This is a genomic window from Haloparvum alkalitolerans, assembly GCF_050122995.1.
Taxonomy (GTDB): domain Archaea; phylum Halobacteriota; class Halobacteria; order Halobacteriales; family Haloferacaceae; genus Haloparvum; species Haloparvum alkalitolerans.
In genome coordinates this window covers 226477-338761 of sequence record NZ_JBNLIA010000002.1, presented here as the reverse complement: position 1 = coordinate 338761, position 112285 = coordinate 226477, and the positions used below count along the sequence as shown (strand labels likewise).

Here is a 112285-nt window from a genome sequence, read left to right as displayed (position 1 = left end):
GCTCGCGTTTCGTCTCCGCGTCGTCGGTCGGCGGCAGCGAGGACTCCCGCGAGAGGCTCTTGGGGAGCCCTGTTGGCGTCACTTCGCGGTCGTCCTCGCCGCGGGCGCGCTCGTGGAGCTCGCGGCCGCGCTCGCCGAGTTCGGCCTCCAGATCGGCGGGGTCGGCGGCCGCCAGGTCCCCCGCGGTCTCGATGCCCATGTCCGCGAGCGTCCGTGCGGTGACCGGCCCGACGCCGTGGACCTCCTCGGTTGGCAGCGGTGCCAGAAACTCCCGGACGCGGCCGGGCGGAACCACGACCAACCCCTCGGGCTTGTCGAAGTCGCTGGCGATCTTCGCGGCGGACATGTTGGGCGCGACGCCGACGCTGGCGGGGACGCCCGCCTCGCGCTCGATGCGGTCGCGGACGTACCGGGCGTACCCCTCCGCGAGCGTGCGGCGCTCGGCCGGGCCGGCCGCGGCGCTCGCCGACGGATCGGCGGCCGCTCCGGACTCGGCGCCCGCCTCGGCCGCCCCGGCCCCAGCGGCGTCCCACGACGTGCGCCCGGTCACGTCGAGGTACGCCTCGTCGACGCTCACCTCGCGGACGACCTCGGCGCAGTCGTGGAGCACTTCCTTCACGTCCGCCGCGATCGACTTGTAGAACGCCATGTCGACGGGACGGTAGTGGGCGGTCTCCTCGGGGTCGGGCGCGTCCGGATCGTCGGGGTCCGCGTCGGCGCGGCGCGGGAGGTTCCGGAGCGCCTTCGAGATGGGGTCGGCGCTGTTCACGTCGAACGCGCGCGCCTCGTAGCTCGCGGTCGCGACCGCGCCGATGGTCTCGCCGGGCTCGTACCCCATCCCGACCACGACCGGCTCGCCGCGGAGGTCCTCGTCCCGCAGGCGCTCACAGGAGGCGTAAAAGCAGTCCATGTCGACGTGGAGGACCACGCGCTCGGCGTCGTCGTTCGCGTCGTCGGTCGCGCCGGGGAGCGTCCCGCCGTCCATCGTGAGAGCGTCCGCGGGCCGCGGACATAAACGCCAGCCTCCCGCGGCGGAAGTGGCGCGGGCCGCGTCGAGTCGGCCCGGTTAGTCGGGCCGCGCCGAGCCGACCGGGACGCCGCCGAGTCGGTCGCCGCTTCTACTTCAGTCGTTCCTGGAGGAAAGAGGGATGCGCGGCGGTGACGCCGTCGATGGTCAACAGTTTCTCGCTTATCACGTCGCCGAGTTCGTCGCCGTCACCCGCACGGACCTCCGCCATCAGCATGTGGTCGCCCGAGGAGGTGTACAGCGCTTCCACCTCCTCGAGGTCCTTGATCGCGCGCGTCGCTTCGACGTACTGGCCGCTGTCCACGTCCATCCCCACCAGCGCGATGGACTGCCCGGAGAGCTTCTTGGGGTCGACGTCGGCCGAGTATCCGACGATGACGCCCTCCTCTTCCAACTTGCGGATGTACTTGCGAACGGTCGGCTTCGAGACGTCCGCGCGGTCGGCTATCTCGGCGTAGGAGGCCTGAGCGTCCTGCTCCAACACGGAGAGGATGCGCTCCTCCGTCGACACGGTACTCATGCCTGGAACTTTGTCGCCACGGAAAAAATACCTTGCGAACCCGAAAACGGGTTGCGCGACGCGAAAAACGCCAGCCGACCGCGCCGTCATCGTGCGGTTCTCCCGCGAACCGCGGACGTTTCGCCCCGGATCGCGTCCGGTGGCGGGGCGGTGAGGCGGTCGACGAGGCGACCGCGCGAGTCAGTCGCCTCAGGCGTGCTTGTCGAGGAAGCGGTCGTACGAGCGCTCCCAGTCGTAGTCGTCGTCCCAGTAGCGCTCCGCGAGCGGCTCCTCCGGCATCTCGCCGATGGACTGCTTCTCCTGCTGGTAGGAGGGGCGGTCCTCGTCGACGTAGAAGCGTCCGGTGAGGACCTCGCCCTCGTAGAGCGCCTCCTCCGTCTGCCGCATCATCTCGGCGGCTTCGACCTTGTCGGTCTTGTCGAAGTCGTAGTCGTCGGACTCGTTGACGTCGATGTAGGGGACGTACTGGCGCGCGTCCTTGTTCCAGGTCGGACACTGGGTGAGGAAGTCGACGTGCGCGAAGCCGTCGTGCTCCATCGCTTCCTGCAGGATCTCCTTCGCCTGGTTGGGGTTGACCGCCGCCGTGCGGGCGACGTAGGAGGCGCCGGCGTTCAGCGACATCGAGAGCGGCTTGATCGGCTCCTTGGCGCTGCCGTGCGGCTGCGTCTTCGACTTGTGACCCTTCGGGCTCGTGGGCGAGGTCTGGCCCTTGGTGAGGCCGAAGATCTCGTTGTTGAACACGATGTAGGTCATGTCGTGGTTCTCGCGAGCCGTGTGGATGAAGTGGTTCCCGCCGATCCCGTAGCCGTCGCCGTCGCCGCCGGCCGCGATCACTTCGAGGTCCGGGTTGGCGAGCTTCGCCGCCCGAGCGACGGGCAGCGAGCGGCCGTGGATCGTGTGGAAGCCGTAGGAGTCGAGGTAGCTGTTCAGCTTGCCGGAACAGCCGATCCCGGTGACGAGCAGGGTCTCCTCGGGGGAGCGCCCGACCTCCGGGAGCGCCTGCTTCAGCGACTTGAGGACGCTGAAGTCGCCACAGCCCGGACACCACGTGGGCTGCGGTTCGACGCTCGGGGTGTACTCGTCGCGGTCGACCTCTCGCTCCTCGCCGATTGCTGAGAATGCGCTCATGGGTTAGTCACCTGCCGCGGGGACGAAGGTGGTCTCGTTGCCGGGGATCTCCGCGTCGCCGTCGACGACGACGCGCTCGAACCCGTCGACGACCTCGCCGGGCTCGAAGGGGTTCCCGTTGTACTTCAGCAGGCTCGACAGCTGCTCTCCGTAGCGGCCGAGGTTCTTCTGGACGAGCCCGCGGAACTGTCCGGAAGCGGTCATCTCCACGACGAGCACCTCGTCGACGCTCTCGATGAACGCGGCGACCTCGTCGGTCGGGAACGGCAGCATGTCCGAGACGCCGAGCGACTTGACCGAGTGACCGGCCTCGTTGAGCCGGTCGACGGCCTCCTCGACGGTGCCCTGCTGGCTGCCGAACGTCATGATGCCGTACGTGGCCTCGTCGGGGCCGTGATACGCCTGCGTGGACTCGGTGTCCAGGTCCGCGCGGATCGCCTCCAGCTTCTGCGTGCGGCGGTCGATCTGCGCGACGCGGTTGTCCGGGCTCTCCGCGATGTGGCCCGTGGGGTCGTGCTCGTTGCCCGTCGCGAGGTAGCGGCCGCCCTTCTGGCCCGGGACGGACCGCGGGGAGACGCCGTCCTCCGCCTCGTGCTGGAAGCGGTGGAACTTGCCGTCCTCGCTGTGGGGCTGCTCCGCCAGCAGGTCCTCCGAGAGCGTCTTCCCGAGCGTCGGGTTGGGCTCGCGGTCGAAGTGGCTCTTCGGGACGTTGACGAGCTCGCCGCCGAGCTTCTGGTCGTACAGCAGGATCGTCGGGATCTGGTACTCGTAGGCGAGCCTGAACGCGAGCCGCGACTGCTCGTACGCCTCCGCCACCGTGCCGGGCGCCAGCACGACGCGCTGGGAGTCACCCTGCGAGGTGTAGAGGACGTGTTCGAGGTCGGACTGCTCCGGCTTCGTCGGCATCCCGGTCGAGGGACCGGCACGCATCGCCTCCACGAGGACGACCGGCGTCTCGGTCATCTCCGCGAGGCCGAGCGGCTCGGACATCAGCGCGAAGCCGCCGCCCGAGGAGCCGGACATCGCCTTCACGCCGGCGTGGGAGGCGCCGACCGCGAGCGCGGCCGCCGCGATCTCGTCTTCCACCTGCTCGGAGATCCCGCCCAGTTCGGGCAGGTTCTTCGTCATGATGGTGAACACCTCGGTCCACGGCGTCATGGGGTAGCCGGCGATGAACCGACAGCCCTCGTCGATGGCGCCGTAGGAGATGGCGTCCGAACCGGACATCAGGAGCTGCTCCTCGTCGTGCTCGCCGGTCGGGACGGAGACGTCGTGGGCGTCCACGTCGTACTCCTCGCGGACCTGGTCGTAGGCGGTCTGCAGGATCTCGAGGTTCGGCTCGAGGATCTTCTCCGGCATCGCGTCGCGCATGAGGTCCTGGACGTGGTCCAGGTCCATCCCGGTCAGCGCGCAGGTCGCGCCGACGCCGGCCGTGTTCCGCATGACCTCGCGGCCCTGCTCCCGCGCAAGGCCCCGCAGGTCGAGCGGGTAGACGTGCCAGTCGTTCTCCTCGGCGCGCTCCTCGAAGTCCGGGATCTCGGAGGCGTCGAGCAGCCCCTCGTCGTAGACGATGACCCCGCCCTCGCGCAGCTCGTCGAGGTTCTCCGAGAGCGGCTTGATCTCCTCGTTCCCGTAGACGGCACCCTCCGAGGGGTTCCGGGCGAAGGAGTCGCCCAGCGCCAGGAGGAAGTTGTAGCCGTCGCCGCGGGACTTCACCTCGTCCGCGGACGCGCGGATCTCCGTGTAGGTGTGGCCGCCACGGATCCGCGACGGATAGTGCCGATGCGTGAACACGTGGAGCCCCGACCGCATCAGGGCCTTTGCGAAGTTCTGGCTTGTCGAAGCGATCCCGTCGCCGGACCCCCCCGAGATTCGCCAGATGAGTTCGTCGGTAGTCATATTGTGCCTGGCCCTCCGTAGGCCTAGTGTCTCAGGGTTTCGCCGCGCCCGTAATAGGGCTTGCTATGGATTCACAATGAACGATTGTGGGAGATTCCGGTCCGCGCAAGAATTGCGGCGGCGGCCCGTGGGTTCTGGGTGTTCGGCGACTCGTCGCGAAAAGGCGCTCCGGCCTACTCGCCGTCCGGCCGCTCCGCGTGGTAGTCGGTGTCGTACTCGCCCGGTCGGCCGTCCAGCCGGTCCGGGTTGATCCGCCCGGCGAGCAGCATGAAGTCGAGGACGGTGCAGTAGATCATCGCCTCCACGACCGGGACCCCGCGCGGGGGCAACACGGGGTCGTGGCGGCCGACGACCTGGATGTCCTTGGCCTCCCCCGTCTCCCAGTCGACCGTGGTCTGCTCGCTCGGGATGGAGGTGGGGGCGTGGAGCGTCACCTCGCCGTAGATGGGCTCGCCGGTGGTGATGCCGCCCTGTAGCCCGCCGTGGGCGTTACCGACCGGGACCGGGTCACCCTCCTCGCTCGCGGTCTCGGGGTGTGACTCCCCGTCGTCGAACTCCCAGTCCTCGTTGCGCTCGGTGCCGGGGACCGACGCGGCCTCACGGCCGAGGCCGAACTCGAAGGCGGTGGTCGCGGGAACCGCCATCAGCGCCGCGCCGAGCCGCGAGGGGAACGAGTCGAACCGCGGCGCGCCCAGTCCGCGGGGGACCCCGCGCGCCTCGAAGTAGATGGAACCGCCGATGGAGTCGCCCTGCCGCTGGTACTCCTCCGCCAGTTCCTGCATCTCCGCGGCCGCCTCGGGGTCCGCACAGCGCACGTCGTTCTCCTCGCTCTCCGCGAGCAGCTGCTCGAAGCTCACGTCGCCGGCCTCCACGTCGCCGATGCGGTTGACGTGCGCCTTTATCTGCACGTCGTGGTCGGACTGTTCGAGCACCTGCTTGGCGACCGCGCCCGCCGCGACCCAGTTCACGGTCTCGCGCGCCGACGACCGGCCGCCGCCGCCCCAGTTGCGCGTCCCGAACTTCGCGGAGTAGGTGTAGTCGCCGTGGGAGGGCCGTGGCGCGGTGACGTACGGCTCGTACTTGCCCGAGCGCGCGTCCTTGTTCTCGATGGTCATCCCGATGGGCGTGCCCGTGGTGTAGCCGTCCTGGACTCCCGAGTTGATCTCGACCGCGTCGGGCTCGCCCCGCGAGGTGGTGATCATCGACTGGCCCGGCTTCCGCCGGTCGAGGTCGCGCTGGATCGCCTCCGTCGAGAGGTCGACGCCCGCGGGACACCCCGACACCGTGACGCCCATCGCGTCCCCGTGGCTCTCCCCGTAGGTGGTCACCTGAAAGAGGCGACCGAACCGGTTCCCGTTCATTACCTCGTCGTTGGGACGCGGGCATTTAGGCGTTGCACTCCGTGCAAGCGGGCGGCCGAACGGTCGTACGCGCACGGTGGCCCAGTAGGCGGAACCCGGGCAGAACTGCGACTCCCGTGTTGTGGCGGTTGCGGGCGGTTACGGTGCCATGGCGGTGATTGTGGGGTTGCAGGCGGTTACAGGCAGTTGCGGAGCGGTGCTGTGCTGTCGGCGCGCGCCGCGGCGACCGCGAAGCGTGTCGCCGCGACCGCGCGAGGGAGGCGGTGGCGCGGCCGCCTGCTGTGCGTTGCGGTTCGCGGCCGCGCCACCGCCGAGGCTGGGGAGGTGCGAGGCTGCGGCCGCGGTGCGGTTGCGGTGCCGGGTGGGACTGAAAGGGGCAGTCGGCTCGATCCGGCCCCGACGACGTAAGCACCGCAGCGGGCGTTGCGGAGAGCGAGGAGCGCAGCGAGGCGCGGTCGGTCGAGCCGACTGGGGCTTTCTGGATGATGCCGCCCCGATCAGCAGGAGCGACAACAGACACAGAAAAAGCGCTGTATAGAGAGCCGGCTGGGGATTTCTGGATGATGCCGCCCCGATCAGTAGGAGCGACAACAGACACAGAAAAAGCGCCGTATAGAGAGCCGGCTGGGGCTTTCTGGGTGTCTCCATCCCGAGCAGCAGGATCGACAGAAGTCACAGAAAACCCAGACACGTCGCAGGAAGAGTCGGCTGGAACGTTCAACGCGACTCCGTACCGGTCACGACGCAGCGACCGCTGACGGGCTCGCCGTCACGATCACCGCGGTCCCCGCATCGATCAGTCCCGAATCACGCTACCACGTCAGCCCCTCGTAGGTGATCCCCTCGCGGCGCTCGACGATCCGGCGCCCGTCGACGACGACCGGGTCGGCCATGGCGTCGAACTCGTCGTCGAGCGCGGCGAACTCGTCCCAGTCGGTGACGACGACCGCGCCGGCCGCGTCCTCCAGCGCCGCCGCGGCGGAGTCGGCGTAGGAGACCTCGCCGTCCGAGAACTGCTCGCGCATGTTCGCGGTCGCGACGGGGTCGTAGGCGACCACCTCCGCACCGCGGGCGAGCAGGCCCTCGATGACGGGGATCGCCCGCGAGTTCCGCACGTCGTCGGTGCCGGGCTTGAACGCGAGTCCGAGCACCGCGACGCGTCGCCCGCTCACGTCGACGTGGTCGTCCAACAGGTCGAGCAGGCGCTCCGGCTGGCGGTCGTTCACCGCGACCGCGGCCTCCAGCATCGCGGGGTCGTAGCCGGCCGCCTTCGCGGCCGCCGTGATGGCCGCCACGTCCTTCGGGAAGCAGCTCCCGCCCCAGCCGACTCCCGAGCGCAGGAACCGCGCGCCGATGCGGTCGTCGAGGCCGACCGCCTCCATCACCTCGTAGGCGTCGACGCCGAACTCCTTGCAGACGTTGCCGAGGTCGTTCGCCAGCGACACCTTCGCCGCGAGGAAGGCGTTGTTGGCGTACTTGATCAGCACGGCCGTCGCGGGGTCGGTGCGGACCACGTCGGGGTCCTCGATCGCGATAAGCGGCTCGTAGACCGTCTCCAACCGCTCCAGCGCCCAGGCGCCGTCCGTCCCGAAGACGACCTTGTCCGGCTGCTGGAAGTCCTCGACGGCGGTCCCCTCGCGCAGGAACTCGGGGTTCGTCGCGACGCCGACGCGGTCGGCGGCCTCGCCAGCGCCCGCGAGGACGGCCTCGCGGACCTCCTCGACGCCGGGCGGCGTGACGGTGCTCTTGACGACGACGAGGTGGCGCTCGTCGGGACCGAGGTCGGCCAGCGCCTCGCCGACCATCTCCCCGGCGGCGGTCAGCCCGCCGAGGTCGATACTGCCGTCCGCGCGCGAGGGCGTGCCGATGGCGAGGAACGTCACCTCGGCCGCGGCGAGGTCGTCGTAGGACGTCGTCGCGCGCAGGCGGTCGCCGACGTGTTCGGCCAGCAGCGCGTCGAGCCCCGGTTCGTGGATCGGCGCGCGCCCCTCGTTGAGCGTCGCGACGACCGCCTCGTCGATGTCGATCGCGGTCACGTCGTGGCCCATCTCGGCCAGGCAGGCCGCGAGCGTCGTCCCGACGTAGCCGCTCCCGACGACGTTGATCTGCATACGCGATGGAACCGCGCCGGGCCTCAAGAGTGTTGCTCGACGGAACGGAGCGCGAACACGCCGTGGCCGGTCGCTTCGTGAACCGCGCCCTCAAAACGGCAGCAGGTCCCGCAGCCGCGCGATCGGACCGCCGCCCCGCCGGCGCCGGCGCTCGAAGACGGGGTGCAGTTCGTCGAGCAGTTCGGTCCGCGTCTCGAACCGGTCGGCGTCGGTCTCCGCGAGCGCGGCGTCGAGCGTGACGGTGTGGCCCGACGCGTCGTACGGGACCTCCGCGTTCCTGACCGCGGCGCGGACCTCCTCGGCCGTCGCGGGGAACTGGAGCTCCGTCTCGTCGAGGCGGGCGTCCAGCGCCGCGATCCCGAACTCGATCGCGTCCGGTTCCTCGGTACCCCCGGTCGGCGGTCTGGCTGCCATCGGGGAAGCGTGTGGCCTCCGGGCCCAAAAATCCGGCTCCGTCGGTCGCGTGTCTCGGCCGCCCCCAGCCCCTCAGCGCCCCTCGAACTCCGGTTCGCGCCCCTCAGTGAACGCCGCCACGCCCTCCGCGTGGTCCTCGGAGTCGAGCACCGCCGCCTGCGCGGCGGCCTCGTTCTCGATGGCCGCGTCGAGGCTCCCGTCCGCCCCGTGTCTGAGCAGGCGCTTCGAGGTGCGGAGGGCGACGCTCGGCCCCTCGGCGATCCCGGCGATGAACGACTCGGCCTCCTCCTCGAACGCCTCGTCGGCGTAGACGTGGTTCGCGAGTCCTAGCTCCAGCGCGCGGTCGCCGGCGACGAGTTCGCCGGTGAACACGAGCTCCCGGGCGACGTTGTCGCCGACGAGCCGCGGCAGGAGGTACGAGGTCCCCGAGTCGACCGCGAGACCGACGTTTCTGAACCCGAAGCCGATCGACGCGGACTCGGAGAGGAGCTGGATGTCGCAGGCGATCGCGAGGTTCCCGCCCGCGCCGAACGCGGGGCCGTCGACCTTCGCGACGGTGGGGAACTCGCACTCCGCGACGCGCCGGACCGCCCGGCCGGTGTCGCGGGCGACGTGGCGGACCGCGTCCGCCAGCGGTTCGTCGCCCTCGTGCCGGTCGACCATCATCGACACGTCGCCGCCGGCACAGAAGGCCGGCCCCTCGCCCTCCAGCACGACGACGCGCGCGTCGGACCCCTCCACCGCGTTCACCGCGTCGACGATCCCGCGGGCCATGTCCACGCTCAGGGCGTTCCGGCGCTCGGGCGCGGTCAGCACGATCCGCGCGACCCCGCCCTCGCGCTCCAGTCGCACCGCGTCGGTGTCGGGTTCGGTCATGGTCCGGACCTTTCGCGGCCGGCATATAGCCGTTTCCCGCCGGCGGAGCGCGGTGCTTTACCGTCCCCTCCGCCAAGGCCGCCCATGGACGAGACGACGCGGCGGCGGGTGCTCGCGGGCGCGGCCGGTCTCGGTACGGTCGCGACCGCGGGCTGTCTGGGCGGTTCGGGCGGCGGAGACGGCGAGGCCAAGGAGCTGTACGGCGACTGGTTCTCGGGCGTCGGGAACTTCGACGGCACCGAGAACGTGCTGGGACAGGACGCCATCCGCATCGCGGTCGGCGCCGCCGGCGGGTTGGCCTTCGCGCCCCCGGCGGTCCGCGTGCGGACCGGGACGCGGGTCGTCTGGGAGTGGACCGGCGAGGGCGGCACCCACGACGTGACCGAGGAGAACGGCGTCTTCGAGTCGGACACCCACCGCGAGTCCGGCAGCACCTTCGAGCACACCTTCGAGGAGACGGGCGTCTACCGTTACGTCTGTACCCCCCATCAGGCGAGCGGGATGCGCGGCGCGGTCCACGTCGTCGACGAGGAGTACGAGGCCGAGTAGCGACCGTCGGACGGCCGAGTAGCGACCGTCGGACGGCCGAGACGGCCGATCAGAACACGAGGTCGTCGAACGCGCCGCCGGCGACGCCCGGGTCCTCCGGAACCCCGATCGCCCCGTCAGTCACGGGCGCCGGGTCCGGCGCCAGGTCCTCGCCGAGCAGGGGCGCGGTCGCGAGGCCGCAGGCGGACACGTCGGGGATCGCCGCCGCGACGTGGACCGCCGCGGTCCGGGCGACGACCGCGTCGACGGTCGTGGTGACGACCGGTTCGACACCGGCGTCCCGGGCGCGGACCGCCGCCGCGAGCGCGCGGTCCGGCCCCCCAAGCGCCATGGGCTTGAGCACGACCGCGTCCGCGGCGCCCGCCGACAGCACCGCGTCGAGACCGGCCGCGGCCAGCGACTCGTCGAGCGCGACGCCCACGTCGAACCCCTCCCGGAGCGCAGCGTGCCCGGCGAGGTCTTCCGGCGGGAGGGGTTGCTCGACGGACGCGAGGTCGATCTCGGGAGCGGCGGTCGCCGCGAGCGCGCGTTCCGCCGTCTCTCGGTCCCAGGCGCCGTTAGCGTCGGCACGGAGGGCGACGCGAGGAGGAACGGCCTCGCCCGCGGTCTCCGCGGCGTCGTCGACCGTCTTTCTGACGGCGCGCAGGCGTTCGAGATCCGCACCGAGGTCGCGAGCGCCGACTTTCACCTTCACCGTTCGGAACCCCGCCTCGACCGCCTCGCGGGCCGCGGCCGCGGTCGTCGCCGGGTCGCTGTCACCGACGGTGGCGTTGACCGGGACCGCGTCCGTGGGTGCGGACAGGCCCTGACTCGCGGCGAGGCGGTCGGCGAGGGACTCACCTGCCGCCCGCGCGTCGGCGTCGAGGCGTGCGAGCGAGACCGCGTGACGCGCCGCGGGCGCGTCCGAAAAGCGCTCGGCGTCGAGGTCGGGCGGGCTCGCGTCCGGGCTCGCCCGCTCGGCCGCGGCCTCCAGCGCACGCTCGCACGCCGCGAGCGACTCGGTCCATCCCGGGAGCGGCGTCGCCTCGCCCACGCCGCGGGACGGGACCGCGTCCGCCTCCGGATCGACGCCGACGACGAACCCCTCGCGCTCCGCGATCTCACCCCGGGCGGTCCCGAGCGGGCGTGCGAGCGGAAGCGAGAAGCGCCGTGCGTGCATGATCAGGCGATCACCTCACACCGCCAGCCCGACCGCGAACAGGCCGGCGTAAGCGGCGAGCAGCTTCCCGGTCGCCTCCAGCGCCGGGTTGAGCGCCTCGCCGCCCGTCTCGGTCAGGACCGTCCGGCTCACGCTCGCCGCGAGCGGGAGCGTGAGAAGCGGTGCGAGCACCGGGAGGTCGTAGCCGTCCCGGAGTATGAACCAGACGGGCGTCAGGTACGCGAGCGCGAGCAGGGCGAGGAACTGGGCGCGGGAGAAGCGGTAGCCGAACCGGACCGCGAGCGTCCGCTTGCCGGTCTCGGCGTCCTCCTCCAGGTCGCGGACGTTGTTCACCACGAGGATGTTCGTGGAGATCGCCGCCACCGGGAGGCTGGCGACGACGGCCGCGAGCGTGACCGTCCCCTCGGGGATCCCGGTGGGGAACGGCCCCGCGAGGAGGGCTGCCGCCTGCACGTAGTAGGTGCCCGTCACCGCGACGACGCCGAAGAAGACGAAGACGAACACGTCCCCGAGGCCGTGGTAGCCGAGGGGGTAGGGGCCGCCGGTGTACGCGACGCCCGCGGCGACGGACACCAGCCCGATCACGAGGATGGGGACGCCCCCCACGTAGACGAGATATGTCCCCACGAGGATCGCGGCCGCGAACGTCAGCCACATCGCCCGCTTCACCGCCGGCGGCTCGATGATCCCCGCGGCCGTGACGCGGGTGAACCCCTCCCGGTCCTCGGTGTCCGCGCCCTGCACGGCGTCGTAGTAGTCGTTCGCGAAGTTCGTCCCGACCTGGATCAGCGCGGCCCCGACGAACGCGAACAGCGCGGGCAGCGGGGCGAACACGCCGTCACCGACCGCGAGGCCGACGCCGACCGCGACCGGCGCGGCCGCCGCGGGGAGCGTCTGCGGGCGGGCCGCCATGACCCACGCCCGCGTCCGCGATACCTCAGTGCTCATTGGCGGTGGTTGGCCCGAGCGCCCCCTTAAGGTTACCATCGGGCGCGTCGTAGCGGGGACATGGCTCGCGTACCCTACGTCGACCCCGCGGACGTGCCGGCGGAGCACCGCGACCTGCTGAACTCCCGCCTGCAGGGGAAGCCCCTGAACCTCTACCGCGCGCTGGGCAACGCGCCCGCCGTCCTCGTGGGCTTCAGGGGCCATCTCGAGGCGCTCTGGTCGGAGACGGGACTCACCGAGCGCGAGCGCGAGCTCGTCATCCTCGCGAGCGCGGCCGCGGTCGGGAGCCGGTACGAGTGGCACCAGCACGTCAACATCGCCCGCGACGCGGGGATCGACGACGAGGCCATCTACGCCGTCACCGCGTTCGCGTGCGAGGACCCCGAGACGCTCGCGGACGCCGACGCGCTCGCGGACGCGGGGCTTGACGCCGACGAGCGCGCGCTGGTGGCGTACGTTCGCGCGGTCGTTCGCGGGGAGACGGACGACGCGCTTCACGCGGCGCTCGCGGAACACTACCCAACGGACACCGTCGTCGGCGTCGCGGTCATCGCTGGCACGTACACCGGTCTCGCGCACGTCATTGACGCGTTGAAGCTGGACCTGGAAGCGGACGAGGAGCCGCTCCACGAGTGGGACCCGCGGTGATCGGGACCCGCGGTGAGTGGGCCCCGCGGTGATCGGGACCCGCGGTGAGTGTCGGGTCGGACGGTCGCGTACGAGCGGACACCCTCGCGCGAGAGCGCCCTACGCGGCGTCGTCCACGGCCTCGACCACCTCGACGCCGGTCACCTCGACGCGCGCGCCGCCGGCCGCGCCCTCGACCAGCCTGACCCCCCAGTCGTGGGCCTCCGCGATCCCCTGGACGATGGAGAGGCCGAACCCGGTGCCGTCGGCACTCGTGGAGTGGCCCGCCTCGAAGACCGCCTCGCGGTCCGCCTCCGGGACGCCGGCGCCGTCGTCCTCGACGTAGAAGCCGTCCGGCAGGTCGCCGACCGTCACCGTCACGTCGGGTCCCCCGTGCTCGACCGCGTTGGCCATCAGGTTCTCGAGGAGCTGCTGGAGCCGGCTCCGGTCGGCCCGGACCGTCCGATCGGTTTCGACGACACACGCGGCCGCATTCGTCTCGCCGACGTTCTCCCAGCAGCCCGCGGCGAGCGCGGCGAGGTCGACCGACTCCGGATCCCCGACCGCTTCCCCGTTCCGGGCGAGCGTCAGGAGGTCGTCGATCAGCTCGCCCATCCGGTCCAGCGCCCGCGAGACGGGCGGGAGGTGTTCGCTGCTGTCGGTCTCCTCGAGCGCGAGGTCGAGACGCCCCTGTGCAACCGTGAGGGGGTTCCGGAGGTCGTGGCTGACGACGTGTGCGAACTCCTCGAGCCGCTCGTTCTGGCGCTTCAGCTCGTCGCGGTGCTGTCGGAGTTCGTGCTCGCGCTCCAGTTCGTCGAAGGCCGTCTCCGTGGCGGTCGCGAGGATGCGCGCGAGGAACTCATCGGTGGCGTCGAACGCGTTCGGCTCCGTCTCCCCCACGGATATCGTTCCGTGGTCACCGATCGGGAGGACCATCAGGCTCCGGAGGCCGGTCCCGCGGTCGACCGCCCCCACGCCGTCCTCGATGTCGTCGTAGACGCCGACCGTGCCCGCTTCGTAGCACTTCCAGTTGAGGCTGCCCGACTCCGGCGTGAACACCTCCCGCTCGGGGAGCGTGTCGCTCACGGAGTCCGACTCCGCGATCGGGACCAGGCCGTTCGCCTCGGGATCGTAGAGCCTGACGACCGTCGCGGAGAACTCGAGGATCTCCTCGGCGGCCGTGACGGCGCAGTCCGCGATCGCGTCCCGCGACTCGGCCCGGATCAGGTCTCTGGTCGCGTCGTGGAGCTGTCCGAGCCGCTCCTCGCGGGTCCGGAGCGTCTCCTCCCGCGCGACGCGCTCGAGCGCGGTCTCGAGGTGGTTCGCGAGGATCTCGACCAGGAAGCGGTCCGTCTCGGTGAACGCGTGCGCCTCGGGCGAGGAGATGACGAACAGGCCGCGGTCGCCGATCGGGTGCAACAGGACGCTCTCGGCGGGCGTCTCCTCGACGAGCCGGGGAGAGGCGGAGGTCTCGGGCAGGTAGACCGGTTCCTCGCCCTCGAAGGCCGCCCAGGCGAGCGCGGCGCGGCTCCCGTCCGGCTCCGACCGGTCGTAGGAGGGCGGGTCGTCGAACAGCTCCGGGACGGAGTCGGCGAGGGCGACCGGCTCGAGCGCCGTCCCCGCGTCGTTCAGCAGGTGCACGCCGCTCAGCGGCGCGCCGATCAGCTCGTCGGCGGCCGCGTTGGCCAGCCGCGCCGTTTCCCCCGTGGACTGCGTGTGGTTGAGGTCCCGCGTCCGCTCGCGGAGCTGCTCCAGTTTCCGCTCGCGCCGCTTCCGGTCGGCGATGTTCCGGCTGTTCACGATGAACCGCTCCTCGCCGTCGAGGTCGAGCCGGCGAACGTGGACCTCGACCGGGAACGTCGAGCCGTCGCGGCGCTCGTAGGCGGTCTCCAGCTCCAGCCGGTCGCCGACGGGCATCTCCCGCCAGACCTCGCGGGCGTCGGTCGGATCCATCCCGCAGTCGAGGTCCCCGACGGTCATCTCGGTGAGCTCCGCCTCGTCGTACCCCGTTTCCCGACAGAGGCGGGGGTTCGCGTCGAGGATGTTCCCCTCGACGTCGTGGATGTCGATCATGTCCGGGGAGTCCTCGAACAGCGCCTCGAGCCGGGCGGTCGTCCGCTGGAGGCGTTCCTCGCGCCGCTTGCGGTCGGTGATGTCGGTGATGAACCCCTCCAGCGCGACGAGTTCGCCGTCGTCGTAGACGCCGCGGCCGCGCTCCCAGGCCCATCTGGTCGCTCCATCGGCGGTGACGATCCGGTAGGTCACCTCGAAGCTCCCGTCCGTGTCGAGGGCGTCCTGCACCGCCGCCCACATCTCCTCGCGGTCGTCCGGATGGAGCACGTCGGTCCCCCACTTGACCTCGTTCCGCTCCAGCGTCGCCGCGGAGTAGCCGGTGAGCGCCTCCACCTCGCCTTCCACAGTCATCATGGGCCAGTCGGGCTCGTTCCGGCACCGGTAGATCATCCCGGGGAGGTTGCTGATCAGGGTCTCCAGCCGGCGCGTCCGCTCGGACAGCTTACGGCGCGCCTGCGTGGCGTCGACGGCGTTGTCGATCCGGTTCGCGAGGAGTTCGTACTGTTCGGTCGCGGTCCCCTTCTGGAGGTAGTCGGTCACGCCGGCGGAGATGGCCTCTCCGGCGACCTCCTCGGACCCTTTTCCGGTGAAGAGGATGAACGGCAGGTCGGGGTGGTCCTCGCGGACGGTCCGAAGCAACTCGATGCCGTTCCGGCCGGGCATCTCGTAGTCCGAGACGACGCAGTCGAACGCGGACGCGGACAGCAGCTCCAGCGCCTCCTCGGCGTCCGCCGCGGATCGCACCTGGATCCGGTCGTCCTCGCGCTCGAGGAACGCCCCCGCCATCTCCGCGAACTCGGGGTCGTCCTCGACGTGGAGCACGCGGATCGACGCGTCCTGATCGGTCATTCACCCGACGTTTCGGAGCGCGTCAGCATAAGTGTGTGACACCTCATCACGGGGTCGCGTCCGTCATCCTCCCGTCGCGGGAGGTGTTCTCGATCTCCGTGCTGATGCGGTGTGGTGCTGATGCGGTCGCGGTGCGGTGCTGTTTCTGTCGAGGTCGTGGGACCGCGGCGGCGAGAGGGCGCGAAGCGCCCGCAGCGCCGACCGCGGCCCCTTTTTGATCGACATTTTTCAAGGGAGCGGTGAGCGCGGCGCCTGCGCCGCGCGAACCCGACCGCAGAAAAAGGTCGTTTAGTAGTGCCAGGGGTAGTCGTCGAAGTCGGGGTCCCGCTTCTCCAGGAACGCGTCGCGGCCCTCCTGGGCCTCCTCGGTCATGTACGCGAGGCGCGTGGCCTCGCCGGCGAACACCTGCTGGCCGACCATGCCGTCGTCGGTCATGTTGAAGGCGTACTTCAGCATCCGCATCGCGGTCGGCGACTTGCTCGTCATCTCGTCGGCCCACTCCAGGGCCACGTCCTCCAGCGCCTCGTGGGGGATCGCCTCGTTGGCCATGCCCATGTCGACCGCCTCCTGGGCGGAGTAGGTCTTGCCGCGGAAGAACACCTCGCGGGCCTTCTTCTGACCGATCTGCTTGGCGAGGTACGCGGAGCCGAAGCCGCCGTCGAAGGAGGCGACGTCGGGATCCGTCTGGAGGAACTTCGCGTGCTCGTCGCTCGCGAGCGTGAGGTCACAGACGACGTGCAGCGAGTGGCCGCCGCCGACCGCCCAGCCGGGGACGACCGCGACCACGGGCTTGGGCATGAAGCGGATCAGCCGCTGGACCTCGAGGATGTGGAGCCGGCCGGCGCGCGCCTCGCGGACGAGGTCGTCGTCCTCGACGCCCGCCTCGTCGTCGTCGCGGTACTCGTACCCGGAGCCGCCGCGGACGGACTGGTCGCCACCGGCGCAGAAGGCCCAGCCGCCGTCCTTCTCCGAGGGGCCGTTGCCGGTCAGCAGGACGCAGCCCACGTCCGCCTGCTTGCGGGCGTGGTCGAGCGCGGCGTACAGCTCGTCGACGGTGCCGGGCCGGAAGGCGTTGCGCACGTCCGGGCGGTCGAAGGCGATGCGGACGGCGGGGACGTCGACCCCGCGGTGGTAGGTGACGTCGTCGAACTCGTCGGTGACCTCCTCCCACGCGTCGGGGTCGAACAGCTCCGAGACCATACCCGGGCTTGCGCGGGAGCGCTCATAAATGACCGATAAACGACCGCGGTCGCGGCGCGGTCGCGGCGCGGTCGCGGCGGGGGGCGACGAACCGGTCCGCGCGGGCGCCGAGAGCTACGCCCCGTCCCCGCGCTCCTCGACCGCGTCGCGCAGCGTCGCGACGTGGGTCTCCACCAGTTCGAGCGTGGCGTCCGCGTCGGCGTAGCCCTGCTCGTACTCGCCCTTCGCGCGCTCGTACTCCGTCAGGAACGTCTCGACGGCGTCCTCGAGGTCGTCCTCGCTCATGGACCGGTCTGGGAGCGCCGCGCCCTTATACCGACCGGCGGCGGGCCGGCGCCGACCGGCGTGGACCGACGCCGACCGGCGTGAACCGACGCCGACCGCCTCCGGAACCCCTAATGTGCCGCGGCCGTCCCCTCGCGCATGGACGATTCGGACGCGACCGGGGGCGGGTCGGAGACGAGGGCGGACGGCCGCGCGGCCGACCACCCGTACGCCGGCGCTTCGGACCCGGGGCCGGAGCCGGCCGCGACCGCGCGCGAGTTGGACGCCGCCGACCCGCTCGCGGAGTTCGCGGACCGGTTTCGGCTCCCCGAGGACGCGCTGTACATGGATGGCAACTCGCTGGGACCGGCCTCCGACGCCGCGCTGGCGAGCCTCGACCGCGTCGTCGACGAGTGGCGGGAGCTGTTGATCGGCGGCTGGACCGACGCCGAGCCGCCGTGGTTCGAGTACGCCGAGCGCGTCGGCGACGCGATGGCGCCGCTCGTGGGCGCCGCGCCCGAGGAGGTCGTCGTCGGCAACTCGATCACCGTCAACGTCCACACGCTCGTCGGGACGTTCCTGGACGAGTTGCTCGCTGGGAACGGCCCCGAAGTCGAGGGGTACGCGGCCGCGGACGGGACGTGGGGGTCGGGCTCCGGGGACGCGGCCGGCGGGGGCGACGCCGCCCGTCCCGCGGTCCTGGTCAACGAACTCGACTTCCCCTCGGACCACTACGCGGTCCGGGCGGCCCTGCGGACGCGGGGGATCGACCCCGACGAGAAGCTCCGCGCCGTGGAGAGCCGCGACGGGCGCACCGTCGACCCCGCGGACGTGGAGGCGGCACTGGAGCGACACGACGACGTGGGGATCGTCTACATGCCGACCGCGCTCTACCGCTCCGGACAGCGCTTCGACGTGCCACGGATCGCGGCGGCCGCCCACGCCAACGGGGCCTACGTCGGCTTCGACGCGGCTCACACCGCGGGCGTCGTCCCGCACGAGTTCTCGGCGGCGGGCGTCGACTTCGCCACGTGGTGCACCTACAAGTACCTCAACGCGGGGCCGGGGTCCATCGCGGGGCTCTACGTCGCCGAGCGCCACCACGGGCTCACCCCGGCGTTGGCCGGATGGTGGGGTCACGAGAAGGCGACGCAGTTCGAGATGAACATGACCTACACGCCCGCCGGCTCGGCCGGCGCGTGGCAGATCGGGACGCCGCCGATCCTCGCGACGGCGCCGCTGGAGGGCGCGCTCGACCTCGTTCGGAAGGCGGGGATCGACCGCGTCCGCCAGAAGTCGCTGGCGCTGACGGATTTCCTCGCCGCGCTCGTCGACGCGCGACTGCCGGCGGTGTCCGTCGGGACGCCCCGCGAGCACGACGCCCGCGGCGGGCACCTCGCGCTGGAACACCCCGACGCGGAGCGGCTGAGCCTCGCCCTGAAGGAGCGCGGGGTGGTGGTCGACTTCCGGCCGCCGAACGTGGTCCGGGTCTGCCCGGCGCCGCTCTACACGAGCTTCGGCGACGTGGTGGAGGTGGTCGCCACTCTCGAAGCGATACTCGCCGACGGCGCCCACGAGGCGTTCGATCCGGCCGGCGACGGCGTGACGTGAGCCCGGCCGGAGAGCCGCGAGCGGTCGAGGGCTTTCCGGGTAGTGGCGGCAAGCGCAGCAGGCCGCTCGACTGGTCCAGAAACCCCGAGCACAGCGGCGGTTGAGGGCTTCACGGCCGGTCGCAACGAGCACGGCAGCACGGTCGACCATTCACTCGCCCCCACCTATCGACGCAAGTCTCGCCGTCACCGAAATGTGTGAAAAACGCTTAAGAACTGTCCGGCGAAACCTCCGGGCATGTACGACGAGGAGGACCTCGCGTCGATCCGAGAGGCACGGGAGGAGTGGGAGGCGGAGACGCTCGACCCCGTGCTGGAGCGGTTCGGGGAGCGCGAGGACCGCTTCGCGACCGTCTCGAACCTCGAGGTCGACCGGATCTACACCCCCGAGGACGTGGCGGACCTGGACTACGAGGAGGACCTGGGCTTCCCGGGCGAGGAGCCGTTCACCCGCGGCCCGTACCCGACGATGTACCGCGGCCGGACGTGGACGATGCGGCAGTTCGCGGGGTTCGGGACCGCCGAGGAGACGAACGAGCGGTTCCACTACCTGATCGAGAACGGGCAGACCGGCCTCTCGACGGCGTTCGACATGCCCTCGCTGATGGGGCTCGACTCCGACGACCCGATGTCGCTCGGCGAGGTCGGCAAGGAGGGCGTCGCGGTCGACACCCTCCGCGACATGGAGGTGCTGTTCGACGGCATCGACGTCGGCGAGGTGTCGACCTCCTTCACCATCAACCCGAGCGCGCCGGTCATCTACGCGATGTACGTCGCGCTCGCCGACCAGCAGGGCGTCCCGCGCGAGGAGGTCCGCGGCACCCTGCAGAACGACATGCTCAAGGAGTTCATCGCGCAGAAGGAGTGGGTGATCCCGCCGGAGCCGTCCCTCGACCTGGTCACCGACACCATCGAGTTCGCCGTCGACGAGACGCCGAAGTTCAACCCCATCTCCGTCTCCGGCTACCACATCCGCGAGGCGGGCTCGACCGCGATTCAGGAACTGGCGTTCACGCTCGCGGACGGCTTCGCGTACGTCGAGGACTGTCTGGACCGCGGGCTGGACGTCGACGAGTTCGGGCCGCAGCTCTCCTTCTTCTTCAACTCGCACAACTCCATCTTCGAGGAGGTGGCGAAGTTCCGCGCGGCCCGCCGCATCTACGCCCGCGTGATGGACGAGTGGTACGACGCCGAGGACCCCGACGCCAAACGGCTGAAGTTCCACACCCAGACCGCGGGCCAGTCGCTGACCGCCCAGCAGCCGCTCAACAACGTCGTCCGCGTGACGATTCAGGCGCTCGCGGGCGTGCTCGGCGGCACCCAGAGCCTCCACACCAACTCCTACGACGAGGCGCTGGCGCTCCCCTCCGAGCAGGCGGTCCGCGTCGCGCTCCGGACCCAGCAGATCATCGCCGACGAGTCGGGCGCCGCGGACATCGTCGACCCGCTGGCGGGCTCGTTCGCGGTCGAGAGCCTCACCGACGAGACCGAGGAGAAGGCGATGGCGTACATCGAGGAGATCCGCGAGATGGGCGACGGCTCCGTCCGCGACGGCGTGCTCGCGGGGATCGAGGAGGGCTACTTCCACGGCGAGATCCAGGAGGCCTCCTACGAGTACCAGGAGCGCGTCGACGAGGGCGAGGAGACGGTCGTCGGCGTCAACAAGTACGAGGTCGACCAGGACACCAAGCCGGACCTGCTCCACGTCGACGAGACGACCCGCGAGCGCCAGCTCGCCCGCCTGGAGTCGGTCAAGGAGGACCGCGACGACGAGGCGGTCGAGGCGACCCTCGACGCGCTCGCGGACGCGGCCGAGAGCGGCGAGAACGTGATGCCCTACATCGTCGACGCGGTGAAAGCGTACGCCACGATGGGCGAGATAATGGCGGTCTTCGAGGCGCAGCACGGCCAGTACCGGGAGACCGTCGGGCTGGCCTGAGTAGCGGGAGCGGCGCCCGTTCGGTCTCCTCTCGCGGCCGGCGTTTGCTCGGCCGACCGCAGGCTTCGGCCTACCGGATCCGCTCGCCTGGCGCGGCGTCGCCGTGAGTCGTCAGCAGGTCGGCCTCCTCGCCCGCGGCCAGCACCATGCCGTTCGACTCGACGCCGAACAGCTCCGCCTTCTCGAGGTTCGCGAGGACGACCACCTTCTCGCCCTCGATGGCGTCGAGGTCGTGGAGCTGCTTGATCCCGGCGACGATCTGGCGCGTCTCCACGCCGATGTCGACGGTGAGCTTCGCGAGCTTGTCCGCGCCCTCGATGCCCTCCGCGCTCTCGATCCGGCCCACCCGGATGTCGAGCTCCTCGAACGTCTCGAAGTCGATGCGGTCGTCGGTGATGGGGTCGAAGTCGGTCATGGCGTCGTCCGTGTCCGCGGTATCCTCCGCGTCCGCCTCCTCGCTCTCCTTCGCCTCGTCGGCGGTCGCTTCGGCCACGCGCTCGTCGAGCTTCGCGTTCAGCTCCTCGACGCGCTCGGCCTCGATCTTCTCGAACAGCTCGGTCGGCTCGGGGAACGCCCCAGCGGGCGGTGCCAGCGCGTCGGCGCGCGTCGCGTTGTGGACGGACCCGTCCTCGCCCAGCTGCGCCCACAGGCGCTCGCATTTCTCGGGCGCGACCGGCTCGAAGAGGACGGCGATGGCCTTCGCGATCTGGACGCAGTCGTAGACGACCTGCTTCGCGCGCTCGGGGTCGTTGTCCACGAGGCTCCACGGCTCGTTGCGCTGGATGTACTCGTTGCCGAACGCGGCCAGATGGGTGACCGCGTCGCCCGCGTCGCGGACGGAGTAGTCGTTGACGGCGTCGGTGAAGTCGGCGACCGCGCCGTCGATCCGGCTCTCGACCTCGTCGCTCGGCCCCGCGACGTCCGTCGGGGCGCCCTCGTAGTTGCGGTGCGCGAACAAAAGCGAGCGGTAGAGGAAGTTGCCGACCGTCCCCACCAGCTCGTTGTTGACGCGCTCGCGGAAGCGCTCCCACGAGAAGTCCACGTCCTGCTGGAACCCGCCGTTGGTCGCGAGGTAGTACCGCAGCAGGTCGGGGTGGAACCCCTCGTCGATGTACTCGTCGGCCCAGACCGCGCGGTCGCGGCTGGTCGAGAAGCCCTTCCCGCCGAGCGTCACGAAGCCGGAGGCCATCACGGCGCGCGGCTCGACGTGACCCGTGCCGCGCAACATCGCGGGCCAGAAGACCGTGTGGTGCTGGATGATGTCGCGGCCGATGACGTGGACGACCTCGCCGCCGACGTCGTCGGGGTCGACCGCGTCGGGGTCGGTGGCGTCCGCGGCGGCCGCGGCGTGCTCGCCGGCGCCCCAGACCGCCTCCCAGTCGAAGACGTCCGCGCCCACGCGCTCGGAGTACTGCTTCGTGGAGGCGATGTACTCGATCGGCGCGTCGACCCAGACGTACAGCACGAGGTCGGACTCCTCGCCCTCGGCGTCGGGGTAGTCGATCCCCCAGTCCATGTCGCGGGTGATACACCAGTCCTGGAGCCCCTGCTCGATCCACTCGCGGGGCTGGTTCCGGGCGTTCGCGGTCCCCTCCAGCCGGTCCAGGAAGTCGGAGAGGTAGTCGGCGAACGCGGAGACCTCGAAGAACTTGTGCGTGCGCTCGTGGTACTCGGCCGGGTTCCCCGAGATGGTCGAGACGGGGTCCTCGATCTCGCCGGGCTCGAGGTGGCGCTGGCACCCCTCGTCGCACTCGTCGCCGCGGGCGTGGGCACCGCAGTACGGGCAGGTCCCCTCGACGTAGCGGTCGGGGAGGTACTGGTCGTCCTCGGGATCGTACGCGACCATGATCTCCTTCTCGTAGACGTGGCCGGCCTCGTCGAGGTCGCGGACCAGCTCCTGGGTGAGCTCGGTGTTGGTCTCGTCGTGGGTGTGGCCGTAGTTGTCGAAGTCGACGTTGAACTTCGGGAACGTCGCCTCGTACTCCTCGTGCCAGCCGAGCGCGAACTCCTCGGGGGAGACGCCCTCCTGCTCCGCGTTGACCGCGACGGGCGTGCCGTGCATGTCCGAGCCGGAGACGAACGCGGTCTGCTGGCCCAGCGTTCGCAGCGCGCGGGCGTACACGTCGCCGCCCACGTAGGTGCGGAGGTGACCGACGTGCAGGTCGCCGTTGGCGTACGGCAGCCCGCAGGTCACCACCGCGGGGTCGTCGGTGGGGAAGTCCTCGTGGCTCATTGCTCGTGTGTGTTCTCGGGCAAGCGGGGCAAAAGCCCGCTGGTTCCGCGCGTCCCTCGCCGCGGTCGAAACCGGGCGTTTCTCGGGTCGCTGCACGCACCCACACGCGAACCCGCGCGGGCAACGTTCAAACCCGTCCCCGTCGTACCCACGGCCGAATGCGGCTCGACGAGTTCGTGGAGTTCGAGCGGAACGAGCGCGCCGAGCGCCGCCGCCTCGCCCAGGAGAAGGACTACGGCGTGCTCGACCACCTCGAGACGTTTCAGGACCGCTTCGAGGACGCGCTCTCCGGCGACTCGCTGGTCGGCTCCGTCTCGCCGTCTATCTTCGTCGGGCGCTCGAACTACCCGAACGTCTCGACCGGCATCCTGTCGCCGGTCGGCCGCGAGGAGCAGGCCGAGCGGTTCCGCACCTCCGGCGACTGGTACGACGAGGGCGTCTCGATCGGCGACGTCTTCGAACGCCGCTCCGGCCTCCTCAACTCCAACCGGACCGCCGAGGTCGACAACGTCCACGACGCGTGGGACGGCTGGCTCGGCACCCAGCGCGAGGTGGCCATCGCGGACCGGCCCGTCGACGTGGAGATCGGGCTCGACTCGAAGCCGGAGTTGGACGTGGACATCGACGACGTGGGCGCGCCGGTCGGACCGCGGGCCCGCGCCCGCGACGCGTCGCTCGGCGAGAACCCGCACGTCCCGCGGCCGGTCGAGAAGACGCTGGAGGACGACGACTGGCGCGCGCAGGGGGCGATGACGTACCTCTACCGCCGGGGGTTCGACGTGTACGAGATCAACTCGATCCTCTCGGCGGGCGCGCTCGGACAGGGGGAGAACCGCCGACTCGTCCCGACGCGCTGGTCGATCACCGCGGTCGACGACACCGTCGGCCAGTACCTCCGCGGGACGATCAGGGACGCGCCGTCGGTCGACTCGGTCGAGGTCCACCGCAACGAGTACCTCGGCAACGCCTTCTGGGTGGTCCTCGCCCCGGGCGACTGGGAGTACGAGCTCGTCGAGATGAAGGCGCCCGGCTCCGTCTGGAACCCCGACCCCGAGGCCGGCATCTACCTCGCGGCCGCCCACGAGGGCCGCGAGGGGCGGACGGGCTACGTCGACGAGACCGCGGGCGCGTACTACGCCGCGCGGCTCGGCGTGCTGGAGCACCTCTCCGACCGCGGCCGGCAGGCGAAGGTCCTGGTGCTCAGACACGTCTCCGACGCGTACTGGGGGCCCGTCGGCGTCTGGCAGGTCCGCGAGGCGGTCAGGAACGCCTTCGAGGGCGAGCTCGGGGAAGCGGAGACGTTCGGCGAGGCCGTCCGCGGCGTCGCGGACCACCTCCCGGTCCCCCTCTCGCGACTCCGGCGCAAGTCGACGATGGCCGCGGGGCTCCAGACGAACATCGGGGACTTCCTCGGCTGAAGGGTCGAACGGGCCAGAACAGGGGAAGAGAGAACGGCCAGCCGGCGTTACCGCGTCAGCTTCGCGAGCAGCTCGTACCCCTTGTCGCGCACCGCGTCGGGGAGGAACCGCGCCAGGACGCCGACCCGGGCTGCCGTCCCGGGCTGGACGCGGGCCGGGGGCCGCGTCGCGCTCGCCGCGTTGAGGATCTCGGCCGCGACCCGCTCCGGACCGACCGACCCGGGGCCGTCGCCTCCGATCAGCTTCGCGTCGTCGAAGACGCGGTAGAAGTCCTCGTAGGCGCCCGAGCGGTCGATCCCCTCGCCGACCTCACCGCCCGCTTCGTCATCCTCCGGCTCCCGGTCCGCCGCCACCTCCCGCTCGGCGCGCTCGCTGAATCCCGTTTTGACCGGCCCGGGCTCGACGACGACCACGTCGATGCCGTACTCGGATACCTCGCCGCGCAGCGCGTCGGACATCGCCTCGACCGCGAACTTCGAACCGCTGTAGACGCCCCCGCCGGGGAACGCGACGCGTCCGGCGACCGACGAGAGGTTGACGATCGTCCCCTCGCGCTCGCGGCGCATGTGCGGGAGGACGGCCCTGATGAGCCGATGGGGACCGTACACGTTCACGTCGAACTGCTCGTGGACCTTCTCCGTCGGCACGTCCTCCAGCGGGCCGAACTGGCCGTATCCGGCGTTGTTGACCAGACAGTCGATGGCCCCCTCCTCGTCGAGGATCCGGTCCACGACGCGGTCGACGTCCGCCTGGTCCGTCACGTCGAGCGTCGCGAGCTCGCAGCCCTCGTCCCCGAGCGTCTGTGCGTCCGCGGGGTTCCGTGCGGTCGCGTACACCGTCCAGCCCTCGTCGTTGAACGCCCGCGCCGTCGCGCGGCCGATACCCGAGGAGCAGCCGGTGATGAGTACGGTCTTCTGCACGTTTCCGGCGTCGGGCGCGGAGGGTATAACTGTCGGGCTTCTCTCTCGATCCGGCAACTCTCAGATTAAAACAGCTGTTGGAAAATATAATTCGATAAAAAGATACGAACACTTAAGTCAGAAAAAGAGGATATGACTCTCCGCCTGAATGAGACGAGACGCGCTCGCACTGCTGTTCGTGTGTCTGTTCCTCGGCGCTCCGCTCGCGGGGGCGGCCGACGCCGAAGCGCCGCTTGCCGACGCCGGTCTCGACCAGTCGGTATCCCAGGGGACGACCGTTCATCTCGACGGCGGCGGCTCGTACGATCCGGACGGTGAGATCGTCGCTTACGAGTGGGAAATCCTGGCTCCGGACGGTAGCACGGCCGCGACGCCGACCGGCCGAACGCCGACCTTCGAGGCGGCCGCGTTAGGGACCTACGACGTGACGCTCACCGTGACCGACGACGCGGGGCGGACGGCCAGCGACACGCTCCACGTCCGCGTCTCCGAGGGGGACCCGCCCGCGGTCGCACTCGAGGGCCCGTCGGCGGTGTCGGTCGGCGACACCGCCGCCTTCACGGCCGCGATCGACCCGGGTGACGCGCCCATCGACCGCGTCGTCTGGCGAGTCGACGGGGAGGTCGTCGAGACCGAGCACCGGCCGGGAGCCGAAGCCACCCTGAACCGCACCATCACCACGCTCGATCCCCGAACCGTCGACGTGACGGTTCTCGACACTGCCGACCAGTCGGCGAGCGACGACCGGACGGTCTCGGTTACGGAGCCGGAGGAGGCGAGCGGAAGCCCCGGCTGGTACGGCGGTACCGCGGCGAGCGAGGACCCGACGATCCACGGTCCACAGGAGGTGTTCGAGGAGGAACCGCTCACTGCGACGTATTCGGTCGACTCCGGCGGCGCGGCCGTCGCCGCGGTCACCTGGCGCGTCGACGGCGAGTCGGTCGCGACCGGCGGGACGCTCCAACGAACGTGGGACCCCGGCCGCCACCGGCTCTCCGCGCTCGTCGAGTACCGCGACGGGAGCAAGCGCGTGGCGACGTTCGCGGACGGGACCCGCGAGGTGGTCGCGAAGCCGCCGGTCGACCTCCGGCTCCGGGACCTCGACGGCTACGACGGGACCATCAGCGGCGCGGTCGTCGCGGAGGACGACCTGAACGCGCTCCGGTCCGTGGAGGTGTTCATCGACGGCGAACTGGTCGAACGCGCAACGCGTCGGGGCGTCCGGCGCCACGAGTCGGAGTTCCGCGCGGACGGACTCCGAGACAACACCGAATACGAGGTGACCGCGGTCGCGACCGACACCTACGGACAGACCGTTCGCGTCACGGAGACCGTCGAAGTCGCCGGGATCCCCTATATCGAGTCGATCGAGGTCCTGAACACGCCGGTCGACTCCTACCACGAGCGAATCGACCCCGAACGCTACACCGCGACGATGAAGGTGACCGTGGACCTGAACGGCTACCCGGTTGAGGGGGTGGGGATGGAGACAAGCGCTCGGGAAAATGAGTATGTGGAATTAGAAACTCGCACTCAAAATATATCAGATCAAAAAATAGTCAAAATAGTTGACTTTGCTTATTCGTCCCCACGAAAGTATGAGATAACTGAGAATCTCCTAGTACTTGATCGGCCTCAAACGTTAGTCGTCGATAAGGAGCCTGCGTCGATCAAAGTCGTAGACAGTGACCCCGAGGTTCGATTAGATGTCCATGTCAACCACGACAAAAACCTACACGTTCCTAGAATCGTGATTGACGCCAGTAATTCATTTGATCCAGACGGAACTAAGCTCTCGTTTACTTGGATACCGGACTTTGTGGAGGAGAGCCCGGTTCTGTCGTCCAGCTTGAAAAACATCAAGAACGAAATCACCCTCTCAGTTATCGACGGACACAACCGAGAGGTTAGAAAGACGACGACGCTGGATGAGTACTATTCGCCGACAATTGACGTGTTCTTGTACAGTCAAACGGGATACGATCCATACGAAACTCTAAGTCTGAGCTTCAGAACAGAGCGGTTTAACTTGAAAGATGAAGCATTCGAAAGCTCTGACATACGCTTTGAATTGATCCGTGGTTCTGGCCAAGTCACAGCGAAGAAAGATCCGGCAGAACAGGAGAACCGCTGGGTCGGGGATATCGAAACTACGCTGGGAGCCTATCTTGATGGTCCTGTTGCTTTACAAGTATATAACGCAGAAAACCCGGAGCAAACGGAACGAACGTTCGAGTTACCCCTCCCGACATTCACCAGAACGGGAGAGTTTTATTACAATATCGACGTAACTGAGTCGCTCTATGAGGTAGAAGTTCCAGTGTATGACGAGATCTCAGTCTCGTCTGAGCACTTGATGCGGGCAAGTCAGGATAGAGGATACTCAGTAGCGGAGATGGAAGAGGACACGTCCTACACGATACAGAGGCTTCACGAGCAGGACGCAATAATCGAAACCAGGCAGAAGGAGTTCGATAGCTCGCTTCGACGCCGGCACTTTATCCGTCGATCTGACGGGTGGCACAAATCCGGACGCACGTCGACTCAACGCGAAAAAGTGACGACATCCTACGAGTGGCGGCATTCAATTTCGTCCGGGTACACCGGTCAGAAGCGGACAAGGACGATCCAGTCCGCGGAGTACCGAACGGAATACCAGTACCAAAGCAGGTACGGGGGAACTTACTGGTCATCGCATGCTTACAGTTTGTGGGACCGCCGAACAGGCTCCTCTCGTTCCGTTAAGGTCCGCGATCGAGTCACAGAGACTGAGTACCAACACAGGGAGACGAAGACCACAACGGTCACAGACTACACGTACCTAGCGAGCAAGGAAGTCGTCATTCAGCAAAGCGTGTCGGAGTGGAGAGACTACATGGAGACGTCCGACCGTCGGACGGTGGACAACCACGTCAGGAGTGACAACTATCGGATCGGTCGAACGTCAACGTCGACTACCTGGATACTCCGAAAGCAGGTTGGAACGAATTCTGAGATACGAGATGAAGTTGACGACAAAACAGCAGTTACTCGATCGGAACTGACGGTTGAAGGCGATATCGTGTACTACTCGTCCGGCACAGATGCGGTAGACAGTAATATCCGAAAGACGGGCGTGTTCAAGAAGACGGCAGTCGAAGAGGGATTCGTCTCAGAACCCGAATTAATACAACAATTAAGAAATCGTGAGCCGACAGGGGGAGATGACTGTCGAGGTGCGGGATGTGGTGTAAAATGATCCACGGTCGGTTTCTGCTAGTTGCGATGCTGGTGGTCGTAGCGGCCGGTATGATGGCAGGACCCGGACTGGCTGACTCAACGGTCGATACTGACGAGCAGGAGGAAATAGTCTACTCGAAGACGATACAAACAGAATATGGGTTCCAGATCACCGCCGACTTCTACGCGAATATGACTCTAGAGATCTCTTCGCACAATCTCAACACTGAGTCTGAAGAAGTATCATTTGCACTTCAAGTAGCCAGAACGACGGTGCATGACGTACGAGAGACACTCCACCCAAGCGAAACCGAATATTGGACCTTTGATATCTCTGGCATGCAAGATCCCTCTGCCCATCAACAAATAGTCAAGATCCATGCCTACGGCCCAACCATCCAGCACACCTACAACGCCACGCCCACGGCCGCGGACGCGGACGACATGCCGCTCCCGCAGATAACGAACGTCGACCTCGTGGCGAACGGGACGCCCGCGGATCCGCGGACGGAACTCCACGTCACGGTCGAGAACCCGACTCCGCACGCGCATCGCCAGCACGTCGTCGTCTCGACCGAGGAGACGGGGAACGCGGTCGGGCGGCCGGAGGCTAGGCCCAACGAGACGGGGACCGCGGTCATCGAGTTGAACGAGCCGCCGGACGCGGTCGTCAGGGGGGAAGTTCGACTGTACACGAACGACTACTCGGACATGAACGACAGCCTCGACATGGTCGAGTTCGCGGGCGAGCCCGAGGGCAACGTCACCGTGGAGAACCGGACGTACGAGCCCATCCACCCGAACTACCACTACGAACCGTCGGGGGCGGGCTCGGACGACGGTGACGGTGTGGGGCTCCCGGGCGGCGGGTCCCTCTCCGGGGACGCGCTGCTGGCCGCCGGGTTCCTCGGGGCCGGGACGCTCGCGATCGGCGTCATCCTCGCGGTCGGCGCACGCCGGCGATACTGACCGCGCCGGGAGCGTGGTTCGGATCCGGAGCCCGCCCGCCTACCGCGTCTTCGCGACCACTCTTGCCGGCGCACCGTCGCTCTCCGCGAGCGGGAGCGGGAAGGCGTAGCACGCAAACCGGCGGGGTAGACCCGCGAGGTTCCGAAGGTTCTCGACGACCGGCAGACCGGCACCCAGCAGCGCGTGGTGGGCAGGGAATCCGGTCGGCTCGTCACCGGAGTCGTCGTCTGCTGACTCGGCGGGCGCGGTCGGGTCGGGACCGAACGTGTCCAGACCCACGCCGACGCCCGCGTCGACGCACCGCTCGGCGAACTCGGGCGTCAGGAACGGATGATCGCGGTAGGCGTCGGTTCCCCACCTGTCGGCCCAACCGGTGCGGACGACCAGCAGGTCGATCGCGGGGTCGAGGTCGTCCGGAAACGCGTCCGGCCCGACCGCTTCCCGCGGCTCACACGGCGTCAGGTCGAGCAGGCGCGCGTCGAAGGCCCACTCGCCGACCTCGCGGTCGTCGAGCGTCGCGCCGTCGGGTTCCGTGTGCCGCGGCGCGTCGACGTGGGTGCCGGCGTGGCTGCCGAGTTCGACCGTGTGAACCGAGTAGCCGTCCGCCTCGTGAGTCGCGGCCGGTTCGACCGAGACGTCCGGGTCGCCGGGGTAAGTCGGCGCGCCCGTCCGGAGTGGGTGCGAGAGGTCGCGGTACATAGTCGTCCATCGGCACGGCGTCTCAAAAGTGCGGTCACGCGTCGCGGTGACGGAAATGGGCCGCACCGCGACCGGTTACAGAAAAATCCACATCACGACCGCAGACGGGAAACGGACCGGCGACGGCCGGTTGCGGGACCCGACTTACGCCCCTTCCGGGCTTAGCAGACGCGAGAGCGCGCGCTCGACCGCCGCGGTCGCCCACTCGACCTCGCGGACACGGACGTACTCGCGATCGGCGTGCGCGACGGCGCCGTCGCCGTCCGCGAGGTCGCCGGGACCGAACACGACCGTCGGCGCGGGCGCGAAGTACGAGGCCTCCGTCGCCGCGGAGAAGGGCCGGGCGCCGGCGCCGCGCTCGGCGTCGGTCGCTTCGGGTCGGGTGCCGGCGATGGCTTCCCGAAGCGTCCGCGGGAGCCGATGGTCGGGGTCGGTCGCGAACGCCTCCAGGAACGGCGAGTCGCGCTCCGTCAGCGAGACCGCGACGCCGACCGCGTCGTCGACCGCCGCGCGCACGTCCGCTTCGAGCGCGTCCCGGAACCCGCCCGCGGATTCGGGGGGAACGCTCCGGCGGTCGACGGTGATCGCACACCGGTCGGGCACCTGGTTCGTCGCGCCGCCCCCCTCGACCACCGTCGGCGTGAGCTTCGGCGGGCCGAGCTGTGGGTGTTCGTCCGCCTCCGCGTCGAACGTCCGGATCGCCGCGAGCGCGTCCTCAGCGGCCGCGACGGCGTTGACGCCGGCGAACTCGGCCGCGTGGGCGTTCTCGCCCGCGAGTTCGACCGTCCCCTCGAAGCGCCCCTTCGCGGCGGTGCAGACGTCAAGTCCCGTGGGCTCGCCGACCAGAAACAGGTCGCCCTCGAGCGCGTCTTCCGTCCCCGGAAGCCGGCCCGTCAGCGCCGCGGCGCCGAGCGAGAGGACCTCCTCGTCGGGGGTTATCGCGAGCGTGAGCCGACCGCGGCCGACGTCGGCGGACAGAAACCCGCCCACGAGCGCCGCGAGCGGCCCCTTCGCGTCGCAGGCGCCGCGCCCGTGGATGACGTCCACCCCCGTCTCGCCCTCGACGGTCGCGTCCCGGTCGCGCTCGAAAGGCACGTCCGGCGACACCGTGTCGAGGTGCGTATTCAGGACGACGTGGGGACCGGCGGCGCCCGCCGACTCCCCGGAGGCCGTCCGCGTGGCGAGGACGTTGCCGGCGTCGTCCACCGCCGCGTCGACGCCGTGCTCCGCCAGCGTCGCGACCAGCAGGTCTCGCGCGTCGGTCACGTCCTCGTGACACGGAAGCTGCACCATCTCGGCGAGGAAGGAGACGGGGTCGTAGGTCTCGGGGTCGGCCGGGGGGGACGCGTCGAGGTCGGACACGTCGACGCCTCGCGTGCCGGGAGAGTCGCCGTCCGCGGGTCCGGTCATCGCGGATCGGCGAGGAGCGTCCCCTCGTACTCCACCTCGACGGGGCCGGCCAGCCACGCCGGGCCGTCGTCCGGGACCGTCACCTCCAGCCGTCCGCCCGGCGGCGTGGTGTGGACCTCCGGGCCCTCGACGCGGCCGGTTCGGACCGCGGCCGCGCCGATGGCCACGCCGCCGGTGCCGCAGGAGCGGGTCTCGTCCTCGACGCCGCGCTCGAAGGTGCGCTGGGCGAACACGGGGACGCCGTCGGCGGTCGTTCCGGCCGGCGACGCGAGGTTCACGTTCGCGCCCTCCGGGAAGACGTCGGCGTGTCGGACCGGCTCCGCGACCGCCGCGAGGTCGTGTGCGTCCACGTCCTCGACGAACGCGACCGCGTGTGGGACGCCCGTGTTCACGGCGGTGACGGTCAGTCCCTCGACCTCGGTTTCGACCAACGGGCCGTCGCTCTCGACCGGGACGCGCTCGGGGTCGAACGCGGGCGTCCCCATCTCGATCTCCACGTAGTCGTCGTCCGGGCTCACGTTGGCGTGTCTGGTCCCCGCCTGCGTGTCGATCATGAACTCCGTCTCGCCGGTGCGCTCGTGGGCCCACGCGGCCGCACAGCGCGCGCCGTTGCCGCACATCGAGGCGGTCGAGCCGTCCGGCTGGACCAGCGTCATCACGACGCGGGCCGGCGAGTAGCGCTCGGTCACGTCCAGGAACAGCACGCCGTCGGCGCCCCGCCTCCCGGTCGCGGCGCTCGTGCCGCCGTTCCGTGACGACTCCGCGACGCTCACGCCCGTCTCGCGGTCGCAGTGCGTGCGAGCGAACGCGGCCCGGTCCGGGACCGGGTCCGTGGCGTCGACCACGAGGAAGTCGTTGCCCGTACCGTGGTACTTCGTGAACTCCACGGCGCCCGTCGCGTGGCTCATCCCTCTACCTCCGTCAGGTCCGCGAGCGTTTCACGGCGGCGGACGACGCGCGCTGCGCCGTCCGCGTCCCCCCCGCTCGCGTCCCCTGCGGCGACCGCGACCTCCGCGGGTCGCGGCCGGGAGTTGTACTGGCTCGCCATCTCGTAGCCGTACGCGCCGGCGATGCCGACCGCCAGCAGGTCGCCGCGCTCGGGGTCGGGGAGGGGCCTGTTCTCGCAGAACACGTCCGCGCTCTCGCAGATCGGGCCGGCGACGGTGACGCCGACCGTCTCGCGGTTCGTCGGCTCCGCGCCGGTCGCGGTCGACGAGCCGTCACCGAGGTTGCGGATCGGGTGGTAGGCGTCGTACATCGCCGGGCGGAGCAGGTCGGTCATGCCGGCGTCGACCCCCGCGACGACCGTCTCCGGCGTCGGCTTCACCGTGTTCACGCGCGTCAGCAGGACGCCGGCGTCCGCGACCACGTAGCGCCCGGGCTCGACCGCGAGACCGGCGGGCTCGGCATCGTCGGAGCCGCCCCGCGACACCTCGCCGAGCGCGTCGCGGGTCGCGTCCGCCACCGCGTCCAGGTCCAGCGCCGGCGCGTCCTCCTCGTACGGGACGCCGAAGCCGCCGCCCACGTCGACGTACTCGAGGTCGACGGGGGCGGCCGCGTCGCCGGTCCCGTCGGCGTCGTCCTCGCTCGGCGCGGTCAGCGTCCGCGCCAGCTCCCCCATCCGCGAGACGAGTTCGCGGTGGCTGTCGAGTTGGCTCGGGTCGATTCCGGAGCCGGCGTGGGCGTGGATCCCGACGATCTCGAACCGCTCGGCGGCGTCGCGGACGACCTCGGCCGCGCGGTCGTACGGGACGCCGAACTTCGCGTTCGCGCCGGTGCGGACCTTCTCGTGGTGGCCCGCGCCGACGCCAGGGTTGACGCGGACGCAGACGCGGCCGTCGTACCCGCGCTCCGCGAGGCGGTCGAGGGTGTCGACCGCGCCCGCGGTGACCGTCAGGTCGGGGTTGTCGGTCCACGCCTCGTCGACGACGTAGTCGAGGTCGCGGGCCGGCGGGTTGACCGCGGTGTAGTGGAGTCGGTCGCCCGCGAAGCCCGCGGCGAGCGCGCGGTGGAGTTCGCCCGCGGAGGCGCACTCGGCGTCGAGGCCCGCCTCGCGGACCGTCTCGAGGACCGCCCGCCCCGTGTGGGCCTTCACGGCGTAGCGCACGTCCGCGTCGGGGAACGCGGCGCGGAGCCGCGCGCAGTTCTCCCGCACGCGGTCGAGGTCGATGGCGTACAGCGGCGTGTCGTGGGTCGTGGCGAGGTCGCGGAGCCGGTCGGCGTCCCAGTCCGCGACTCGACGCACGTCGGGACCGAGGTCGGAGGCGGGCGCGGAGGCGGCGTCCGCCGCGGCGTCCCCGGTGGCGGCGTCGCTCATTCCCGAAGCGCCTCCTCCCGCGCGGTCGCCTCGAGGGTGCGCTCCTCCACGTCGGTGGCGACGACCGCGGGCTTGTACGCGCCGCCCTCGAAGAGGTCGTGGTCGCCGACGGAGGACTCCACCATGCGGGTGAACGCCCGCCGATCCGACGGCAGGTGACCGTAGATGACCTCCTCCTCGACGAGGTCGTACACCGGGATGCGCGGCGTGAGCAGGGTGTTCTCGCCGACGACCGAGTTCTCGCCCACGCGGAAGCCGGAGGTGACCCGACAGCCCGCGCCGAGCGAGACGCCGTCCTCGACGATCACGGGCGCGTCCTCGACCGGCTCGAGCACGCCGCCGATCAGCGTGTTCGCGCCGAGCTTGACGCCCTCCCCGAGCTGGGCGCAGGATCCGACCGTGTCACAGGAGTCGACGAGCGTGCCGTCGCCGACGTACGCGCCCATGTTGACGAACGAGGGGCTCATCATGATGCAGTCGCTGCCGAGGTACGCGCCGCGCCGGATCGCGGTCCCGTCCGGCGTGTTTCTCGTTCCCCGCTCCGCCAGATCGGCGGTGTCTCGCAGCGGGAGCACGTCGTGGTAGGTGACGTCGCCGTACTCGCGCGCCTCGGTCTCGCGGAGGCCGAAGTTGAGCAGGATGCCTCGCTTGACCCACTCGTTGGCCGTCCAGGAGGTCACGTCGTCGCCGGTCTTCTCCGCCGCGCGGACTTCGCCGGCCTCCAGCGCGTCGAGGAACGCGTCGAGCGTCGCCTCGTCGTCGGTCGTCGTGTCGGCCGCGGTCAGTCCCTGGTCGTAGCGCCGCCAGAGGTCCTCGATGTCGGTTTCGAGCGTCATGTTGTGTCGTGTGAGGGGAGTGGGTCGTTTTTACTCGTCGGTTGCGGCATCGACCGCGTCCGCGAAGTCGTAGCGGCCGGGGGGCTGGTCGGCGAGCCAGACGGCCGCGTCGAGCGCGCCGATGGCGAACACCGCCCGGTCGCCCGCGCGGTGGGTCAGCTCCAGCGTCTCGCGGTTGCCCGCCAGCAGCACCTCGTGCTCGCCGGTCACGTCGCCCGCGCGCCGGGCGTGGACGCCGATCTCAGAGGGCTCGCGGGGCGCCTCGCCCTCGCGGCCGTGCGTCCGCTCGTCGAGGTCGCCGCGCTCCGCCTCGACGTCGTCGAGCAGCGTCTTCGCGGTGCCCGAGGGAGCGTCGCGCTTGCCGTTGTGGTGCGTTTCGGTCAACTCCACGTCGTAGCTCGGGACCGCCCGCACCGCCTCCCGAACGGCCCGGCGGAGCGCCAGCACGCCCCGCGAGAAGTTCGCGGCCTTCAGCAGGGGCACCGCCTCGCTCGCCTCGCGGAGCCGACGCGTCTCCGAGGAGTCGAAGCCCGTGGTGCCGGTGACGACCGCGACGCCCGCCTCGGCGGCCGCCTCGGCGTAGTCGGCCGCGGACGCGGGACCGGTGAAGTCGACCAGCACGTCCGGGTCCGCGTCCGCGAGCAGGCGGTCGAGGTTGTCGGCGGGGTCGACCGCGACGCCCGCGACCGGTTCCGTCTCGGAGCGGTTCACCGCGAGGACGACGCGCACGTCCTCCCTGTCGGCCGCCGCGCCGATCACCTCGCCGCCCATCCGACCGCCGGCGCCGGTGACGGCGATGCGGACCGGGTCGTCGCCGCCGACCTCGGCACCGCCGGCGTCCGCCTCCGAGCCGTTCCCGGTCATCGCGTCGCCTCCGCGACGTCCGGCTCGCCGCCCTCGTACTCCGCGAGCAGGTCGGCCAGTTCCTCGCGGTGCTCCTCCGAGAGCCGCGTGAGCGGCGGGCGGACCGTCGGCGAGCCCATCCCGCGGATGTGCATCGCCTCCTTCACCGGAATGGGATTCGTCTCCGTGAACAGCGCGCGCGTCAGCGGCCCGAGTTCGTGGTGGAGCTCGCGGGCGCGGTCGTAGTCGCCCGCCAGCGCGGCGCCGACCATCGCGCAGGTGCGCTCCGGTTCGACGTTGGCGACGACGCTGATGGTGCCGCGGCCGCCGACCGAGAGGATGGGGAGGGTGAGCCCGTCGTCGCCCGAGAGGACCGAGAACTCCTTCTCTCGCGTGCGCTCGACGACCTCGGAGATCAGGTTGAGGTCGCCGGAGGCCGCCTTGTAGCCCGCGACGTTGGGGTGGTCGGCGAGTTCGACGGTCACGTCCGCGGGGATGGACTGCCCCGTCCGCGAGGGGACGTTGTAGACGATCTGCGGGAGGTCCACCGCGTCAGCGACCGTGCGGTAGTGTTCGAGGAAGCCCGCGGGTTCGGGCTTGTTGTAGTACGGCGAGATGAGCAGGAGTCCGTCAGCGCCGGCGTCCGCCGCGCGCTGGGAGAGCGAGAGCGCCTCCGCGGTGTTGTTCGAGCCGGTGCCGGCGATGACGGGCACGTCCTCGACCGCGGCCGCGACGGTCTCGATCACCTCTACGTGTTCGTCGTGGGTCATCGTCGCCGACTCGCCGGTGGAGCCGACGGGGACGAGCCCGTCGACGCCGGCCGCTTCGAGGTACTGCGCGTTGGCCGCGAGCTGGTCGTGGTCGATACCGTCGTCCGTGAACGGCGTCGTCATCGCGGGGAAGACGCCGTCGAGCGTGATGTCGGTCATGGGGTGTGTCGTCGTGTGGGTGCCGCGGATAGTGCCGCGGGTGGGTGTCGACTGTCGGGTGTCGGTCGTGAGTCGGAACGGAGCACGCGCACGAGCGCGTCCGGGGGCTGCCCGGTGCCGGGGGTCGTCCGGGACGGGGTCGCCACTCCCGCCTGTGGACGCATCATGCGCGTTTTTTCGAGAAGAGCCGCGCCGCTTCGGACGCCGCCGATGCGGACGTGGACGCGGTCGGAATCACGGTCGAACCTGCGGCCGAGAGGCCCTTATACGTTGCGTCCGCGGCCGAACTACCGCGATAGGTTGATCGGTGCGTTTCAAAACCGCTCGCGGTGCTGTGGGGTGCGGTTTTGGTCCCGTCAGCGCGCGCGGCGAGGGTCCCACGAGGAACGAGCGGGACAACGGGAGCCGCAGCCCGGCGCCCGCGACCGCAGGCGGCCCGGACCGTCCGTCGGAACCCGGCGCAGTCGAGCCGGCAGTGGCGAGGTGGCGCCGCCCAGACCAGCAGGACGGAGGGCCGCCTCGGGCGCTTTCGATCTCTCCGGCCGAATCACGGTTCCGCCGGTGAACGACCCGTCCGCGACGGCGTCCCTTTTACACGCCGCCCACCAACCCCGGGTATGGCGACACGCGAGGCGACCTGGCGCTACCGCGACCGGTTCGGGGACGCGTTCGGGCGCACCTTTTTCCGGCGGTTCGGCCCCGGCGTCGTCTCCAGCGTCGGGATCGGGACGTACCTCGGCGAGCCGACCGACGCGGTCGACGAACGCTACCGAGAGGCGATCCGGCTCGCGCTGGAGTCGGGCGTCAACGTCGTCGACACCGCGGTCAACTACCGCTGCGGCCGCTCCGAGCGCGCGGTCGGCGACGCGCTCGCGGCCGCGGACGTCGACCGCGACGCGGTGCTGGTGGCCACGAAGGGCGGCTTCGTCCCCTTCGACGGTACCCGGCCCGAGGACCCGGGCGCGTACGTCCGCGAGGAGTTCCTCGAAACGGGAGTCGTGGACCGCGAGGACCTCGCACACGGGAGCCACGCGATCGCGCCCGGCTTTCTCGACGCGATGCTGGACCGGTCGCTGTCCGCGCTCCGGCTCGACGCGGTCGACTGCTACTACGTCCACAACCCCGAGACGCAACTCGCCGTCCGGTCGCGGGCCGAGGTGTACGACGCGCTGGAGGCGGCCTTCGAGCTGCTGGAGCGCCGGCGGCTCGCGGGCGACCTCGGGAGCTACGGCGTGGCGACGTGGGAGGCGTTCCGGGTCCCGGAGGGTCACGAGTCGCACCTCTCGCTCCCGGCGGTGATCGAGCGGGCGGAACGGGCCGCGGAGGCGGTGGGCGCCGACGACTGCGGCTTCGCGGCGGTCCAGCTCCCGTTCAACGTCGCGATGGCGGACGCGTTCACGCGGGCGAACCAGCCGCGACCGGACGACCACGCGGGCGAGGCGGACGAACGCGTCTCGACGCTGGAGTGCGCCCACGAGGCCGGGGTCGGCGTGTTCACGAGCGCGAGCATCGGGCAGGGGGAGCTGTCCACCTCGCTGCCCGACTACGTCGCCGACCGGCTGGCCGGCGACACGCCGGCCCAGCGCGCGCTCAACTTCGCGCGGAGCGCGCCCGGCGTCACCTGCTCGCTGGTGGGCGCGAGCGACCCGGCGCACGTCCGCGAGAACGTCGCAGCGGGAACGTTCGACCCGCTGGGCGCGAACGCCTTCGACGCGGTCTTCGAGTGAGGGGGACGCGGCCGGGTCGGGGACGGGGGCGGCTCGCGTGGACCCCGGCCCGTTCGGCGAGCGTGGCCCGAGAAACGTGGGCAGAAAAATGGCCCCGACCAGTGACCCCGAGAAACAACGAGCCCGACAGAAGTACGCGTGAAAAAGCGCGCCCGAAGAAGCGCGCCCGGGAGGAGCGGGGACGTCTCAGCGGAGTTCCTTGAACTCGGCCTCGCACTCCGGACAGATCCGCACCGAGTACACCTTGTCGGGGTCGTTCTGCTTCTTGAGCACCTTCTCGCAGGCCGCGCAGTTGAGCCGCTCGTAGGTGTCCTTGAACAGGTCCCCGTCGCGTAGCCCCTTCCGAGTCGACTTCATACGCGGGAGTTGGACGCCGGGCGTGTTAAAGACCCCGCCGCGGGCGCGCGGATACCCGACCGCCGGGAGCGCGACCGTCGTCGCGGCCGACCGCGTATGCGCCGTCTGCTTTCGGAACGCTTGAAGCGGGGGGCGTGTTACGGCCGACGTGTCTCGCGCCAAGCTGTTCGGTTCGCTGTGCGGGCTGGTGTTCCTCGTCAACTTCGCGCGGGTGATCTTCGCCCCGCTGGTCGGCGAGTTCATCGACGAGTTCGCGATCCGGGAGGGGACGGCCGGCCTCGTCGTCACGCTGGCGTGGGTCGGCTCCGCGGCGCCGCGGTTCCCGACCGGCTGGCTGCTCACGAAGGTGCCGCGCCACCACGTCGTGCTCGCGTCCGGCGCCATGCTCTCGCTCGGCGCCGTCTTCCTGGGGTTCACCGACGGCGTCGCGTGGCTGATGGTCGGCGCGTTCGCGGTCGGCACCGCCTCCGGCGTCTACTTCGTCTCGGCGAACCCCTTCATCTCGGAGCTGTTCCCCGACCGCGTCGGCCGCGTGATGGGGATCCACGGGATGGCGAGCCAGGTCGCGGCGGTCGTCGTCGCGCCGGTCGCCACCGTCGCGCTGTGGTACGACTGGCGCTACGCGTTCTTCGGGCTGGGCGTCCTCGCGGCCCTTCTCACCGCCCTGACGTACGTGCTCGCGCGCCGCGCGGACCTCCCCGACGTGGACGTGGCCGCGACCGGCTTCCTCGCCGCCGCGCGCTCGGAGTGGCACATCATCGTCGCCGGCGTCGCGCTGATGGGGATCACGAGCTTCGTCTGGCAGGGCCTGTTCAACTTCTACGAGCTCTACATGGTCGCGAAGGGGCTGCCGCAGGCGACGGCCAGAAACCTCCTGACGGTCATCTTCGCCGCCGGCGTCCCCGCCTTCTTCATCTCGGGCACCCTCGTCGACCGCTTCCCGCGCGTGCAGTTCCTGCTCGCGGTCATCGCCTCGTTCGTCTGCTCGGTGTTCCTGATCGTCGCCGCCTCCGGCCTCTGGCCGCTCGTGGCAGCTACGACGCTGGCGGGCTTCACCATCCACGCGATGTTCCCCGCGGCGGACGCGTACATCCTCGACACGCTCCCCGACACGACGCGCGCGACCGCGTACGCCGTCTTCTCCGGCGGCATGATGCTCACGCAGGCGCTCGGCTCCTCCGCGGTCGGCGCGCTGGTCGAGCGGGGCATCGCGTACGACGCGGTGTTTACGGCCTTCGCCGCCGGGCTCGCCGTTCTCGTCGCCGTCTTCGCGGGGCTGGACCGAGCCGGACGGATCCCGGGATAGCGCTCGCTCGGGCCGGCGACGGACCGGCTGCACCGTCCGCGACCCGCGACCTTTTGAGGCGTCCGGCCGTCCCTTCGGTCGATGGAGTACGTCCAGGAGCGCGTGACGACCCTCCACGCGCTGACGGACCGGACGCCGGACGCGCCGACCGACCGCGCGGCGGTGGTGGTGCCGATGACGGAACGCGAGTACGGCGGGCTGGCGGCCGAGCGCGTGCTGACCGCGCTGGAGGCTGTCGACCCGGCGCGCGTGGTCGTGCCGCTGCGCGCGACCCCCGAACACGCCGGGTCGTTCCACGAGTGGCTGGGCGAGTTCGACCTCCCCGTGGAGACGCTCTGGTGTGACGGGCCGCGACTGGCGACGCTGCTCGCCGAGCACGGCCTCGACGGCGAGCGCGGGAAGGGCCGCGACGTGTGGCTCGGGCTCGGCCGGGCGATCACCGAGGAGTTCGTCGTCGTCCACGACGCGGACACGCGGAGCTACACGCCGGCGTACGTCCCGCGCCTGCTGTTCCCGCTCGCGCACGGCCACGCCTTCTCGAAGGGCTACTACGCCCGCGTCGAGGACGGGAAGCTCTACGGACGCCTGTTCCGCCTGCTGTATCGTCCCCTCGTGCGAGCGCTCGCGGACGCGCACGACGCGCCCATCCTGGACTATCTCGGCGCGTTCCGGTACGCGCTCGCGGGGGAGTTCGCGGCGACGAGCGACCTGGTCGCCGGGATGCGGATCCCCCGCGGCTGGGGCCTGGAGGTCGGAACGCTCGGCGACGCGTTCGCGCAGGCCGGGTTTTCCGGCTCGGCGCAGGTCGACCTCGGGCGCTACGAGCACGACCACCGCTCCGTCCGCGGGCCGACCGGGCTCGCCGACATGAGCGAGGCGGTCACGGGGGCGGTCCTCCGGACGCTCGCGGACCACGGCGTCGACCCGGACCTCGGCGCGCTTCCGGGGCGGTACCGGGACGCAGCCGAGCGGATCGTGACCGGGTACGCCACCGACGCCGCGTTCAACGGGTTCGAGTACGACCGCGAGGCGGAGTTGGCGCAGGTCGAGACGTACGCCGACTCCGTGGCCGCGCCCGGGACGGACACCCGGCTCCCGGCGTGGGCCGAGACGGGGCTCTCGCCCGACGCGGTCCGCGAGGCGGCGCGGGCCGACCTCTCGGAGGTGCTCGACGCGTGACCGACCCCGAGGTGCCCGCCGGGGAGAACCCGGCCGCCAGCGTCGCGGCCCGCGACGAGATAGCCGGCGTCGTCGACCTGTTCGGCGCGCTCACGCGCGCCGAGCTGCGGGCCGCCCTCTCGGAGCTGGCGTTCAAGCGGGGCGCCGACGTGGACGACGCGGCGGTCGACGCGGCGGTCGACGCCGCGATCCGCGAGTACGCGCTGGTTCCGGTCGACGACGGCGAGTCGGCGGACGACGGTCCGCCCGCGGACGCAGGGGGGGTCCCGGCGGTGACCGACGACGACCGCCTCGCGGTCGGGCCGGCCGCGTTCCCGACGCTGCCCGAGCGCGCCGAGGACCTGCCGCACATCCTCGACGTCGAGGAGCGGGACCCCGACCGCGAGGCGCTCGGGCGCGCCGTGGCGAGCCGGCTCCGCGCGGAGGCCGACGCCCTCCTCGACGCATCGGGGTCCCGCGGGGGCGACCGCGCCGAGACCCTGCTCGATGTCTGCTACGACCTCGACGTGTGGGCGCCCGTAGAGACCGACGACGTGCGCGACCGGCTGACCGAGGCGCTGGTCGACGCCGAGTGACGGCGACGCGAGCGGCGCCGGTCGCCGCGGCCGGGCGGCCGCCCGACACAGTCGCAGGATCCCGGCCGGGACTGCACGGAGGACAAGACTAACGCCGGCCGGGACCCAGATCCGGGCATGGACCTGTCCGGGCTCCGGCACCGCACGCCGGTCGCGGTCACCGACGCCGCGCGCGAAGCGGCGGTCCTCGCGCCCCTCCTCCGACGGGACGACGAGCCCCACCTGCTGTTCACAAAGCGCGCCGACCACCTCGGCGAGCATCCCGGGCAGATGAGCTTCCCCGGCGGCGGTCGCGAGCCCTCCGACGCTGACCTCCGCGCGACCGCGCTCCGGGAGGCCAACGAGGAGATCGGCCTCCGCCCCGAGGAGACCGAGATCCACGGCGCCCTCGACGACATCACCACGGTCACCGACTACGCCGTCCGCCCGTTCGTCGCGACGGTCCCCGACCGCGAGTACGTCCCCGACGAGAGCGAGGTCGCGGAGGTGGTGGTCCTCCCGGTCGCCGCGCTCACCGACCTCGCCAACTACGAATCGGAGCGCCGCGACCACCCGGAGTACGGCGACCACCGCGTCCACTTCTTCCGCGTCGACGGCTACACCGTCTGGGGCGCCACCGGCCGCATGCTCGTCCAGCTGCTGGAGCTGACGACCGACTGGACCATGCCGCCGCAGGTCGACCGCGTCGTCGACCCCGACGCCGACTTCCCGGTCTGAGTGCCCGCGGGCGATGCGGCGCGACTGCCTCAGTCGGGCTGCACTCACGGCGGGAATTCCGCGCGATCCCGGAAAAACGCTCGGCCGGCGGCGGTGCTGTGCGGGGCAGTGCGGTGGCGGTGCCGTGCCGTCGGCGCGCGCCGCGGCGACCGCAACGCGTGTCGCCGCGACCGCGCGAGGGAGGGCCGGCCGCGGCCGCGCTGCGTTGCTGTGCGGTTCCGCGGCCGCGGCCGACCCGAGGCTGGGGAGGTGTGAGGCTGCTGTGCGGTGCGGGGCGGTGGCTGGGGCGGTGGCTGGGGCGGTGGCTGGGGCGGTGGCTGGGGCGGTGGCCGAGGCGCTCTGGTGGTGCCGTCCCGATCAGCAGGATCGGCGGAGACAGAAAAACCGCCGCACAGATATCCAACGGGACGCACCGGGAGTCTCGAGTCCCAGCGGTTCGATCCCCGGCCGGGACGAAAACGGCGAACGCGGCGCCGCGGCGAGCGTCGCCTAGCCGAAGTTCTCGACCTTCGCGGCGTCGGGGTCGCCGCCGGCGGCCTCGATCGCGTCGCCCGCGGCCGCCACGAACGGCGCGAAGCCGAAGACGAACACCTGCTCGTCGTCGGCGCCGGTGACCGCCTCCTCGACCGCCTCGTCGAACGCCTCGGTCTCGTCGGTTCCCACGACGTGGACGGACGCGCCGTGCTCCCGCAGGTCGTTCAGGCGGGCGCCGTGGGCCGGCGCGTCGTCGCGGTAGACGACCGCGGCCTCGTTGCCGTCCGCGAGCGCGCGCTCGCCGATCGCGACCGCGGGGCCGATGCCGGGCCCGCCCGCGAGGACCACGACGCGCGCCTCGCCCTCGTAGTGGTCGTCGCCGTAGGGGCCCGAGATCTCCACCTCGTCGCCCGCGCTCAGGCCGGCGAGGTACTCCGAGAACGGGCCGCCCTCCGAGGGGTCGACCTCGATGGTGACCTCGAACTCCTCGTCCACGTCCGGGGAGGAGAGGGTGTAGAAGCGCGCGTATCCCTCCCCCTCGACCGTCGCGGAGATCTTCACGAACTGCCCCGGCTCCGCGGTGAAGCCCTCGGGGGTCGCGAACCGCACCGCGACCGTGTCCGGGCCGACCGACGCCGACGCGGTGACTGTGACCGTCGTGTCCATACCGGCCTCTCGGCCGTGCGCCGAATGAGGGTTGTGCTTCGGGCGAGGGTAGCCCGGAACTGGGACGGGGCCTGCTTCGCGGCGCTCCGGTTCCGCGGCGCTCCGGTTCCGCGGCACACCCGCACCGCCCAGATTCGACGGATGACGAATTCGGATACAGAAATTGCCGAAACGCACCGCGGATCCGGGCCGCGTTCACGACAGTTGCCGATGACCGACGGGGAGCGGCGGGGCGACTCTCCGAATTCGGTGGACATACACGAGATTATCGGCGTTAAGAGACACAAATGATGAACGTTCGTTTTCTATATGCCCGCTATCGGGCGAACTTTTAGATAATGCCCCGGTTCATGCTTTCAGAAGCCTTTTGATTGGTCCGGATGAAGCCAGAGACAGCATGGCTGCGGACTTCAACTGGGCCATCGGCGGGGAAGCCGGCGATGGCATCGACTCGACGGGGAAGATCTTCGCGCAAGCGCTCTCCCGAGCGGGTCGACACGTGTTCACGTCGAAGGACTTCGCGTCCCGGATTCGCGGCGGCTACACCGCGTATAAGGTTCGCACGTCCGTCGACAAGGTACAGAGCGTCGTCGACCGACTGGACGTGCTGATCGCGTTGACGCCCCGGACCATCGAGGAGAACCTGGACGAGCTCCACGACGGTTCGGTGATCATCTACGACGGCGAGCGGACGACGATGCAGGACGTCGAGATCCCCGGCGAGATGGTGGGGCTCGACGTGCCGCTCAAGCGGCTGGCCGAGGAGGCCGGCGGGGCCATCATGCGCAACGTCGTCGCGCTCGGGGCGGCCTGCGAGGTGACGAACTTCCCGATCGAGAACCTCGACTCGGCGCTGACGAAGCGCTTCAAGGACAAGGGCCAGCAGCTCGTCGACAACAACAAGGAGGCGGCCCGCGCGGGTCAGGAGTACGTCGCCGAGGAGTACGACCACGAGTTCGACTACGACCTCGAGACGACCGACGAGGACTACGTCCTGCTCAACGGCGACCAGGCGATCGGCATGGGCGCCATCGCGGCCGGCTGCCGGTTCTACGCCGGCTACCCCATCACGCCCGCGACGGACGTGATGACCTACCTGAAGGGCCGCATCGAGCAGTTCGGCGGACACGTCATCCAGGCGGAGGACGAGCTCTCCGCGATCAACATGGCGCTCGGGGCTGCCCGCGGGGGCGCGCGCTCGATGACCGCCACCTCCGGCCCCGGGATCGACCTGATGACGGAGACGTTCGGCCTGATCGCGACCTCGGAGACGCCGCTGGTCATCTGTAACGTGATGCGCTCGGGTCCCTCGACCGGGATGCCGACGAAGCAGGAGCAGGGTGACCTCAACGGCATGCTGTACGGCGGCCACGGCGAGGTGCCGCGGTTCGTCCTCGCACCGACGACCATCGCGGAGTGCTTCTGGAAGACCGTCGAGGCGTTCAACCTCGCCGAGAAGTACCAGATCCCGGTGTACCTCACCGCGGACCTCTCGATGGCGGTCACCGAGCAGACGTTCACGCCGGACACCTTCGACATGGACGAGGTGGAGGTCGACCGCGGCTTCGTCGTCGACGAGGCCGACATCGACGAGCACCTCTCCGAGTCGGGCGGGTTCCAGCCGCACGAGATCACCGAGGACGGCATCTCGCCGCGCGCGTTCCCCGGCACGTCGGGCGGCGCGCACATGTCCACCGGCCTGGAGCACGACGAGCAGGGCCGCCGGACCGAGGACACCGAGATGCGCGTCGAGCAGGTCGACAAGCGCAACCGGAAGGTCGAGACGGCCGAGGCGCGCGAGGACTGGAGCCCGCGCGAGTTCGGGAACCCGGACGCCGACAACCTGGTCATCACCTGGGGGTCGAACGAGGGGGCGCTCGCGGAGGCGCTCGACCTGCTCGAGGAGAGCGGGATCGACATCCGCGTGCTCTCGGTGCCGTACATCTTCCCGCGGCCGGACCTGTCGGACGCGGTGGCGGCGGCCGACCAGACGATCGTCGTGGAGTGTAACGAGACGGGCCAGTTCGCGGACATCGTCGAGCACGACGTGCTCGAGCGCGTCGACCGCGTCAACAAGTACACCGGCGTGCGGTTCAAGGCCGACGAACTCGCAGAGGAGATCAGGGAGTCCCTCGCGACGGGGGTGGAGGCGTAACCAATGAGCTCAGACATCCGATTCACCGACTTCAAGTCCGACAAGCAGCCGACGTGGTGCCCGGGTTGCGGCGACTTCGGGACCATGAACGGCATGATGAAGGCCCTCGCCGAGACGGGCAACGACCCCGACAACACCTTCGTCGTGGCCGGCATCGGCTGTTCCGGCAAGATCGGCACGTACATGCACAGCTACGCGCTTCACGGCGTTCACGGACGCGCGCTACCCGTCGGCACGGGCGTGAAGATCGCCCGCCCCGACATCGAGGTGATGGTCGCGGGCGGGGACGGCGACGGCTACTCCATCGGCGCGGGTCACTTCGTCCACGCCGTCCGGCGCAACGTCGACATGACGTACGTCGTGATGGACAACCGCATCTACGGGCTGACGAAGGGGCAGGCCTCGCCGACCTCGCGCGAGGACTTCGAGACCGCCACCACGCCGGAGGGGCCGAAGCAGCCGCCGGTTAATCCCCACGCGCTGGCGCTGGCGTCCGGCGCGACGTTCATCGCGCAGTCGTTCTCCTCGGACGCGCTCCGCCACCAGGAGATCGTGCAGGAGGCCGTCGAGCACGACGGCTTCGGCTTCGTGAACGTCTACTCGCCGTGCGTCACGTTCAACGACGTGGACACCTACGACTACTTCCGCGACAACCTCGTGGACCTCAAGGAGGAGGACCACGACCCGACCGACCGCGAGGCGGCGAAGGACGTCATCCTCGACCAGAACAAGGAGTATCAGGGCGTCGTCTACAAGGACGAGGACTCGGTGCCGTACCACGAGCAGCACGGCGTCGACGAGGACATGTCGATCATCCCCGACGGCGCGCCCCAGGGCGCGACCGACCTCGTCCGCGAGTTCTACTGACCCGCCGTCCGCAGCCTTTTCCGCGGCGTCGAGAGTTCGTTAGCGACCGGCGCGTTTCCGCGTCGGCAGCGGGCGTCTCGAACCCCGCCGCGTCACTCCGCGCCCTGATGCTCGACGGTCTCCATCAGGTCCAGGAGCGTCGCCTTCTCGTCGACCGCGGCCGGATGGAGGCCGACGAGGACCACCACGTCGCCCTCGTGGGCGACGGTCGCGAGGTGGATGCGGAGCGGCACGTCCTCTCCGTTCACCTGCGTGGTCGTCGCGAAGGTCGTCACCTCGGTCTCCGTGCCGAGAACGGTCCGCGTCTCGGAGCCGACGACCTCCACGTCGCTGGCGTTGAGGTTGGCCGAATCGCCGGCCCGGTCGAGGACGCGCTGGACCAGCTCCTCGTTCGAGAGCCGCACGACGGGGTTGACCGACTGCCCGGCGATCGTCGCGTCGGGCGTCGACGCGACCGTGAGCGAGGCCTGCCGCTCGCTACTGGGGTAGGTCGCGGTCCACGAGGTGGCCGTGACGTCGGCGCTCACACCGGCGACCTCGACGGATTCGTTGATCGTGAACGGTTCCGGCTCCATGGGCTCGTAGCCCGCCTCGGAGAGCGCGCCGTCGGGCACGCTCGCGGGCGAGGACTCGAAGCTGTACGCGCCGCCCGTACAGCCGGCGAGCAGCACGACGACCGCGAGTGCGGCGACGATCTTGGTTCGCATGGGTACCAGTAATCGCGTCAAGCGGTATAAACCCCGCGCGGCCGCGGCGGCGCGTCGCCGTTTCCGTCCAGCGGTCGGCGTCGACGGTCGGCGGCGGCGGTCGGGGCGTCGGTCGCGAAACCCGTCGACTCGCGGAGGACACGACGCTTCAGCAATACTGATAAATCGCGGGCATCACCTTCGGCTATGAGCGACCGTTTCGACGTGGTCATCGCCGGAGCCGGCCCCGCGGGCGCACAGTGTGCCCGCGACCTCGCCGCGCGGGACTACGACGTCCTCGTGCTCGAGACGGAGCCGGAGTCCGAGTTCCCGCGTCAGAGCAACAAGTCGACCGCGGGGACGTTCCCCTCCATGATGTCGTCGTTCGGCGTGCCCGACGACGTGGTGATGCAGTTCACCGACGACGTGGTGTTGGAGTCGCCCAACCGTCACTACGTCCAGCACCAACCGGGCGCGGTCCTGGAGTTCGCGGAGTTCAAACAGTGGCTGGTCTCGGACGGCCGCGAGAAGGGCGCCGAGTACCGCTTCGACGCCCGCGTCTCCGCGCCGATCACGGAGAACGGCGACGTCGTCGGCGTCCGCTACGGCGGCGACGAGGAGGTCCGCGCGGAGATCGTGGTCGACGCGACCGGTCCCGCGGCGCCGCTGGCGAAAAAGCTCGACGTCGTGGATCTGAAGCGGGAGAACCAGGCGATCGGCATCGAGTGGGAGATGGAGGGAGTCGACGTGAATCATCCCGACTACGCGGACCTCCGCGGCGCGATGATGCTCCGGCTCGACCACGACATCGCACCCGGCGGCTACTCGTGGATCTTCCACACCGGCGGCGACACCGCGAAGGTCGGGCTCTGCTACATCCAGAACGACCGCCACCGCGAGTTCGCCGAGGAGGGGACGACCATCGACGGCTATCTCGAGAAGTGGCTCGACCGGGACCCCCGGTTCCGGAACGCCGAGAAGATGGACGGGAAGGTTCACCGGGGCTCCGCGCACATCCAGCTGCCGACCGGCCTGAGCACGGACTCGTTCATGGCGGTCGGCGACACGGTCCCCACTATCGACCCGCTCTGGGGGGAGGGGATCCACAAGGGGATGCAGTCCGGCCGCGCGGCCGCCGCGACGGCGGACCGCTGTCTGACCGGCGAAGTCGACACCTCCGCGGCCGCGATGGCGACGTACGACGACCTCTGGCACTCGAAGGTCGCGCCGAACGCCCGCAGGCGGCTGCTGATGACGGAGCTTCTGTACCTCGCCCCCAACGACCGGTACGACCGCCTGATGGCAGACCTGGGGGAGACGAACGAGGACGTGCTCGCGGCCGTCAACGGCGGAAACCCCGCCGCGCTGCGGCGGCTGATCCACCTCGACGACCTGCCGCTGCTCGTCGGGTTCGCGAAGGACCGCTGGCTGGGGAACTGAGGCGCCCGCACTCCGGCACCTCGGGGCCCGACCTCGTTCGATCCCCGCCACAATTTCTTTCACCCGACGCGCCGACCGTTCGACCATGACCGACGAGATCGAGGTCACGACGGTGGAGGGCGTTCCGACCGCCGGCGACGTGCCGACGCTCGGCGGGATGCCGATGCTCGGCTACGGGACCTGGAAGCTGGAGGACCCGGCGGCGTGCGTCGACGCGGTCGAGACCGCCCTCGAGATGGGCTATCGCCACGTCGACACGGCGCAGGCGTACGGCAACGAGAGCGAGGTCGGCGACGCCATCGCGAACTCGCACGTCGACCGCGAGGAGGTGTTCCTCGCGACGAAGGTGTGGATCGACAACCTCGCGGGCGAGGACGTCGTCGAGACCGCCTACGACAGCCTCGAGAAGCTCGGCACCGACCACGTCGACCTGCTGTACGTCCACTGGCCGTCCCGGAGCTACGACGCCGCGGAGACGCTCGCGGCCTTCGACGACCTCGTCGACGAGGGGGTCACCGACCGCATCGGCGTCTCCAACTTCGAGCCCGACCAGCTCGCGGAGGCCTGCGAGCTGACCGACGCGCCCATCTTCGCCCACCAGTTCGAGTGTCACCCCCTGCTTCCCCAACAGCACCTGCTCGACGCCTGCGAGGAGCACGACGTGCACCCGGTCGCCTACTCCCCGCTCGCGCGCGGGTCGGTGCTGGACGTCCCCGAGGTCGCGGACGTGGCGGCGAAACACGAGGCGACGCCCGCGCAGGTGTCGCTCGCGTGGCTCCGCCAGCGCGGCGTGACGGCCATCCCGAAGGCGGCCAGCGAGGGGCACATCCGCGACAACTGGGGGTCGCTCGCGGTGCGGCTCGACGACGACGATATGGCGAAGCTGTCGAGCATCGACCGCACGGAGCGGCAGGTCGACCCCGGCTTCGCGCCGTGGAACTGACGGCGGAGTGAGACGACTCCGGTCGAGTCGGGCGAGTCCGCGCGGGAAGGCACAAAGTTCACGTCGCCTCGGGTGAGAGTAGCGGGCGATGGAACGACGGTCACCGGGGCTGCTCGGCGCGATCCGGATCGACGTGTTGCGGCTCCACGAGACGTGGATGGAGCTGCTGTTTCCCCGCCAGCTGGACGCGAGCCACGTCCTCGGCAAGTGGAAGCCCGAGACGGCCCCGCAGAAGGTCGGCTACTACCTCTGGGCGGCGCTCGGCCTCCTGCCGGTGCTCGTCGGCTACCCGCTCCTGCTCGTGGGGTTCGCGACGCGCCACTACGCGGGACGGCTCGACTCCGCGGTCACGCGGATCGGCGTGCTCGGCGTGGTCGGCGTCGCGACGCTCGTCTGGGGCGCCCTGACGGTCGTCACGCGGTTCCAACTCTCCACCGAGGCCTTCCTCGCTGTCGGGGCCGCGAGCGTCGTCGCGGTCGCGGCGGCGGGCTTCGCGGCGCTGTTCGCGAAGGTCGGCGGCCGGATCACCAGCGTCCTGCTCGCGTATCCCGCGGCGATGACGGCGCTGTTCCTGCCGCCGGTCGTCGCGGCGCTGTTCACCCCCTCGCTCGGGAACGTGATCTTCCCGAACAGCACCGAGCTGGCGATCTGGATCCTCGACACCCTGCTCGCGGTCGGCGGGATAAACGAGTGGCTCCGCGCCAACTTCACGCTCGAGGGCACCGGCTACGTCCTGATGTGGCTCGCGCTGTCCGTGCCGGCCGGCTGGCTGCTCGGCCTGCTCGTCGCGCTCGCGGACCTGATCCGACCGCAGTCGGACGGCTGAGAGGGCGTCGAGCGCGTACGCCGAGGACGGTCTCCGACGGATATCGGGCACGACGGGTCGTTCGTCCACCGCATTTATCGTGTCACCACACGATCGTTTACGGATGAGCGCTCGCGCTATCGTCCTCGGACTCGGGACTGCGATCACGACCTTCCTGTTGGCCGGGGCCGCGACGATCGAACTGTTGGGCGCCGGAGAAGCGCCGGGAATCGGTATCATCGGCGTGTTTGTCGGCTTCGTCGCCGGCTTGCTGGCGGGCGGGATCACCGGGGTCTACGCCGACCGACTTCCAGGAATCGCCGCGTCGGCGCTCCACGCGTACGCGGCCTTCGGGATCGCCTTCCTCGCGATCGCCGGACTGCGATACGTCAACGTGCCGTCTGCGGACGCGGTGTTCACGTTTCCCGTTCACGTCGGCGCGAGCCTCGTGATCGCGATCGGGATCGGGCTAGTAGTCGCCCGTGAGCGCCTCACCGAGCGGACCACGGCCGCTTGAACGGTACCGGACCGGTGCTCCTCGCGGGACCGCCGACTGCCGACCCGCACGCGCGGAGTCTCAGTCGGCCTTCGCTTGCCAGTCCCGAACCGTATCCGGCCCCACGCCGTCCACGTCCGCGGCCAGGTCCTCGGCGTCCGCGTCCTTGAGGTCGGAGACGGACTCGACGCCCGCGCCCTCGAGCTTCTCGGCGGTCTTCTCGCCGATGCCCTCGACGGCCTCCAGTTCCGACCCGTTCTGTCGGGCCTGGTACTCCCGGTAGTTGCAGATCGGACAGCCGAGCTCCCACGGCTCGTCGCCGGAGTGGACCCGGAGGTGCGGGAGGTCGTGTTCCTCACAGGTCTCGTCGGTCACCTCGATCTCGCCGCGCCGGGGGAGCGGGAGCGAGTAGTCGCAGTCCGGGTAGCGCGTACAGCCGACCAGCCGGGAGCCGGAGCGGAGCTGTTTGATCGCCAACTCGCCGCCCTCTTCCTCGCCGCACTCCGGACAGACGCCGATCACCTCGTCGTCCTGCTCGTCCGCCTCGTCGGCCTTACACTGCGGGCAGCCGTGGACGAACGTCTTGCGCCCGGCGAGCATCTTCACGTGCGCGAGCCCGTGCTCCTCGCACTCCTCGTCGAGGATCAGGGGCTTCCCCGTGGAGGGGAGCGGGAGTGTGTACTCGCAGTCGGGGTAGCCGTCACAGCCGACGAAGTAGGAGCCGTGCCGGGACTTTCGGACCAGCAGATCCTCGCCGCACTCCGGGCAGGGGCCGAGCGTCTTGTCGGCCTTCAGCGAGTCGCGGAGGTGGTCCCCGACCTCCTCACGGGACTCGGTCAGCTCAGCGAACACCGTCTCCAGCAGCTCGCGGGACTCCTCGGTCACCTCCTCGTAGGTGGTCTCGCCGTCCGCGATGGCGCGCATGTCCGCCTCCAGCTGGGCGGTCATCTCCTCGGAGACGACCCGGTCCGCGAACTGCTCGGCGGCCTCGACGACCGCCTCCGCGAGCCGCGTCGGCCGCGGCGGGTCGTTCTCGATGTAGCCGCGGTCGTAGAGCTTTTCGAGGGTGCCGTGGCGCGTCGCCTTCGTCCCGATGCCGAGCTCCTCCATCTTCTCGATGAGCCGCGACTGGCCGTAGCGCCGCGGCGGCTGGGTCTCCTTCGCCTCGAGGGTCCGCTCGTCGAGCGCGAGCGTCTCGCCCTCCTCGACGTCGGGGACGACCGTCTCGCTGGAGGACAGGTACGGATACACGTCGTGGTAGCCCGGTTCGACGAGCCGCTTGCCGTTCGCCTTCATGCGGAGGCCGCCGTCCGCGGCGAGGGAGGGTTCGACCGCGTCCGCCTCGTCAGCCTGGGCGGGGTCCCGGAGGGCCGCGCGCGGGTCCGCCTCGGCGGCGATCTCGGTCGCCGCGCCGTTCGCGAGCGCGACCACGCGGAGGTGCTCCCACTCCGCCGAATCGGCGACGGTCGCGAAGAAGCGCCGGACGATCAGCTCGTACACCTCCCACTCGTCGTCCGAGAGGTCCGCGGCCGACGGGAGTTCGCCGGTCGGGTGGATCGGCGGGTGGTCGGTGGTCTCCTCGTCGCCCTCGGTGGGCTTGATCTCCTCCTGTTCGAGCAGGCCCTTCGCCTCGTCCGAGAAGCCCGAGTTCAGGAACGCCTCGAGCAGCTCGCGGGGGTCGAGGTCGTCCGGGTAGACGGTGTTGTCCGTCCGCGGGTAGGTGACGTAGCCGGCGGTGTACAGGTCCTCCGCGATGGACATCGCGCGCTGGGCGGTGTAGCCGAGCGAGCCCGCGGCGCGGATGAACTGCGTGGTGTTGAACGGCGCCGGCGGGTCGTCGGTCCGGGTGCGGCGGCTGACCGAGTCGACGGTCGCGCCCTCGGCCGCCCGGAGCGCCTCGTCGAGCGTCCCGGCGGTCGCCTCGTCCCAGACGCGCTCGGACTCGTTGCCGTGCGCGTTCTTGTAGAAGTACTGCGCCGAGAAGGGGTCCCCGCCGTCCTTCGTGAGGTCGCCGTACAGCTCCCAGTAGTCCTCGGGGTCGAACGCCTGTATCTCCCGCTCGCGGTCGACGATGAGCTTCAGCGTCGGCCCCTGCACCCGGCCGACGGAGATGAAGTCGTCGCCGAGCTGGCGGGCCGACAGCGAGAGGAACCGGGTCAGCGCCGCGCCCCAGACGAGGTCGATCACCTGCCGGGCCTCGCCGGCCGCGGCCAGGTCGAAGTCGAGGTCGTCGGGGTTCTCGAAGGCGTTTTTCACCTCGTTGTCGGTGATCGAGGAGAACCGAACCCGGTCGACCGGCGCGTCCTCGTTCACCTCGCGGACCAGCTCGTAGGCCTCCTTACCGATCAGTTCGCCCTCCCGGTCGTAGTCCGTCGCGATGACGACCCGGGAGGCGTTGCGCGCGAGCCGCCGCAGGGCCGCGACGATGCTCTCCTGTGTCGGCTCCTTGGTCGTCGGCGCGTCGATCAGCTCGACCGGCTCCACGTCGCGCCAGTCGTTGTACTCCGCGGGAAAGTCGACGCCGACGACGTGGCCCGACAGGCCGATACAGCGCTTTCCGCCCCACTTGTAGACGTTGACGCCGTTCATCCGGTCGGCCTCCGCGGACTCCCCGCTCAGGATGTCCGCGATGCGCCGCGCGGCGTTGTCCTTCTCCGTGATGATCAGCTCCGGACCCCGACTCATTGCGTCCCGCTACGCCGCTCCCCCGCCTAAACCTTTCGTGCCGGAACCGCCGAAAACCGCAAGCACACGCGGGGACGGGCGCGTCCGGGCACGACGCAGCCGCGCACTCGCCTCGCGCCGGCCCGCGTGCGCGAGGTGGATGGCGGAGGTCGGCGCCGCCGCGGTGGATGCCGTACCGGCCCCGCCTACCGGGACGCCGCCTCGTCGGAGAACGGCTCCCGCCCGAGCCCCTCACGCACGCCGAACTCCAGCGCGTCGACGACGTAGTGGGCGACGACGACCGCGGGCAGGCTCCCGGTCGCGACGAACAGCGCGCCGAGCGCGGCGCCGAGTAGCGCGGCGACCGCCACGCCGAGCCGGCCCTGCGCGCCGTGTCCGAGCCCGAACGCGACTGACGAGCCCGCGACGAGGAGCCACGGGTCGAGCCCCAAGCCGACGGCCAGCGCGCCCACGAGCGCGCCCCGGAACGCAGCCTCCTCGGTCGCGGCGATGACGGGGACGACGACGCCGAGGAGGAGCCCCCACTCGCCGCGAGTCGTCGGCGCCATCGCCTCGCGGAGCCGAGTCGACGGGCTGTACCCGGCCCGGCGCGCGAGCGCGGCCGCGGCCTCGTTGCCGAGGTACAAAAGGACGCCGGCGACGGCGCCGACCGCGAGGAGGCGGGGCGTCGCGGCGTCCGGTGCGAGGCCGAACGCCGCGGCGGGCACCTCGGTCCACCACGCGAGCGCCGCGAGCGCCGCGAGCGCGAGCGCCTGCGAGACCGCCACGTTCGCCAGGAGCGCGCGCGTGGTGAGGACCGGACGCGGTGGATCGGCGGCGGCGGGTTCGGAGACCGCTCCCGCCGGTTCGTCGACGCCGACGATCCGGACGCGGTCGAGCGTTCGCCGCGACCGGTGCGTCAGAAACAGCAGGGCGGCGGTCAGCAGGCCGACCCCGACGGCGAAGGCGGTCCAGTCGGTCATGGGTAGCGTGATGAGTCGGTGAGAAACGTCGGAAAACGGGACCCGGCGCTACTGCGGGCTGGGGTTCGAGGAGCCGGCGACGCCCCCCTCCTTCAGCGCGGAGCCGGTGATCGACTTGAGGCGGGCGACCAGCGAGTCCTTGTCGGGTTCGCCCTCCAGGGCGATGTCGAGGACCTCGCTGATGTGCGAGACCGGGATGATCTCGATCATCTCGCGGTACTCGTCCTCGATCATCACGTCCTGCTCGTTGGCCTTCGGGATGATCACCCGGGTACAGCCGGCCTTCGCGGCCGCCTCGATCTTGTGGGTGACGCCGCCGACCGGGAGCACGTCGCCGCGGACCGACAGCGAGCCGGTCATCGCGAGGCTCTGGTCGACGCCGATGTCCTCCAGCGCGGAGATGACGGCGGTCGCGACCGTGATGGACGCGGAGTCGCCGTCGACGCCCTGCTGGCCCGTCTGGATGAACTGGATGTGGATGTCCTTCTCGGAGATGTTCTCGTCGGAGAACTTCTTGATGATCGCCGAGACGTTCTGGACGGACTCCTCGGCCATCTCCTTCAGCTGCCCGGTGGCGATCACCTGGCCGCCGCTCTGCGTGGGGGTGACCTCCGCCATCACGGGGAGCATGATGCCCGAGTCCTCGCCCATGACGGCGAGCCCGTTGACGCGGCCGGTGACGTACCCCTCCGAGACCTGCAGCTCGTAGTCCTTGCGGCGCTCGATGTAGTCGTCCGCGAGCTGCTGCTCGATGGAGCGGGAGCGGCCCTTCGCCGACAGCACGTGGTCGCGGGTGGTGTAGTCGGCGTCCTCGCCGCGGGCGATGTCGCCGGCGACGCGGACCAGCCCGCCGAGGTTCCGGAACAGGAGCGTGAGGTGCCCCTTCCGGCCGGAGCGGCGCTTCGCCTCGAGGATGACCTCCTCGACGGCCTCCGCGGTGAACTCCGGCAGGCGGCCGTCCTTCGCGACCTCCTGGGCGATGAACCGGACGTACTGCCGGCGCATCTTCGGGGTGTCCTCGATGGTGTCCTCCATGTACACCTCGTAGCCGTACCCCTTGATCCGGGAGCGCAGCGCCGGGTGCATGTTCTCCATCGCGTCGAGGTTCCCGGCCGCGATCATGACGAAGTCCGTCGGGACGGGCTCGGTCTGGACCATCGCGCCCGAGGAGCGCTCGGACTGGCCCGTGATCGAGAACTCGCCCTCCTGGATCGCCGTCATGAGGTGCTGCTGGCTGCGGATGTCGAGCGTGTTGATCTCGTCGACGAACAGCACGCCCTTGTTCGCCTGGTGGATGGCGCCGGCCTCGACGCGGTCGTGGCTCGGCGTCTCCATCCCGCCGGACTGGAACGGGTCGTGGCGCACGTCGCCCAGCAGCGCGCCGGCGTGGGCGCCGGTGGCGTCCTCGAACGGCGCGGTCTGGGTGTCGGCGTTGTTCACCAGCAGGTTCGGCACCATCGCGTCCGAGCCGCGGTTCATGTAGCGGAACGCGAGGTAGATGATCCCGGCCGCGAGGATGCCGAGCAGGATCTGGCTGGTGATGATCAGCGCGTAGCCGAGCACCACCGCGATGATGATCCACATCAGGAAGCTCCGCATCTGGTTGCGCTTGCGGGCCTCCTCCTTGTGGGCCTCGACGATCTGTTCGCCCTTGCCGGCGGGGACCGTCCGGACCTTCGGCTTGTTGCCGTCGTCCGGATTGTGGTAGACCAAGACGTCCTGAAGCTCCTCCTTCGGGAGCATCTCGGCCATCGCCTTCGCGAGCATCGACTTCCCCGTCCCCGGGGAGCCGATCATCATCACGTGGCGGCGCTGCTTGGCCGCCTTGATGATCACGTCGCGGGCGTGTTCCTGCCCGATGACCTGGTCGACGAGCCGGTCCGGGATCTCGATCTCCGACGTGGAGTCGATCTTGAGCCCGCCCAGCAGGTCGTCCTCGTCCGGGTCGTCCTCGATCTCGGCGCCCTCGACCTCGACGGTGCTGCCGAGCTCGTCGATACCCCCGTCGTCGTCGACCGGGCTCTCGTCGACCGGACCCTCACCGACCGGGTCCTCGTCGACGCCATCCTCGGCCGCGCCGCCGCTCCCGAGCGAACCGTCCCGGCTCGCGGGTGCGGTCGGATCGTCGCCGGTGTCCGCTTCGCCGGTGTCCGGCGGATCCTCCGCCGGCGGGACGGCGTCGTCCCCGTCCCGACCGTCGGCGGCGTCCGAGTCGGGGTGCTCGTCGCTCACGGGCGCGTCGTCCCCCTCGCGGCCCCCCTCGGTCGTGTCCTTTTCGTTGCTCATAGAATCGAGTGTCGCTACTGAAAACGTGGCGACGGCGATTGATATACTTTCTCCCCGAGTGCGCGAGGGCTACCGGGACGTAGACGGCTTCGTCACCATTTCTACCGGCCGAACGCGCCATCGCGGGCGACCCGCCGTATTTATAAATCGCCCGCGTCCAACTGGCGCGTATGCGGGGGTTCTACATCGGACGCTTTCAGCCGTTCCACGACGGCCACCGCCACATGGTCGAGGAGATCGCCACGGAGGTCGACGAGCTCGTTCTTGGAATCGGCTCCGCGGGCGACTCCCACTCCACGCGCAACCCCTTCACCGCCGGCGAGCGCGTGATGATGGTGACCAAGGCAGTCGAGGAGCTCGACCTCACCACCTACGTCGTCCCCATCGAGGACCTCGACCGCAACTCCGTCTGGGTGAGCCACGTCGAGAGCATGACCCCGAAGTTCGAGGTGGCCTACTCCAACAACCCCCTCGTCGTCAGGCTGTTCGAGGAGGCTGGCGTGGAGGTCCGCGGCTCCCCCATGTTCAACCGGGACGTGCTGGAGGGGACCGAGCTCCGCGAGCGAATGATCCACGGCCGCGACTGGGAGTCGCTCGTCCCCGAGGCCGTCGTGAACGTGATCGAGGAAGTCGGCGGCGTCGCGCGCATCCAGCGCGTCGCCGAGACCGACACCAACGGGGAGTGACCGTGATCACGCTCGCCTCCGACTTCGGTCCCCCGTACCCCGCCGCGATGCGCGGCGTCGTCCGGCGCCGCACCGACGCCGAGCTCCTCGACGTGAGCCACGACCTCCCGCGCGGCGACGTGCGCGCGGGCGCCTTCTGGCTCCGCTTCCTGCTCCCCGAGTTCCCGCCGGCCGTCCACTGTGCGGTCGTCGACCCCGGCGTCGGCACCGACCGCGCCGCCGTCGTCGTCCGCGCCGGCGATCACGCGGTCGTCGCGCCGGACAACGGGCTCGCGATCCCAGCGGCTCGACGCCTCGCCGCCGGTAGACGGGGCGGTCCCGTCGACGCTCCCACCGAGGACGACCCGGGGATAGCGGTGTTCGCCATCGACGCCCCCGAACCGGACTCCGCGACGTTCCACGGTCGGGACGTGTTCGCGCCCGCGGCCGCGGACGTCCACGACGCCGGCGTCGACGATCTCGCGGCCGTCGACCGGATCGCCCCCGCCGAGGACTACGTGGACCTCTCGCTGCCGACCGCGACCGTGGACAGAAACGCGGCGGGCGAACCGGTGTCGGCGGTCGGCGAGGTGATGGTCATCGACACCTTCGGCAACGTCATCACCAACGTTCCGGGCGCGGTGTTGGACGGCGTCGAGTCGGTCGAGGTGAACGGCGAGCGCGTCCCGGTCGGCGAGACGTTCGCGGACGTCGACCGCGGCGAGCGCCTCGTCACGGTCGGGAGCCACGGCTACGTGGAGTGTGACGTAAACGACGGCCGCGGCGACGAGCGCTTCGGGCTCGGGTCGCGGTCCCCCATCCAGCTCGTGTTCTGACCGGCCGCAGTCGGCCGCGCCGCAGGAGCCCGCGCTCCCGGCGACCGCGGGCCGAGCGCCCCGCTACCGCTCGGCGTCCGCAGCCGTGCCCTCCGCGGGCTTCGCCTCGTCCGCGTCGGCGCCCTCGCGGACGAACACGACCGGACACTCGGCGTTCATCATCACCTGGTGGGAGGTGCTGCCGAAGACGGCCTTGCCCGTGGAGGAGCGCTTGCGGCCGCCGACGAACAGCATGTCGGCGTCCCGGTCGTCGACGACGCCGAGGATCCCCTCCACCGTCGGCTCGACGGTGCTCTCGACCTCGTGACGCACGCCGGCGTCCTCGAGCGCGTCGGTGAGACAGACGACGCTCTCCAGCCGCTCGGCCACCTGATCGGGCTCGGGCGGGTCCTCCGGGTCGTAGCCCGCCTCCGTGACGCCCTCCCGAAACGCTCGTTCGGAGAAGGCGTGGTACAGCACCACGTCCGCGTCGCTCGGCTCGGCGACGTCGATCACCGTCTCGGTCAGCTGGCGGATGCGCGACTCCTCGGTCGGGCCGATGGCGACGACGAGGGTTTGGAGGCTCATACCCGCTCTTCGTGACGCCGGCGTAAATGGATCCGGATGGCGGCGACGGCAACGTATTTCGTCCCGGTGGTCCAACTGTCGGTCGATATGGACGACGCCCCGCACCGCGACGCCCGCTACCTCGCGGGGTCGCCGGTCCGGATCGCCGTGTTGCGCGAACTCGACGCGGAGCCGCGACGCCCCGCGGCGCTGACCGAGCGCGTGGACGCGACGCGCACGACGGTCCAGCGGATCCTCGCCGGCTTCCGCGAGCGCGACTGGGTCCGCAAGGCGGACGCGCGGTACCGGCTCACCGCGACCGGGGACCGCGTGCGGGCCGCCTACGAGGACCTGCTCGCGGAGGCCGACCGCGCCCGCGAGGTCGGGCCCCTCGTCGCGAACGTCGACGCCTTCGAGGCGGGGCTTCCGCCGGCCGCGCTGGAGGCCGGCGAGGTGACCGTCGCGGACGACCGGGACCCGTTCGCCCCGGTCGACCGCTTCCTCGACGTGTTCGCGGGCGCCGCCGGCGGTCACGTCCGGGCGGTCTCCCCCATCGTCAGCCGCGCGTTCAACGAGTCGGCCGTCGAACTGCTGGACGCGGGGACGACGATCGACCTCGTCATCGACCGAGGGGTGCTGGCGGCCTCCGAGAGCGACTTCGAGCCGGCGCTGCGGCGGGCGATCGAGGACGGCTCCGTCTCCGTGTACGTCCACCCGGAGCCGATCGAAACCGGACTCTGCGCGTTCGGGGACACCGCCTGCCTCGCGGCCTACGACGACGGCGGCAACATGCGCGCGCTGCTGTCGTCCGACGCCCCGGTGGTCCGGAACTGGGTCGGCGACCGCATAGACGACGCGCTGGAGCGCTCGCGACCGCTCGCGGACGTCCTCGACGGCGAGGGGACGACCTCCGACGACCCGACGCCCTGACCGCACGGCGTCGGAGACGCCGCTGGCGGTCGACGTGAGCGCGGAGAACGGTGGGTCGGTGTGGGGACCGAGCGCCCTGCGGAGGGCCGAATGCGGGCACCGGCACCGCTGCCGGGCCGGTCGCCGCTTCGCGGACGACTGGCGATGAACGGTCGCCGGCCGCCGTACCTATACTTACTTGCGGTCGGTCGTCTTCGGATCCGATACAGTTACAGGGTCTGTAACACCCGGGTCGCCGTCCCGTCCGTCCTCGCTCTCGTCCGCCAGCGCGTCCTCGTTCACGTCCCCGAGCGCGTCCTCGAGCCCCCACTCGGCGGCGCGCTCGGCCGCCTCCTCGCGGGCCTGCTCGCGGATGGCGGCGACGCGGTCGTCGTCCGCCAGGAACGCGGCGACCGCGTCGCCCCCGTCGGGGGACTCCTCGCGTCGATCCGCCGGGGCGGCCTCGCGGGTTCGGTCGGCCAGGTCTGGGTCGCCGGCCAGCTCCGCGGCGGGCGCGCCCGGCGCGACCCGCAACGCCCGCGTCTCGTGTGCCTCGGCCAGCGCAGACGGCGGCAGCCGGTACAGCTCGATCCGGATGGGGCCGGGACCCGCGAGCGCCGCGAGGGCGTCGGCGCCGCCGTCGTCGGTCGCCGGGTCGTACGCGAGCACCGGCACGCCGTCGGCGAAAGTGAGAACGCCGCGCGCCTCGCCGTCGAGCAGCAGCGTCTCCCCCGGCGCGACGGTCGCGTAGCCGGTGAGCCGGTCCTCCAACGCGGTCCGGAGGAGCGTCGCGGGGTCGGTGACGACGCGCGATCGGAGCAGCTCCCCGCGCGGGATGTGGAGCTCGTCCGCCGCCTCGGGCGCGTCGCTCCCGCCGGCGTCCTCGGGCGCATCGCTCCCGCCCGCGGTCTCGCTCCCGTCGTCGGTCGGCCCGCCCGCCTTCCTCATGGGCGGTCGGGGACGACGGCGCTCCGGAAGCGGTCCGCCAGCGCGCCCGCGCCGTCGTCGGCCGGTTCCCCCACCCCGGGCGGGCCGTCGGGACGCACGTCGAGCCGGTCAGCGGCCCGGCGGTAGGCGGCCGCGGCGTCGCTGTCGGGCGCGTGCGCCAGCAGCGGCTCGCCCGCGCGGCGCGCCTCGCGGACGGACTCCGAGGCGGGGACCTGCGCCAGCGTCGGCCCGCCGAAGCGGCGCTCCGCCTGCTCGGCGACGCGGTCGGCGTCCCCGCGGACCTTGTTGAACAGCACGCCCGCGGTCCCCGTGCCGTACGAGCGAGCGTACTCCTGCACCTTCAGCCCGTCCGAGAGCGCGGGGATGGTGGGCTGGACCACGACCACGGTCCGGTCGGCCAGCACGACCGGCAGCACCGCGGACTTCGAGCCGAGCGCGGCCGGCGAGTCCAGAAGCACCACGTCGGCGTCGCGACCCAACTCGGCGACCACGTCGCGGAGTCGCCCCGGGTCCGCCGCCTCGAAGGCCGTGAGCGAGGTGCCGCAGGGGACGACCGTCATCCCGAACCGCTCGTAGGTCGCCTCCGCGACGCCGGTGCCGGTCCCCTCGACCAGCAGGTCGTGCAGCGTCACCTCCACGTCGTCCAGCCCGGCGTGGAACAGCAGGTTCGCCATCCCGGTGTCGGCGTCGACGACCGTCACGTCGTACGCCTCGGCGAGCGCCATCCCCAGCGCGAGCGTGCTGGTGGTCTTGCCCGTCCCGCCCTTGCCGCTGGCGACCGCGAACGCCTCGACCATGGGGGCTCTCCCGCCTTCTCGGTTAAAAATTATCCGCTCGGCCGCCGTCGAAAAGGTCGCCGGCCGACCGACGGCCGTCGGGGAGGCCGAGCGCCCCGAGGTCCACGTGGGTACGCAGCAGGTCCGCGGCGCGGTCGTGCGGAGACCCGGCCGCGTCGGCGTCCGCGCGCGCGAGCGCTTCGGCCCGGTCCCGTCCGGCGGCGGCGAAGACGGCGTCCACGAACGCCTCCCGGGGCGTGTCGTTCTCGAACAGCCCGTGGAGGTAGGTGCCGAGGACGCCGGCGCGGTCGCCCCCGCGGTCGACCGCGGTCCCGAGCACCGCATCCGCACGTCCGTCGTGCCCGGTCGCGTTTTCCGTCGGCGAAAAGGGGAACCGGACCGCGCCCTCGTCGATGTCCGGCGCGAGCCGCGTCTCGCCCATGTGGATCTCGTACCCCTCGACCGGCCCCGAGGCGCCCGCGAGCGGTCCGGCCCCGTCGAGGTCGAGCGTCGTCGCGACGACGCGCTTGTCGGCGCTGAAGGCTGTCTCGACCGGGAGCAGGCCGATGCCCGCCACCGTCTCGCGGTCGCCCGTCCCCTCCACGTCCGCGCGCAGGATGCGCTCGCCGAGCATCTGGTAGCCGCCGCAGAGGCCGACGACCGGCCCCGAGACGCCCCGGAGCGCGTCGACGAGGCCGGCCTCGCGGAGCGCGATCAGGTCGTCGACGGTGTTCTTGGTGCCCGGCACCACGACCGCGTCGGCGTCGGCGAAGGGGTCGGCAGCCACGGACCCGTCCTCCCGGTCGGTGTCCCGGACCGGAACGTACGCCACGCGGACGCCCGGTTCGGCGGCGAGCGGTTCCAGGTCCGTCACGTTTGAGGCGCGCGGGAGCCGCGGGACCGCGACCGTCACCGCCAGCTCCGCCGGGACGCCGTCGTCGGCGCCGCGGACCGCGCGCTCGCCCCGCGCCGGGAGCGCGACGCTGTCCTCCTCGGGGAGTCCGGGGTCGTCGTGGGGAACCACGCCCAGCACCGGCACGCCGGTCCGGTCCTCGAACTCCTCGATCCCGGGCGCGAGCAGCGAGCGGTCCCCGCGGAACTTGGTGATCACGGCCCCGATGACGCGCTCGCGGAGGTCGTCGGGCAGGAGCTCCAGCGTCCCCACGAGCGACGCGAAGACGCCGCCCCGCTCGATGTCCGCGACGAGCAGGATCTGAGCGTCCGCGACCCGCGCCGTCTCGACGTTCGCCAGGTCGCGGTGCTGGAGGTTGATCTCGGCGATGGAGCCGGCGCCCTCCGCGACGACCACGTCGTGGGCGCTCGCGAGGCGCGCGTGGGCCGCGACCGCCGCCGCGCGGGCGTCGTGCCAGTGCTCGTCGTAGTAGTCGCCGGCCGCGTAGTGGGCGACCGCCTCGCCGTTCAGCACCAACTGCGACTCCCCGCCGCCGCGGGGCTTCAGGAGGACGGGGTTGTGGTCCGTCTCCGGGCGGACGCGCGCGGCGCGGGCCTGCACGTACTGGGAGACGCCGACCTCGCCGAAGCCCGTGCCGGCCGCGGCCTCGTCCCGGCCTTCGTCCGTTCCGTCGACCTCGGCCGACTTCGGCACCGCCCGCGCGTTGTTCGACATGTTCTGGGCCTTGAACGGCGCGACGGAGACGCCGCGGTCGGCGAGGACCCGACAGAGCCCGGCCGCGACCGTCGACTTGCCGACGTGGGAGGCCGTGCCGGCGACGAGGAGCGTGCGGGCCGGTCGGCCGCCCGACTGCTCGTCCCCTCCGGCCATGCGCTAAAACTCCGTGCCCATGCGGGCGCGCTGGCCCTCGTCGATGGGGTGTTTCTCCTTGGCGACGCGGGTGATCAGGTCCGCCTCCTCGTAGAGGTACTCGGGCTTCGCGTGGCTGCCCGTCACCACGAGTTCGAGCGACGGCGGCTTGGCCTCGATCAGGTCGAGCACGTCCGACTCCTCGAGCAGCCCCTTGTCGACCGCGTACAGCACCTCGTCGAGGATCAGGAGGTGGACGCCGTCCTCGGCCTCGCCGTCGAGCGGCAGGGGGGCGTCGAGGTCGGCGTCGGCGGCCGCGTCGATCAGGTCTCGCGCGCGGGCCAGTCCGCCCTGCGCCTTCGCGGCGTGGTCGTCGTCCGCGGAGCCGTCGCGGAAGCCGTGCCAGCCGTAGTGACCCGTGTTCTCATAGGAGAAGCCCGGCACCGCGGCGATGGCGTCGTACTCGCCCCGGACCGCCTCGACGGAGTCGGCGCCGCCCTTCATGAACTGGAGCATGTGGACCCGGAAGCCGTGGCCCGCCGCGCGGAACCCCATCCCGAGCGCCGCGGTCGTCTTCCCCTTCCCGTCGCCCCACCACGCCTGCACCAGGCCGAACTCCTCGGGCGCGCGCGCCTCGATGCCGCGCGCCTCCGGCGTGACACCCCCGCCGGGGGTCCCGCGCTCCCAGGCGCGGTCGCGTCTGTCCCCGTCGTCCCCGCCGCCTCGTTCGCGCGTGCCGTCCGCGTTGTCCATGCGAGTTGGATCGACACAAGCGGACTTGAATGGGTCGGAACGGGTCGGACCTCGACCCTCAGACAATAGTTTAGACATGTCTAATTTTTCTATTCGATAGAAGTCCTTTTGTATCTCTACTACCCACGGTCCGATAATGAGTAAGATAGAAACGACCGCCGTCCGGGGGGACACCCTCACCCGGCGACGACTGCTCGCGGCGGGCGCGAGCGGGCTCGCCGCCGGCGCGGCGGGGTGTCTGAACGGCACCGCCCTCGGGTCGACCGGGGAGACCGAGGGGCCGCGCGCGGTCGCCTCCTTCTTCAGCTTCTACGACTTCGCACGGGAGGTGGCCGCGGACACGCCCGTGACCGTCGAGAACCTCGTCCCGACCGGGCTCCACGGCCACGGCTGGGAGCCGGACGCGAGCGTGACGCGCGACATCCTCGAGGCGGACGCGTTCGTTCACGTCGGCGCCGACTTCCAGCCGTGGGCCGACCGCGCCATCGAGACCGTTCACGACGACGGGGCGGACACGGACCTGATCAACGTCCGGGAGGGCGTCGACCTGATCCCGCTCGCGGAGAGCCTCGACCGCGACGAGGAGGGCGTCGGCGACGACCGCGCGCTCGACCCGCATTTCTGGCTCGACCCGACGCGGGCGGCGACCGCGGTCGACAACATCGTCGAGGGGTTCGCCGAGTCGTTCCCGGACCACGAGGCGACGTTCCGCGCGAACGGCGACGCCTACACGGAGAACGTGCTCGCGGCCGTCGACGAGCGCTACGCCGCGACGTTCGACCGCGCCGACCGCGGGGTCGTCCAGCTGGCGGCTCACAACGCGTTCGGCTACGTCTCCGACCGCTACGACGTGGAGATCCGGCCGCTCGTCGTCAACCTCGCGGCCAGCGGCGACGTGAAGCCCTCCGACATCCGGCGCGCGAAGGAGGTCATCGACGCCAACGACATCCGGTACGTGGGCGCCGGCGTCTTCGAGAGCCGGAAGCCGGCCGAGCAGCTGATCGCCGAGACCGGGGTGGAGGCGTACTTCCCCGTCACGCCCTACGCCGGGGTCCGCGAGGACTGGGTCGAGGCGGGGTGGGGGTACGAGGAGATCGCCGACAACGTCAACCTGCCTACGTTCGACGTGGTGCTCGGCAACGTCCCGCCCGAAGAGGCCGGGCCGGAGGGGTGGGCCGAACAGTGGAGGAACTTCGAATGAGCGGTGCGGGATCCCCCACCTCTTCGCCACTCGTCGCCCTCGAGGACGTCTCGTTCGCGTACGCCGCGACGCCGGTGATCGAGGACGTGTCGCTGCGCGTCGCGGCGGGCGAGTACGTCGCGGTCGTCGGCCCGAACGGCTCCGGCAAGTCGACGCTCCTGCGCCTGATCCTCGGACTGGAAGAGCCCGACGCCGGGAGCGCCCGGCTGTTCGGCGAGCGCGCGGCCGGCTTCGACGCCGGCGAGCGCGTCGGCTACGTCGCACAGGGCGCCCGCGACGCCTCCTCGATGCCGATCACCGTCCGCGAGGTCGTGAAGATGGGTCGGTTCCCGCACGTCGGGTTCGGGCGGCTCTCGCCGGACGACTGGGCCGCGGTCGACGACGCCATCGCCACGGTGGGGATGGAGGCGTTCGCTGATCGGCAGATAACGAAGCTCTCGGGCGGGCAACGCCAGCGGGCGTTCATCGCCCGGGCGCTGGCGAGCGACGCCGAGCTGCTGGTCCTCGACGAGCCGACCGTCGGCGTCGACGCCGAGTCCGTCGAGGCGTTCTACGACCTGCTGGACGCGCTCAACGACCGGGGCATCACGGTCCTCCTGATCGAGCACGACCTCGGCGCGGTGACCGACCATGCCGAGCGCGTGGTGTGTCTGAACCGCGAGGTCTACTTCGACGGGCCGACCGAGGCGTTCCTCGACAGCGACGCGCTGGCGCGGGCGTTCGGCGCGACCGCGGGCCTCGTGGCCGACGCGGAGGGATCCCCGCCCAGTGACGGGGAACGGGCCGGCACCGCGTCCGGCTTCGGGACGCCGCCGAGGGGTGAGGACCGATGATTGACGCCCTCCTCGCGCCGCTCTACTGGCTGCTTTCGGCGTGGTCGTGGCTCATGTTCCGGCTCGCCGAGGTCACCGGGCTCGGCCTGCTCGACTACCCGTTCATGCACCGCGCGCTCCTCGTCGGGCTCTGCATCGGCGTGATGGCGCCGCTGATCGGGACGTTCCTCGTCCACCGGCAACTGGCCCTGATCGGGGACGCGCTCGCGCACACCGCGTTCGCGGGCGTCGCGGTCGGGCTGTTCCTGAACGCCGTCCTCGACTTCGGCGTCTCGCCGTACCTGACCGCGGTGATCGTCGCGATGATCGCGGCGCTCGCCATCGAACTCATCTCGGAGGTGACGGACGCGTACAACGACGTATCGATGGCCATCGTGCTCTCGACGGGGTTCGCGCTCGGGACCGTCCTGATCAGCCTCAACGCGGGCGGCCTCTCGGTCAGCGTCGACCAGTACCTCTTCGGCAACCTCGCGACCGTCGCCGCGGACGACGCGGCCCTGCTTGTGGTGCTGTTCGCCGTCATCGTCGGCACGGTCGCGGTCGCGCGCAACCAGCTGCTGTACGTCACCTTCGACGAGACGGCCGCGCGCGTCGCCGGGATCCGCGTGAACTGGTACAACCGCGCAACGGTCGTGCTCACGGCGATGGTGGTCGTCGGCGCGATGCAGATCATGGGCGTCATCCTCGTCGCCGCGATGCTCGTCGTGCCGGTCGCCGCCGCCACCCAGGTCTCGCGGAGCTTCACCGGCGCGCTCCTCTCCTCCGTCGTGCTCGCGGAGCTGGCGGTGATCCTCGGCATCGGCGTCTCCTACTACGCGGAGGCGACCGCGGGCGGCGTCATCGTGCTGGTCGCCGTCGGCATCTACCTCTGCTGTGTGGCGGCCGGCAAACTCCGCGCGGGGCGCGCCGAGGAGGCCGAAGCGCCGGAACTCGACGCGATGGCGGCCGACCGCGAGGCGGCGGACGACTGAGAGAAGCGTCGGTCGGCCGATCAGTCCTCGTCGTCGGACTCGGTGACGGGGACCGCATCGGCCGCGCCGGTCTTGGGGATCTCCACCTGCAGCGTGCCGGACCGTTTCAGCGTCGCGGCCGCGCCGTCGGGGTTCACGTCCGCGTCCGCGGGGAGGTCGGCGCTCCCGGACAGCGTCGTGCCGCGGCCGGGGAAGACGGTCTCGAAGCCCGCGCGCGGTTCGCGGAACCGCTCCATGGTCACCTCGATCGTGTGGTCCGAGAAGCGGACCTCCACGTCGTCGCCGCGGACGCCCGGCGCGTCGAAGACGACGAGGTAGGCGTCGTCGCTCTCCAGCAGGTCGGAGTCGAGCGGCCGGCGCTCCTGCACGTGGCTCCAGCCGCGGCCGACCTTCGAGAGCGCGCCGCGGACCGCCGCGCGCCCGGTGTCGAGGAGCCGCCCCATCTCACACCTCGATCTCGGCGAGTTCCGAGCCGCCGCAGTAGGGACACGAGAGGTCCGCGACGGAGTGGTCCTCGGGGACGTCGTAGGTGTAGTGGTTCTCGAACATGTCGAGCTCGCAGTCGGCGTTCTCGCACTTGATCTCCTTCGTCGAGGGCATGCCCGAAGGTTGGGTCGCGGCCGGCTTAAGTGCCGTGGGGCGGTCACGAGACTCATGAGTGGTGGACTCATGATAGGGGAGCTGAGCTGTCGGCGCGCGCGAGAAACGCGCGCGAGGGAGCTCGCAGCCGCGGTCGCGCAGCGGGGCGGTCGCGCGACCGCGGCTGCAGCGAGGCTGGGGAGGTGTGAGGCTGCGGTGCGGTTGTGGTGCGGTTGCGGGGCGGTCGCGGTGCGGTGCTGTGGGTGGGACTGAAAGGGGCAGTCGGCTCGGTCCGGCCCCGGCACCGCAAGCACCGCAGCGGGCGGTGTGGAGAGCGAGGTGCGCAGCGCGTGTCGCGGCCGGTCGAGCCGGCTGGGGCTTTCTGGGTGGTGCTGTCCAGATCAGCAGGATCGACAGTAGTTTCAAAAACGTCGTACGGAGAGCCAGCGGGGACTTTTGAGACGGGGTTGACCCTACCTTTCGGGTCAGAGATGGACGCTTACTCCTCGTCTCGCGACTCGTGGACGTTGTACGCGCCGCGGGCGTACGGGTCCTCGCGTGGGTCGTAGTCGCGCTCGTCGCGCTCGAACAGGTAGGCGAAGAAGCCGAAGAAGGGGACGAACAGGCTGACCGCCGCCCACTTCCGCGCGTTCATCCCGTGCCGGGCGGCGTCGCGGTAGGCGTACCCGGCCATCCCGACGAGCCACAGCGCGGGGAGGCCGATCAGGATGGCGCCGACGAGCGCGTCCATACGTCCCCTTCGGCCGCCGCGGTCGTAAGTCCACCCCCTCCGCGCCGTCGGCCCGCACCCCCCGGACGTGAGCCCACCCCCGGTTCGCGGGGTTTTAGCGTCTCCGCGGAGTATCGGCGTCCATGACCGACCCGGCCGACCTCACCGTGACCATCGTCGACGGGTACGTCGACGAGCCGGCGCACTTCGGCGTGCCGCCGTACGTCTCGACGTACCCCCGATACACGGCCGGCGCGCTCGTGGACGCGGGCGTTCCCGAGTCCGCGATCACCTACCACACCATCGACGAACTCCGTGAGGACCGCAACAAGTGGGCCGACGTGCAGCGGGCGGACCTGTTCGTCTACGTCGGCGGCATGACCGTCCCCGGCAAGTACGTCGGCGGCACGCCGGCGGAGCCGGACGAGGTCCGCGAGCTCGCGTGGACCGCCGAGGGCGAGACGCTGCTCGGGGGGCCCGTCCGCTTCGGCGTCGGCGAGGAGAACGCCGGCGCACAGGAGATGGAGCGCGACGACCTCGACTACGACTTCGTGGCGAAGGGCGACGTCGAGGCGGCCGCCTTCGACCTCGTCGACTCCGGACTGGAGGGGTTCAACAACCGCATGCGTGACAACGCGGAGGTGGACCGGTGGGCCGCGGCGGGCGCGTTCGTCGTCGAGCAGCACCCCAACCACCCCGACTACCTGATCGCGGAACTGGAGACCTCCCGCGGCTGTGCCTACCGCTGTTCGTTCTGTACCGAACCGCTGTACGGCAACCCGGCGTTCCGCGAGGCGCGCTCGGTCGTCGACGAGGTCGACGCGCTCTCGAACCGCGGCGTGAGCCACTTCCGGCTCGGCCGGCAGGCGGACATCCTCGCGTTCGGCGGCGACGGCGAGGCCCCCAATCCGGACGCCCTGCGCGACCTCTACGGCGGCATCCGCGAGGTGGCGCCCGACCTCGACACGCTCCACCTCGACAACATGAACCCCGTGACGATCACGGACTACCCCGAGAAGTCGCGTGAGGCTATCCGGGTCATCGCCGAGCACAACACGCCCGGCGACACGGCCGCGTTCGGGCTGGAGTCCGCGGACCCCGTGGTGCGGGAGAAGAACAACCTGCTCGTCTCCGCGGAGGAGTGTCTGGAGGCGGTCCGCGTCGTCAACGAGGAGGGCGGCTGGCGCCCCGGCGACACCCCCGAGGCGACGCCCGGGAGCGACGACCGCGTGACCGGCCCCTCCACCGGCCCGGACGCCTCCCCGCGGCTCCCGAAGCTCCTGCCGGGGATCAACCTCGTCCACGGGCTGGAGGGCGAACGCGCGGAGACGTTCGAGCACAACCGCGCGTTCCTCCAGTCGGTGTACGACGAGGGGCTGATGCTCCGCCGGATCAACATCCGGCAGGTGATGGCGTTCGCGGGCACCGAGATGGCCGAGACGGGCGCGGAGATCGCCCGGGACCACAAGCAGCAGTTCCAGGCGTACAAGAAGGAGGTGCGCGAGACCATCGACAACCCGATGCTCCAGCGCGTCGTCCCGCCCGGGACGATCCTCCCGGACGTGCACCTGGAGTACCACCAGGACGGCAAGACGTTCGGCCGCCAGCTCGGCACCTACCCCCTGCTCGTCGCGGTGCCGGGCGAGCGGGAACTCGGCACGACGCTCGACGTGGCGATCACCGACCACGGCTACCGGTCGATCACGGGCGTCCCCTACCCGCTGGACGTGAACGCGGCCTCGATGGACGAGCTGACCGCGATCCCCGGCATCAACCGGAGCAAAGCCGGCGACATCGTCGTCGGCCGCCCGTACGACTCGGTCGCGGCGGTCGACGACGGCGTCGCGGACCTCTCGCTGTTCGCGACCGCCGTGACCGCGGACGCCGGCGAGCCCTCCGTGCCCATCCCCGGCCGTGACGCCTGATCCGCCCGCTTCCGACGGGCCGCCTTCCTCCGACGGGCCGACCCGCGTCCCGCTTCCGGTCGAAACGCGCGCGCCCGGGGGCGAGACGAACGCCTACCTCGTCGGCTCGCTGCTAGTGGACCCGGCGGGAGTCTCCCCGGCGATCGACCCTGCCGCCGTCGACCACGTCGCCGTCACCCACACGCACCCGGACCACGTCGGTGGGGTGGCCCACTACGCCGCGGAGGCCGACGCGACGGTGTGGGCCCACGCGGACCACGCGGAGCGCTTTCTGTCCCGGACCGGCGTCGAACCCGACCGCACCTTCGCGGACGGCGACCGCGTCGGGCCGGCTCGCGTCCTCGAAACGCCCGGCCACGCGCCGGACCACGTCTGCTTCGCGACCGGCGACAGAAATGCCGAAAGCCGGTCCCTCCTCGGCGGCGACCTCATGGTCGCGGACGGCTCCGTCGTCGTCGGCGCGCCGGAGGGCGACCTGCGCGCGTACCTGGAGAGCCTCCGAACTGTGCGCGACGCCGGGTTCGAGGCCATCCATCCGGGTCACGGCCCGACGATCACCGACCCCGCGGCGACCGCGACCCGCCTTATCGAGCACCGGCTGGCGCGCGAGGAGGCGGTGCTCGCGGCCGTCGAGCACGGCGCCGAGACGGTCGAGGCGGTCCTCGACGCCGCCTACGAGAAGGACCTGACCGGCGTCCGCGACCTGGCGCGGGCGACCGTCGCCGCGCACCTGATCAAGCTCGCGGACGAGGGGCGGATTGAGCGGGAGTGGCGCGAGCGCGCGACGGGATAGGCGGCCTCTCGGCCAGTAATCCGCTCGCGGACGGCAAAAGCTCTTTGTGGATCTGCATACGACCGTATGCACATGTCGAAGAGCATCCGCCTCTCCGAGGAGGCGTATGACCGGCTCGCGGCCCACAAACGCGACGACGAGACGTTTTCGGAGGTCGTGCTGCGGTTGGCCGGGGAGCGGTCGCTGTCGGAACTTGCAGGAGTGTTGAGCGACGAGGAGGCGGACGCGCTCCGGGACGCGGTCGACGAGCGCCGCGAGCGACGAGCGGAGGAACTGGAGGAGATGGCGGACCGGATGCGAGGGGGATAGCGTGCTCCTCGACACGTCCTTCCTCATCGACCTGATGGACGGCGACGAGGCCGCAGTCGAGAAAGCACGCGAACTGGAGCGCGATCTCGTCCAGCAACGGCTCTCGTCGATGACGCTGTTCGAGTTGTCCTATGGGATCGCTCGCGCGACGCGATCCGAGTCGGAACGGGAAAAGGTCGAAGCAGTCCTCTCGTCAAAGCCCGTTCACCCGGCCGACACCGCGGTCATGCGGAAGGCCGGCCGGCTCTCCGGCGAGTTGCAAACCGACGGAACTCCCGTCGGCGACGGCGACGTGATCATCGCGGCGACGGCCGAGGTCGTCGACGAACCGGTCCTGACGCGAAACGTCTCGGACTTCGAGCGCCTCGACGTCGCCGTCGAAACGTACTGACCGCGGTCGCCTCCGACGCTGTCGAGCTTCGACCCACGCCCGACTCCGCTCGGCCCGCGACCGCACGCCCCCACCCCGACGTGTGGACTTATCCGACCCGCGGACGTAATTCTCCACATGCCCGAAGAAGTGCTGTTCGAGTCGGAGCACGACATGAGCGGAGCCGAGATCGCCGCATACCTCCGGACGGTCGCGGACAAGCTCGACGGGGGAGAGTCGATCACCCTGACGGCGGGCTCCGAGTCCGTGACGCTGACGCCCCCGGAGCGCCCGATCTTCGAGGTCAAGGCCGAGCGCGAGACCGTGGCGTCTGGCCCGGATGAGTTGAGCGTCGAGTTCGAGTTGGAGTGGGACGAGGGAGTCGAGGGAGAGGCCGGCGGTGCGGACGGAACGCTGGAGATCGAGTGACGGAGAAGTTCTGAGACCGCTGACCGCGGCGTTTCCTATTTCTCGTCCCCGTCCACCAGCCGCGCGCCCGCGGCGTGAGTGTGACAGACCGCCGGGTCGTAGCCGGCGTCCGAGAGGCCGGTGCCGAGCGCGAAGACGGTCCGGCCGAGCATCGCCATCGCGGCCTCGCCGCCCGCCTCCTCGACCGCCTCGACCGCCTCCGCGACCTCGGGAACCAGCAGGCCGGCCTCGCGCGCGAACGTCCGCGAGGCGGCCATGAGCGCCGGCAGGACCGGGGTCCGACGGACCGCCGTCAGCGCGCGCTCGCCCGCCTCCGTCAGCGCGGTCGTGTCGCCCGCGAGCACCTCGGCGGTCGAGAGCTCGCCGAAGGTGACGTACTCGACCCGGGCGCCCGCGGGGACGCCGTCCAGTTCGCCGTAGCCCGGCGCGCCCGGCTCCAGCCTGATGGGGACGCCGCCGCGCGCCTGCGCGACCACGTCGCCGAGGCCCGTGCCCGCCTCCACCTCCGCGACGTGCGCGAGTCTGACCAGCTCGTTCTCCGAGCGCCCGCAGGCGAACGCCTCGTTGGCCGCGAGCGCGGTTCCGAGCGCGGCCGCGCCCGAGACGCCGAAGCCCGAGCCGACCGGGAGGTCCGTGGTCGCTGCGACGCCGACGCTCCGATCCTCCTCGATGCCGAGTTCCGCCAGCACCGTCTCGACCGCCTCGATCTCCGCGGACTCGCCGTTCAGCGTCGTCTCGGAACCCGTCGGGTCGATCCGGACCTCCACGCCGTCGGTCAGCGTCAGGCCCGCGCCGCGCGAGCCCGCGGCGGCCGCGCGCTCGGCCGGGTGGGCGCTGAAGAAGCCCGTGACGTGGCCGGGGACGAACGCGGTCGCGCTCTCGTCGCTCATACCGGGAGGTGACGGACGCGCCGATTAACGGTTGCCATCGCGGACGGCGGACAGAAAAGCGGGGACGGAAAACGCGGACCGCGGTCGCAGTCGGGGAGGCGCCGTCTCAGGGACTCAGCCGCTGCCGGTCCCGCGGGAAGAGCACGGCCTCGCGGATGTTGTCGAGGTCGAGCATCGTCATCACGAGGCGCTCGGCGCCGATGGCCCAGCCGGCGTGGGGCGGCATGCCGTACTTGAACATCTTCGTGTAGTACTCGAACTCGTCGGGGTCGAGCCCCTGCTGCTCGAAGCCGGCGATGAGCTCCTCGTAGCGGTGCTCGCGCTGGCCCCCGGAGACGAGCTCCATGCGCGGGTGCATGAGGTCGAAGCCGGTCGAGAGGGTCTCGTCGTCGTCGTAGTCCTTGATGTAGAACGGCTTCACCTCGCTGGGCCAGTCGGTGATGAAGTAGTGGGAGCCGACCGCCTCGCCGAGCGCGACCTCGCCCTCGGTCGGGAGGTCGTCGCCCCAGACGAGCTGCTCGTCGAGCGCGCCCGTGGCGTTGATCTCCTCGATGGCCTCCTCGTAGGTGAGCCGCGGGAACGCCTCCTCGGGCACGTCGAACTCGCCCTCGAGGCCGAGCGCCTCGAGCTGTTCCTGACAGTTCTCGGCGACCGCCTCGTAGGCCGAGCGCACGACGGACTCGCAGACGTCCATCGCGTCGTGGTGGTCACAGAAGGCGCCCTCGAAGTCGATGGAGGTCGCCTCGTTGAGGTGCCGCGGCGTGTTGTGCTCCTCGGCGCGGAAGATCGGGCCGATCTCGAAGACGCGCTCCAGCCCGGAGCCGGCGGTCAGCTGCTTGAACAGCTGCGGCGACTGGTTCATGAACGCCTCCTCGCCGAAGTAGGTGATCGGGAACAGCTCCGTCCCGCCCTCGGTGCCGGTGGCGACGATCTTCGGCGTGGTGATCTCGGTCGCGTCCGCGTCGCGGAACGCCTCGCGTGCGGCGCGCAGGATCTCCGAGCGGATCTCGAAGACCGCCTTCACCTCGTCTTTCCGCAGGTCGAGGGTGCGGTTGTCGAGCCGCGTCGACAGCTCCGCGTCGACCTTGCCGGAGGGGTCCAGCGGCAGTTCCGTGTCGGCCTCGGCGATGACCTCGACCGACTCGGGCGTGATCTCGACGCCGGTGGGCGCGCGGGGTTCCTCCTCCACGTCGCCGGTCACGGAGACGACCGACTCGCGGGCGACGCCGAGCCCGGTTTCGACGAGCTCGTCGTCCATCTCGTCCTTCTCGAACTTGACCTGGATCTTCCCGTCCGTGTCCCGGAGGATCAGGAACGCGATGCCGCCGAGGTCGCGGACCTCGTGAACCCAGCCGGCGACCGTGACGTGGTCACCCGGCTCGGCGTCCGCGGTGTAGGTGCGGTCTTCGAGTCCTTCCATACCGATCGCTTCCGCGGTCGAGGCTTAAAAGACGTTGATTCCGGACCGTGCGGGATTCAGAACCTTCAGGGGGTTCGCCCGACAACGGCCGCCAATGCGAGACCGATATCGGCCGTGGCTGGCGGCGCTGCTCGCGTTCCTGTTCCCCGGCCTCGGTCACGCGTTCCTCCGGAAGTGGGGCCGCGCCTTCCTGTGGATCGCGACCATCATCGTCGGCGGCGTCCTCCTCCAAGTGCTGTACGGCACCGTCCCCGCGGACCCGAACGTGGGGGTCGTCGAGTACTCCGAGTCGCTGCCCGCGGACGTGGTGCTCCCGATCCTCCTGTTGACCCTGCTGTCGGTGCTCGACGCCTTCCTCGTCGCCCGTCGCCAAAACGCGGAGAAGCGCAGTCGGCGGGCGGCCGCCGCGGTCGCGGAGGCCCGCGCCGGCGACGCACCGGAACGGGACGAAGAACGAACCGGGCGGAGCGAGCGGGGCAACGGCGCGGCCGCGAACCGCGCGGCGCGGCGCGGCGGCGAGTCGAGTTCGGTCCCGCTCGCGGACGCCGTCCCGAGCGGCGGCGAGACGGACGCCCCCGAGACCGTCCAGTGCCCGAACTGCGGCAAGGAGACCGACGCCGAGATCGACTTCTGTCACTGGTGTACCGAGCCGCTGCCGTGGGCCGACGAGGAGTAGCGCGAGGGGTCGGCGATCCTCTCAGTTGTGGATCCTGCTGAACGGGACGGCAGCGTTTAGCTGAAAGTAGGCGCTAAGCCCCCTTCCTCAGCGAGCGCCGACCGAATGGGAGGCGAGAGCAGGGAGGGGATACAGCGCCGAACAGTTCTCATACACGATTCAATGGCAGGCCCACAGGCCCACGCAATCGCAATGTTTTCACAGTAGGGTAGTATAGCATTGGCCGAACCCAATGGAGTACGACCTCGACTCGGGAGCGCACTCGACGTATTCCCTGCACTACCACCTGATACTCACCACGAAATATCGGCGCGGAGTGCTCACCGAGGAGCGAACCCAATTCATTCGCGAGGTCATCAGCGGGTTCACGGAAAACTACGGTGTCGAACTGACGAACCTCGACGGCGAGGACGACCACGTACACATCCTGTTCCGAGCGAAACCAACCACAGACCTCGTAAAGTTCATCAACACGGTCAAAGGCGCGACCGCTCGCCGTATCCGTAACGAGTACGCGGACGAACTGAAAACCGAACTGTGGGGCGACTCGTTCTGGAACGACTCGTACTGCCTCATCTCGACGGGGCAGGTGTCGCTGGATGTGCTGAAACAGTACGTCGAGAACCAACGCGAGTAGAGGGTCATGTACTACACCTACAAGTACCGTCTCATGCCGTCCGACGCCCATTGTGAGGAGTTGGACCGCCACCGAGACATTTGTAGGCAACTCTACAACCACACTCTCTACCGACTCAACGAGTACCAAGACGAACACGGCGAACTGCCGTCCATGACCACGCTACGGTCGGAACTCCCCGAGCTCAAGAAGTGGTGGGACGGCCTCTCCGACGTGTACTCGAAGGTTCTCCAAACCGTCGTTGAACGGTTGTTCGACAACCTCAAAGGACTCTCCGCGCTCAAAGAGAACGGCTACGGCGTCGGTCAGCTCAAGTGGAAGCCGCCACGGGAGTTCCGCAGTTTCACGTACAGCCAGTCTGGCTTCAAGCTCGACAAGAAGGGTGGTCAGACTGTGTTGTCACTCTCGAAACTCGCGGACATACCGATACGGCTCCACCGCTCCATCCCCGACGACGCGAAGCTCAAGCAAGTCACGGTCAAGAAGGAACCGACGGGCGAGTGGTTCGCCACCTTCGGCGTCCAAATGGACCGAGAACCGCCCGAACCGCCTGAGAACCCCGAGAAGTGCGTCGGGATCGACGTGGGAATTTTCAAGTACGCTCACGACACCGACGGCATGGCAGTCGGGTCCCTCGACCTGTCAGACGAACGTGAACGCTTGGAACGCGAGCAACGGAAGCTCTCGCGCAAACAGCACGGGTCGAACAACTACGAGAAGCAACGGCGGCGCGTTGCGGAGTGTCACGCCGACCTCCGACGGAAACGCCGCGACTTCCTCCATAAACTCTCAGCGTATTACGCACGGGAGTACGACCTCGTAGCAGTCGAAGACCTGAACGTGAAGGGGATGATGGAATCGCCGTCGAACAGCCGCAACACGGCGTCTGCTGCGTGGCGGACGTTCCTCTCGTTACTCGAATACAAGTGCGAGCGCGAGGGAACGCACTTCGCCGCGGTCAACCCGAGAGGGACGACCAAGGAGTGCGCGTCCTGCGGTGTCTCGACCGATAAGCCGTTGTGGGTCCGTGAACACTCCTGTCCGGCGTGTGGGTTTGAGGCGGACAGGGACGCGAACGCAGCGTGGAACATTCTTTCTCGCGCCCTAGAAGACGTAGGAGTGGGATGCTCCGAATCAACGCCTGTGGAGACTGCGCTCCCTGTGGACACCGACTCGGTGTCTGCAAAGCGCGTCGTGGAAGCAGGAAGCCCTACCCTCAAGGAGCGAACGGCGTCGGCCGTGAGCGAGTAGGGTAGTTCACAAGGTTCCAGTCGGCTGTCTCTCCGACGCGTTTTTTGTTTCTGTCGCAGATCCTGCTGATCGGGACAGCAACATCTCGAAAGCCCCAGCCGACTGCCCCTTTCAGTCCCACCCCGCACCGCGACCGCCCCGCAACCGCACGGCAGCCTCACGCCTCCCCAGCCTCGGCCGCGGGCCGGCCGCGAACCGCACAGCACCGCAGGCGGCCGGCCCGCGCCCTCCACCGAAAATCGGAGATTTTCGAGCAGCCAGCGTGCAGTAGCGCGCTGGCGACCTCGCGCGGTCGCGGCGACACAGGGTCGCCGCGGCGCGCGCCGACCGCACAGCACCGCACCACCCCGCACAGCACCGCGACCGCACACCACCCATCGCACACAACGGCACCGAAGGAACGAGACGGCGATGCGGAGGGTTCAGAAATCGGCGCCGGCCGCCAGCCCCGGGATCACTCGCGAGGGGTTCTTCGTGAAGACGCGCTGCATCAGGTCCTCGGAGACGTCCAGCGTCAGCACCTCCATCACGCCGACGTTCGGGTGGGCCTCGGGGACGCCGCTCCCGAACAGGATCCGGTCGGGGTGTTCGAGCACGCCCCGCTCGAGGACGTTGCGGTACCGGACGGCCCTGGTGTCGAGGTAGAGCCGGTCGTGGTCGTCGAGCAGGTCGAGCGCCTCGGTCATCAGTCCCTCATCGAGCGGGTAGCCACCGAAGCCGGCCAGCACCACCGGGAAGTCGTACGGGAGCAGGGTGCGTTCGACCATCGACGGGGTGAACCGCTCGCCGCCGTGGACCAGCACCGGCAGGTCCGCGTCCGCGAGCTGTTCGAGCACGTCTTCTCCCGGGACGCCGTCGGCAGCCGGGACGATCGTGAACCCGTGGAACCGGTCGTCGTAGGCGTACTGCTCCACGTCGTCCGGGCGCGTGTGGTGGTCGGCGCGCTCGGTGCGGAGGTTCCTGAGCCGCGCGATCGGGTTATCGCGCGGGTCGACGGGACCGTTGAGCCGCGCGAACGCGAGGAAGGGCCGGTCGACGCTGAGCCGAGCGACGGCGTTGTTCGCTCGGAGATAGCTCTCGCCCGGCGGGCGCTGGCCGGGAGAGACCGCCGCGCGCACCACGCCGGCCTGATGCATCTCGCGCTCCAGGCGTTCGGGCGAGATGTCGCGGCCGTGCGTCTCCACGGACTCCGCGTCGGGATCGAGACGCGCGTGCACGTCCACGATCCGGAACCCGTGTTCCAGCCCGAGCATGGTAGAACCTTTCGTCCGCTCCACATGTGCCTGTCGGTCGACCCGCGGCGCCGCGGGACGCGACCGCGGACGCCGGTCGGAGCGCTGACGGCTCGCGCCGAGTCGCCCCCGGCGTAGTCCGGTGTTTTCCTCCCAATCGCACCGAAACGGATATATAGAACTGCTAGCCTCTAGGGGCACTGAGTATGGCCGCACGCATGCAGCAACCGATGTACGTTCTGTCCGAGGACAGCAGTCGAACGCGCGGACGGGCCGCGCAGGACTCGAACATCCGCGCCGGGCGTGCGGTGGCGAGCGCGGTCCGAACCACGCTCGGTCCCCGCGGGATGGACAAGATGCTCGTCGACACCGCCGGCGAGGTGGTGATCACCAACGACGGCGCGACCATCCTCCGGGAGATGGACATCGAACACCCCGCCGCACAGATGCTCGTCGAGGTGAGCGAGACGCAGGAGGAGACGGTCGGCGACGGCACCACCACCGCCGCGGTGCTCGCCGGCGAACTGCTCGCCCGCGCCGAGGACCTGCTCGACGACGACGTTCACCCGAGCGTCGTCGTGGAAGGGTACCACGAGGCGGCACGGATCGCCGAGGAGGCCATCGACGAGTGCCTGCTCGATGCTGACCTCGACGACGACCTGCTCGCGCAGGTCGCGGAATCCTCGATGACCGGCAAGGGGACCGGCGACGTGACGGCCGCGGCGCTCGCCGACCTGGTCGTCGCGGCCGTCCGCCGCGTCGAGACCGACGACGGCGTCGACCGCGAGGACGTGCGCCTCCACGCGCGGGCCGGCGCCGCGTCCTCGGGCTCCGAACTGGTCGAGGGGATCCTCCTCGACGAGGAGCCGGCGACCGACGACATGCCCCGCGAAGTGACCGACGCGACGGTCGCCGTCCTCGACGCCGCGCTCGAGGTCCGCACCGGCGAGGTCGGCGCCGAGTACGCGATCAGCTCCGTCGACCAGCTCGACGCCGCGATCCGCGCCGAGGACGACGAACTGCGCGGCTACGCGCGGACGCTCGCCGACGCGGGCGTCGACGCGCTCGTCTGCTCGAAGCGGATCGACGACCGCGTCGCGGGCTACCTCGCCGACGCCGGCGTCCTCGCGTTCACGAACGTGAGCAGCGCCGACGCCGGCGCGGTCGCGTCGGTCACGGGCGCGAAGCGGCTCGGCACCCTCGCGGATCTCGACGCCGACGACCTCGGAACGGCCGCGTCCCTCACCGTCGAGCGCCACGGCGAGGACGACCTGACGTTCGTCCGCGGCGGCGATACGGACGGCCCCGTTACCCTGCTGCTCCGCGGCAGCACCGAACACGTCCTCGCCGAACTGGAGCGCGCCACGGAGGACGCCGTCGACGTGGTCGTCGCCGCCCTCACTGGCGGCGTCGTCCCCGGCGCGGGCGCGACGGAGATCGCGATCGCGGACCGCGTCCGGAGCGCGACCGCGGGCGTCGAGGGTCGCAAGCAGCTCGCCATCGAGGCGTTCGCGGACGCGGTCGACGCGCTCCCCCGAACGCTCGCCGAGAACGCGGGTCTCGACCCCATCGACGCGCTCGTCGACCTGCGCGCGGCCCACGAGTCGACCGGTCGCGCCGGGATCGTGAGCGACGGACGCTCCGGCGTCGTCGCCGACCCCGTCGAGTACGGGATCGTCGACCCCGCGGCCGTCAAGCGGGAGGCAGTCGCGTCCGCGACGGACGCGACCGGGCAGATCCTCCGCATCGACGACGTGATCGCCGCGGAGTAGGGCTCACCCGGAGTCGCTCGGTGGCAGGTCTATCGGCCTCCTGGCACCGCAACAGCTCGGGACGACCCATCCGGGCTCGCGGACGGCCACGACCGCGGGATCCTCGTCGCAGTCGGGGTTATACCGACACATGGGTCTGGAGGGACCAGACGGCGCCCCCGCGGCTCCCGATGGCGGTCGGTGGGCAACACTCAATATCGCGGTGTGTGTTCGTTTGCATGGCTTCCGGGGAACGCCCTCGCGGGCGTGGAAGCCACGTCTCGGGTGGTAGGGCACCCGGGACGTTTCCGTACGCCCCGCGCCGACGCGGCTTCCGTCACGAACTGGCGGCGTAATCGCATTTAATTCTACCGAGGGAAGCGAGGATACAGCGCCGCATCAGTGCGCAGCGACGACCGCCCGTCGTTTCGCACACGTTTTGCGTTCCCGGCACCGACGGCGACCATGACCGACCTCTCTGCCGAGACCGTGATCGTCACCGGGGCCAGCCGCGGCCTCGGTGCCTCGATGGCCCGCCGACTGACTCGCGAGGGTGCGAACGTAGTGCTGTCCGCCCGCGACGAGGCGGCGCTCGACGACGTCGCCGCCGACGTCGCGGACGCCCCAGGCGAGACGCTCGTCGCGCCCGCGGACGTGACCGACGAGGCGGCCGTCGAGGCGCTCGTCGACGCGACCGTCGACGCGTTCGGAGCACCCACCGGCCTCGTCAACAACGCCGGCGTCGGCATGCTGAGCCTCCACGACGAACTGCGGGACACCGTGACCGTCGACGCCGACGACTGGCGACTGATCCTCGAGGTGAACCTCACCGGGGCGTTCCTCTGTGCCAAGCACGCGGTCCCGCACATGGTGGCGGCGGGCCGCGGTAACGTGATCAACGTCTCCTCGGGACTCGGCCGCCGCGCGGCCGCGGGCTGGGGCCCCTACGTCGCCTCCAAGTGGGGCCTGGAGGGCTTCTCGCGAACGCTGGCCGACGAGGTGGAAGCGGACGGCGTCAACGTGAACTGTCTGGACCCCGGCGGCCGCGCCGCGACCGGCTTCTGGGACCACCTGCCGGAGGCGGAACGCGACGGCGTGCTCCCGCCGGACGTGATGGACGACGCCATCACGCTGCTGCTCGCACAGGGCCCGGACGGCGTGACCCGCGAGTCCTTGCCCGCCGAGGAGTGGGAAGAGCGGCTCGACGCCTGAGGCGTCGGGCTCAGTCCCGCCGACGGAACGAGGCGACCGTCCCGATGGTGTCGTTGGCGTCGACCGTCTCCGTGGTGACGGTGAAGCCGAGCAGCGCGTCCGCGTCCAGCGCCTCCTCGATGATCGCGCGGAGCGCGTCCGGGTCCGCCCCCGCGGGCAGCACCGCGACGCGCACCCGGTCGCGGTTCTCGCTGGCGGTCACGAGGTCGTAGTCGGTGTGCTCGAAGGCGTCGGTCAGCTTCTCGGAGCGGTCGCTCATGTCTGGCCGTGTGGGCTCCGTGGTAAAAGGCGTCGCGGCCGCGGTCCGGCGACGGACGCCGATCTTGGACGGTGCGGACGGCGACGACGACGCAGCACGGACCGGACGCCGAAGTGGAGATCAGGGCGGACGATCGTCGAACATCGACGCCACCGTCTCGGCGAAATCCGGCGTGTCCAACCCCCCGTCGCCGGCCACCGAAACGAACACGCCCGCCGCCTCGCCGGTCGGGACTCTGAGAACGGAGAACTCCTCGAAGTGGGTCACCTCCGACTGACAGCTGTCCGTCGGAATCGTCACCTCGCTCAGCGAGTGGTCGAAGAGGAACGTCCGCAGCATCTCCTCGAACGCCTCCGTCGAGTAGTCCGATAGTACCGCTTCGTCCGCGAACAGGAACCGCACCGAGTCGCCCTCGCAGCACCCGACCGAGCGGAGCTCGTCGCCGAACGCGTCTCGGGCGCGATCCACGAGCCGCCGCTGGCGGTCCGTCGACGGCTCGCTCACGGACCACTCCACTTTGCGGAGCCGGTCCCGGATCTCCGTCCAGACGCCCTCGCCGTCGTCGGTCAGACCGTAGTACCGGCCGACGCTGCGCCCCTCGGACACCCGGAGTTCAACCACGTCTTCCTCGCGGAGTTCGGACAGCGCTCGGGAGATGTGTGGTCGCGGCTCGTCGACCGCCTCCGCCAGCTGCGTCGGCGTCGCTCGGTCCGTGTCTCCGAGCTCCCGCAGCACGCCGCGGCGATACTTCGAGTTCAGCACGTACGCCGCCGTGTCCGATTCCTGTCCCATTCGTCCGTCCGCCACCCTACCGGACGGAGACTCTTGTACCTGACAGGACGTACCAAGAACGTACCAGTTTATTTTTCCGCGGTCGGGTCCGTACTCGAGGCCAGAATGAGTCAGATCGAGACTGACGAGTCCACCGTCGTGCTGCACGTGGACGACGACCCGCAGTTTTCGGGGCTAGTTCGGACGTACCTGAACAAGCTCGACGAGAGCTTCACCGTGATCACGGAACACGATCCTGCGGAGGCGCTCGACCGGACCCGCGAGGCGACCGTCGACTGCGTCGTGAGCGACTACGATATGCCGGGGATGGACGGATTGGAGTTCCTCGAAGCGGTCCGCGGGGAGTACCCGAACCTCCCGTTCGTGCTCTTCACTGGCAAGGGGAGCGAGGAGATCGCCTCGAAGGCGATCAACGCGGGCGCGAGCTCCTACCTCCAGAAGGGCGGCACGGAGGCGTACGAGCTGCTCGCGAACCGGATCGACACGCTGGTCGGACGGCGCCGATCGGAACATCAGGCCGAGATAGCAAAGGATCGACTACTGACGCTGTACGAGCAGACGGGCGGCTTCTACACGGTCGACGAGGACTGGACGATCACCTACTGGAACGAGGAGATGGAGCGGCGAACCGGCTGTCCGGCGCCGCGAGCGACAGGCGAAGCGCTGTGGGACGTGTTCCCCGAGGCGGAGGGGACGGAGCTGCACTCTCACCTGCGGGGAGCGATGGCGGCCGACGAGGCGGTCGAGTTCGAGACGGAGTTCGAGCCCCGGGGAATGTGGCTCGAAGTGAGCGTCCAGCCCGTCGATGAAGGGCTGTTCATCCACTCGCGCGACGTGACCGACGACAAGGACCGACAACAGGAGATCCAGTACCGCAACGAGCTGTTGGAGTCGTTCGCGAGCACCGTCTCCCACGACCTCAGGAACCCGCTTAGTGTGGCGGAAGGGCGACTCCAGCTGGCGAAGGAGACGGGCGATTTCGAGCACCTCGAAGCCGTCGCCCAGGCGCACAACCGGATGCGCAACCTCATCGACGAGCTCCTCCACGTCGCTCGCGGCGACGAGCTGGACCTCTCGTCGGTCTCGCTCGCGACGGCCGCTCCCGAGGCGTGGGAGACCGTCTCGTCCGAGGGTGCCGAGCTCACGGTCGAGGGTGACGCCGACTTCGAGGCGTACGACAGCCAGCTCAGGCGGCTCTTCGAGAACCTGTTCTGGAACGCGATCGACCACGGCGACGCCGACGAGATCCGCGTCGGTCCCCTCGGCGACGGCTTCTACGTCGAGGACGACGGCACCGGCATCCCGCCCGCGGACCGCGAGGCCGTGTTCGAATCCGGCTTTTCGACCCAGGAGGACAGCCCCGGCTACGGCCTCTCCATCGTCCAAGGAATCGCGGAGATACACGACTGGGAGATCGCCGTGACCGAGGGCGCGGATGGCGGTGCGCGGTTCGAGGCCACGAACGTGGCGTAACGAACGGAACCACCAGAGTCAGCCAACCTGGCTCACACCGACCCACTGAAACTTCCCATCCATCCCCGCCATGACCGCAGAGTAGTCGGCGACCGTGAGCCTGTAGCACGGTGATGTATCCGTCGTCGATGAAACGTGCGCGGTCGACGAGAAGCCATCGCGGCTGGTTCCGAGATACAGCTGCCAGTTCCCGTTACGAACCGTATACCGTGGCTTGTACTCCACGTACGCGAACAATCGTAGGATGTCCGCAGCGAGCTGGTCGCTTGCCGTATAGTAGACGCCCCAGTCGTTCCCGTCGCCCGCAAAGAGCGTATCCAACAGGAGTTCCTGTTGCTCACGCGGGAGCGTGAACACGAACTCCGGAAGCCGTTTCTCGTGACTCGATCCGCCACAGAGCCGAGTCAGCACGCGAGCAAACAGCTTTGAGCTGAAGCTGAACCCGTTTTCACTGACACACACATCGATCTCCATTCGGTCGAAGAGCTCCGCGATTCGCTCACGGTGGGAAGCCGTCTTCTGTGCGATGCCGATCTCCGACGTGTCTCGGTTGGACGAGTGGGTGATGGACCCTTCAGTGATGAACCAGCCGAGGAATTCGAGAAAGTCGTCGCCGTCGAACGTGATCGGCCGCCGCCAGTGGTTCGGCCCGGCGTGAATCGTCACCTCCGCGGCCGTGTCCTCGATCGAAGAGCGATACGTCTCGAAGGTGTCCGGATCGAAGTAGTACCCGACATCACCCCCGTATCGGCTCGGCTCACACCCGTCGGGGAGGCGGGCTCGGAACGTGTGCCCGTGACAGTTCGGTGTGACTCCGACCTCGTACTCCTTTGCCAACTCGGTCATGTCGACTTGTTCAAGCCGGGGGTAGGCTCGCGTTTGCCAGTCGTTGACGAACTTGTACTCCTGTCGCGTTGCGAGCTCACCGGCAGGGTGCGTCCGGATCCGGCTGATCGACTTCGTCTGGTACGGAATGCGGTGGTCCTGTAAGAGCTTCAAGTGGCCGCGCCGCGTCCGGATCTCGACGAGTGAATCGGTGGGTGTGACCGGCTCGACAGCAAGCACCCGTTTCGGCTGCATCACGCTCGTTGCCAAGTTGAGTGCATACACGCGGTCCTCCGGAGTGAGACGGCCGACGCGTCGCGGGCCGGTGGTCGTCAGGATCTCCGTTTCGGCCGCGAAGCCGCCGGCCGCAAGATCCGCAACTGCAGGGCTCTGTCCGGTTTCAATGGGCTGGTTCAACTCTGGCAGTCTGCTACGCTCGGTCATGCGGGGCATTCGCTTCGTTCCCGCAGTTGACATCCTCCCCGCCCTGAAGAGCGAGGATTCCCGAGCATTGGGATATTACGGTTCGCAACCTGCCTGTTCTCTCGGGTGGAACGACCCGGAGGTTTGGTTGAACAGGTAGGCTACTGGCCGTGCCAAACGACCGTTACTCATATCCCCAGTTGGGGGATTCTGAGTTATCTTTCTGCGAATGTTCACCGCGCCGTTCACGTCCGCGTTCATCGTCGCACCGCACAACTCACAAACGTACAGACCACGCTCCACGCGATTCGAATCCCGCTTCCGACCACAGCACGAACACGTCTTCGACGTGTCTCGCTCGCTTGTGCGGTCAACGAGGATGCCGTGCTCTTCGGCCTTGTATTCGAGTAACGTGGTGAAGCGGTCGAACTCCCAGCCGTGGAGTTTCTTGTTCCCACATCGACCCCAGTTCCGCGAGCTACCGTTCTCGTCTTCACGAATCTCGCGTAAGTCACCGATGGCGATGTGACCAACTTCGTGGTCGATGCACTGCTCTACGACGTGTTTGGCGAGCGCGTGTAGGAAGTGGTCTTTCCGACGCGAGAGTTTCTGTCGGGCGCGAAGCGCACGGCGTGACGGGCCGTTCTCGCCTTCAGTGTCGTACTCGTCACGAGTGAAGTAGTGCTTGTCCTCTTTTAGCACGTTCCCCGGATACAACTCTGCGTCACCGTCGTCGTAGGCTATGGCGAGATAGTTTTTGATGCCGAGATCAATGCCCGCCGTATTGTCGCCCGGTGCGTCTTCGACGGGGATCTCCTTCTTGCAGACGAGGTGGAGTTCCCAACGGTCGCCGTTCCACACGGCCTGAACCTGCTGGATGTTCTCCACGGTCACGTCTGGTCGCGTCTCGTACTCACAGAGGATGAAGTCCGAGCGATGGTTTTTCAGGTTGAAGCCCTTGCTCAGACGAAGTCGGGTGTGCTTGGAGTCGTGCTTGATGCCGTTCTGCTTCCACGTCACGGTGGAGCGCGGGTGCTCGTCGCCGTGTTTGCGGTAGCCGGGTGGGTTGGCGTTCTCGTCTCCTCGTTGGCGTGCTTTGTACCAACTGGTGAACGACTCAGCAAGCTCTTCGAGAACTCGCTGACTTGACTGAGAATGGAGGTCACTGTATCGTTCGTGTTCCTTGAGTTCGGATTTGAGTTCGCCGTCGTCGGGGATCTCCCCGTCTTCATCCCATCGGCCTTGCGTGTAGTATCGGGCGACGTTCCACAGTTTCGACGCGGAGAACCCGCACTGATCGAGGTCGTCATTTACTTGTGAGTGATTGACGATTTTCGCTCGATAGGTGCGGGTCGTCTCCAGCATCGGCCTACGTCTATAACCTATTATGGAAAATTGCATATTAAAAATAACGGCTGGGTATGGAATATCCAGCAATGCCATCGAGCGCGGTCCGTGGAAGCGTTTTCGGCTGTATCCCCGCCCTGAAGCGGGGCTTTAGCCTTGTAACTTCGATAACCCTGCGTGCGTGCTCACGATTCATACCCGGGTGGATGGTTCTGGGGTACCAAATCGGGCGTCTCAACCCCCTCTCGTTTCGGGTCCAGGCGTTCATAATCGGGTTTGGTCTCCGGGAGGTCTCTGTCTCACAAAGCGCAACGGGGAGTATGACCGGTGGTGGCGCAGGGTTCGGGACGGGGACCTACGCGGATCGGGGGCAGCTGACTGCGGTCGCGGTCCGCGGTCGGGGAGATGAGGAGGCGACCGCGAACAGGGGAGAGGGGCCGTTCGCGGCCGCGGACAGCCACGATCGCTGTCGCGATCGCGGTCGGCTCGCGGCCGGGCCGCGGCCGTCTCACCACCCACGAACGAGTCGGTGTGACGGGCCGACCGCGGTCCGGGTAGACCAGCCGAATCTTCATAATCGGCTTTCGTCGGGCGATTTTTCGATCTGTCGGTCGCAACTCCCTGCGACATCCTCGACCAGCGAGTCGTCTCGCACGCTCCACTCCCACGAAGCCGACGCGAACAGCCCGCATCGCGGCCGGTTTGTGACCACCCCCACAGCCGGCCGCGGCCGCATGCACAGCACCCCTGGCGTCTTCATACTCACCCTCGATCGGAGCGTCACCCAGTCCTCCCGGGCAAAAACCCCGAGTATGAACACGCCCGTTTCCACGCTGGGAGACCCCTCCCCGTCGCGTGCTCCGGTTCACGACCTGGAAGCGAGGGATGAACCTGCTCCGGCCGACAGGCGACCAGTCCGTGTCTCTGCCCGCCCGCTCAGTCCGCGGGTTCTTCATCATCCACCCGGTCGCGGAGCCACGTCACCGGGAACATCGCGGTGAGCCCCGGCGTGTCGATCCGGAACTGCTGCGGGGGCGTCGTCGACGCGTACGTCTTCTCGACGCGTGGATCCTCATCCAGCGGGTCGTTCAGCGCGGTCAGCACCTCGTGGCCATCGCTCTGGCTCATCACCACCCAGATCGCCTCCGCGGGGTCACAGCTCGCGAGTTTGTCGAAGTCCTCGGGGACCGCCCGACGCAGGTCGTGATTGACGCGCTCCACCTCGACCACGACCTCGAACTCCCCATGCTCGTCCACCCCGGCAACGTCCAAGCGTCGGTTCCCGTCGAGGTCGTAGTAGGGGATCACCTCGGCCACGTCGCTCTCGGGGTCCTCGACATAGTCCGCCTCGAGGTAGCGTCGCGCCACCTCGACGGCAAAGACGTGCTGGCTCGTCTCCTCGAGGTCGCCCTGGCCATGGCCGTAGTCGACGCCCTCGCGATAGTGTTCGCCGATCGCCTTGCGGCCGTCAGGCGTGACGGTGTACAGCCGGTGGGGGTGGTCCGTATCCCGCGTCAACACGCCCGCCTCACAGAGGTCGTCGACGGCTGCGCTCTCGATGCCGACGTACTCCTGTAACCGGATCATCGAGTCGTGCAGCAGGTCGTACGCGGGCGGCTCGTACCGCAGCTGCTGGGCGTTGTACACCGCCTGCAGGAACAGGAGCTGCGTCGTCGAGAACTCGCTATCGCGACACTCCGCGGGCGTCAGCTTCAGGTTGAGGTCGCAGATGGGGATGTCCGCGGGGTCGACCGCGTCCAGATCGCCACAGCAGTTCGTCGCCCGGCGAACGCCCTCGATCGACGGGTCGTACCGCGCATCACACTCCCGACAGCGACAGGCGTGGATCTCGGCATCATACTCGACGGTGGGCGGAAGCCGGGTGGTGTGCGGGAGCGCGGAGTCGACACGGACCGTTTCGGGATCCGGTGCGTCCGACGCCTCCTCCTGGTCCTCCGCGTCGACCGTTGACGGCGACGCCAGCTGCAGCCCACATTCCGCGAGGACGCGGTCGCGCAGCCGGTCGCGAGCCGCCTCGAAGGTGGCGTGGCCGTCGGGCGCGAGCGGGCGTGACTCGGTCGGGTCCGTGGGTGGCGGCGACGGTGAGCCGACGAGGAACGGCCGTGGCGGCGTCTCGCCGAAGCCGGCCGGGAGCGAGACGACCCACTCGCCGCGCTGGAGCGCGCGGAGCCGCGTGGCGACGCGGTCGGCATCCATCTCGTCGGTCGCCAGTCGCTCCGCGAGCCCCCTGTCCGACGGCACCGGCCCGGTGATGATCGACCCGACGTTGTTTAGCACCTCCTCGTACGCGCCCTCGTCGCGACTCCGCAGCTGTGCCGGATACTGCATCGCAAGCGTCACCGAACAGCCGAACCCGCGCGCTTGCGCCAGCAGCTCGCTGAGCACGTCCGAGACGGCGATGCTGGCGGCCTCCTCCAAGTAGAGATTGACGAGTGGCTGGTCCCCCTCTTCGCGGGCGGCGCGCCGTTTGAGCGCGGTCCAGAGGTTCGACAGCAGCACGACCGCGAGCGTGCGCTGCGCCTCGCTGCGGAGGCGGCCGGTGTCGATCACGATCACCACGTCCTCGTTGAGGTAGTCGGCCAGGTCGAACTGTGGGTCGTCCTCCGCGGGCACGTGGTTGAACACGCGGGCGAGTCGGCGGTCGACGGGCACCTTTTCGAGCCGGTTGGCGACCCCCTGCATCAGCTCGTCGAAGGTTCGTTTGCGGTTGGCGACGACGCCCGCGAGCATCCGCTCGAGGTCCGGATCCGACACTGCGGGTGCGGACTGGCGTTCGTGCATCCGTCGCGCCGCTCCATGGAGCGCGCGATGCGAGAACGCGTCCTCCCCGTGGACGGGGTCGAACAGCGCCTTTACCAGATAGCGGATGATGTCCGGCGACCGGACCGCCTGCTCGAACCGATCCCGTCCCATGATCTGGGTAAGCACCTCGAGGTAGTGGTCGACGATGTCCTCGACGGCCGTCTCCCGAGCGACGCCGTCCGCGACCGCCTCCCGGATATCGAAAAAGGAGAACGCCGGGAGCACGTCCGCGCAGTCGAAGTAGATCACGTTCTCGAGCGTACCGTACTCGGCGTAGTGAGCGCGGAGATAGTCGGTCGCCATGCCGTCACCCTTGGGGTCGACGAGGATGTCCGCGCCGTCGGTCACCGCGTGATTCTGCAGGATGGCGTTCGTTAGCGCCGTCGACTTTCCCGCTCCCGTGGCTCCGAACCAGGCGACGTGGAGCGGCTGGAGTGACGGCGGAATGGCGATGGTGTCGTCGTCACGCGCCCCGTCCTGGTCGAGCGGGTGGCCGACTGTGAGGCCCGGTGCGCGATAGCGCTGCAGGCGTGCGTCGGGTGGGCGCTGGATCGTCGTCCGCTCGCCGGGCGTCGTGTCGATCCCGCGGTCGCCCGCGGCCGTGAGCGCGGTGCCGTCGAGCAGGCAGAACGACGGCGCTTCGGCGGCGTCCGCGATAATCGCCCGGCTGCGGTTGGCCGTCCACGGGAGCTTCCCGCGCCAGTCGTCGTACGTCGGCGGGTGGACCGTTCGGTTCTCGATCGCCTCGCGGACGGCGCGGGCGTCGTGCCCGGTTTTTCGGCGTCCGCGGACGCTGTACCAGGTGTGGCTCACGGGTTCGAACGCGCTCTCCAGGTCCGCGATCGCGGCGTCCGCGTCGGAGCCAACGGCGACGACGCGCGCGTTCACGACGAACGAGCGCCGAGCATCTTTCGCGGCGAGTTCGTCGTAGCGCTCGCCGGGTTCGATCTCCTCGTCCGTGGGCCCGATCCAGTCGTCGACAAATCGCTGCGCAGGCGTGTCGCGGCCGCGTTCGAGTCGGTGACGACGGTCGGCTGCGGCCGCACTCCAGTCACGATAGGGACGGCAGACGGCCTGATACGCCATCGGCGTCGTCGCCGTCGCGAGTCGCTCGGCGATCGCCGCGAGCGGGAGTCGCGTCTCTCGATCCTCCGTGAACTCGGAGAGGGGGGTGAGCTGCGTCTGCCAGTCCTCGCGCCGCTCGACGTCGCCGTAGTACTCGACGGCCGCATGTGGGAGCGTCGCGTCGTTGGGCTCGTCGTTCCCTGTCGGGTCCGCGGTCCCCGTCGGAAGGACGTCAGCAGGGTCGGTCTCGGCTTCCTCGACCGTGTAGTCGTTCGGCAGGAGGGTTCGGAGCACGCGCTCGACCGCATCTCGCTTCTCGGGTGGGTCGATACTCACGTACGCGGAGAGGCCATCGTCGCTTGCACCCGAGGTTGTGAGGGTGAACGCGACGACGGAATGGGCGTGCGCACCGAACAGTCGGTCCCGTAGGCCGCTCGTGTCAGCGGTGAGTAGTCGCTGGAGACGCCGAAACTGTGCTACGACCGTGTCCGGATCGAGTGCGGTCGTCGTCGGCTGGAGCTGGAGGGTACCCATGTTCGCAGTCGCTTCGTGGTCCGGCATGTCTACGTGCGGGATACATTTCTCTGAATGGTCCTAAATTCAACGCCCGAGTCGGGTGGACGACCCTTCACTGAACGGTCGCCTCGGGGGGATTGTGGGTCCTCCAGCGGGTGGAGGACAAATTCGTGCGATTCATCGGATGGCTACTCGCCGATGTCCAGCAGCAACAGTCCCAGACAACCGCGTGGGGATCCTGTATCCATGCGGCCCCGGACCGAACGGTGTCGGTCGATACTGGCGACCGGATCGAAGCCTGCGAGCGCTGTGGGCGGATCCTCTCGCGGACGCCCGTGGACGAGACGTAGTCCCAACCGTGGACGCGGTCATCGGGTCCAGCTGGCCGGAATCACTCAAGCCGATCGGGCGGTCGTGCGTCGAGCGGTTCACCACGGTGGCGCTGTCGAGGTGCGCTTCACTAGGCCTCATACACGGTCGTTCGAAACCGAGTGAACGGCACTACTCGTGCCCGATGACCGCCCGCGAGCGATCATTCAGACGCACGGTCGTTGCAAGGCTGTCACCACGCGCGCCCGGGGCCAACTCTACAGAAGGTGTATGCAAGATGCAGAGTCCTTATTTTGCAGCACTAGCCCGCAAGAAGGTACTCGATAAAACTGGTCAATACAGGATACTCACTTACCGATGGAGACTATATTTTTTCGACGCCCGGAAAGAACTGCGTGCTGAATATAGAGACTAAATACAGGCTCATGGACTGTTTTACAGACCACCGCCAAAGAACTATTATTTTCCACTATTTGTACCGACTATGGAAGCCAGTGAGCTAACTGAAGGCGAAATTGATGAGATATTGAGTCTCTATCGTCAGGCAACTACCGAGCGAACAACTACGTTCGACATCATCGATAGAGCTGGGGATGAAAGGACACACACGAAATTCCTGAAATGGATCTGTGATCCTGAAGGAAGCCACGGCTTGGATGCGACCTTTCTGAATCATTGCTTGGACGTGGCCGGTGGGACTCAGTACGCAATTGAAGGGGTAGATGGAGACACGGTTAATTCAATCAGTACGTTCAGCCGGAAGCCGGACGAGACGGAGTTGGATATTCTAATTGAGACAGATACGCGTATGCTTGCTTTTGAAATAAAGACCCAGTCTTCTCTCAGACACAAACAAATAGACGCTCAGACACGCTTTCTTCAGAAGCAGGTTGAGAAGAACGCCGTTAATTCGTGGGACTATATATTACTCACGCAGGAACATCAAAATACGAAAAACTCCTATCCTCATCTGTACTGGAGCGATATCCATAGCTGCCTGACAGATATCGTGGGTCAAGTCGAGTCAGAGATCGATGCACTCCGTATCCGTGATTGGATGCACGCAATCAACAAAGATCTCCTTGACCAGCGGGATTTTGGCCCAGAATCCATACTGACGCTCCAATATGGAGAGAAGCTGAACCATTTGGGGATCCCGTACGACTCAGAAGCGCATATCGATGACCGCATTCAGTTGTTCAAACGACTGCGCGAGTGGCTACGAGAACAGTATGAATTGTCTTCCGGATCGTCCAATGAGTGGACATCACGAACACTTCAGTCGCGGTTTGAGAGGGGGTCGGATATTTATCGTATTGGCAAGCATCGATGGGAAGATGCAAGGATTCGATTCGAAGTGTTGGCGCGTGATAAACGGCTGAAACAGGGAACAGATCATGACTCGCACGGCTATCGATCAACGGACTCTCTGATCGAAGTTACTCTTCGTTACATAATAGACGAGCAAGATACCGAGTCATCTCAGGAAAATCCCACACCCGGTAGTCAGCAACGAAAAAAACTCCATGAAAAGCTCAAACAGGATGGGCACTGGGAGTCTCTACAGGCTGCTGGTTTTCATCGAACACGGACGCTGTTGCCAGAGGACCAGCCTCTGAGTCGATACCACATGTATTCACGAGAAATCCCGGTGTGTGAACAGGATGGAAAAGGCGTCTTTGCTGACATACGGGACGCAGTTGCGGCGCTGATGGATACGCGAGCGTCAATCGACGAATTCGTGGAGATGGAGGAGACGCAGTAGGTGTATCTAGCTGGGGATAACGAACCGCTATCCCGGACAGCCACACTGGTGATCTGTGCAGTAACTGGTTGATATGCAGTTTTCATCGATCCGCTGTTTCAGGTGAGAATATATATGATGAATGATACTCCAACAGAGCCCAACAGGGCCATTCGATATCGCTATACAGTACTGAACGCACTCATGTTGGAATGTCGCAGGTGCTGAGGATGCCCCGAGCAGGGCCGATCAGTCGAGCGCGTCGACCGTGCGCTCGACGAGCGTCGGCATGTCGGCATTCGCAACTGCTTCACCGCGGTGCAACCGCTGACGTGGCCGGCCAACATCCCGCTGGACCTTCGAAGTGGTCACCAAATCGGCATCCTCGAGGTCCTGTTTGATCCGGCTGAGACTGGCCTTGCTGCGGACACCCTGATACTCCGCCCAGCGGCCGACGTCGTAGTGGAGCTCCTCCCCGTGGGCACCAGCAAGGATCACCACCGCACCGACCGTGAGCGGGCTTCCCTGCTCCCGGTTCGCTTCGACGCCCGTCGCGAACGCCTCTGCGACCGTCTCATCGCATTCCGTGGCGAACGTCTCTAGCAGCCGTTCGCGGCCCGCAAACGGCAGCACGTAGTCGGTGGTGTCGAGGTCCTCCCAGTACGTCGTGTGGACCTCGTTCGCGAGCGTTTCGTCCGCGGTCGTCGTACTCGCCACGCGGTCCCCGAGTGGGATCGGATTGTCGACGCGTGTGTCGGTCGCGAACACGGAGGTCGGAAGCTCCGTGGTCGTCTCGTGGAACGAGAGGTGCCCGGCGTCGACCAGATCCCCCGCGAGCCACGCGGTGCCGAACTCCCGCTTGAGCTCGTGGAGAACGGATTTCGGAGCCACAACACGGAGGTCCGGCCCGGTGTCGACGCCGGCATCGTGCGTGGTGGTGATGACGTCCCTGAGCGTGGGATACTGCCGGCAAACCGCGAGGAGTGGGTCACCCTCCGGGGCGGCCGACAGCGTCTCCTCGAACGTGTGCGTGGCGTGTGGTGTGCCTCCGTCAGCCATGCAGTCGGCTTTTCACAGCGTCCCTTTTTCAGTACCGATCGCTCGGGGGGATTGTCGCGCTCCGCGATGGGTGCGGAGCGAGACAGTATGGCTGCCGAACCCGCACGGGACGAGCGCGTCGCCTTCGACGACGCCGACTCCCGTTCCGACCGGATGCACAGCACGATCAGTGACTGGGTCGACGAGTTGGTGACGGCCGTCGACGACGCCCGTGCCAGCGACCGGTTCCAAGCGTGGCTCGACGTTCACCAACGCTTCCACGAGTACTCCCACCGCAACACCCTCCTCATCGCGTTGCAGTGTCCGGAGGCGTCGAAGGTCGCCGGCTATCGGACCTGGCAGGAGGAGTTCGACAGACACGTCCAAGAGGGGGAATCGGCGATCTGGATCTGGGCCCCGCTCATCTCGTCGCAATGTCCTGCGTGCGGGAACTCCCCATCCTACCACGACGACGCCGATTGTGCGTACGACGACACGCCGCCTGAGGAGTGGGACGAAGGTGTTGTCGGCTTCAAACCTGTTCCCGTGTTCGACGTCTCCCAGACGGCGGGCGAACCGCTTCCGGAGCTGGAGACGACCGCGAGCGGCGAGGCGTCAGCCCTGTTCCCTGCCCTGCTGAACGCGGCCGTCGACCTCGGCATCGAGGTCCGTGTCCGCGACCCGGACGACTGGTCACACGGAGACGCGAACGGCGTGTGTGCGTACCCCGCTGAGGGACCACTGGTCACTCTCAAGGAGGCTGAGCCGGCCGCGATGGCGGGCGTGCTCGTTCACGAGCTCGCACACGCCCTGTTGCACGGGGACCACGATGCACCCGAACGAGCAAAGCGAGAAGTGGAAGCCGAGGCGGTCGCGTACGTGGTGGGACGCCACTTCGGCCTCGACATGAGCGGCTCCGCGTTCTACCTCGTGGCGTGGATCGGTGATGAAACGGAAGTGATCGAGGAGCGCCTCGAACGGATCAGCCGGACGAGCGAGCGGGTGATCGAGGCGGTCGCTGAGAGCCGGTCCTGAGTCGGTGGTCAGGACCGGTTTGTCCCGCTCTGTGGCTCCGGTACCATGACCACCAAACCGTGTTGCTCCACAACGACAGATCCAACAACAAGAGCTGAGAACGAAACCCTTCGACATTCGCGAGGAGGTGTACGGAGTTTGTCCGCGCCGGAAGGCGTGCAGCGCGCGATAGCGTGCGCGGCGTGACTCATAATGGCGATGCCCGATCTCCACGACGACACGAGTGCTGATTACGAACAGTTCGAGAAAGAACAGCTTGCTCAGGACCGCGACGCCTCCCGGGTTGACACGGCGGACGTCGACGACGCGACTGCGCAGAACCTGATCAACGACCTCGTCGACGCGGACATCGTCACTCCGGTTCCCGAGGACCAAGTTCTGGTTCACGAGCCGAGCGGTACCGCGTTCGACTCATCGACGCAGCTGGCTGTCTTCCACCGTGGCTGGACGGTCGGTCGCGACGCCGACGCGGAGGGCGAGTGATGCAGCAGACCCTCGTTGGCTGTGCGTTCTGCGATGCCCCACCCGGTACCGAGACTGGCGAGACACACACCTGGGGACAGGACGAACAGGTCACCCACCCGATCTGCGTCGACTGCGCGATTCAGACGGAGCCGGATCCCGACGATCGCGATCACGTCGCCTGTGATGACTGTGGACTGGTCGTCGACACGCTCGCGGCGCTCACCCGGTTCCGAGTCGAACTGGGGCATCTGGAAGGCCCGTTGCAGCTGTGCCCTCGCTGCAGTCCGGGCGGGCTCGCGACGTACTGGACGCGTGATCTCGAGGAGCATCTCGTCGCGATGCCGGGGGAGTGACCCAAACACTCTTTACTGATTCGCTGTAATCTGCAATCAATAACGCCCGTGTCACGCACCTCAAACCGCGCCGACGGTGACATCGTCCAAGACTTCCTCTCGGTCGCTGACCTCCTCGAGGAGCCACAGCTGGCCAAACTGTACGCGTATCTCGCCCGGGAGGAGGCGACCGTCCGGGACGTGATGGACGACCTCGATCTCGCCCAGGGAACGGCCTACAGCTACGTCAACCGGCTCGTCGACGCTGGCGTCGTCGACGTCACCGACGACGAGCAGCCACGCCGGTACGCCGCCCGGGAGATCGACCTGACCGTGACGACGACCGCGGGCGACCGCGAGTACACGATCACGCCGGCGCTGATCGACGCCGTTGGGCGGCGCAAGACGGACGTCGACATCGACACGTACATGGACCGCCACGGCGTCGCCGGCCTCGCGACCGCGCTCACCTACGCGGTCGCCCGCGAACGCGGTGAGGTGACCCACCGACTGATGGCTGAGGAGCTGGACATCTCGCCGCTAGCTGCGGAGCTGATTCTGCAGGCGCTCCGGCCCGTCGTCCACGAGCACTACGAGATCAGTGAGGATGTACGTCATGATACCGAAGAAGGAGTTAACGTATGAGCATCGAAATGGACGTCCCGACACAAATGACGCAGTGGTCAGTTTATCGGCGTTCCATGGAGAGAACTGATGGAGCTCAGTGACGACACGCTCACGGTTTCACGGGAGCTTTCAGAGCTCGACAAAGATGTACTCGAATTCACGCAGATCCTCGACGCCTGCGATGTCAACTACGTCATCGTTAGTGGGTACGTCGCCATCCTCACTGGGCGCTCTCGATCGACAGAGGACATCGACATCATTCTGGAATCCCTGTCCGAAACGGAGACTGAGCAGTTAGTTACCGAACTCAAAAATCAGGGGTACTGGGGGATAGCGATGCCGCTTGATGAGATGTATTCGATGCTAAGTGAGGGGAGCCGCATCCGGATTGCCGAAGAAGGGGAGATGTACCCGAACTTCGAAACATGGTTTGTTTCAAACGACGTTGAGCGTGAAGCCCTCTCCAATCCCCTTACGGTGACATTCGATGAGGGGCAGATCGAGATCAGTCCGCTTGAACTCCAAATCGCGTACAAACTCCGACTTGCACAAGCTGCAGACAGCCTCAGCGGGAAGGACTTCGAGGATGCACTCCACCTGTACTTGACCTTCGAGGAACGATTTAACACGGAGCAGTTCGAAACGTACGTCAACGAGCTTGGGGTTGAGGACTACTATGCTGAACTCACAGGAATTTGAGGACGATCACCGCCGAAACACGGAACAACGGCGAGCGATGATCAAACAATGGGCTGAGTACGTTCGGACGCACGACGACAGGGAGTGGTCACGCCAACAGAATCGGCTTATTGACTCGCAGCTCCAGTCGGCAAACGACATGGCTGCCGCTGGCGATACGGATCCAGTTCGGTTTGCAGCCGCTCGCGATCGGCTGCGCGACCGATGAGCGGCGGAGACCCGCTTCCGAAGGCGATCGCAACTACGTACTACAATGCTGGTCTCACCGTTGACCAGCTCACAGTCCTCGTTGGTGCTAAGTCCGCCAAGCGACTACGACTTCTCAAAGCTGACTTCGAGGACGAGCCACTCGATCTCGCTGCCCCTAACGACGTCGACATCTACGAGGGGGACGTGACGACAGTCGACACCGGGACCGACGACGATTGCTGAGCGGTAGACGACTGCGAACGGTCGTCGCTGACACCAGCGCCCTCGTCAGCCGCGCAGTGCCCGTGCGGATGCAGCCGTCGGACCCGACTTCCGGAGCCGTTCCAGTACCTGCTCACCTCCTGTGACGTAGTCGTCTCTCCGGAAGTGGTCGCAGAACTCCGCGATATCACGCAGTATCAGGATATCCACGCCGCAGCCGCGAATAATCAGCACGAGGTAGTATTTCTGGTACGAAGCGCACCGACACACGCCTGATTTTGATGAGTGTGTGACGGCCCGCCCCGCGCGCCGCGTGCCGCCCTCCGCGTCGCTCGCGACCGACCATTCCGGGCTGCCTGCCTGCAGTAGCGGGCGGGCTGCCGGGCTAAAGTGGATGTGCCCTCGGCGCCAGCGCTTCACCCGTTCGGGTCCTGCGGACCTCGGCAGAGCCGACCGCGACGGACGTAGTTGCGTCGCGGCGAACGGGGAATGCGCTGGCCGCTCGCTCCGGGCGGGTCGGCGCGCGGTGCTGGTTGGGACTCTCCTCTGAGGCGCGCGCCGCTCGCGCCCCAACAGGGGGCGCGAGGCGAAGGCGCGAGCGGCGCGCGCAGTAGGTTCCGTCGGTGAGTTGGAGAAAATCCCGCGTAAGGGCGCGGGCGGTACCGCGTCGGGAGCGCCTTCAGGAGTCAGTGAACTCCAATGAGTAGTAAACGCGTTATCGGTCAAGAAGTTTCGGTCGATGAACAGGGTTTGGAAGCAGCGGAGGCGGACGACGATGCGGAGCCGTTGCGGCCGACGGTGGACATGCAGGTGCGCGCGAAGGTGGACGCGAACCATCCGGATGCGGGCTTTCACGGACTGACGCTGGAAGCGGAGGAGAAGGCGCTGGCACGCGAGCTCGAGAAGGAGCGCACGCGCGAGCGGTGGGACCGGCGGCAGTCGTCGGACCGGGAAGCCCGGGCACGGCGCCAAGCGGCGACTGGCAGTCAGGCGCGGCAAGAAGAGTTCGCGGAACGGCGCGCGAGCGTGGACGCGTGGGCCGGGCCGGAGCAGCCGGATTCCCGGGAGACGCTGAGCCGGGACGAGCTGGCGGCCGTGAACGAGCAGGCGCGGACGATCGCGGACGTGAAAGGCGGCTGGACGGCGGCGGCCGTGAGCCGACGACTGGCGCGGCGGGTCGCGGACGGTACGGACCTGCCGACGGCCGTGATGCGGACGAGTGAGGAACTCGAGCGTGATCCCGGGCGGCTCACCCCGATCGACGCGGTCGCGGACGTCGGTCGCGGCGAGGTGTCCATCGAAGGGCGCGTCGTGGAGTTGTGGGAGCCGACCAGTGCGGCCATTCAACAAGTCGGACTCCTGGAGGACGAGACGGGGCGCATCAAGGTCACCAGCTGGGTCAAAAGCGACCAACCTCGCATCGAGGAAGGCGAGCGCGTGCGGCTGTACGACGCAGCGACGAGCTGGTACGAGGGCCGCGTCTCGGTGGCGCTGACGGGCCGGTCGCGGGTCACCTTCCCTGACCGTGACGACTGGTTGACCCCGTAGGCCATCGCGGCCCCCTTTTTTTGCCGTGTGGATCCGCAGGCGGTTGATCGGCATCGGTGCAGGCCCGGAAGCCGGCGAGGATGCACCATCCAGCCCACGCCCACCGCCCCACCCTCCGCTCCGTGCTCGCTCCGTTCGTCGCTGCGCGCGCAGCCACGACCGATCGGGGTGGATGTCTGCTTCCCGTGAGTGAACTATGGCCCCCTGCGTCACAGGAGATACCCTCTGAATCGCCGTGATGCTCTCGCGATAACTCTGTTAGTGTCCCTCGGGCGGCCCCCACACGGGCGCGGACCAAACACTCATTGGTCGGCTTGGCGAACGGCAGGCCAATGCGTTATAGCGACGCCGAACTCCTCGATGATGTCCGTGAAGTCGGCGACGATCTTGGGCGCGCGCCCACACTGCAGGAGTATCGCGACCATGGGAGTCACTCGGCGACGACCCTGTACGACCGCTTCGGGTCGTGGCGGGCGACGCTCGCGGAAGCAGGGTTCGAGCCGCGCGAGCCGACCACGAGCGTCTCGAAGGAGGAACTCCTTGCCGACCTAACGAGAGTCGCGGAGGAACTCGGCCACGCGCCGACCGCGAGCGAGATGAACGACGAGGGCGAGTACTGGGTGTCGACCTATCGCCGGGCGTTCGGGACGTGGACGGCCTCGCTTGAGGCCGCAGGACTCGAGTCGGCCGCGAGCGGCTCGCGAGGACGCCCCGCGACGGACGACGAACTGCTTGCAGAGCTCGAGCGCGTGGCGGACGAGCACGGTGCCCCACCGAGTTTTCAGGCGATGGAGGATTACGGCCAGTACGGGACGCGGACGTACGTGCGACGATTCGGGTCCTGGAACGAGGCGGTTGAGGCGGCGGGATTCGAGCCCGCCGAGCAGGACTCCAAGCTCTCTGAGGAGACCCTCATCGCCGATCTGCATCGGCTGGCCGACGAACTCGGGGAGCAACCCGTCTCGACCGATGTCGTTGAGTACGGCGAGCATTCCCTGGCGACGTACCAGCGCCACTTCGGATCGTGGTCCACGGCTGTCGACGTTGCGTTCGACGAGGATTAGTCGGTGATCCGTTTCGGAGGGAGCGCCATCTGGTCGATGGGGACGGCCGCAGCTCAGCGTGCGACGGACGACGGCAGGCGAAAAAGCCCCTACCAAGGTTCTGATGGCCTGCCGCCGTTGGGCCCGTTAATCGTTTGTTCCCTCGCGGTTGTAGGTGTTGCGGTCGATTTGCTGACCCCAGTCTGGTGAGGGCTCAATACTCAAAAACTCACCCTAAGGTACCGATCGCGAAACGGGCGTTTCCGAGCGTCTGACGGCTGTGTGGGGCGTTCACAAGGGGCGAAGAATTTGCACAAAGCACTTATAGGGATAGCTGTATGTTTCAAGCGCAACCCCTACCCAAGCACCAGTAATGAGTATCCAAGGCCAAGTCCGGCCGCACCACGCTGACGATGTTGGTACCCGACGAACGGGCGACGGGCACAGGTCAGGAGAAAGCTACTGATGCACGAAGCAACAACCAACTAAACATGACAAGCGAAAACACAAACTATCGCACGAAGGGACGCGCAGTGTTCCTGGCTGCGATCATGGTGCTTTCCGTATTCGCCGTCCCCATCTCCTTTGCGGGATCGGCGGCTGCGGTAAGCGACGTTACGGTCAATAACTTCGCTCCCGACACTGTGGACGAAGATCAGACCGTGGAGCATAACCTCAATTTCACAGCTAACGACGTGAATTCGACCGGGACTCACAAGATCACGGTGACTCTCCCCGGGGATTCCACGTTCGAGAACGATGGCAATAACGGCGTTGATGCCATTGCCATCTATAACGAGACCGGTTCCGATGTCTCTAACGACATCGTTACCGACACGTCGAACTCTAACGAGCGGGACCAGCTGATTGTCTCGCTCGATACGAGCGACTACCCCGAACAGAACTTCACCGTCGACACGAACGTTTCCGTCGTTCACCCGGCTGTTGACGGGGACGCTACTGGTGACGTCACTGTTGAGTTCGATGATGCGAACACTGGCGTCGCATCCGCCACGACTTCGCTCACAGTTCAGGACACTGACTCCAGTGGCCTGGACGTCGACCGTGAGTTCACGAACGCGAGCGACCTCAACAACAGTCTGGTCTTTGCGGGCCAGTCCTTCTCGGTCGCTGGTGGAAGTGGCACGAGCCTGACCGACGGTGAGGAGATCACCCTTCGCCGTGTGACCGGTGACAGCAGTTCGACGCCGGTCGCCAACAACCAGGTTCAGACGATCAACGGAACGCAGTACATCATCTTCGAGACGGCCAATCGCGAGACTGGCGACTACTTCCTCGAAGATGGTGACGGTGACCTCACGCGTTCCAACTCTGAATTCGAACTCGTTCAGCAGAACGTGAACGCTGAGTTCGATCCTGATGAGGTCGCGAACCAGGGCGAGACGGAGACGGAACTCACGTTCGAGTCCGACCTGCGTAACGACTACGACGTGACTATTTCGTCGGAGAGCTTCTCCGAGGACGAGCTCGAGGACCTCTACACGGGTTCCAGCTCGAACTACGACATCAACTCGGACGACGAGTTCGTCCTGTATGATGTCGAGAACAACGAGCACACGTTCGACTTCACCGACACCTCGACGGGTGACTACGACTTCGACGTCTCCGTGACCGACACGGACGCCGAAGACACCGCGTCGCTCTCCGTTACGGAGGGCCAGGCCGGTGACGTCACCTTCTCCGAGGGTGTCGTCGAAGAGAACCAGGGCGACATCGCCCAGATCGACATCGAGTTCACTGGCGGGCAGGAGCAGGCCTACCTGCGCATCGGTGACGAAGAGGACGTCAACTACGAACTCGACCTCGCTATCGACTCCGACGGTGCCGAGGAAGTGACGGTTCACTTCAACACGTACACCGCCGGCCAGAACAATTCGGCAACCTTCAACGAGGACAACGTCGTCTCCGTGACGACTGAGGAAGACGGCGCGAGTCCGTCTGTCACAGTCGAGAACAGCTCCAACGCGGGGATCGGCGGTATTCTGGGTCAGGGCGACTACTCGCTCGACCTGGACACGTCCTACTCGAACATCGAGGATGACAACGCTGACGAGGTCGGCGAGCTCTTCATCGAGGAGCGCTCGACCGACACGATGAACATCTGGACGGCGCCTGACGGCTCCCTCAGCGACATTGAGGACGTCAGCGACGTGACGGCCGCCGTCGAGGACGGTAGCATCACCGAGACCGAAGAGGTCGCGAACGGTGACGTCATCGTCCACGAGCTTGGTGCCTCCGGCATCAGCGGTCTCATCGACGCGAACGACGAGTCGATCACGACCGCCATCGCGAACGGGAACCTCAGCCTGAGCATCACGCAGACCGAGGCCACCACGGGGACCAACCAGGACCCCAAGGAGGTCGACGTGGTCAACTCGGCTGACGCCTTCACGGTCATCTCCGACGCGGAGAACGACACCTACTACCTCGCCATCGAGACCGAGGATCTTGAGTGGGAGAACGACCGTGCAGCGAGCGTTGACGACGCGTTCAACGTGGAGTTCCACGTGAACGACTCGCGTCTGCTCGACGTCGACACGGTTGAGGAAGAGGACTACACCGTCGCCTCCGACAGCTTCACGCTGGTCGAGGCTACGGGCGAGTTCGACTCTGACCCGGTCGAGGTCGAAGCCGCCGAGAGCCAGTCCATCACTGGTACCACGACGCTGGCGCCGGGCACGGAGCTCAGCCTGCGTGTCAGCTCGGCTGACGACGTGTCGCCGCGGTTCCGCCTCTCACCCACGAACGACGTGGTCGTGCAGGCTGACGGCACGTTCGACGCGCAGTTCGACTTCAGCGACACGAACGTGGACGACACGTTCACCGTGACGCTGCGCTCCGTCGACGACGTCTCCGCTGACGGTGTCGTCGTCGAGTCGGTCGGCGAGGACACTACGGAAGAGGACACCACGGAGGAAACCACGGAGGAGACCACCGAGGAAACCACCGAGGAGACCACCGAGGAAACCACCGAGGAGACGACCGAGGAGCCTGAGGAGACGACGACGACGTCCGACGACACGCCCGGCTTCGGCGCTGTTGTCGCGCTCGTCGCGCTCGTCGCCGCTGCGCTGCTCGCGACTCGCCGCCGTCCCTAACACGGACGCCTAACCACTGACCCGCGAGGGTCGGTCCCGCTTTGCAGCCCATTTTTCGCAACCGCACTCACAAGCCGAGTAGCGGCAGCGTTTGGGTCCGGTCACGGTTACAAACAGATGTAGCCAGACCCATACACGGTAGACGCTGACACTGTCACTACCTTCATAGGAATACACCGTGAACGCCTCGACCATGACGCAGGAGTTCGAGGTACTCACCGAGGGCCCCCAAACGGGGGTTAAGATCGGAAACCTCGATCCGGACGAGCGCCAGCACGTCCGGACGATCGACGTGTCCCGGTCACCCGGCAGGGCACCCGCAACTCCAACGGGTCCGTTCACAACCGTCTACTACGTGGCTGGTGAGGAGCGAGAGGGAGCGGCCACGTTCGTCACGGAGAACCGGGAGGCGCTCGAAGCGATCAATCTCACCGGCTGTGGCTCGAACCTGGTCTCGACGAGCGTGTCACGTGCGGTCTACGACTGGATCCTCCACGCACTCGGTGAACGCGTCCTATCACCGTACGAGACGGTCGTCGTAGAGTACCGCCCGGAGGCCGACGAGACCTGGTGTATCGGCCGGCGCCAGTTCGAAGCGAGGGCTGGGCAACGCTACAGTCTTGAGGCCAGCGGCACGGCTCGTACTTCGGGGACGCTTGAGGCGCTGTTCCGATCGTTGTGTCCTCCGGACGACGGATGCACTATCACGGAATCCACCCTTCGTCGTCGTGACGACGTGGCTGGCGATGTCCGTGAGATCCTCGATGCGTTTCGGCAGGTGCCACAGTTCCTCGTCGAACCGACGACTCACGACGGTGAACTTGCCGTTCGGACACTCTCGTCGGAGACGTATCTTGGGACATCCTCGCGTTAGTTGGAGGCTCGTCTGAAGAATAGCCTTGTACTGCTTCCCTCACCAGCTGCTGTACTATGCGGCGATCCGCGGCCGTCCTCAGAGTGACGATTCGAGGTCGGTCCAGCAGAGACTCGATATCGAACGTACTGACGCCCGCGGAGACCACGATCGCTGGGTCTGCTGACGGAGACACCTCCGTCACCGAAGATGCAACCTGCATTCCGACGCAACACCTCCATCACCGAAGTAGGACAGCGTGGTTTAGCCGAAGACGACTTCGGTGACGCCGTCCATCGTCTCGATTTGGGCGGAGAGTTCCTCTCGGTCGGTTTCGTACGTGTCGTAGGAGATGTCGCAGGCAAGCGTCTCGTCGACGGTTTGGCTTGATCCTGCAGAGGTGGATACGTTTGTTACGCCGGTGAGGCCGGCGATCTGTGTGGTGAGATCACGAACGGTGCCGCTGTACGTGATTTTGAAAAGTTCGGTGTAGTCTGTCATCGAAAGCACATTCCGATCGCGTGTATGTAATTGTTCGGCCGTCAGTTAGCGAGAGTACGCGGACGGCTGCTCAAGACTGCTCGTGAACGTGCCCCACAGTCCTGTATCGAGGGACTGACGGCCAGCCACTCGACGAGGGGGGTTGTTTCCGCCCTGAGGGGTGCGGGCGCGCTCGTCTCGGCCCGCAACAACCCCATGGCGACAGACCACTCCGACCGCGAGCGACAGCAAGCGGTCTCGACGGCCGATCCGTGCATCGAGAACGATCACGAGCTCCTCCGCGTCAGGGAGCAGGTCCCCGGTCGCGAACCGACCGATTACGACATCGAGCTGACCGAGGGGCCACCGTACTCCTACACGACGACGTACTGGCGGTGTCGGCGGTGTGGCCAGGAGCGGAATCATCGCGAGGAGTTCCGGGAGCCCTGTCCGGTCGAGCGGCGGCCACATCCGGTGACGGATGGCGGCTACTCGATCGACGAGCCGCGAACGCGACGTGCGCTGTCGGAAGCGATCGAGGTTCGCTTTGGCGAACAGGGCCCACGCTACCTGGTCGAGAGTGCGACCGGGAACACCTACGAGGTCGATCTCGCGGCCGAGCAGTGTAGCTGTCCGGATGCACGCCACCGCGATCCCGAAGGCGGCTGCAAACACCTCCGACGCGTCGACATCGAGGTTCGAACGGGGACCGTGCCGGCACCGGACGGGCGGTTCCTCCGCTAACCCGCGTGGGTTTGTGTGCCCCTGAGAGGGTGCGGGGCGATCCCACGCGGGTCGCCGCGAATACCCAATGCAGACGAGACCTCTCTCCGACCGAACGTTCGACGAGGAAGCACAGGGATCCGATCAGCAAAACTGTCCAGATTGCGGCGGCCGCGTCACGAAGACGGAACACGAAACCGTGTGTGACGACTGCGGACTCGTGCTCGATGCGTCGCCGATCGACCACGGTCCAGACTGGCGGAACTTCGAGGACGGAACGGAGAACAAGTCCCGAACCGGCGCCCCGGTCACGCAGACGCGACACGACCGCGGTCTCTCGACGGAGATCGGTAGTAGACGGGACGCGAACGGCAACACCCTCTCCGGACGGAAGCAACGGCAGATGTCCCGGCTCCGGATGCGGCACAGCCGGGCACAGTTCAGCTCGAAGCGCGAGCGAAACCTCGCGACCGCCTGCACGGAGATCGCCCGCCTCGTGAGCGCGCTCGAGCTCACACAGGAGCTTCGTGAACGCGCGAGTACCCTCTTCCGGAAGGCACAGAAGGCAGATCTCCTCAAGGGACGCTCCATCGAAGCGCTCGCGGCCGGCAGCGTGTATGGGGCGTGTCGGACCGACGGCCTCCTCCGCACCATCGAGGAAATCGCGGACGTGGCCCGCTGCGACCGCGGAAAGGTCCTCCTCGGCTACCGCGTCCTCAACACGGAACTCGGAATCGCGAGTCGCCCCATCTCGCCGGGCGACATCCTGCCGCGACTGTTCACGGAACTCGACGTATCACCAGCGGTCCGCTCGCGAGCAGCCGACCTCGCACAGTGCGCCCGCGAGGAAGGGTTGGTAAGCGGTCGATCCCCATCCGGTGTCGCGGCCGGGTGCCTCTATCTCGCGAGCGAAGAGCACGGTGGCGGATTTCGCCAAGAAGCGATTGCGGAGGTGGCCAACGTGACGCCCGTGACGCTTCGGGCGCGGTATCAGGAGTTGCAGGAGCGGTCTGAGTCATCTTCTCCGATCTAAAGGGAGAGCTGTCGGTGGACTCGCGTTCTGGCTGATACTACTGGATGGCAGGCAAGTAACTGCCATTCACGTTCAGCGTTCCCGACTTCAGGGTGAGGTGACGTGTTGTCCTCCGTGCGGAGATTTTTGTCCCACACGGGGTAGCCGAAAGCCGTGATGACCCCCGTGAACGGCCCGCACCGGACCTCCGCTGTCCGGAGTGTCCGAACGACGATGTCCGAATCGGCGAGAAGGCAGCAGACCGGGCGAAGTTATCGGACTGCCACGACTGTGGGTGCGAAGCCCTCCCAGGCATCGTCTACGGCATTGAACGGTAGTGAGCGGTGAGTGCTGTTTTTGACCGGGAACGAGGTGGTGGCCCGGTACGGCCGGGTTAGGCAACCAATGACCCTCGAAGTACTTGAACGACACAATGAGGCACTGTTCGAGTTCCTCTGGTGCCCCGTCTGCGGGCAGGAGGTTTTCACTCACATCCCCTTCGAGGGGGTGTTCTGCAAGAACTGCAACACTCAGGTCGAACTCCAAGAGCCCCTAGAGACACGCGGCTACGAGGAGGCCGTGCTCGCCTGCTTCGATACAGCCACAACCTGGAATCTTCACGTCGAAGAAAAACTGCGTCGCGACCTGCCTGATGGGTCCGCACGCGTGAAGCTCTTCGGCGCACCGGACGCCTACGAGGTCGCCTGGTGGAGTCCGGAGCCAGGTGAGGACTGGAAACCTGTGGAACGCGGCGAATTCGACGACATCGAGGAACCATCAGAGGTGTCACACCTTGCGTAGGGATCTTGTTGAAAGACTCAGCCGACGTTGGGTTCCGAAACTTAGCTGACTAGAACTCGTCCCGTATCGCAACGTCTGGAGATGTGCGAACTCCATGTCAGTTCCCCGATTCTCGACAGGGGTGTCGGCGAAGTCGACAACGATACTCGTCACGGCCGATGTCACTCGCTCACCTACCGTTATTCTACTACCGCTCCATGGCACGGTTTTATTCGTTTCAAGCCGTTGCCGTGTTTATGGATGAACTGACGGCGAACATCTCGTTCGATAGGTTCGCGGATATGCCGGAGTTCTACGGGTCAGGGGCTGCGAAATACCGGCTGGTGATGGTGAAAGAGCGAGAGGATTTCCTCGATCTGTTCGCGGGTGCGCGTCACGTGGACGCCGTGACGTACTCAGAGACACCCGAGCTGATGGTAAAGATGTTGACTGAATACGATATCGGCTCGCTTGATGTACTCATTGGAAACGCCGAAGAGTACGCCGATCAGGTGAGTGAGGTCTCGACGGCGAGGTCTCTCGTACAACTTCGACAGGATAACCGACTCACCGTTCGTCTGAAGAATCGGAAGACCGTTCACTCGAAGATTTATCGCATCGTCATGCCGGACGAGACGGTAAAGCTCGTCCAAGGGTCGGCGAACCTCTCGCGGAACTCCTGGGAGTATCACACGAACCAGATCTCCGTCTTCACGACCGATCTCGGGACGGAATTGGACGAGGAGTTTGAACGCTTCATCGATGAGTACCGAGAGGGATACAGCGATCAGACACTCCTCGAAGGCCTTGTCGAAGCGCTGGAAGAAGCTGACTCACCGGAGGAACGGGAGAACCGTATCGAGTACTGGGTCGGTGCCGGTGACCTCGAGATGAGCGATACGGCCGCGCTGAATCAGGACGCCGTTGAAGACCTGAAAGATGTCGCTGATCAAGTCACGACCGTCGTCGACGACCCGGCGGAGGCTGACGAGACGGTCGCGTTCGTCGAAGAACCCGAGAACGCCAACCGCAACGTCATCAAACCGAACGGATCCACAGAGGAAGACGGATCACCTGCCGATCCGGACGACGACGAGTCACCGGATGTTGGGCTCGTTGAATCGGAGCATGAAACGGGGCTCACGGATGGGCTTGACCGTCCCCGAATTCGCGCCCCCGATGAAAAGATACGGATGGGAACCAGCAAAGTTGACAAGGATACTGCCGATGAGTTCGGAGCTGGACTCCGGAACCGCGGGGCGACCGTCGAGGACCACAGCATCACTGCGCCATTGAGCGCGTACAACAACCAGGTCAAGGAGTCGACAGCGATCCCGACGATGTCGGTCCTTCCGGAAGCCGAGCAAGTCGTGATCGGCGAAGATGACGAAATGATTCTCGTGGCCACCGACGAGCCAACCACTGAAGTCCTGGATCACTGTCTCGAAACGATCGAAGATTACATCGAAACCGTCGAGAACCACGGTCACACCCAATCCGAGACCGCGGTGATGGCACAGATGTATGAGGCGTTTCTCTATGGATTCTGGGCCCCGTTCGCCAATCAATATGCGAAAGCGTTGTCATCGCCGTCTCGGACGTTAGACAACGTTCTGCAGCATCTGTATATCGAGGGAAAAAGCGACGCGGGAAAGGATAAACTCACCGAGTACATCCTGCGCCTCGTGTCCGACAACACAGTTATCTCCGGTGTGGATGCGGACGATGTCGGTGTCAAGGAAGTCCGTGGCGTCCGCGAGTGGGACACGTGCTTCCCATACGCCATCATCGACGCGGAAAAGGAGAAGATCCAGCGATGGAGCCCGATCCGGAACTACTGGGGGGATTGGACGCCCACCAGCGTCGATCAACCGTGTCTCATCTTCACAACTAACGATGCGCTCCCGAAGTCCGAGTTCCGGAACCGAATGAAAATCTTGAGTATGGATGTCTCTTTCCCCTCGAACCCGGAAGATCCAGGATTCCGCGAGGCACAAGAAGACCTATCAGACGTGTTGGAACGGCAGAACCCGATCTTCAGCTACGTCGCTCGTCGAATGCTTACCGAGCAACCGTGGACCGACGGGAACGGCACTATCGAAGACGTCCGCCGTATCGTCCGCGACTTCTACAACGAAGCGGGTCGAGAGCACCCCGAGTACTTCCCCGCTGTTGAACCTGCCGAGAAAACATACGACACGGGCCGGTTGAAGTGGCAGCGGGATATCCAAGGCGGCCGTGTTACGTTCGAATCCGAGCCGAACGCTATCACGGCTGACTTCGACCGCGAGGAGTATGAGGTGTACGACTACGAAAAGCGACTGCCTAAGCGGTTCATGTCCGAGAAATCGTCCACGAGCGTTTACATCGGTGCGCCTGAGGAATTCGCTGAGTGGATCGGGTACTCTGTCACCGACCTCCTGAACGGAGCGGCCGAAACCGAGACAGACACCGAGCAGCCAGCCACCACGGAGGATACGTCAGAGACGGACGCCTCCGGTGGATTCCTTTCCCGATTGTTTGGAGACTAGCCTCTTTGAGACAGACCGCGGTCTTAGTGGGCGTCTCTCCGGGCTGAGGTTGAGGAAGAGACGGACACACCGACGGAACGCGTAGCGAGGATCCACTCAGTCCCCTCACCCACTGCTGGTTCAGTGCATGGTGAAGGTCCTCTGATCTGAGTCGTGAAGTACCCGTGATTGACCTCCTCCCGCGCCTAAAGTCGCGGGAATCCCACCATGGGATTTCAGGCCGAGCACGGCCCTAAGGTTTCAAGACGCGTTCGTTCCAAGCGTCTCTTCCTGGGTGTCAGCATCGGCTTGGCTGTCTTGTGGGACGGTCAAACGTCCCCCTTCCTCAGCCGAGTCATCGCCACTCGTGTATTCTCTTGAGTGACTCTCTCCGCTGAGGTAGCGGTCTGCAATATTGAGCGCGGCGTTAACGTCTGCTTGGTACTCCGAAACCCAACACCCCGAGTTGGAACACTTGAACGTCGCCTGCTTCGGACGGTAGCCCTGTTCTCCGCAACAGTGGCACGTCTTCGAGGTGTAGGCGGGATTCACCGTCTCCACTCGAATCCCCTTCTCAGCCGCTTTGTAGCGAATCTGCGCGTGCATCTTGGCGAATCCCCATCCGTGGAGGCGGCGATTCATGAACGCGCCGTAGTCCATGTTCTCACGGATGTGCGTCAAGTCTTCCAGAACCAGTACGGGGTTCTCGAATTGCTCGGCGTAGGTGACGACCTCCGACGTGACTGTGTGAAGGATATGGTCGATGTGTCGCCACAACTCGTCGCCGTAGGACTCAGCGATACGTTCGCTTCCGCGTTTCTGAAGGCGTCGAGTCGCCGTGAAGTACGTCTCACGGAGTTGTCGGACTCGCTTGCCTTCGTCGTTCCAGAGGTTGGGTGCAGTCGGGGAGCCGCGCTTGTCACGGTGACACACCGTTACCAAAGAGGCTTCCCCGATATCTACCCCAATCGGCGTTTCCGCCGAACTGGTTTCTCGCTCCTCCACGTCTCGCGTAGCGACGATGTGGAAGTACCACTCGCCGTCACGGTCGAATAGCCGACACTCACCCATCTTCGCGTCCCCCGCCTGCAACGCTTCCAACCACTCCCGTTGTTCGGGGTTCGGTTGTGCGGGCAACCAGAGGTGGTAGTCGTCGTGGTGCGGGATTTTGACGTACCACTCAATTGCGTTTTGTGGCTTGTGGTCGAGTTTCGGGCCTTCGTTCGTGAACCGAACAGGGTGGTCGTTGTGAAGTTCTTTCGCGTCGTAGCTTCCGCCACAGAGTTGCGGGACGTACTTCTTGATCGCATTCTTCGCGTATCCACTCAGGTCATAGTTGACCACTATGTCGTTGGCCGTTGACTGTGTGGTACAGTTGGCGTTGAACGCGGCCTCGAGCGCGTCTTGGTACGCTCGTTTCGTCCCACAGAGTTTGCGGTGCTTGTGGGCGTTCGGCTCCACGAGCTTCAGTTCCAGCGTCTCGGTGAGTTCGGTCACTGTTCGTCCTCCGCGTGACGCTGGATGTATTTCTCGACAGTCTCACTCGAAACGTGACCCGCTGTTCCTGCGTAGTAGCCGCGTGCCCACTTGATTTTCTCGCCGTCGTGGTCGGCGTGACGGTGGTTGTATTTCCGCGAGCTAATTCCCTTAAACCAGTTGGCAAGAAGCGACGGAGCGTGCTTCGGTGGACTACTGACGAACAGGTGGATGTGGTCGGGTTGGACAGTGAGGTCGATGATCTCCAACCCCTTGTCGTCGGCTATTTCGTGGAGGATGTCTCGCACACGGGTTGCAACGTCATCGACGAGTACCGATTTGCGGTACTTCGGTATCCACACTATGTGGTAGTTGAGGTTGTACGTTGCGTGCCGTGTGGTCTTCATCCGTACGACACACTATGATTCTGTGGTGTCTTGAAACTACCGCACACGGTAGAAAATCCAGCCATGCCATCGCCGGTGGAAGTGTACGCTATTGTCCGCTTGACCCGCGCCTAAAGACGCGGGTATGCGCTCGCACGATATATCACGGACCCGATACGTGAGAGAAAGCTGGGCGGTTTCCACAGTACCATTCGGATAGACTCGATCCGCTTCCTGAGACGACCAAATACGTTGGTGAACGCACCGCAGCCGGGTTTGTGTGCCCCGAAGAGGGCGAGGGCTTCATCGAGAGTCCTCATCTAGAGGTGAATTTCGTGAGTCAACGACAGCGAACCAACGATGTCTCGCTCGACGACATTCCGGTCGATATCGCGGAGGCACAGACAGCAAGCGTTGAGCCGGGCGACGTGCCCCCGGAGATCGAGTCGATCACTCGCGATCTTGCACAAGATCAGCCACCAACGAACCCGCTGATAGTTCTCAAAGCGGCCCGCTGGTGGTACATCCACGGCAAGGGTGGCTCGGATCCCGCTTTCCAGTGGGCCGTCGAATGGACGCAGCATCTCGCGAGCGGGACACCGAGTGACAGCGAGCTGTTCGACACGTTCCTCGAGTATCTCGTGACGGTCGGCTTCGAGGACGAACGACATCAGCTCCGATAGCGCGCGGAGTGTTTTTCGCCCCCGAAGGGTGCGGCCGCGGTCTGAACAGATGCAGTCGCCGTGAACGTGATTCGGTGCACACAATGGCTACGACCAGTGATTCGTCGGTCTCCTTCGACCAGACCGACACACGATCCGACGAGATGAACAGCACTATCGAACAGTGGATCGACGACCTCGTCGCTGGCGTCGACGATGCGCAGGCCAGCGAAGAGTTCCAAGAGTGGCTCGACATCCAGAGTCGCTTCCACGACTACTCCTACCGGAACACGCTCCTGATCAAGCGGCAGTGTCCCGGGGCGACCCGGGTGGCGGGCTACCGGACGTGGCAGGAGGAGTTCGACCGGCACGTCCGGGAGGGCGAGTCGGCGATCTGGATCTGGGCGCCGAT

Annotated in this window: 101 protein-coding genes and 1 pseudogene (2 of these 102 running past the window's edge); 54 read left to right on the top strand and 48 right to left on the bottom strand. The window is 68.1% G+C overall.

The annotated features are described in order from the left end of the window. The 8 genes from ACQE3L_RS03465 to ACQE3L_RS03430 all read right to left on the bottom strand — a co-directional run. Positions 1–985, bottom strand: the 5' portion of a protein-coding gene (locus tag ACQE3L_RS03465; protein ID WP_426962391.1) for a DNA polymerase Y family protein. The gene continues 506 nt to the left of window position 1, outside the view; only the first 985 of its 1491 coding nucleotides appear in the window; its start codon is at positions 983–985; its stop codon lies off the left edge, out of view. Positions 986–1118: 133 nt separating this feature from the next. Beyond that, complete coding sequence (lrpA1, locus tag ACQE3L_RS03460; RefSeq protein ID WP_426962390.1) at positions 1119–1547, bottom strand: HTH-type transcriptional regulator LrpA1; 429 nt, start codon at positions 1545–1547, stop codon at positions 1119–1121. A gap of 189 nt (positions 1548–1736) precedes the next feature. Continuing rightward, a complete protein-coding gene (locus tag ACQE3L_RS03455; RefSeq protein WP_426962389.1) occupies positions 1737–2675 on the bottom strand; it encodes a thiamine pyrophosphate-dependent enzyme in 939 nt (312 codons plus the stop codon). Between the two features lie 3 nt (positions 2676–2678). Then, a complete protein-coding gene (locus ACQE3L_RS03450) occupies positions 2679–4574 on the bottom strand; it encodes a 2-oxoacid:acceptor oxidoreductase subunit alpha (RefSeq protein ID WP_426962388.1) in 1896 nt (631 codons plus the stop codon). Positions 4575–4747: 173 nt separating this feature from the next. Next, entirely contained in the window at positions 4748–5935 is a 1188-nt protein-coding gene (gene aroC / locus ACQE3L_RS03445; protein WP_426962387.1) for a chorismate synthase, read from the bottom strand. A gap of 812 nt (positions 5936–6747) precedes the next feature. After that, positions 6748–8046 (bottom strand): UDP-glucose 6-dehydrogenase AglM, encoded by a 1299-nt coding sequence (gene aglM, locus ACQE3L_RS03440; RefSeq protein ID WP_426962386.1) that lies wholly within the window; start codon positions 8044–8046, stop codon positions 6748–6750. A gap of 90 nt (positions 8047–8136) precedes the next feature. Continuing rightward, a complete protein-coding gene (locus tag ACQE3L_RS03435; RefSeq protein ID WP_426962385.1) occupies positions 8137–8460 on the bottom strand; it encodes a DUF5789 family protein in 324 nt (107 codons plus the stop codon). A gap of 72 nt (positions 8461–8532) precedes the next feature. After that, entirely contained in the window at positions 8533–9336 is an 804-nt protein-coding gene (locus ACQE3L_RS03430) for an enoyl-CoA hydratase/isomerase family protein (RefSeq protein ID WP_426962384.1), read from the bottom strand. An 84-nt stretch (positions 9337–9420) separates the two neighbouring features. Between ACQE3L_RS03430 and ACQE3L_RS03425 the strand changes: the two genes are divergently transcribed. After that, positions 9421–9885 carry a halocyanin domain-containing protein gene (locus ACQE3L_RS03425; RefSeq protein ID WP_426962383.1) on the top strand — a complete coding sequence of 155 codons (465 nt, stop codon included), beginning with the start codon at positions 9421–9423 and terminating at the stop codon, positions 9883–9885. A 49-nt stretch (positions 9886–9934) separates the two neighbouring features. Here the strand turns inward: ACQE3L_RS03425 and ACQE3L_RS03420 are convergent, their stop codons facing one another. Together ACQE3L_RS03420 and ACQE3L_RS03415 are read right to left on the bottom strand one after the other, a co-directional pair. Beyond that, complete coding sequence (locus tag ACQE3L_RS03420; RefSeq protein ID WP_426962382.1) at positions 9935–11044, bottom strand: mandelate racemase/muconate lactonizing enzyme family protein; 1110 nt, start codon at positions 11042–11044, stop codon at positions 9935–9937. A gap of 15 nt (positions 11045–11059) precedes the next feature. After that, complete coding sequence (locus tag ACQE3L_RS03415; protein ID WP_426962381.1) at positions 11060–11992, bottom strand: 1,4-dihydroxy-2-naphthoate polyprenyltransferase; 933 nt, start codon at positions 11990–11992, stop codon at positions 11060–11062. A 60-nt stretch (positions 11993–12052) separates the two neighbouring features. Here ACQE3L_RS03415 and ACQE3L_RS03410 point away from each other — a divergent pair, with 60 nt between their 5' ends. Next, positions 12053–12640, top strand: a complete 588-nt coding sequence (locus tag ACQE3L_RS03410; protein WP_426962380.1) for a carboxymuconolactone decarboxylase family protein — start codon at positions 12053–12055, stop codon at positions 12638–12640. A 99-nt stretch (positions 12641–12739) separates the two neighbouring features. Here ACQE3L_RS03410 and ACQE3L_RS03405 read toward each other — a convergent pair whose 3' ends face one another. From ACQE3L_RS03405 to ACQE3L_RS03395, 3 genes are all read right to left on the bottom strand, one after another. Next, entirely contained in the window at positions 12740–15541 is a 2802-nt protein-coding gene (locus ACQE3L_RS03405) for a sensor histidine kinase (RefSeq protein ID WP_426962379.1), read from the bottom strand. 288 nt (positions 15542–15829) lie between these two features. Continuing rightward, the gene (locus ACQE3L_RS03400) at positions 15830–16741 is read right to left on the bottom strand and encodes a 1,4-dihydroxy-2-naphthoyl-CoA synthase (protein WP_426962378.1); all 912 of its coding nucleotides are present in this window, start codon (positions 16739–16741) and stop codon (positions 15830–15832) included. A 114-nt stretch (positions 16742–16855) separates the two neighbouring features. After that, a complete protein-coding gene (locus ACQE3L_RS03395) occupies positions 16856–17026 on the bottom strand; it encodes a hypothetical protein (protein WP_426962377.1) in 171 nt (56 codons plus the stop codon). A 138-nt stretch (positions 17027–17164) separates the two neighbouring features. On the opposite strand from ACQE3L_RS03395, the gene kynU reads away from it, so the two are divergent. Together kynU and ACQE3L_RS03385 are read left to right on the top strand one after the other, a co-directional pair. Next, positions 17165–18616, top strand: coding sequence for a kynureninase (kynU, locus tag ACQE3L_RS03390; RefSeq protein ID WP_426962376.1), 1452 nt, complete (start codon positions 17165–17167; stop codon positions 18614–18616). Between the two features lie 237 nt (positions 18617–18853). Then, complete coding sequence (locus tag ACQE3L_RS03385; RefSeq protein ID WP_426962375.1) at positions 18854–20554, top strand: acyl-CoA mutase large subunit family protein; 1701 nt, start codon at positions 18854–18856, stop codon at positions 20552–20554. A gap of 70 nt (positions 20555–20624) precedes the next feature. Here ACQE3L_RS03385 and metG read toward each other — a convergent pair whose 3' ends face one another. Continuing rightward, complete coding sequence (gene metG / locus ACQE3L_RS03380; RefSeq protein WP_426962374.1) at positions 20625–22787, bottom strand: methionine--tRNA ligase; 2163 nt, start codon at positions 22785–22787, stop codon at positions 20625–20627. Between the two features lie 158 nt (positions 22788–22945). Between metG and nreA the strand changes: the two genes are divergently transcribed. Then, the gene (gene nreA, locus ACQE3L_RS03375) at positions 22946–24205 is read left to right on the top strand and encodes a DNA repair protein NreA (protein ID WP_426962373.1); all 1260 of its coding nucleotides are present in this window, start codon (positions 22946–22948) and stop codon (positions 24203–24205) included. Between the two features lie 47 nt (positions 24206–24252). On the opposite strand, the gene ACQE3L_RS03370 is transcribed toward nreA, so the two are convergent. Then, entirely contained in the window at positions 24253–25125 is an 873-nt protein-coding gene (locus ACQE3L_RS03370) for an SDR family oxidoreductase (RefSeq protein ID WP_426962372.1), read from the bottom strand. Between the two features lie 148 nt (positions 25126–25273). Between ACQE3L_RS03370 and ACQE3L_RS03365 the strand changes: the two genes are divergently transcribed. Then, positions 25274–28363, top strand: coding sequence for a PKD domain-containing protein (locus tag ACQE3L_RS03365; RefSeq protein ID WP_426962371.1), 3090 nt, complete (start codon positions 25274–25276; stop codon positions 28361–28363). 320 nt (positions 28364–28683) lie between these two features. Then, positions 28684–29313: a hypothetical protein gene (locus ACQE3L_RS03360; protein WP_426962370.1), complete on the top strand. Its 630-nt coding sequence runs from the start codon at positions 28684–28686 to the stop codon at positions 29311–29313. Positions 29314–29352: 39 nt separating this feature from the next. Here the strand turns inward: ACQE3L_RS03360 and ACQE3L_RS03355 are convergent, their stop codons facing one another. The 7 genes from ACQE3L_RS03355 to dapA all read right to left on the bottom strand — a co-directional run bounded on the left by ACQE3L_RS03355 (position 29353) and on the right by dapA (position 36347). Beyond that, positions 29353–30012, bottom strand: coding sequence for a cyclase family protein (locus ACQE3L_RS03355; protein WP_426962369.1), 660 nt, complete (start codon positions 30010–30012; stop codon positions 29353–29355). Positions 30013–30156: 144 nt separating this feature from the next. After that, positions 30157–31374, bottom strand: coding sequence for a M20/M25/M40 family metallo-hydrolase (locus ACQE3L_RS03350; RefSeq protein WP_426962368.1), 1218 nt, complete (start codon positions 31372–31374; stop codon positions 30157–30159). 44 nt (positions 31375–31418) lie between these two features. Then, positions 31419–32330 carry a diaminopimelate epimerase gene (dapF, locus tag ACQE3L_RS03345; RefSeq protein ID WP_426962367.1) on the bottom strand — a complete coding sequence of 304 codons (912 nt, stop codon included), beginning with the start codon at positions 32328–32330 and terminating at the stop codon, positions 31419–31421. Then, positions 32327–33739, bottom strand: coding sequence for a diaminopimelate decarboxylase (gene lysA, locus ACQE3L_RS03340; RefSeq protein WP_426962366.1), 1413 nt, complete (start codon positions 33737–33739; stop codon positions 32327–32329). The genes dapF and lysA overlap by 4 nt, the downstream gene beginning before the upstream one ends. After that, complete coding sequence (locus tag ACQE3L_RS03335) at positions 33736–34575, bottom strand: 2,3,4,5-tetrahydropyridine-2,6-dicarboxylate N-succinyltransferase (protein WP_426962365.1); 840 nt, start codon at positions 34573–34575, stop codon at positions 33736–33738. Before ACQE3L_RS03335 ends, lysA begins: the two co-directional genes overlap by 4 nt. Positions 34576–34605: 30 nt before the next feature. Continuing rightward, the gene (gene dapB / locus ACQE3L_RS03330) at positions 34606–35439 is read right to left on the bottom strand and encodes a 4-hydroxy-tetrahydrodipicolinate reductase (RefSeq protein ID WP_426962364.1); all 834 of its coding nucleotides are present in this window, start codon (positions 35437–35439) and stop codon (positions 34606–34608) included. Then, positions 35436–36347: a 4-hydroxy-tetrahydrodipicolinate synthase gene (dapA, locus tag ACQE3L_RS03325; protein WP_426962363.1), complete on the bottom strand. Its 912-nt coding sequence runs from the start codon at positions 36345–36347 to the stop codon at positions 35436–35438. The genes dapB and dapA overlap by 4 nt, the downstream gene beginning before the upstream one ends. Positions 36348–36964: 617 nt before the next feature. On the opposite strand from dapA, the gene ACQE3L_RS03320 reads away from it, so the two are divergent. Next, the gene (locus ACQE3L_RS03320) at positions 36965–38074 is read left to right on the top strand and encodes an aldo/keto reductase (protein ID WP_426962362.1); all 1110 of its coding nucleotides are present in this window, start codon (positions 36965–36967) and stop codon (positions 38072–38074) included. A 186-nt stretch (positions 38075–38260) separates the two neighbouring features. Here the strand turns inward: ACQE3L_RS03320 and ACQE3L_RS03315 are convergent, their stop codons facing one another. Beyond that, positions 38261–38431, bottom strand: coding sequence for an HVO_0758 family zinc finger protein (locus ACQE3L_RS03315; protein WP_426962361.1), 171 nt, complete (start codon positions 38429–38431; stop codon positions 38261–38263). A 148-nt stretch (positions 38432–38579) separates the two neighbouring features. On the opposite strand from ACQE3L_RS03315, the gene ACQE3L_RS03310 reads away from it, so the two are divergent. The 4 genes from ACQE3L_RS03310 to ACQE3L_RS03295 all read left to right on the top strand — a co-directional run bounded on the left by ACQE3L_RS03310 (position 38580) and on the right by ACQE3L_RS03295 (position 42208). Beyond that, complete coding sequence (locus tag ACQE3L_RS03310) at positions 38580–39737, top strand: MFS transporter (RefSeq protein WP_426962360.1); 1158 nt, start codon at positions 38580–38582, stop codon at positions 39735–39737. Positions 39738–39818: 81 nt separating this feature from the next. Next, a complete protein-coding gene (locus tag ACQE3L_RS03305) occupies positions 39819–40916 on the top strand; it encodes a glycosyltransferase family protein (protein ID WP_426962359.1) in 1098 nt (365 codons plus the stop codon). Next, positions 40913–41491, top strand: coding sequence for a DUF7109 family protein (locus ACQE3L_RS03300; RefSeq protein WP_426962358.1), 579 nt, complete (start codon positions 40913–40915; stop codon positions 41489–41491). Before ACQE3L_RS03305 ends, ACQE3L_RS03300 begins: the two co-directional genes overlap by 4 nt. A gap of 117 nt (positions 41492–41608) precedes the next feature. Beyond that, positions 41609–42208 (top strand): NUDIX hydrolase, encoded by a 600-nt coding sequence (locus tag ACQE3L_RS03295; protein WP_058365507.1) that lies wholly within the window; start codon positions 41609–41611, stop codon positions 42206–42208. 489 nt (positions 42209–42697) lie between these two features. Here the strand turns inward: ACQE3L_RS03295 and ACQE3L_RS03290 are convergent, their stop codons facing one another. After that, a complete protein-coding gene (locus tag ACQE3L_RS03290; RefSeq protein WP_426962357.1) occupies positions 42698–43348 on the bottom strand; it encodes an FAD-dependent oxidoreductase in 651 nt (216 codons plus the stop codon). A 397-nt stretch (positions 43349–43745) separates the two neighbouring features. On the opposite strand from ACQE3L_RS03290, the gene ACQE3L_RS03285 reads away from it, so the two are divergent. Both ACQE3L_RS03285 and ACQE3L_RS03280 read left to right on the top strand, forming a co-directional pair. Continuing rightward, entirely contained in the window at positions 43746–45503 is a 1758-nt protein-coding gene (locus ACQE3L_RS03285; protein WP_426962356.1) for a 2-oxoacid:acceptor oxidoreductase subunit alpha, read from the top strand. A 3-nt stretch (positions 45504–45506) separates the two neighbouring features. Next, complete coding sequence (locus tag ACQE3L_RS03280) at positions 45507–46370, top strand: 2-oxoacid:ferredoxin oxidoreductase subunit beta (protein ID WP_426962355.1); 864 nt, start codon at positions 45507–45509, stop codon at positions 46368–46370. Between the two features lie 92 nt (positions 46371–46462). Here the strand turns inward: ACQE3L_RS03280 and ACQE3L_RS03275 are convergent, their stop codons facing one another. Continuing rightward, positions 46463–47077 (bottom strand): DUF6517 family protein, encoded by a 615-nt coding sequence (locus tag ACQE3L_RS03275; RefSeq protein ID WP_426962354.1) that lies wholly within the window; start codon positions 47075–47077, stop codon positions 46463–46465. 186 nt (positions 47078–47263) lie between these two features. On the opposite strand from ACQE3L_RS03275, the gene ACQE3L_RS03270 reads away from it, so the two are divergent. The 4 genes from ACQE3L_RS03270 (at position 47264) to ACQE3L_RS03255 (ending at position 50761) form a co-directional block, all read left to right on the top strand. Beyond that, entirely contained in the window at positions 47264–48496 is a 1233-nt protein-coding gene (locus ACQE3L_RS03270) for a digeranylgeranylglycerophospholipid reductase (protein WP_426962353.1), read from the top strand. 85 nt (positions 48497–48581) lie between these two features. Beyond that, positions 48582–49439, top strand: a complete 858-nt coding sequence (locus ACQE3L_RS03265; protein WP_426962352.1) for an aldo/keto reductase — start codon at positions 48582–48584, stop codon at positions 49437–49439. Positions 49440–49527: 88 nt separating this feature from the next. Beyond that, positions 49528–50265 carry a hypothetical protein gene (locus ACQE3L_RS03260; protein WP_426962351.1) on the top strand — a complete coding sequence of 246 codons (738 nt, stop codon included), beginning with the start codon at positions 49528–49530 and terminating at the stop codon, positions 50263–50265. Positions 50266–50368: 103 nt separating this feature from the next. Beyond that, on the top strand, positions 50369–50761 hold the full coding sequence (locus tag ACQE3L_RS03255) for a DUF8147 domain-containing protein (protein ID WP_426962350.1): 393 nt from the start codon (positions 50369–50371) through the stop codon (positions 50759–50761). 60 nt (positions 50762–50821) lie between these two features. Here ACQE3L_RS03255 and ACQE3L_RS03250 read toward each other — a convergent pair whose 3' ends face one another. The 3 genes from ACQE3L_RS03250 to lonB form a co-directional block, all read right to left on the bottom strand. Further along, positions 50822–53425 carry a DNA topoisomerase I gene (locus ACQE3L_RS03250; RefSeq protein ID WP_426962349.1) on the bottom strand — a complete coding sequence of 868 codons (2604 nt, stop codon included), beginning with the start codon at positions 53423–53425 and terminating at the stop codon, positions 50822–50824. A 185-nt stretch (positions 53426–53610) separates the two neighbouring features. Beyond that, positions 53611–54387 (bottom strand): CPBP family intramembrane glutamic endopeptidase, encoded by a 777-nt coding sequence (locus ACQE3L_RS03245; protein WP_426962348.1) that lies wholly within the window; start codon positions 54385–54387, stop codon positions 53611–53613. 48 nt (positions 54388–54435) lie between these two features. Further along, positions 54436–56673 carry an ATP-dependent protease LonB gene (lonB, locus tag ACQE3L_RS03240; protein ID WP_426962347.1) on the bottom strand — a complete coding sequence of 746 codons (2238 nt, stop codon included), beginning with the start codon at positions 56671–56673 and terminating at the stop codon, positions 54436–54438. 170 nt (positions 56674–56843) lie between these two features. On the opposite strand from lonB, the gene ACQE3L_RS03235 reads away from it, so the two are divergent. Further along, positions 56844–57359 (top strand): nicotinamide-nucleotide adenylyltransferase, encoded by a 516-nt coding sequence (locus tag ACQE3L_RS03235; RefSeq protein ID WP_058365518.1) that lies wholly within the window; start codon positions 56844–56846, stop codon positions 57357–57359. Between the two features lie 2 nt (positions 57360–57361). Beyond that, the gene (locus ACQE3L_RS03230) at positions 57362–58174 is read left to right on the top strand and encodes an SAM hydrolase/SAM-dependent halogenase family protein (RefSeq protein WP_426962346.1); all 813 of its coding nucleotides are present in this window, start codon (positions 57362–57364) and stop codon (positions 58172–58174) included. 63 nt (positions 58175–58237) lie between these two features. Here ACQE3L_RS03230 and ACQE3L_RS03225 read toward each other — a convergent pair whose 3' ends face one another. Further along, the gene (locus ACQE3L_RS03225) at positions 58238–58741 is read right to left on the bottom strand and encodes a universal stress protein (protein WP_426962345.1); all 504 of its coding nucleotides are present in this window, start codon (positions 58739–58741) and stop codon (positions 58238–58240) included. 87 nt (positions 58742–58828) lie between these two features. On the opposite strand from ACQE3L_RS03225, the gene ACQE3L_RS03220 reads away from it, so the two are divergent. Then, on the top strand, positions 58829–59650 hold the full coding sequence (locus tag ACQE3L_RS03220; RefSeq protein WP_426962344.1) for a helix-turn-helix transcriptional regulator: 822 nt from the start codon (positions 58829–58831) through the stop codon (positions 59648–59650). A gap of 174 nt (positions 59651–59824) precedes the next feature. Here the strand turns inward: ACQE3L_RS03220 and ACQE3L_RS03215 are convergent, their stop codons facing one another. The 4 genes from ACQE3L_RS03215 to ACQE3L_RS03200 are packed head-to-tail and all read right to left on the bottom strand — an operon-like array spanning position 59825 to position 63868. Next, the gene (locus ACQE3L_RS03215) at positions 59825–60577 is read right to left on the bottom strand and encodes a DUF8054 family protein (protein ID WP_426962343.1); all 753 of its coding nucleotides are present in this window, start codon (positions 60575–60577) and stop codon (positions 59825–59827) included. Then, positions 60574–61374: a nucleotide-binding protein gene (locus tag ACQE3L_RS03210; protein ID WP_426962342.1), complete on the bottom strand. Its 801-nt coding sequence runs from the start codon at positions 61372–61374 to the stop codon at positions 60574–60576. Before ACQE3L_RS03210 ends, ACQE3L_RS03215 begins: the two co-directional genes overlap by 4 nt. Before the next feature lie 22 nt (positions 61375–61396). Then, positions 61397–63136 (bottom strand): cobyric acid synthase, encoded by a 1740-nt coding sequence (locus tag ACQE3L_RS03205; RefSeq protein WP_426962341.1) that lies wholly within the window; start codon positions 63134–63136, stop codon positions 61397–61399. A gap of 3 nt (positions 63137–63139) precedes the next feature. Continuing rightward, on the bottom strand, positions 63140–63868 hold the full coding sequence (locus ACQE3L_RS03200) for a cob(I)yrinic acid a,c-diamide adenosyltransferase (protein WP_426962340.1): 729 nt from the start codon (positions 63866–63868) through the stop codon (positions 63140–63142). Between the two features lie 136 nt (positions 63869–64004). On the opposite strand from ACQE3L_RS03200, the gene ACQE3L_RS03195 reads away from it, so the two are divergent. The 3 genes from ACQE3L_RS03195 to ACQE3L_RS03185 are packed head-to-tail and all read left to right on the top strand — an operon-like array spanning position 64005 to position 66873. Continuing rightward, positions 64005–65069, top strand: coding sequence for a metal ABC transporter substrate-binding protein (locus ACQE3L_RS03195; RefSeq protein WP_426962339.1), 1065 nt, complete (start codon positions 64005–64007; stop codon positions 65067–65069). Continuing rightward, positions 65066–65902, top strand: coding sequence for a metal ABC transporter ATP-binding protein (locus tag ACQE3L_RS03190; RefSeq protein WP_426962338.1), 837 nt, complete (start codon positions 65066–65068; stop codon positions 65900–65902). Before ACQE3L_RS03195 ends, ACQE3L_RS03190 begins: the two co-directional genes overlap by 4 nt. After that, positions 65899–66873 (top strand): metal ABC transporter permease, encoded by a 975-nt coding sequence (locus ACQE3L_RS03185; RefSeq protein ID WP_426962337.1) that lies wholly within the window; start codon positions 65899–65901, stop codon positions 66871–66873. Before ACQE3L_RS03190 ends, ACQE3L_RS03185 begins: the two co-directional genes overlap by 4 nt. Positions 66874–66893: 20 nt before the next feature. Here the strand turns inward: ACQE3L_RS03185 and ACQE3L_RS03180 are convergent, their stop codons facing one another. From ACQE3L_RS03180 to ACQE3L_RS03170, 3 genes are all read right to left on the bottom strand, one after another. Continuing rightward, a complete protein-coding gene (locus ACQE3L_RS03180; RefSeq protein WP_426962336.1) occupies positions 66894–67316 on the bottom strand; it encodes an Hsp20/alpha crystallin family protein in 423 nt (140 codons plus the stop codon). Position 67317: 1 nt separating this feature from the next. Then, on the bottom strand, positions 67318–67473 hold the full coding sequence (locus ACQE3L_RS03175; protein ID WP_176696635.1) for a DUF7559 family protein: 156 nt from the start codon (positions 67471–67473) through the stop codon (positions 67318–67320). Positions 67474–67951: 478 nt separating this feature from the next. Beyond that, the gene (locus ACQE3L_RS03170) at positions 67952–68203 is read right to left on the bottom strand and encodes a PLD nuclease N-terminal domain-containing protein (protein WP_426962335.1); all 252 of its coding nucleotides are present in this window, start codon (positions 68201–68203) and stop codon (positions 67952–67954) included. Between the two features lie 122 nt (positions 68204–68325). On the opposite strand from ACQE3L_RS03170, the gene ACQE3L_RS03165 reads away from it, so the two are divergent. The 5 genes from ACQE3L_RS03165 to ACQE3L_RS03145 all read left to right on the top strand — a co-directional run bounded on the left by ACQE3L_RS03165 (position 68326) and on the right by ACQE3L_RS03145 (position 72008). Continuing rightward, on the top strand, positions 68326–70107 hold the full coding sequence (locus ACQE3L_RS03165; RefSeq protein ID WP_426962334.1) for a radical SAM protein: 1782 nt from the start codon (positions 68326–68328) through the stop codon (positions 70105–70107). After that, the gene (locus tag ACQE3L_RS03160) at positions 70097–70900 is read left to right on the top strand and encodes an MBL fold metallo-hydrolase (RefSeq protein ID WP_426962333.1); all 804 of its coding nucleotides are present in this window, start codon (positions 70097–70099) and stop codon (positions 70898–70900) included. Before ACQE3L_RS03165 ends, ACQE3L_RS03160 begins: the two co-directional genes overlap by 11 nt. A 72-nt stretch (positions 70901–70972) precedes the next feature. After that, positions 70973–71209, top strand: coding sequence for an antitoxin VapB family protein (locus ACQE3L_RS03155; RefSeq protein WP_426962332.1), 237 nt, complete (start codon positions 70973–70975; stop codon positions 71207–71209). A gap of 1 nt (position 71210) precedes the next feature. Next, on the top strand, positions 71211–71600 hold the full coding sequence (locus ACQE3L_RS03150; RefSeq protein WP_426962331.1) for a type II toxin-antitoxin system VapC family toxin: 390 nt from the start codon (positions 71211–71213) through the stop codon (positions 71598–71600). Positions 71601–71717: 117 nt separating this feature from the next. After that, complete coding sequence (locus ACQE3L_RS03145; protein WP_426962330.1) at positions 71718–72008, top strand: amphi-Trp domain-containing protein; 291 nt, start codon at positions 71718–71720, stop codon at positions 72006–72008. Between the two features lie 35 nt (positions 72009–72043). Here the strand turns inward: ACQE3L_RS03145 and ACQE3L_RS03140 are convergent, their stop codons facing one another. Both ACQE3L_RS03140 and aspS read right to left on the bottom strand, forming a co-directional pair. Further along, positions 72044–72898, bottom strand: coding sequence for a pantoate kinase (locus ACQE3L_RS03140; RefSeq protein ID WP_426962329.1), 855 nt, complete (start codon positions 72896–72898; stop codon positions 72044–72046). A 106-nt stretch (positions 72899–73004) separates the two neighbouring features. Beyond that, the gene (gene aspS / locus ACQE3L_RS03135) at positions 73005–74318 is read right to left on the bottom strand and encodes an aspartate--tRNA(Asn) ligase (protein ID WP_426962328.1); all 1314 of its coding nucleotides are present in this window, start codon (positions 74316–74318) and stop codon (positions 73005–73007) included. A gap of 94 nt (positions 74319–74412) precedes the next feature. Between aspS and ACQE3L_RS03130 the strand changes: the two genes are divergently transcribed. From ACQE3L_RS03130 to ACQE3L_RS03120, 3 genes are all read left to right on the top strand, one after another. After that, positions 74413–74994 (top strand): TM2 domain-containing protein, encoded by a 582-nt coding sequence (locus tag ACQE3L_RS03130; protein WP_058365537.1) that lies wholly within the window; start codon positions 74413–74415, stop codon positions 74992–74994. Between the two features lie 232 nt (positions 74995–75226). After that, on the top strand, positions 75227–75631 hold the full coding sequence (tnpA, locus tag ACQE3L_RS03125) for an IS200/IS605 family transposase (protein WP_058365538.1): 405 nt from the start codon (positions 75227–75229) through the stop codon (positions 75629–75631). Between the two features lie 6 nt (positions 75632–75637). Continuing rightward, positions 75638–76882, top strand: a complete 1245-nt coding sequence (locus tag ACQE3L_RS03120) for an RNA-guided endonuclease InsQ/TnpB family protein (protein WP_058365539.1) — start codon at positions 75638–75640, stop codon at positions 76880–76882. A 422-nt stretch (positions 76883–77304) separates the two neighbouring features. On the opposite strand, the gene ACQE3L_RS03115 is transcribed toward ACQE3L_RS03120, so the two are convergent. After that, positions 77305–78135 carry an amidohydrolase family protein gene (locus tag ACQE3L_RS03115; RefSeq protein ID WP_426962327.1) on the bottom strand — a complete coding sequence of 277 codons (831 nt, stop codon included), beginning with the start codon at positions 78133–78135 and terminating at the stop codon, positions 77305–77307. Between the two features lie 197 nt (positions 78136–78332). Here ACQE3L_RS03115 and thsA point away from each other — a divergent pair, with 197 nt between their 5' ends. Both thsA and ACQE3L_RS03105 read left to right on the top strand, forming a co-directional pair. Continuing rightward, positions 78333–79886, top strand: coding sequence for a thermosome subunit alpha (gene thsA, locus ACQE3L_RS03110; protein WP_426962415.1), 1554 nt, complete (start codon positions 78333–78335; stop codon positions 79884–79886). A gap of 444 nt (positions 79887–80330) precedes the next feature. Beyond that, entirely contained in the window at positions 80331–81077 is a 747-nt protein-coding gene (locus ACQE3L_RS03105; RefSeq protein WP_426962326.1) for an SDR family NAD(P)-dependent oxidoreductase, read from the top strand. Between the two features lie 10 nt (positions 81078–81087). On the opposite strand, the gene ACQE3L_RS03100 is transcribed toward ACQE3L_RS03105, so the two are convergent. Then, positions 81088–81336: a hypothetical protein gene (locus ACQE3L_RS03100; RefSeq protein ID WP_426962325.1), complete on the bottom strand. Its 249-nt coding sequence runs from the start codon at positions 81334–81336 to the stop codon at positions 81088–81090. A 120-nt stretch (positions 81337–81456) separates the two neighbouring features. Then, entirely contained in the window at positions 81457–82128 is a 672-nt protein-coding gene (locus tag ACQE3L_RS03095) for a winged helix-turn-helix domain-containing protein (protein ID WP_426962324.1), read from the bottom strand. Positions 82129–82233: 105 nt separating this feature from the next. On the opposite strand from ACQE3L_RS03095, the gene ACQE3L_RS03090 reads away from it, so the two are divergent. After that, complete coding sequence (locus ACQE3L_RS03090; RefSeq protein ID WP_426962323.1) at positions 82234–83601, top strand: response regulator; 1368 nt, start codon at positions 82234–82236, stop codon at positions 83599–83601. 18 nt (positions 83602–83619) lie between these two features. Here ACQE3L_RS03090 and ACQE3L_RS03085 read toward each other — a convergent pair whose 3' ends face one another. From ACQE3L_RS03085 to ACQE3L_RS03075, 3 genes are all read right to left on the bottom strand, one after another. Next, positions 83620–84870 (bottom strand): hypothetical protein, encoded by a 1251-nt coding sequence (locus tag ACQE3L_RS03085; protein ID WP_426962322.1) that lies wholly within the window; start codon positions 84868–84870, stop codon positions 83620–83622. 75 nt (positions 84871–84945) lie between these two features. Then, positions 84946–86214 carry an RNA-guided endonuclease InsQ/TnpB family protein gene (locus tag ACQE3L_RS03080; RefSeq protein ID WP_426962321.1) on the bottom strand — a complete coding sequence of 423 codons (1269 nt, stop codon included), beginning with the start codon at positions 86212–86214 and terminating at the stop codon, positions 84946–84948. 918 nt (positions 86215–87132) lie between these two features. After that, complete coding sequence (locus tag ACQE3L_RS03075) at positions 87133–90618, bottom strand: type IV secretory system conjugative DNA transfer family protein (protein WP_426962320.1); 3486 nt, start codon at positions 90616–90618, stop codon at positions 87133–87135. Positions 90619–91414: 796 nt separating this feature from the next. On the opposite strand from ACQE3L_RS03075, the gene ACQE3L_RS03070 reads away from it, so the two are divergent. Next, the gene (locus ACQE3L_RS03070; protein ID WP_426962319.1) at positions 91415–92695 is read left to right on the top strand and encodes a PD-(D/E)XK nuclease family protein; all 1281 of its coding nucleotides are present in this window, start codon (positions 91415–91417) and stop codon (positions 92693–92695) included. Positions 92696–92923: 228 nt separating this feature from the next. On the opposite strand, the gene ACQE3L_RS03065 is transcribed toward ACQE3L_RS03070, so the two are convergent. Further along, positions 92924–93733: a transcriptional regulator TbsP domain-containing protein gene (locus ACQE3L_RS03065; protein ID WP_426962318.1), complete on the bottom strand. Its 810-nt coding sequence runs from the start codon at positions 93731–93733 to the stop codon at positions 92924–92926. A gap of 87 nt (positions 93734–93820) precedes the next feature. Here ACQE3L_RS03065 and ACQE3L_RS03060 point away from each other — a divergent pair, with 87 nt between their 5' ends. The 11 genes from ACQE3L_RS03060 (at position 93821) to ACQE3L_RS03015 (ending at position 103865) form a co-directional block, all read left to right on the top strand. Beyond that, entirely contained in the window at positions 93821–94747 is a 927-nt protein-coding gene (locus ACQE3L_RS03060; protein WP_426962317.1) for a DUF955 domain-containing protein, read from the top strand. A 192-nt stretch (positions 94748–94939) separates the two neighbouring features. Beyond that, on the top strand, positions 94940–95230 hold the full coding sequence (locus ACQE3L_RS03055; protein WP_426962316.1) for a DUF8069 family protein: 291 nt from the start codon (positions 94940–94942) through the stop codon (positions 95228–95230). After that, positions 95230–95565 (top strand): DUF7558 family protein, encoded by a 336-nt coding sequence (locus tag ACQE3L_RS03050; protein ID WP_426962315.1) that lies wholly within the window; start codon positions 95230–95232, stop codon positions 95563–95565. Before ACQE3L_RS03055 ends, ACQE3L_RS03050 begins: the two co-directional genes overlap by 1 nt. Positions 95566–95613: 48 nt before the next feature. After that, on the top strand, positions 95614–96189 hold the full coding sequence (locus ACQE3L_RS03045; RefSeq protein ID WP_426962314.1) for a DUF7437 domain-containing protein: 576 nt from the start codon (positions 95614–95616) through the stop codon (positions 96187–96189). Between the two features lie 69 nt (positions 96190–96258). Next, entirely contained in the window at positions 96259–96870 is a 612-nt protein-coding gene (locus ACQE3L_RS03040; protein ID WP_426962313.1) for a hypothetical protein, read from the top strand. Beyond that, entirely contained in the window at positions 96848–97078 is a 231-nt protein-coding gene (locus tag ACQE3L_RS15450; RefSeq protein ID WP_125919971.1) for a DUF8150 family protein, read from the top strand. The genes ACQE3L_RS03040 and ACQE3L_RS15450 overlap by 23 nt, the downstream gene beginning before the upstream one ends. Further along, complete coding sequence (locus tag ACQE3L_RS03035; RefSeq protein ID WP_426962312.1) at positions 97075–97302, top strand: hypothetical protein; 228 nt, start codon at positions 97075–97077, stop codon at positions 97300–97302. Before ACQE3L_RS15450 ends, ACQE3L_RS03035 begins: the two co-directional genes overlap by 4 nt. Before the next feature lie 678 nt (positions 97303–97980). After that, positions 97981–98829 carry a DNA-binding protein gene (locus ACQE3L_RS03030; protein ID WP_426962311.1) on the top strand — a complete coding sequence of 283 codons (849 nt, stop codon included), beginning with the start codon at positions 97981–97983 and terminating at the stop codon, positions 98827–98829. Between the two features lie 332 nt (positions 98830–99161). Further along, positions 99162–99893 carry a homing endonuclease associated repeat-containing protein gene (locus ACQE3L_RS03025; RefSeq protein ID WP_426962310.1) on the top strand — a complete coding sequence of 244 codons (732 nt, stop codon included), beginning with the start codon at positions 99162–99164 and terminating at the stop codon, positions 99891–99893. 470 nt (positions 99894–100363) lie between these two features. Further along, complete coding sequence (locus tag ACQE3L_RS03020; protein ID WP_426962309.1) at positions 100364–102991, top strand: BGTF surface domain-containing protein; 2628 nt, start codon at positions 100364–100366, stop codon at positions 102989–102991. Between the two features lie 193 nt (positions 102992–103184). Continuing rightward, positions 103185–103865, top strand: a complete 681-nt coding sequence (locus tag ACQE3L_RS03015; RefSeq protein ID WP_426962308.1) for a hypothetical protein — start codon at positions 103185–103187, stop codon at positions 103863–103865. Positions 103866–104108: 243 nt separating this feature from the next. Here the strand turns inward: ACQE3L_RS03015 and ACQE3L_RS03010 are convergent, their stop codons facing one another. Next, entirely contained in the window at positions 104109–104345 is a 237-nt protein-coding gene (locus tag ACQE3L_RS03010) for a hypothetical protein (protein WP_426962307.1), read from the bottom strand. Between the two features lie 195 nt (positions 104346–104540). On the opposite strand from ACQE3L_RS03010, the gene ACQE3L_RS03005 reads away from it, so the two are divergent. The 5 genes and pseudogenes from ACQE3L_RS03005 to ACQE3L_RS02985 all read left to right on the top strand — a co-directional run bounded on the left by ACQE3L_RS03005 (position 104541) and on the right by ACQE3L_RS02985 (position 109370). Beyond that, a complete protein-coding gene (locus ACQE3L_RS03005; RefSeq protein ID WP_426962306.1) occupies positions 104541–105068 on the top strand; it encodes a hypothetical protein in 528 nt (175 codons plus the stop codon). A 67-nt stretch (positions 105069–105135) separates the two neighbouring features. Continuing rightward, on the top strand, positions 105136–106080 hold the full coding sequence (locus tag ACQE3L_RS03000) for a transcription initiation factor IIB (RefSeq protein ID WP_426962305.1): 945 nt from the start codon (positions 105136–105138) through the stop codon (positions 106078–106080). Positions 106081–106232: 152 nt separating this feature from the next. Next, a pseudogene (locus ACQE3L_RS02995) lies at positions 106233–106397 on the top strand (DUF7568 family protein); the annotation flags it as partial. A gap of 67 nt (positions 106398–106464) precedes the next feature. Continuing rightward, positions 106465–106860, top strand: a complete 396-nt coding sequence (locus ACQE3L_RS02990; protein ID WP_426962304.1) for a DUF7567 family protein — start codon at positions 106465–106467, stop codon at positions 106858–106860. A 236-nt stretch (positions 106861–107096) separates the two neighbouring features. Further along, entirely contained in the window at positions 107097–109370 is a 2274-nt protein-coding gene (locus ACQE3L_RS02985; RefSeq protein ID WP_426962303.1) for a phospholipase D-like domain-containing protein, read from the top strand. A 240-nt stretch (positions 109371–109610) separates the two neighbouring features. Here the strand turns inward: ACQE3L_RS02985 and ACQE3L_RS02980 are convergent, their stop codons facing one another. Beyond that, positions 109611–110846 (bottom strand): RNA-guided endonuclease InsQ/TnpB family protein, encoded by a 1236-nt coding sequence (locus ACQE3L_RS02980; protein ID WP_426962302.1) that lies wholly within the window; start codon positions 110844–110846, stop codon positions 109611–109613. After that, positions 110843–111232 (bottom strand): IS200/IS605 family transposase, encoded by a 390-nt coding sequence (gene tnpA, locus ACQE3L_RS02975; protein ID WP_426962301.1) that lies wholly within the window; start codon positions 111230–111232, stop codon positions 110843–110845. The genes ACQE3L_RS02980 and tnpA (ACQE3L_RS02975) overlap by 4 nt, the downstream gene beginning before the upstream one ends. Before the next feature lie 314 nt (positions 111233–111546). Here tnpA (ACQE3L_RS02975) and ACQE3L_RS02970 point away from each other — a divergent pair, with 314 nt between their 5' ends. Together ACQE3L_RS02970 and ACQE3L_RS02965 are read left to right on the top strand one after the other, a co-directional pair. After that, a complete protein-coding gene (locus ACQE3L_RS02970) occupies positions 111547–111894 on the top strand; it encodes a DUF8013 domain-containing protein (protein WP_426962300.1) in 348 nt (115 codons plus the stop codon). Positions 111895–111977: 83 nt separating this feature from the next. Next, positions 111978–112285, top strand: partial view of an ArdC-like ssDNA-binding domain-containing protein gene (locus tag ACQE3L_RS02965; protein WP_426962414.1) — the 5' end (the start) only. It continues 628 nt past the right edge of the window; 308 of the gene's 936 nt are visible here — the first part of the coding sequence; the start codon lies at positions 111978–111980; its stop codon lies off the right edge, out of view.

What these genes read in the sequence shown, in the direction of transcription:
- lrpA1 (WP_426962390.1), bottom strand. Translation starts at nt 1,547, where the DNA reads ATGAGTACCGTGTCGACGGAGGAGCGCATCCTCTCCGTGTTGGAGCAG.
- ACQE3L_RS03455 (WP_426962389.1), bottom strand. Translation starts at nt 2,675, where the DNA reads ATGAGCGCATTCTCAGCAATCGGCGAGGAGCGAGAGGTCGACCGCGAC.
- ACQE3L_RS03450 (WP_426962388.1), bottom strand. Translation starts at nt 4,574, where the DNA reads ATGACTACCGACGAACTCATCTGGCGAATCTCGGGGGGGTCCGGCGAC.
- aroC (WP_426962387.1), bottom strand. Translation starts at nt 5,935, where the DNA reads ATGAACGGGAACCGGTTCGGTCGCCTCTTTCAGGTGACCACCTACGGG.
- aglM (WP_426962386.1), bottom strand. Translation starts at nt 8,046, where the DNA reads ATGCAGATCAACGTCGTCGGGAGCGGCTACGTCGGGACGACGCTCGCG.
- ACQE3L_RS03435 (WP_426962385.1), bottom strand. Translation starts at nt 8,460, where the DNA reads ATGGCAGCCAGACCGCCGACCGGGGGTACCGAGGAACCGGACGCGATC.
- ACQE3L_RS03430 (WP_426962384.1), bottom strand. Translation starts at nt 9,336, where the DNA reads ATGACCGAACCCGACACCGACGCGGTGCGACTGGAGCGCGAGGGCGGG.
- ACQE3L_RS03425 (WP_426962383.1), top strand. Translation starts at nt 9,421, where the DNA reads ATGGACGAGACGACGCGGCGGCGGGTGCTCGCGGGCGCGGCCGGTCTC.
- ACQE3L_RS03420 (WP_426962382.1), bottom strand. Translation starts at nt 11,044, where the DNA reads ATGCACGCACGGCGCTTCTCGCTTCCGCTCGCACGCCCGCTCGGGACC.
- ACQE3L_RS03415 (WP_426962381.1), bottom strand. Translation starts at nt 11,992, where the DNA reads ATGAGCACTGAGGTATCGCGGACGCGGGCGTGGGTCATGGCGGCCCGC.
- ACQE3L_RS03410 (WP_426962380.1), top strand. Translation starts at nt 12,053, where the DNA reads ATGGCTCGCGTACCCTACGTCGACCCCGCGGACGTGCCGGCGGAGCAC.
- ACQE3L_RS03405 (WP_426962379.1), bottom strand. Translation starts at nt 15,541, where the DNA reads ATGACCGATCAGGACGCGTCGATCCGCGTGCTCCACGTCGAGGACGAC.
- ACQE3L_RS03400 (WP_426962378.1), bottom strand. Translation starts at nt 16,741, where the DNA reads ATGGTCTCGGAGCTGTTCGACCCCGACGCGTGGGAGGAGGTCACCGAC.
- ACQE3L_RS03395 (WP_426962377.1), bottom strand. Translation starts at nt 17,026, where the DNA reads ATGAGCGAGGACGACCTCGAGGACGCCGTCGAGACGTTCCTGACGGAG.
- kynU (WP_426962376.1), top strand. Translation starts at nt 17,165, where the DNA reads ATGGACGATTCGGACGCGACCGGGGGCGGGTCGGAGACGAGGGCGGAC.
- ACQE3L_RS03385 (WP_426962375.1), top strand. Translation starts at nt 18,854, where the DNA reads ATGTACGACGAGGAGGACCTCGCGTCGATCCGAGAGGCACGGGAGGAG.
- metG (WP_426962374.1), bottom strand. Translation starts at nt 22,787, where the DNA reads ATGAGCCACGAGGACTTCCCCACCGACGACCCCGCGGTGGTGACCTGC.
- nreA (WP_426962373.1), top strand. Translation starts at nt 22,946, where the DNA reads ATGCGGCTCGACGAGTTCGTGGAGTTCGAGCGGAACGAGCGCGCCGAG.
- ACQE3L_RS03365 (WP_426962371.1), top strand. Translation starts at nt 25,274, where the DNA reads ATGAGACGAGACGCGCTCGCACTGCTGTTCGTGTGTCTGTTCCTCGGC.
- ACQE3L_RS03360 (WP_426962370.1), top strand. Translation starts at nt 28,684, where the DNA reads ATGCAAGATCCCTCTGCCCATCAACAAATAGTCAAGATCCATGCCTAC.
- ACQE3L_RS03355 (WP_426962369.1), bottom strand. Translation starts at nt 30,012, where the DNA reads ATGTACCGCGACCTCTCGCACCCACTCCGGACGGGCGCGCCGACTTAC.
- dapF (WP_426962367.1), bottom strand. Translation starts at nt 32,330, where the DNA reads ATGAGCCACGCGACGGGCGCCGTGGAGTTCACGAAGTACCACGGTACG.
- lysA (WP_426962366.1), bottom strand. Translation starts at nt 33,739, where the DNA reads ATGAGCGACGCCGCCACCGGGGACGCCGCGGCGGACGCCGCCTCCGCG.
- ACQE3L_RS03335 (WP_426962365.1), bottom strand. Translation starts at nt 34,575, where the DNA reads ATGACGCTCGAAACCGACATCGAGGACCTCTGGCGGCGCTACGACCAG.
- dapB (WP_426962364.1), bottom strand. Translation starts at nt 35,439, where the DNA reads ATGACCGGGAACGGCTCGGAGGCGGACGCCGGCGGTGCCGAGGTCGGC.
- dapA (WP_426962363.1), bottom strand. Translation starts at nt 36,347, where the DNA reads ATGACCGACATCACGCTCGACGGCGTCTTCCCCGCGATGACGACGCCG.
- ACQE3L_RS03320 (WP_426962362.1), top strand. Translation starts at nt 36,965, where the DNA reads ATGGCGACACGCGAGGCGACCTGGCGCTACCGCGACCGGTTCGGGGAC.
- ACQE3L_RS03315 (WP_426962361.1), bottom strand. Translation starts at nt 38,431, where the DNA reads ATGAAGTCGACTCGGAAGGGGCTACGCGACGGGGACCTGTTCAAGGAC.
- ACQE3L_RS03305 (WP_426962359.1), top strand. Translation starts at nt 39,819, where the DNA reads ATGGAGTACGTCCAGGAGCGCGTGACGACCCTCCACGCGCTGACGGAC.
- ACQE3L_RS03295 (WP_058365507.1), top strand. Translation starts at nt 41,609, where the DNA reads ATGGACCTGTCCGGGCTCCGGCACCGCACGCCGGTCGCGGTCACCGAC.
- ACQE3L_RS03290 (WP_426962357.1), bottom strand. Translation starts at nt 43,348, where the DNA reads ATGGACACGACGGTCACAGTCACCGCGTCGGCGTCGGTCGGCCCGGAC.
- ACQE3L_RS03285 (WP_426962356.1), top strand. Translation starts at nt 43,746, where the DNA reads ATGGCTGCGGACTTCAACTGGGCCATCGGCGGGGAAGCCGGCGATGGC.
- ACQE3L_RS03280 (WP_426962355.1), top strand. Translation starts at nt 45,507, where the DNA reads ATGAGCTCAGACATCCGATTCACCGACTTCAAGTCCGACAAGCAGCCG.
- ACQE3L_RS03275 (WP_426962354.1), bottom strand. Translation starts at nt 47,077, where the DNA reads ATGCGAACCAAGATCGTCGCCGCACTCGCGGTCGTCGTGCTGCTCGCC.
- ACQE3L_RS03270 (WP_426962353.1), top strand. Translation starts at nt 47,264, where the DNA reads ATGAGCGACCGTTTCGACGTGGTCATCGCCGGAGCCGGCCCCGCGGGC.
- ACQE3L_RS03265 (WP_426962352.1), top strand. Translation starts at nt 48,582, where the DNA reads ATGACCGACGAGATCGAGGTCACGACGGTGGAGGGCGTTCCGACCGCC.
- ACQE3L_RS03260 (WP_426962351.1), top strand. Translation starts at nt 49,528, where the DNA reads ATGGAACGACGGTCACCGGGGCTGCTCGGCGCGATCCGGATCGACGTG.
- ACQE3L_RS03255 (WP_426962350.1), top strand. Translation starts at nt 50,369, where the DNA reads ATGAGCGCTCGCGCTATCGTCCTCGGACTCGGGACTGCGATCACGACC.
- ACQE3L_RS03250 (WP_426962349.1), bottom strand. Translation starts at nt 53,425, where the DNA reads ATGAGTCGGGGTCCGGAGCTGATCATCACGGAGAAGGACAACGCCGCG.
- ACQE3L_RS03245 (WP_426962348.1), bottom strand. Translation starts at nt 54,387, where the DNA reads ATGACCGACTGGACCGCCTTCGCCGTCGGGGTCGGCCTGCTGACCGCC.
- lonB (WP_426962347.1), bottom strand. Translation starts at nt 56,673, where the DNA reads ATGAGCAACGAAAAGGACACGACCGAGGGGGGCCGCGAGGGGGACGAC.
- ACQE3L_RS03235 (WP_058365518.1), top strand. Translation starts at nt 56,844, where the DNA reads ATGCGGGGGTTCTACATCGGACGCTTTCAGCCGTTCCACGACGGCCAC.
- ACQE3L_RS03225 (WP_426962345.1), bottom strand. Translation starts at nt 58,741, where the DNA reads ATGAGCCTCCAAACCCTCGTCGTCGCCATCGGCCCGACCGAGGAGTCG.
- ACQE3L_RS03220 (WP_426962344.1), top strand. Translation starts at nt 58,829, where the DNA reads ATGGACGACGCCCCGCACCGCGACGCCCGCTACCTCGCGGGGTCGCCG.
- ACQE3L_RS03215 (WP_426962343.1), bottom strand. Translation starts at nt 60,577, where the DNA reads ATGAGGAAGGCGGGCGGGCCGACCGACGACGGGAGCGAGACCGCGGGC.
- ACQE3L_RS03210 (WP_426962342.1), bottom strand. Translation starts at nt 61,374, where the DNA reads ATGGTCGAGGCGTTCGCGGTCGCCAGCGGCAAGGGCGGGACGGGCAAG.
- ACQE3L_RS03205 (WP_426962341.1), bottom strand. Translation starts at nt 63,136, where the DNA reads ATGGCCGGAGGGGACGAGCAGTCGGGCGGCCGACCGGCCCGCACGCTC.
- ACQE3L_RS03200 (WP_426962340.1), bottom strand. Translation starts at nt 63,868, where the DNA reads ATGGACAACGCGGACGGCACGCGCGAACGAGGCGGCGGGGACGACGGG.
- ACQE3L_RS03195 (WP_426962339.1), top strand. Translation starts at nt 64,005, where the DNA reads ATGAGTAAGATAGAAACGACCGCCGTCCGGGGGGACACCCTCACCCGG.
- ACQE3L_RS03190 (WP_426962338.1), top strand. Translation starts at nt 65,066, where the DNA reads ATGAGCGGTGCGGGATCCCCCACCTCTTCGCCACTCGTCGCCCTCGAG.
- ACQE3L_RS03185 (WP_426962337.1), top strand. Translation starts at nt 65,899, where the DNA reads ATGATTGACGCCCTCCTCGCGCCGCTCTACTGGCTGCTTTCGGCGTGG.
- ACQE3L_RS03180 (WP_426962336.1), bottom strand. Translation starts at nt 67,316, where the DNA reads ATGGGGCGGCTCCTCGACACCGGGCGCGCGGCGGTCCGCGGCGCGCTC.
- ACQE3L_RS03175 (WP_176696635.1), bottom strand. Translation starts at nt 67,473, where the DNA reads ATGCCCTCGACGAAGGAGATCAAGTGCGAGAACGCCGACTGCGAGCTC.
- ACQE3L_RS03170 (WP_426962335.1), bottom strand. Translation starts at nt 68,203, where the DNA reads ATGGACGCGCTCGTCGGCGCCATCCTGATCGGCCTCCCCGCGCTGTGG.
- ACQE3L_RS03165 (WP_426962334.1), top strand. Translation starts at nt 68,326, where the DNA reads ATGACCGACCCGGCCGACCTCACCGTGACCATCGTCGACGGGTACGTC.
- ACQE3L_RS03155 (WP_426962332.1), top strand. Translation starts at nt 70,973, where the DNA reads ATGTCGAAGAGCATCCGCCTCTCCGAGGAGGCGTATGACCGGCTCGCG.
- ACQE3L_RS03145 (WP_426962330.1), top strand. Translation starts at nt 71,718, where the DNA reads ATGCCCGAAGAAGTGCTGTTCGAGTCGGAGCACGACATGAGCGGAGCC.
- ACQE3L_RS03140 (WP_426962329.1), bottom strand. Translation starts at nt 72,898, where the DNA reads ATGAGCGACGAGAGCGCGACCGCGTTCGTCCCCGGCCACGTCACGGGC.
- aspS (WP_426962328.1), bottom strand. Translation starts at nt 74,318, where the DNA reads ATGGAAGGACTCGAAGACCGCACCTACACCGCGGACGCCGAGCCGGGT.
- ACQE3L_RS03130 (WP_058365537.1), top strand. Translation starts at nt 74,413, where the DNA reads ATGCGAGACCGATATCGGCCGTGGCTGGCGGCGCTGCTCGCGTTCCTG.
- tnpA (WP_058365538.1), top strand. Translation starts at nt 75,227, where the DNA reads ATGGAGTACGACCTCGACTCGGGAGCGCACTCGACGTATTCCCTGCAC.
- ACQE3L_RS03120 (WP_058365539.1), top strand. Translation starts at nt 75,638, where the DNA reads ATGTACTACACCTACAAGTACCGTCTCATGCCGTCCGACGCCCATTGT.
- ACQE3L_RS03115 (WP_426962327.1), bottom strand. Translation starts at nt 78,135, where the DNA reads ATGCTCGGGCTGGAACACGGGTTCCGGATCGTGGACGTGCACGCGCGT.
- thsA (WP_426962415.1), top strand. Translation starts at nt 78,333, where the DNA reads ATGCAGCAACCGATGTACGTTCTGTCCGAGGACAGCAGTCGAACGCGC.
- ACQE3L_RS03105 (WP_426962326.1), top strand. Translation starts at nt 80,331, where the DNA reads ATGACCGACCTCTCTGCCGAGACCGTGATCGTCACCGGGGCCAGCCGC.
- ACQE3L_RS03100 (WP_426962325.1), bottom strand. Translation starts at nt 81,336, where the DNA reads ATGAGCGACCGCTCCGAGAAGCTGACCGACGCCTTCGAGCACACCGAC.
- ACQE3L_RS03095 (WP_426962324.1), bottom strand. Translation starts at nt 82,128, where the DNA reads ATGGGACAGGAATCGGACACGGCGGCGTACGTGCTGAACTCGAAGTAT.
- ACQE3L_RS03090 (WP_426962323.1), top strand. Translation starts at nt 82,234, where the DNA reads ATGAGTCAGATCGAGACTGACGAGTCCACCGTCGTGCTGCACGTGGAC.
- ACQE3L_RS03085 (WP_426962322.1), bottom strand. Translation starts at nt 84,870, where the DNA reads ATGACCGAGCGTAGCAGACTGCCAGAGTTGAACCAGCCCATTGAAACC.
- ACQE3L_RS03080 (WP_426962321.1), bottom strand. Translation starts at nt 86,214, where the DNA reads ATGCTGGAGACGACCCGCACCTATCGAGCGAAAATCGTCAATCACTCA.
- ACQE3L_RS03075 (WP_426962320.1), bottom strand. Translation starts at nt 90,618, where the DNA reads ATGGGTACCCTCCAGCTCCAGCCGACGACGACCGCACTCGATCCGGAC.
- ACQE3L_RS03070 (WP_426962319.1), top strand. Translation starts at nt 91,415, where the DNA reads ATGGAAGCCAGTGAGCTAACTGAAGGCGAAATTGATGAGATATTGAGT.
- ACQE3L_RS03065 (WP_426962318.1), bottom strand. Translation starts at nt 93,733, where the DNA reads ATGGCTGACGGAGGCACACCACACGCCACGCACACGTTCGAGGAGACG.
- ACQE3L_RS03060 (WP_426962317.1), top strand. Translation starts at nt 93,821, where the DNA reads ATGGCTGCCGAACCCGCACGGGACGAGCGCGTCGCCTTCGACGACGCC.
- ACQE3L_RS03055 (WP_426962316.1), top strand. Translation starts at nt 94,940, where the DNA reads ATGGCGATGCCCGATCTCCACGACGACACGAGTGCTGATTACGAACAG.
- ACQE3L_RS03050 (WP_426962315.1), top strand. Translation starts at nt 95,230, where the DNA reads ATGCAGCAGACCCTCGTTGGCTGTGCGTTCTGCGATGCCCCACCCGGT.
- ACQE3L_RS03040 (WP_426962313.1), top strand. Translation starts at nt 96,259, where the DNA reads ATGGAGCTCAGTGACGACACGCTCACGGTTTCACGGGAGCTTTCAGAG.
- ACQE3L_RS15450 (WP_125919971.1), top strand. Translation starts at nt 96,848, where the DNA reads ATGCTGAACTCACAGGAATTTGAGGACGATCACCGCCGAAACACGGAA.
- ACQE3L_RS03035 (WP_426962312.1), top strand. Translation starts at nt 97,075, where the DNA reads ATGAGCGGCGGAGACCCGCTTCCGAAGGCGATCGCAACTACGTACTAC.
- ACQE3L_RS03030 (WP_426962311.1), top strand. Translation starts at nt 97,981, where the DNA reads ATGAGTAGTAAACGCGTTATCGGTCAAGAAGTTTCGGTCGATGAACAG.
- ACQE3L_RS03025 (WP_426962310.1), top strand. Translation starts at nt 99,162, where the DNA reads ATGCGTTATAGCGACGCCGAACTCCTCGATGATGTCCGTGAAGTCGGC.
- ACQE3L_RS03020 (WP_426962309.1), top strand. Translation starts at nt 100,364, where the DNA reads ATGACAAGCGAAAACACAAACTATCGCACGAAGGGACGCGCAGTGTTC.
- ACQE3L_RS03015 (WP_426962308.1), top strand. Translation starts at nt 103,185, where the DNA reads ATGACGCAGGAGTTCGAGGTACTCACCGAGGGCCCCCAAACGGGGGTT.
- ACQE3L_RS03010 (WP_426962307.1), bottom strand. Translation starts at nt 104,345, where the DNA reads ATGACAGACTACACCGAACTTTTCAAAATCACGTACAGCGGCACCGTT.
- ACQE3L_RS03005 (WP_426962306.1), top strand. Translation starts at nt 104,541, where the DNA reads ATGGCGACAGACCACTCCGACCGCGAGCGACAGCAAGCGGTCTCGACG.
- ACQE3L_RS03000 (WP_426962305.1), top strand. Translation starts at nt 105,136, where the DNA reads ATGCAGACGAGACCTCTCTCCGACCGAACGTTCGACGAGGAAGCACAG.
- ACQE3L_RS02990 (WP_426962304.1), top strand. Translation starts at nt 106,465, where the DNA reads ATGACCCTCGAAGTACTTGAACGACACAATGAGGCACTGTTCGAGTTC.
- ACQE3L_RS02985 (WP_426962303.1), top strand. Translation starts at nt 107,097, where the DNA reads ATGGATGAACTGACGGCGAACATCTCGTTCGATAGGTTCGCGGATATG.
- tnpA (WP_426962301.1), bottom strand. Translation starts at nt 111,232, where the DNA reads ATGAAGACCACACGGCACGCAACGTACAACCTCAACTACCACATAGTG.